The 110,910-nt window shown below is 68.3% G+C and carries 112 protein-coding genes, 2 tRNA genes and 3 pseudogenes (1 of these 117 only partly in view); 68 read left to right on the forward strand and 49 right to left on the reverse strand.

The annotated features are described in order from the left end of the window. Positions 1-497 precede the first annotated feature (497 nt). A complete protein-coding gene (locus tag EDM04_RS18605) occupies positions 498-671 on the reverse strand; it encodes a hypothetical protein (protein WP_008004640.1) in 174 nt (57 codons plus the stop codon). 310 nt (positions 672-981) lie between these two features. Between EDM04_RS18605 and EDM04_RS13825 the strand changes: the two genes are divergently transcribed. After that, positions 982-1,644 (forward strand): uracil-DNA glycosylase family protein, encoded by a 663-nt coding sequence (locus tag EDM04_RS13825; protein WP_123623104.1) that lies wholly within the window; start codon positions 982-984, stop codon positions 1,642-1,644. A gap of 299 nt (positions 1,645-1,943) precedes the next feature. Here EDM04_RS13825 and EDM04_RS13830 read toward each other — a convergent pair whose 3' ends face one another. The 4 genes from EDM04_RS13830 to EDM04_RS13845 form a co-directional block, all read right to left on the reverse strand. Beyond that, on the reverse strand, positions 1,944-3,143 hold the full coding sequence (locus EDM04_RS13830) for an asparagine synthase C-terminal domain-containing protein (RefSeq protein ID WP_123623106.1): 1,200 nt from the start codon (positions 3,141-3,143) through the stop codon (positions 1,944-1,946). Between the two features lie 5 nt (positions 3,144-3,148). Beyond that, the gene (locus tag EDM04_RS13835) at positions 3,149-3,832 is read right to left on the reverse strand and encodes a PHP domain-containing protein (RefSeq protein ID WP_123623108.1); all 684 of its coding nucleotides are present in this window, start codon (positions 3,830-3,832) and stop codon (positions 3,149-3,151) included. A 451-nt stretch (positions 3,833-4,283) separates the two neighbouring features. Continuing rightward, positions 4,284-4,550 carry a hypothetical protein gene (locus EDM04_RS13840; RefSeq protein ID WP_123623111.1) on the reverse strand — a complete coding sequence of 89 codons (267 nt, stop codon included), beginning with the start codon at positions 4,548-4,550 and terminating at the stop codon, positions 4,284-4,286. Continuing rightward, positions 4,547-6,121, reverse strand: coding sequence for a Na+/H+ antiporter NhaC family protein (locus tag EDM04_RS13845; RefSeq protein ID WP_123623113.1), 1,575 nt, complete (start codon positions 6,119-6,121; stop codon positions 4,547-4,549). Before EDM04_RS13845 ends, EDM04_RS13840 begins: the two co-directional genes overlap by 4 nt. 432 nt (positions 6,122-6,553) lie before the next feature. On the opposite strand from EDM04_RS13845, the gene EDM04_RS13850 reads away from it, so the two are divergent. The 4 genes from EDM04_RS13850 to EDM04_RS13865 all read left to right on the forward strand — a co-directional run bounded on the left by EDM04_RS13850 (position 6,554) and on the right by EDM04_RS13865 (position 9,408). Next, a complete protein-coding gene (locus EDM04_RS13850; RefSeq protein ID WP_123623115.1) occupies positions 6,554-7,024 on the forward strand; it encodes a 30S ribosomal protein S15 in 471 nt (156 codons plus the stop codon). A 133-nt stretch (positions 7,025-7,157) separates the two neighbouring features. Then, a complete protein-coding gene (locus EDM04_RS13855) occupies positions 7,158-8,435 on the forward strand; it encodes an exonuclease RecJ (protein WP_123623117.1) in 1,278 nt (425 codons plus the stop codon). After that, on the forward strand, positions 8,432-8,764 hold the full coding sequence (locus tag EDM04_RS13860; RefSeq protein ID WP_123623119.1) for a KEOPS complex subunit Pcc1: 333 nt from the start codon (positions 8,432-8,434) through the stop codon (positions 8,762-8,764). The genes EDM04_RS13855 and EDM04_RS13860 overlap by 4 nt, the downstream gene beginning before the upstream one ends. Further along, positions 8,761-9,408 (forward strand): 30S ribosomal protein S3ae, encoded by a 648-nt coding sequence (locus EDM04_RS13865; protein WP_123623121.1) that lies wholly within the window; start codon positions 8,761-8,763, stop codon positions 9,406-9,408. Before EDM04_RS13860 ends, EDM04_RS13865 begins: the two co-directional genes overlap by 4 nt. Before the next feature lie 579 nt (positions 9,409-9,987). On the opposite strand, the gene EDM04_RS13870 is transcribed toward EDM04_RS13865, so the two are convergent. Beyond that, complete coding sequence (locus tag EDM04_RS13870; RefSeq protein ID WP_123623123.1) at positions 9,988-10,791, reverse strand: LLM class flavin-dependent oxidoreductase; 804 nt, start codon at positions 10,789-10,791, stop codon at positions 9,988-9,990. Between the two features lie 290 nt (positions 10,792-11,081). Between EDM04_RS13870 and EDM04_RS13875 the strand changes: the two genes are divergently transcribed. Further along, positions 11,082-12,113: a glutathione S-transferase family protein gene (locus EDM04_RS13875; protein ID WP_123623125.1), complete on the forward strand. Its 1,032-nt coding sequence runs from the start codon at positions 11,082-11,084 to the stop codon at positions 12,111-12,113. Between the two features lie 89 nt (positions 12,114-12,202). Here the strand turns inward: EDM04_RS13875 and EDM04_RS13880 are convergent, their stop codons facing one another. Both EDM04_RS13880 and EDM04_RS13885 read right to left on the reverse strand, forming a co-directional pair. Beyond that, entirely contained in the window at positions 12,203-13,303 is a 1,101-nt protein-coding gene (locus tag EDM04_RS13880; RefSeq protein ID WP_123623127.1) for an ABC transporter ATP-binding protein, read from the reverse strand. A 101-nt stretch (positions 13,304-13,404) separates the two neighbouring features. After that, a complete protein-coding gene (locus EDM04_RS13885; RefSeq protein WP_123623129.1) occupies positions 13,405-15,168 on the reverse strand; it encodes a glycoside hydrolase family 13 protein in 1,764 nt (587 codons plus the stop codon). 342 nt (positions 15,169-15,510) lie between these two features. Between EDM04_RS13885 and EDM04_RS13890 the strand changes: the two genes are divergently transcribed. The 6 genes from EDM04_RS13890 (at position 15,511) to EDM04_RS13915 (ending at position 22,971) form a co-directional block, all read left to right on the forward strand. Continuing rightward, a complete protein-coding gene (locus tag EDM04_RS13890; RefSeq protein ID WP_123623131.1) occupies positions 15,511-16,785 on the forward strand; it encodes an extracellular solute-binding protein in 1,275 nt (424 codons plus the stop codon). Positions 16,786-16,789: 4 nt separating this feature from the next. Next, a complete protein-coding gene (locus EDM04_RS13895) occupies positions 16,790-17,755 on the forward strand; it encodes a carbohydrate ABC transporter permease (RefSeq protein WP_123623133.1) in 966 nt (321 codons plus the stop codon). After that, positions 17,752-18,867 carry a sugar ABC transporter permease gene (locus tag EDM04_RS13900; RefSeq protein WP_123623135.1) on the forward strand — a complete coding sequence of 372 codons (1,116 nt, stop codon included), beginning with the start codon at positions 17,752-17,754 and terminating at the stop codon, positions 18,865-18,867. Before EDM04_RS13895 ends, EDM04_RS13900 begins: the two co-directional genes overlap by 4 nt. 87 nt (positions 18,868-18,954) lie before the next feature. Continuing rightward, entirely contained in the window at positions 18,955-21,276 is a 2,322-nt protein-coding gene (gene mutL, locus EDM04_RS13905) for a DNA mismatch repair endonuclease MutL (RefSeq protein ID WP_123623137.1), read from the forward strand. A gap of 79 nt (positions 21,277-21,355) precedes the next feature. Next, positions 21,356-22,516: a thiolase family protein gene (locus EDM04_RS13910; protein ID WP_123623139.1), complete on the forward strand. Its 1,161-nt coding sequence runs from the start codon at positions 21,356-21,358 to the stop codon at positions 22,514-22,516. Then, the gene (locus EDM04_RS13915; protein WP_123623141.1) at positions 22,513-22,971 is read left to right on the forward strand and encodes a Zn-ribbon domain-containing OB-fold protein; all 459 of its coding nucleotides are present in this window, start codon (positions 22,513-22,515) and stop codon (positions 22,969-22,971) included. Before EDM04_RS13910 ends, EDM04_RS13915 begins: the two co-directional genes overlap by 4 nt. Positions 22,972-22,999: 28 nt before the next feature. Here the strand turns inward: EDM04_RS13915 and EDM04_RS13920 are convergent, their stop codons facing one another. The 3 genes from EDM04_RS13920 to EDM04_RS13930 are packed head-to-tail and all read right to left on the reverse strand — an operon-like array spanning position 23,000 to position 26,738. Then, positions 23,000-23,776 carry a metallophosphoesterase gene (locus EDM04_RS13920; RefSeq protein ID WP_123623143.1) on the reverse strand — a complete coding sequence of 259 codons (777 nt, stop codon included), beginning with the start codon at positions 23,774-23,776 and terminating at the stop codon, positions 23,000-23,002. Then, positions 23,776-25,467, reverse strand: a complete 1,692-nt coding sequence (locus EDM04_RS13925; RefSeq protein WP_123623145.1) for a hypothetical protein — start codon at positions 25,465-25,467, stop codon at positions 23,776-23,778. Before EDM04_RS13925 ends, EDM04_RS13920 begins: the two co-directional genes overlap by 1 nt. Next, positions 25,464-26,738 (reverse strand): Single-stranded DNA binding protein, encoded by a 1,275-nt coding sequence (locus tag EDM04_RS13930; RefSeq protein ID WP_123623147.1) that lies wholly within the window; start codon positions 26,736-26,738, stop codon positions 25,464-25,466. The genes EDM04_RS13925 and EDM04_RS13930 overlap by 4 nt, the downstream gene beginning before the upstream one ends. Here EDM04_RS13930 and EDM04_RS18610 point away from each other — a divergent pair. Both EDM04_RS18610 and EDM04_RS13935 read left to right on the forward strand, forming a co-directional pair. Continuing rightward, the gene (locus EDM04_RS18610; protein ID WP_164471141.1) at positions 26,721-26,873 is read left to right on the forward strand and encodes a hypothetical protein; all 153 of its coding nucleotides are present in this window, start codon (positions 26,721-26,723) and stop codon (positions 26,871-26,873) included. The two genes, EDM04_RS13930 and EDM04_RS18610, sit on opposite strands and share 18 nt — an antisense overlap. Before the next feature lie 31 nt (positions 26,874-26,904). Continuing rightward, positions 26,905-27,222 (forward strand): annotated as a pseudogene (locus EDM04_RS13935) (hypothetical protein); the annotation flags it as partial. Positions 27,223-27,376: 154 nt separating this feature from the next. On the opposite strand, the gene EDM04_RS13940 reads toward EDM04_RS13935, so the two are convergent. Both EDM04_RS13940 and EDM04_RS13945 read right to left on the reverse strand, forming a co-directional pair. Next, a complete protein-coding gene (locus tag EDM04_RS13940) occupies positions 27,377-28,405 on the reverse strand; it encodes a glycosyltransferase family 4 protein (RefSeq protein ID WP_123623352.1) in 1,029 nt (342 codons plus the stop codon). A 142-nt stretch (positions 28,406-28,547) separates the two neighbouring features. Beyond that, complete coding sequence (locus EDM04_RS13945; RefSeq protein ID WP_123623150.1) at positions 28,548-28,826, reverse strand: DNA-directed RNA polymerase subunit L; 279 nt, start codon at positions 28,824-28,826, stop codon at positions 28,548-28,550. A gap of 113 nt (positions 28,827-28,939) precedes the next feature. Here EDM04_RS13945 and EDM04_RS13950 point away from each other — a divergent pair, with 113 nt between their 5' ends. Together EDM04_RS13950 and EDM04_RS13955 are read left to right on the forward strand one after the other, a co-directional pair. Then, positions 28,940-29,527, forward strand: a complete 588-nt coding sequence (locus EDM04_RS13950; RefSeq protein WP_123623152.1) for an N-acetyltransferase — start codon at positions 28,940-28,942, stop codon at positions 29,525-29,527. Between the two features lie 220 nt (positions 29,528-29,747). Beyond that, entirely contained in the window at positions 29,748-31,013 is a 1,266-nt protein-coding gene (locus EDM04_RS13955) for an FAD-binding oxidoreductase (protein WP_123623154.1), read from the forward strand. 9 nt (positions 31,014-31,022) lie between these two features. Here EDM04_RS13955 and EDM04_RS13960 read toward each other — a convergent pair whose 3' ends face one another. The 3 genes from EDM04_RS13960 to EDM04_RS13965 all read right to left on the reverse strand — a co-directional run bounded on the left by EDM04_RS13960 (position 31,023) and on the right by EDM04_RS13965 (position 32,122). Next, positions 31,023-31,469 carry an Hsp20/alpha crystallin family protein gene (locus EDM04_RS13960; RefSeq protein WP_123623156.1) on the reverse strand — a complete coding sequence of 149 codons (447 nt, stop codon included), beginning with the start codon at positions 31,467-31,469 and terminating at the stop codon, positions 31,023-31,025. Between the two features lie 3 nt (positions 31,470-31,472). After that, complete coding sequence (locus EDM04_RS18615; protein ID WP_008004573.1) at positions 31,473-31,628, reverse strand: hypothetical protein; 156 nt, start codon at positions 31,626-31,628, stop codon at positions 31,473-31,475. Positions 31,629-31,726: 98 nt separating this feature from the next. After that, on the reverse strand, positions 31,727-32,122 hold the full coding sequence (locus tag EDM04_RS13965; RefSeq protein WP_123623158.1) for a hypothetical protein: 396 nt from the start codon (positions 32,120-32,122) through the stop codon (positions 31,727-31,729). A gap of 114 nt (positions 32,123-32,236) precedes the next feature. Here EDM04_RS13965 and EDM04_RS13970 point away from each other — a divergent pair, with 114 nt between their 5' ends. Next, positions 32,237-34,114, forward strand: coding sequence for a radical SAM protein (locus tag EDM04_RS13970; RefSeq protein ID WP_123623160.1), 1,878 nt, complete (start codon positions 32,237-32,239; stop codon positions 34,112-34,114). 4 nt (positions 34,115-34,118) lie between these two features. After that, positions 34,119-35,015, forward strand: a complete 897-nt coding sequence (locus EDM04_RS13975; RefSeq protein ID WP_123623162.1) for an MBL fold metallo-hydrolase — start codon at positions 34,119-34,121, stop codon at positions 35,013-35,015. 25 nt (positions 35,016-35,040) lie between these two features. Here EDM04_RS13975 and EDM04_RS13980 read toward each other — a convergent pair whose 3' ends face one another. Together EDM04_RS13980 and EDM04_RS13985 are read right to left on the reverse strand one after the other, a co-directional pair. Then, complete coding sequence (locus EDM04_RS13980) at positions 35,041-35,661, reverse strand: HAD family hydrolase (RefSeq protein WP_123623164.1); 621 nt, start codon at positions 35,659-35,661, stop codon at positions 35,041-35,043. Between the two features lie 104 nt (positions 35,662-35,765). Further along, positions 35,766-36,248, reverse strand: a complete 483-nt coding sequence (locus EDM04_RS13985) for a hypothetical protein (RefSeq protein ID WP_123623165.1) — start codon at positions 36,246-36,248, stop codon at positions 35,766-35,768. Between the two features lie 166 nt (positions 36,249-36,414). Between EDM04_RS13985 and EDM04_RS13990 the strand changes: the two genes are divergently transcribed. The 7 genes from EDM04_RS13990 to EDM04_RS14020 all read left to right on the forward strand — a co-directional run bounded on the left by EDM04_RS13990 (position 36,415) and on the right by EDM04_RS14020 (position 40,745). Continuing rightward, positions 36,415-37,248: a hypothetical protein gene (locus EDM04_RS13990; RefSeq protein ID WP_123623167.1), complete on the forward strand. Its 834-nt coding sequence runs from the start codon at positions 36,415-36,417 to the stop codon at positions 37,246-37,248. Between the two features lie 95 nt (positions 37,249-37,343). Beyond that, the gene (locus tag EDM04_RS13995) at positions 37,344-37,982 is read left to right on the forward strand and encodes a halocyanin domain-containing protein (RefSeq protein WP_123623170.1); all 639 of its coding nucleotides are present in this window, start codon (positions 37,344-37,346) and stop codon (positions 37,980-37,982) included. Beyond that, a complete protein-coding gene (locus tag EDM04_RS14000; RefSeq protein ID WP_123623171.1) occupies positions 37,979-38,368 on the forward strand; it encodes a hypothetical protein in 390 nt (129 codons plus the stop codon). The genes EDM04_RS13995 and EDM04_RS14000 overlap by 4 nt, the downstream gene beginning before the upstream one ends. A 6-nt stretch (positions 38,369-38,374) precedes the next feature. Then, complete coding sequence (locus tag EDM04_RS14005; protein ID WP_123623173.1) at positions 38,375-39,184, forward strand: cytochrome bc complex cytochrome b subunit; 810 nt, start codon at positions 38,375-38,377, stop codon at positions 39,182-39,184. Between the two features lie 4 nt (positions 39,185-39,188). Further along, the gene (locus tag EDM04_RS14010; protein ID WP_123623175.1) at positions 39,189-39,977 is read left to right on the forward strand and encodes a cytochrome bc complex cytochrome b subunit; all 789 of its coding nucleotides are present in this window, start codon (positions 39,189-39,191) and stop codon (positions 39,975-39,977) included. 38 nt (positions 39,978-40,015) lie between these two features. Further along, positions 40,016-40,456 (forward strand): hypothetical protein, encoded by a 441-nt coding sequence (locus EDM04_RS14015; protein ID WP_123623177.1) that lies wholly within the window; start codon positions 40,016-40,018, stop codon positions 40,454-40,456. Positions 40,457-40,460: 4 nt separating this feature from the next. Next, the gene (locus EDM04_RS14020; protein ID WP_123623179.1) at positions 40,461-40,745 is read left to right on the forward strand and encodes a hypothetical protein; all 285 of its coding nucleotides are present in this window, start codon (positions 40,461-40,463) and stop codon (positions 40,743-40,745) included. Between the two features lie 850 nt (positions 40,746-41,595). On the opposite strand, the gene EDM04_RS14030 is transcribed toward EDM04_RS14020, so the two are convergent. The 3 genes from EDM04_RS14030 to EDM04_RS14040 all read right to left on the reverse strand — a co-directional run bounded on the left by EDM04_RS14030 (position 41,596) and on the right by EDM04_RS14040 (position 43,798). Continuing rightward, positions 41,596-42,651, reverse strand: coding sequence for a hypothetical protein (locus EDM04_RS14030; protein ID WP_123623181.1), 1,056 nt, complete (start codon positions 42,649-42,651; stop codon positions 41,596-41,598). Continuing rightward, positions 42,648-43,145: a FlaD/FlaE family flagellar protein gene (locus EDM04_RS14035; RefSeq protein ID WP_123623183.1), complete on the reverse strand. Its 498-nt coding sequence runs from the start codon at positions 43,143-43,145 to the stop codon at positions 42,648-42,650. Before EDM04_RS14035 ends, EDM04_RS14030 begins: the two co-directional genes overlap by 4 nt. Positions 43,146-43,276: 131 nt before the next feature. Continuing rightward, entirely contained in the window at positions 43,277-43,798 is a 522-nt protein-coding gene (locus EDM04_RS14040) for a zinc ribbon domain-containing protein (protein WP_123623185.1), read from the reverse strand. 94 nt (positions 43,799-43,892) lie between these two features. Between EDM04_RS14040 and EDM04_RS14045 the strand changes: the two genes are divergently transcribed. The 4 genes from EDM04_RS14045 (at position 43,893) to EDM04_RS14060 (ending at position 47,086) form a co-directional block, all read left to right on the forward strand. After that, entirely contained in the window at positions 43,893-44,741 is an 849-nt protein-coding gene (locus EDM04_RS14045) for a pantoate kinase (protein ID WP_123623187.1), read from the forward strand. Positions 44,742-44,828: 87 nt separating this feature from the next. Further along, positions 44,829-45,131, forward strand: coding sequence for an AbrB/MazE/SpoVT family DNA-binding domain-containing protein (locus EDM04_RS14050; protein WP_123623189.1), 303 nt, complete (start codon positions 44,829-44,831; stop codon positions 45,129-45,131). Next, positions 45,128-45,604: a PIN domain-containing protein gene (locus EDM04_RS14055; RefSeq protein WP_123623191.1), complete on the forward strand. Its 477-nt coding sequence runs from the start codon at positions 45,128-45,130 to the stop codon at positions 45,602-45,604. Before EDM04_RS14050 ends, EDM04_RS14055 begins: the two co-directional genes overlap by 4 nt. Before the next feature lie 90 nt (positions 45,605-45,694). Next, entirely contained in the window at positions 45,695-47,086 is a 1,392-nt protein-coding gene (locus EDM04_RS14060) for a signal recognition particle protein Srp54 (protein ID WP_123623193.1), read from the forward strand. 412 nt (positions 47,087-47,498) lie between these two features. Here EDM04_RS14060 and EDM04_RS14065 read toward each other — a convergent pair whose 3' ends face one another. Next, positions 47,499-48,128 carry a hypothetical protein gene (locus EDM04_RS14065; RefSeq protein WP_123623194.1) on the reverse strand — a complete coding sequence of 210 codons (630 nt, stop codon included), beginning with the start codon at positions 48,126-48,128 and terminating at the stop codon, positions 47,499-47,501. A 139-nt stretch (positions 48,129-48,267) separates the two neighbouring features. On the opposite strand from EDM04_RS14065, the gene EDM04_RS14070 reads away from it, so the two are divergent. The 4 genes from EDM04_RS14070 to EDM04_RS14085 all read left to right on the forward strand — a co-directional run bounded on the left by EDM04_RS14070 (position 48,268) and on the right by EDM04_RS14085 (position 52,687). Beyond that, positions 48,268-48,849 carry a biotin transporter BioY gene (locus EDM04_RS14070; RefSeq protein ID WP_123623196.1) on the forward strand — a complete coding sequence of 194 codons (582 nt, stop codon included), beginning with the start codon at positions 48,268-48,270 and terminating at the stop codon, positions 48,847-48,849. Positions 48,850-48,853: 4 nt separating this feature from the next. Further along, a complete protein-coding gene (locus tag EDM04_RS14075; protein ID WP_123623198.1) occupies positions 48,854-49,642 on the forward strand; it encodes an energy-coupling factor ABC transporter ATP-binding protein in 789 nt (262 codons plus the stop codon). Then, complete coding sequence (locus tag EDM04_RS14080) at positions 49,639-50,361, forward strand: energy-coupling factor transporter transmembrane protein EcfT (protein ID WP_123623200.1); 723 nt, start codon at positions 49,639-49,641, stop codon at positions 50,359-50,361. The genes EDM04_RS14075 and EDM04_RS14080 overlap by 4 nt, the downstream gene beginning before the upstream one ends. A gap of 100 nt (positions 50,362-50,461) precedes the next feature. Further along, complete coding sequence (locus EDM04_RS14085) at positions 50,462-52,687, forward strand: (Fe-S)-binding protein (RefSeq protein WP_123623202.1); 2,226 nt, start codon at positions 50,462-50,464, stop codon at positions 52,685-52,687. A 27-nt stretch (positions 52,688-52,714) separates the two neighbouring features. Here EDM04_RS14085 and EDM04_RS14090 read toward each other — a convergent pair whose 3' ends face one another. After that, positions 52,715-53,041: a hypothetical protein gene (locus EDM04_RS14090; protein ID WP_123623205.1), complete on the reverse strand. Its 327-nt coding sequence runs from the start codon at positions 53,039-53,041 to the stop codon at positions 52,715-52,717. Positions 53,042-53,230: 189 nt separating this feature from the next. On the opposite strand from EDM04_RS14090, the gene EDM04_RS14095 reads away from it, so the two are divergent. From EDM04_RS14095 to EDM04_RS14125, 7 genes are all read left to right on the forward strand, one after another. Continuing rightward, complete coding sequence (locus tag EDM04_RS14095; RefSeq protein WP_123623207.1) at positions 53,231-54,301, forward strand: PstS family phosphate ABC transporter substrate-binding protein; 1,071 nt, start codon at positions 53,231-53,233, stop codon at positions 54,299-54,301. 57 nt (positions 54,302-54,358) lie between these two features. Continuing rightward, the gene (pstC, locus tag EDM04_RS14100; protein WP_123623209.1) at positions 54,359-55,333 is read left to right on the forward strand and encodes a phosphate ABC transporter permease subunit PstC; all 975 of its coding nucleotides are present in this window, start codon (positions 54,359-54,361) and stop codon (positions 55,331-55,333) included. Beyond that, positions 55,333-57,111: a phosphate ABC transporter permease PstA gene (gene pstA / locus EDM04_RS14105; RefSeq protein WP_123623211.1), complete on the forward strand. Its 1,779-nt coding sequence runs from the start codon at positions 55,333-55,335 to the stop codon at positions 57,109-57,111. The genes pstC and pstA overlap by 1 nt, the downstream gene beginning before the upstream one ends. 1 nt (position 57,112) lies before the next feature. Further along, a complete protein-coding gene (gene pstB, locus EDM04_RS14110) occupies positions 57,113-57,967 on the forward strand; it encodes a phosphate ABC transporter ATP-binding protein PstB (protein ID WP_123623213.1) in 855 nt (284 codons plus the stop codon). Further along, a complete protein-coding gene (gene phoU / locus EDM04_RS14115) occupies positions 57,968-58,675 on the forward strand; it encodes a phosphate signaling complex protein PhoU (RefSeq protein ID WP_123623215.1) in 708 nt (235 codons plus the stop codon). Next, positions 58,675-59,094, forward strand: a complete 420-nt coding sequence (locus EDM04_RS14120; protein ID WP_123623217.1) for a low molecular weight phosphatase family protein — start codon at positions 58,675-58,677, stop codon at positions 59,092-59,094. The genes phoU and EDM04_RS14120 overlap by 1 nt, the downstream gene beginning before the upstream one ends. A gap of 79 nt (positions 59,095-59,173) precedes the next feature. Beyond that, a complete protein-coding gene (locus EDM04_RS14125; RefSeq protein WP_123623219.1) occupies positions 59,174-60,226 on the forward strand; it encodes a sodium:calcium antiporter in 1,053 nt (350 codons plus the stop codon). Positions 60,227-60,244: 18 nt separating this feature from the next. On the opposite strand, the gene EDM04_RS14130 is transcribed toward EDM04_RS14125, so the two are convergent. After that, positions 60,245-61,144 carry a VOC family protein gene (locus EDM04_RS14130; RefSeq protein WP_123623221.1) on the reverse strand — a complete coding sequence of 300 codons (900 nt, stop codon included), beginning with the start codon at positions 61,142-61,144 and terminating at the stop codon, positions 60,245-60,247. Between the two features lie 128 nt (positions 61,145-61,272). Between EDM04_RS14130 and EDM04_RS14135 the strand changes: the two genes are divergently transcribed. From EDM04_RS14135 to EDM04_RS14145, 3 genes are all read left to right on the forward strand, one after another. Further along, on the forward strand, positions 61,273-61,692 hold the full coding sequence (locus EDM04_RS14135; protein WP_123623223.1) for a cobalamin B12-binding domain-containing protein: 420 nt from the start codon (positions 61,273-61,275) through the stop codon (positions 61,690-61,692). Continuing rightward, positions 61,693-62,835, forward strand: a complete 1,143-nt coding sequence (meaB, locus tag EDM04_RS14140; protein ID WP_123623225.1) for a methylmalonyl Co-A mutase-associated GTPase MeaB — start codon at positions 61,693-61,695, stop codon at positions 62,833-62,835. 69 nt (positions 62,836-62,904) lie between these two features. Continuing rightward, positions 62,905-63,861: an alpha/beta fold hydrolase gene (locus tag EDM04_RS14145; RefSeq protein ID WP_123623228.1), complete on the forward strand. Its 957-nt coding sequence runs from the start codon at positions 62,905-62,907 to the stop codon at positions 63,859-63,861. A 55-nt stretch (positions 63,862-63,916) separates the two neighbouring features. Here EDM04_RS14145 and EDM04_RS14150 read toward each other — a convergent pair whose 3' ends face one another. Then, positions 63,917-64,435, reverse strand: coding sequence for a DUF4442 domain-containing protein (locus EDM04_RS14150; protein WP_123623230.1), 519 nt, complete (start codon positions 64,433-64,435; stop codon positions 63,917-63,919). Between the two features lie 624 nt (positions 64,436-65,059). Between EDM04_RS14150 and EDM04_RS14155 the strand changes: the two genes are divergently transcribed. Further along, positions 65,060-66,040 (forward strand): TIGR00269 family protein, encoded by a 981-nt coding sequence (locus EDM04_RS14155; RefSeq protein WP_123623231.1) that lies wholly within the window; start codon positions 65,060-65,062, stop codon positions 66,038-66,040. Between the two features lie 122 nt (positions 66,041-66,162). Here EDM04_RS14155 and ftsZ read toward each other — a convergent pair whose 3' ends face one another. The 3 genes from ftsZ to EDM04_RS14170 all read right to left on the reverse strand — a co-directional run bounded on the left by ftsZ (position 66,163) and on the right by EDM04_RS14170 (position 68,393). After that, positions 66,163-67,380: a cell division protein FtsZ gene (ftsZ, locus tag EDM04_RS14160; protein WP_123623233.1), complete on the reverse strand. Its 1,218-nt coding sequence runs from the start codon at positions 67,378-67,380 to the stop codon at positions 66,163-66,165. A 4-nt stretch (positions 67,381-67,384) separates the two neighbouring features. Beyond that, positions 67,385-67,564: a ribbon-helix-helix domain-containing protein gene (locus tag EDM04_RS14165; protein ID WP_004595187.1), complete on the reverse strand. Its 180-nt coding sequence runs from the start codon at positions 67,562-67,564 to the stop codon at positions 67,385-67,387. Positions 67,565-67,781: 217 nt separating this feature from the next. Beyond that, positions 67,782-68,393 (reverse strand): zinc ribbon domain-containing protein, encoded by a 612-nt coding sequence (locus tag EDM04_RS14170; protein ID WP_123623235.1) that lies wholly within the window; start codon positions 68,391-68,393, stop codon positions 67,782-67,784. A gap of 171 nt (positions 68,394-68,564) precedes the next feature. On the opposite strand from EDM04_RS14170, the gene EDM04_RS14175 reads away from it, so the two are divergent. The 3 genes from EDM04_RS14175 to EDM04_RS14185 are packed head-to-tail and all read left to right on the forward strand — an operon-like array spanning position 68,565 to position 73,648. Continuing rightward, positions 68,565-69,011 (forward strand): bZIP transcription factor, encoded by a 447-nt coding sequence (locus tag EDM04_RS14175; protein ID WP_123623237.1) that lies wholly within the window; start codon positions 68,565-68,567, stop codon positions 69,009-69,011. Positions 69,012-69,036: 25 nt separating this feature from the next. Beyond that, positions 69,037-72,630, forward strand: a complete 3,594-nt coding sequence (gene smc, locus EDM04_RS14180; RefSeq protein ID WP_123623239.1) for a chromosome segregation protein SMC — start codon at positions 69,037-69,039, stop codon at positions 72,628-72,630. Continuing rightward, complete coding sequence (locus tag EDM04_RS14185; protein ID WP_123623241.1) at positions 72,623-73,648, forward strand: ScpA family protein; 1,026 nt, start codon at positions 72,623-72,625, stop codon at positions 73,646-73,648. The genes smc and EDM04_RS14185 overlap by 8 nt, the downstream gene beginning before the upstream one ends. Before the next feature lie 333 nt (positions 73,649-73,981). Here the strand turns inward: EDM04_RS14185 and mtnP are convergent, their stop codons facing one another. The 4 genes from mtnP to EDM04_RS18620 form a co-directional block, all read right to left on the reverse strand. Beyond that, complete coding sequence (gene mtnP, locus EDM04_RS14190) at positions 73,982-74,860, reverse strand: S-methyl-5'-thioadenosine phosphorylase (protein ID WP_123623243.1); 879 nt, start codon at positions 74,858-74,860, stop codon at positions 73,982-73,984. 69 nt (positions 74,861-74,929) lie between these two features. Next, entirely contained in the window at positions 74,930-75,391 is a 462-nt protein-coding gene (locus EDM04_RS14195; protein WP_123623245.1) for an SRPBCC family protein, read from the reverse strand. A 160-nt stretch (positions 75,392-75,551) separates the two neighbouring features. Continuing rightward, positions 75,552-76,547 carry a YeiH family protein gene (locus tag EDM04_RS14200; RefSeq protein ID WP_123623247.1) on the reverse strand — a complete coding sequence of 332 codons (996 nt, stop codon included), beginning with the start codon at positions 76,545-76,547 and terminating at the stop codon, positions 75,552-75,554. Beyond that, on the reverse strand, positions 76,547-76,687 hold the full coding sequence (locus tag EDM04_RS18620) for a hypothetical protein (protein WP_164471142.1): 141 nt from the start codon (positions 76,685-76,687) through the stop codon (positions 76,547-76,549). The genes EDM04_RS14200 and EDM04_RS18620 overlap by 1 nt, the downstream gene beginning before the upstream one ends. Positions 76,688-76,817: 130 nt before the next feature. Between EDM04_RS18620 and EDM04_RS14205 the strand changes: the two genes are divergently transcribed. Further along, a complete protein-coding gene (locus EDM04_RS14205) occupies positions 76,818-78,278 on the forward strand; it encodes an HD domain-containing protein (RefSeq protein ID WP_123623249.1) in 1,461 nt (486 codons plus the stop codon). 80 nt (positions 78,279-78,358) lie between these two features. Here the strand turns inward: EDM04_RS14205 and EDM04_RS14210 are convergent, their stop codons facing one another. The 4 genes from EDM04_RS14210 to EDM04_RS14225 form a co-directional block, all read right to left on the reverse strand. After that, positions 78,359-78,643, reverse strand: a complete 285-nt coding sequence (locus tag EDM04_RS14210) for a hypothetical protein (protein ID WP_123623251.1) — start codon at positions 78,641-78,643, stop codon at positions 78,359-78,361. 188 nt (positions 78,644-78,831) lie between these two features. Continuing rightward, positions 78,832-80,274: an FAD-dependent oxidoreductase gene (locus tag EDM04_RS14215; protein WP_123623253.1), complete on the reverse strand. Its 1,443-nt coding sequence runs from the start codon at positions 80,272-80,274 to the stop codon at positions 78,832-78,834. A gap of 144 nt (positions 80,275-80,418) precedes the next feature. Then, positions 80,419-81,081, reverse strand: a complete 663-nt coding sequence (locus tag EDM04_RS14220; RefSeq protein WP_123623255.1) for an HD family hydrolase — start codon at positions 81,079-81,081, stop codon at positions 80,419-80,421. Between the two features lie 9 nt (positions 81,082-81,090). After that, entirely contained in the window at positions 81,091-81,786 is a 696-nt protein-coding gene (locus tag EDM04_RS14225) for a phosphoribosyltransferase (RefSeq protein WP_123623257.1), read from the reverse strand. Positions 81,787-82,380: 594 nt separating this feature from the next. Between EDM04_RS14225 and gatB the strand changes: the two genes are divergently transcribed. Genes gatB through EDM04_RS14255 form a run of 5 tightly spaced genes read left to right on the forward strand, consistent with a single transcriptional unit; the run spans position 82,381 to position 85,748 of the window. After that, positions 82,381-83,868, forward strand: coding sequence for an Asp-tRNA(Asn)/Glu-tRNA(Gln) amidotransferase subunit GatB (gene gatB / locus EDM04_RS14235; RefSeq protein ID WP_123623261.1), 1,488 nt, complete (start codon positions 82,381-82,383; stop codon positions 83,866-83,868). 19 nt (positions 83,869-83,887) lie between these two features. Then, positions 83,888-84,106 carry a ubiquitin-like small modifier protein 2 gene (locus EDM04_RS14240; protein ID WP_123623263.1) on the forward strand — a complete coding sequence of 73 codons (219 nt, stop codon included), beginning with the start codon at positions 83,888-83,890 and terminating at the stop codon, positions 84,104-84,106. Further along, the gene (locus tag EDM04_RS14245; protein WP_241154929.1) at positions 84,103-84,621 is read left to right on the forward strand and encodes a GNAT family N-acetyltransferase; all 519 of its coding nucleotides are present in this window, start codon (positions 84,103-84,105) and stop codon (positions 84,619-84,621) included. The genes EDM04_RS14240 and EDM04_RS14245 overlap by 4 nt, the downstream gene beginning before the upstream one ends. Positions 84,622-84,647: 26 nt before the next feature. Then, the gene (locus tag EDM04_RS14250; protein ID WP_123623265.1) at positions 84,648-85,457 is read left to right on the forward strand and encodes an SAM-dependent methyltransferase; all 810 of its coding nucleotides are present in this window, start codon (positions 84,648-84,650) and stop codon (positions 85,455-85,457) included. A 6-nt stretch (positions 85,458-85,463) separates the two neighbouring features. After that, positions 85,464-85,748 carry a hypothetical protein gene (locus EDM04_RS14255; RefSeq protein WP_123623267.1) on the forward strand — a complete coding sequence of 95 codons (285 nt, stop codon included), beginning with the start codon at positions 85,464-85,466 and terminating at the stop codon, positions 85,746-85,748. A gap of 6 nt (positions 85,749-85,754) precedes the next feature. On the opposite strand, the gene EDM04_RS14260 is transcribed toward EDM04_RS14255, so the two are convergent. Beyond that, positions 85,755-86,276 carry a dihydrofolate reductase gene (locus tag EDM04_RS14260; protein WP_123623269.1) on the reverse strand — a complete coding sequence of 174 codons (522 nt, stop codon included), beginning with the start codon at positions 86,274-86,276 and terminating at the stop codon, positions 85,755-85,757. Between the two features lie 43 nt (positions 86,277-86,319). Further along, entirely contained in the window at positions 86,320-87,363 is a 1,044-nt protein-coding gene (locus EDM04_RS14265; protein WP_123623271.1) for an ornithine cyclodeaminase family protein, read from the reverse strand. A 466-nt stretch (positions 87,364-87,829) separates the two neighbouring features. Between EDM04_RS14265 and EDM04_RS14270 the strand changes: the two genes are divergently transcribed. Beyond that, positions 87,830-89,041: a hypothetical protein gene (locus EDM04_RS14270; RefSeq protein ID WP_123623273.1), complete on the forward strand. Its 1,212-nt coding sequence runs from the start codon at positions 87,830-87,832 to the stop codon at positions 89,039-89,041. Positions 89,042-89,118: 77 nt separating this feature from the next. Beyond that, a complete protein-coding gene (locus tag EDM04_RS14275) occupies positions 89,119-89,931 on the forward strand; it encodes a molybdopterin-synthase adenylyltransferase MoeB (protein ID WP_123623275.1) in 813 nt (270 codons plus the stop codon). Positions 89,932-90,006: 75 nt separating this feature from the next. Here the strand turns inward: EDM04_RS14275 and EDM04_RS14280 are convergent, their stop codons facing one another. After that, positions 90,007-90,390 carry a zinc ribbon domain-containing protein gene (locus tag EDM04_RS14280; protein ID WP_123623358.1) on the reverse strand — a complete coding sequence of 128 codons (384 nt, stop codon included), beginning with the start codon at positions 90,388-90,390 and terminating at the stop codon, positions 90,007-90,009. Between the two features lie 132 nt (positions 90,391-90,522). Between EDM04_RS14280 and EDM04_RS14285 the strand changes: the two genes are divergently transcribed. The 6 genes from EDM04_RS14285 to EDM04_RS14305 all read left to right on the forward strand — a co-directional run bounded on the left by EDM04_RS14285 (position 90,523) and on the right by EDM04_RS14305 (position 95,601). Next, positions 90,523-90,903, forward strand: coding sequence for a Rid family detoxifying hydrolase (locus EDM04_RS14285; RefSeq protein ID WP_123623277.1), 381 nt, complete (start codon positions 90,523-90,525; stop codon positions 90,901-90,903). After that, positions 90,904-91,209 (forward strand): hypothetical protein, encoded by a 306-nt coding sequence (locus EDM04_RS14290; protein ID WP_123623279.1) that lies wholly within the window; start codon positions 90,904-90,906, stop codon positions 91,207-91,209. It begins immediately after the preceding gene. Between the two features lie 27 nt (positions 91,210-91,236). Beyond that, positions 91,237-91,318 (forward strand) — tRNA-Ser (locus tag EDM04_RS14295). A 246-nt stretch (positions 91,319-91,564) separates the two neighbouring features. Continuing rightward, positions 91,565-91,732 (forward strand): hypothetical protein, encoded by a 168-nt coding sequence (locus EDM04_RS18625; protein WP_164471143.1) that lies wholly within the window; start codon positions 91,565-91,567, stop codon positions 91,730-91,732. A 304-nt stretch (positions 91,733-92,036) separates the two neighbouring features. Next, entirely contained in the window at positions 92,037-93,683 is a 1,647-nt protein-coding gene (gene thsB / locus EDM04_RS14300) for a thermosome subunit beta (protein ID WP_123623360.1), read from the forward strand. A gap of 1,189 nt (positions 93,684-94,872) precedes the next feature. After that, positions 94,873-95,601 carry a bacterio-opsin activator domain-containing protein gene (locus EDM04_RS14305; RefSeq protein WP_123623281.1) on the forward strand — a complete coding sequence of 243 codons (729 nt, stop codon included), beginning with the start codon at positions 94,873-94,875 and terminating at the stop codon, positions 95,599-95,601. 31 nt (positions 95,602-95,632) lie between these two features. Here EDM04_RS14305 and EDM04_RS14310 read toward each other — a convergent pair whose 3' ends face one another. Both EDM04_RS14310 and EDM04_RS14315 read right to left on the reverse strand, forming a co-directional pair. After that, complete coding sequence (locus EDM04_RS14310; RefSeq protein WP_164471144.1) at positions 95,633-95,953, reverse strand: HalOD1 output domain-containing protein; 321 nt, start codon at positions 95,951-95,953, stop codon at positions 95,633-95,635. A 163-nt stretch (positions 95,954-96,116) separates the two neighbouring features. Then, positions 96,117-96,572 carry a DUF5793 family protein gene (locus EDM04_RS14315; protein ID WP_123623283.1) on the reverse strand — a complete coding sequence of 152 codons (456 nt, stop codon included), beginning with the start codon at positions 96,570-96,572 and terminating at the stop codon, positions 96,117-96,119. Positions 96,573-96,727: 155 nt separating this feature from the next. Here EDM04_RS14315 and EDM04_RS14320 point away from each other — a divergent pair, with 155 nt between their 5' ends. From EDM04_RS14320 to EDM04_RS14335, 4 genes are read left to right on the forward strand one after another with little or no spacing between them, the layout of a single operon-like run. Beyond that, entirely contained in the window at positions 96,728-98,392 is a 1,665-nt protein-coding gene (locus EDM04_RS14320; protein ID WP_123623285.1) for a type II/IV secretion system ATPase subunit, read from the forward strand. Then, on the forward strand, positions 98,389-100,545 hold the full coding sequence (locus tag EDM04_RS14325) for a type II secretion system F family protein (RefSeq protein WP_123623287.1): 2,157 nt from the start codon (positions 98,389-98,391) through the stop codon (positions 100,543-100,545). The genes EDM04_RS14320 and EDM04_RS14325 overlap by 4 nt, the downstream gene beginning before the upstream one ends. A gap of 39 nt (positions 100,546-100,584) precedes the next feature. Next, positions 100,585-101,235, forward strand: a complete 651-nt coding sequence (locus EDM04_RS14330; RefSeq protein WP_123623289.1) for a class I SAM-dependent methyltransferase — start codon at positions 100,585-100,587, stop codon at positions 101,233-101,235. 60 nt (positions 101,236-101,295) lie between these two features. Beyond that, positions 101,296-103,848, forward strand: a complete 2,553-nt coding sequence (locus EDM04_RS14335) for a methyl-accepting chemotaxis protein (protein WP_123623291.1) — start codon at positions 101,296-101,298, stop codon at positions 103,846-103,848. A 38-nt stretch (positions 103,849-103,886) separates the two neighbouring features. Here the strand turns inward: EDM04_RS14335 and EDM04_RS14340 are convergent, their stop codons facing one another. Beyond that, positions 103,887-104,171, reverse strand: a complete 285-nt coding sequence (locus tag EDM04_RS14340; RefSeq protein ID WP_123623293.1) for a hypothetical protein — start codon at positions 104,169-104,171, stop codon at positions 103,887-103,889. Between the two features lie 13 nt (positions 104,172-104,184). Further along, on the reverse strand, positions 104,185-104,709 hold the full coding sequence (locus EDM04_RS14345) for a DoxX family protein (protein WP_123623362.1): 525 nt from the start codon (positions 104,707-104,709) through the stop codon (positions 104,185-104,187). A gap of 234 nt (positions 104,710-104,943) precedes the next feature. Here EDM04_RS14345 and EDM04_RS14350 point away from each other — a divergent pair. Beyond that, positions 104,944-105,014, forward strand: a tRNA-Gly gene (locus tag EDM04_RS14350). A gap of 291 nt (positions 105,015-105,305) precedes the next feature. On the opposite strand, the gene EDM04_RS14355 is transcribed toward EDM04_RS14350, so the two are convergent. Then, positions 105,306-106,550, reverse strand: a complete 1,245-nt coding sequence (locus tag EDM04_RS14355) for an RNA-guided endonuclease TnpB family protein (RefSeq protein WP_123623295.1) — start codon at positions 106,548-106,550, stop codon at positions 105,306-105,308. Continuing rightward, positions 106,550-106,957, reverse strand: coding sequence for an IS200/IS605 family transposase (gene tnpA, locus EDM04_RS14360; protein WP_123623297.1), 408 nt, complete (start codon positions 106,955-106,957; stop codon positions 106,550-106,552). Before tnpA ends, EDM04_RS14355 begins: the two co-directional genes overlap by 1 nt. 510 nt (positions 106,958-107,467) lie before the next feature. Here tnpA and EDM04_RS14365 point away from each other — a divergent pair. Beyond that, positions 107,468-108,742 (forward strand): IS4 family transposase, encoded by a 1,275-nt coding sequence (locus tag EDM04_RS14365; RefSeq protein WP_050033723.1) that lies wholly within the window; start codon positions 107,468-107,470, stop codon positions 108,740-108,742. Positions 108,743-108,836: 94 nt separating this feature from the next. Here EDM04_RS14365 and EDM04_RS14370 read toward each other — a convergent pair. After that, positions 108,837-109,049 (reverse strand): annotated as a pseudogene (locus tag EDM04_RS14370) (Lrp/AsnC ligand binding domain-containing protein); the annotation flags it as partial. A 74-nt stretch (positions 109,050-109,123) separates the two neighbouring features. Between EDM04_RS14370 and EDM04_RS14375 the strand changes: the two are divergent. After that, a pseudogene (locus EDM04_RS14375) lies at positions 109,124-109,339 on the forward strand (transposase); the annotation flags it as partial. 251 nt (positions 109,340-109,590) lie between these two features. Here the strand turns inward: EDM04_RS14375 and EDM04_RS14380 are convergent. The 3 genes in view from EDM04_RS14380 to EDM04_RS14390 are tightly spaced (at most 50 nt apart) and all read right to left on the reverse strand, a layout consistent with a single transcriptional unit that may run on beyond the window. Next, the gene (locus EDM04_RS14380) at positions 109,591-110,025 is read right to left on the reverse strand and encodes a hypothetical protein (RefSeq protein ID WP_123623299.1); all 435 of its coding nucleotides are present in this window, start codon (positions 110,023-110,025) and stop codon (positions 109,591-109,593) included. A gap of 50 nt (positions 110,026-110,075) precedes the next feature. Then, complete coding sequence (locus tag EDM04_RS14385; protein ID WP_007992631.1) at positions 110,076-110,459, reverse strand: Rieske (2Fe-2S) protein; 384 nt, start codon at positions 110,457-110,459, stop codon at positions 110,076-110,078. A 2-nt stretch (positions 110,460-110,461) separates the two neighbouring features. Further along, a protein-coding gene (locus EDM04_RS14390; protein WP_007992633.1) for an amidohydrolase family protein crosses the window boundary here: on the reverse strand, positions 110,462-110,910 show its 3' end. It continues 664 nt past the right edge of the window; 449 of the gene's 1,113 nt are visible here — the last part of the coding sequence; its start codon lies beyond the right edge, outside the window; its stop codon occupies positions 110,462-110,464.

A 110,910-nucleotide genomic window follows, 5' to 3' on the forward strand; every position in this document is an offset into this window, starting at 1 on the left:
GTCTACCGCCCCACTAATCGGACAATATCGGGATTCCCTTGATTCCAAACGGAAGACACCCTCTTCCGTGTCGGAACAGGGGTGTAGCAGTAAAAAGTACCTCCGAATCCCATGGCGGGATAGGAGTAACGGCTGATTGGCACAGCCAGTAGCCGTCATCGAGGCGACTACAAACCTTGAACATCCCAAACCGGCGGCACGGTGCCGTGGGAATCTTCGCCCTTCAAGGCGGAGAGGATGTCAAATCCCTGTGCGGTGGCGTCGCCGGCGTAGCCACCGGCTGCAAGCGAGAGCTCCGCTTCTCGCCCCGTGTGCGACTCGCGCCCGGCGGGCGCTCGTCGGCACGCGCGAGGGAGTCGCGACTGGGGCTTTGGAGGTGCCCGCCGGCGAGTCACCGATCACGCAGTACCGAACTCGTCGAGCCCGTCGCTCGGCAGTGCTACTGCTCCGAAACGAACTATCTTGAAAACGGAACGATCACTGCGACGCCGGCGCGTTCACTCTTCGGTGGCCTCGTACACCTCGCCGGTGGTCTCGACGAGCCGGCCGATGGGGACGTTGATACCGAGTTGCTTGCGGGCGAAGACGGCCACCGGGAACAGCGAGATCCCGACGGCGACGGTCGCCTGGTGCAGCCCGAAGAGGGCCGCCGTACGGATGCGGTCGAACATGGGTCTTCGAGCGAGTCAAGCGGAGGCGTATATATATACTTTCCGGGCCGTGTGATTCGTACAACCCGACGCAGTCATGTGGTTTCGGATCGTAAATTAACGATTATGAAATATATTCGGCGAGGCGTTGCGATCCGGATATCCACGGCGGTGCGAACCCGGCTCGTTTCCATAAGTTATGCGTATCCATCGCGCCTCGTGCGCCTCGCATCCGTGGTCTCTGTGGAGTCACGGCGAGGTCCGGGCCGGCTCGATCGGCTCCGGTCACGGACCGAACGCGATTTAACCGGTCCGCCGCTTATCTCGCGGCGTGCAGAACGTCACGGACCGAACGCGGAACCCGTTCGGGATGCGCCCGGACTGCGAGTCGTTCGTCCCCGGCTACGGCGACGCCAACGCGGAGTTCCACGTGATCGGCGACCGCCCCGGCGTTCACGGCGGCGTCGACGCCGGCGTCCCGTTCACCGGTGAGCCGTGGTCGGCCGCGTTCCTCTCCGCGTTGGCCGAGGGAGGCCTGATCGCGGAGTTCGACGAGGAACCACCGACCGACGGCGGCGAGGGCTCCTATCCGATCCGGGCCGACGGGACGTTCTTCTCGTACCTCCACATGTGCGTCACCGAGGGAGTACCGGACGAGGCGTCGTACGACGACATGGAGCGGTTCTTCGACGCGGAGCTCCGGGCGATCGCCGCCCACGTCCTTCTCCCGGTCGGCCCGCGCGCGACCGACCACGTCCTCCGGCAGTACACCTCGCGGGCGCACAAGACGGCGATCGACATGGACGCGCTTCACGCCGAGGAGCTGCTCGGCTCCGGCTGGCTCGTCCTCCCGATCAAGGATCCCGCCGAGTGGACCGACGGCGACGGCGACCGGCTCGCCGCGGCGCTCCGCGAGCTCCGTTCGACGGACTTCCGCCGCGAGAGCGACCTCGGGCGCTTCATCGCCGGCAGCGACCCGTACCTCGTCAGGTGACGCGTCGCTTGCTTTCCCCGTCCGCTCCTCCGGCGGATGGATGTGCGGTTCCGGTGCGTCTACGTGAATCCGATCGGATCCTTCGGGAGGAATATCCGAAATTAGTGTTCGAACGTCATTCATTCGTAGGATGACGGTGTCATATTTGTCACTACTCCCTGAATTTTATACCAGTCACCGTTATCCGTCAGTAGGCGCCCGACCGATCGGGCGTCGGCCGTAGGACTGGTACTCCATACGGCGGCTTGGTCAGCACCGGCCCTCACGGGCCGTTTTTCGCGCGTATCGGTCCCCGTCTCTCACTCGGACAGCAGCGCGTCGAGGTACCGCCCGACGTGGTCGTCCATGCGCCGCTTGAACCCCGCCCGCCGCGCGAGTCGGTCGAGCTCCCTGGAGACGTACGTCCCGTACTGGACCGCCTTCTTGTCGGCCGTGCGGACCGACTCGGGCACGCGTCCGGCCGCCGCCCGCCGGAGCGCGATCTTGCGCTCGCCGTCGCTCGCGAGCAGTTCGCCGGGCAGCGCGAGCGCGGCCGCGACGATCCGGTCGTCGAGCAGGGGCGCGACCGGTTCGACCCCGGCGGCGCGGAGCGCGAGCACGTCGCGTTCGAGCTGGTCGGGGAGCGAGCGGACCGTTTCGGTCCGCGCGCCCCGCACCGTCTCCGCCGCGACGCGGTCGTCACCGACGGGATCGGCGACCTTGCTGTAGCCGCCGAACAGCTCGTCGGCGCCCTGCCCGACCGCGAGCCGACGGACTCCGTCGGCCGCGGCCGCCTCCGCGGCGAGATACAGCGGGACCGCGATCGCGACGTCCATCGGATTTCGCCGCCCCGTCGCCGCGGCGACCTCGCGCACCGCGCGCAGGAGGTCGTCGTGGGTGACCTCGACGACGCGGAGGTCCAGGTCCATCGCCGCGGCGGCCTCGCGGGCGGCCGCGACGTCGTGACACCCCTCGAACCCGGCGACGTAACACGGCGCGTCCGGGACCGCGGCGGCGACGACGCCGGAGTCGACGCCGCCGGAGAAGGCGACCGCGAGATCCTCACTCGCTCCCGTTTCGAGATCGCCCGCGCCGAGATCGCCGAGCGCGGCGTCGATCGCCCCGTCGACCGCGGCCTGTCCGGGCTCCGGATCGACCGGCCCGTCGTCCGGAAGAGACCAGACGCGCTCGGTCCCCGCGCTCGACGCGAGGGAACCGGCCGGAACCGGCTCCGGATCGTCGAGGTCGGTCCGGTCGAAGCTCCACGCGTCGGGCGCCGTGGGGTCGGGCGCCGCGGGGTCGGGTGCGGTCGCCGGGTCCGCGGCGCCGCGCTCGACGAACAGCGGCTGGCGACCGAGCGCGTCTCTGACGAGCACCGGACCCTCGCGGTCCGGCGGATCGCGGAAGAGGCCGGCGAAGCCGCGCCCGCCGGGGAGCGGGTCGCCGTCGCGGAGGGCGTCGCGGACGCGCTCCGGCGACGCACCGCGCAGATCGAGATCGGGGGAGGAAGGAGTCGTCATCGCGGTCAGCGGAGCGCGTTCAGCGCGCGGAGCGCGCGGCGCTTGGCCCCGCCGCCGAACTGGCGGAGCGAGATGCGCCACGGGGTCCGCTTCCCGACGACGCTGGTCCGGCCCTCGGCGATGCCGTCGAGGATCGCCGCGGCCGAGCGCTCGTCGGCGCCGACCTCGGTCACGGCCTGTCCGACCATCTCCGAGATGTGGGCGTCGCTGCCGGCGGTCATCGGCATGCGGTTCCGGATCGCGAACGTCTCGGCCTGCCGGTTCGAGCGCCCGGTGAACAGCCGGGAGTTGTACACCTCGAGGGCGTCGGCGCTCGCCAGCTGCTCGTCGCTGATGTGGGCGGCGACCCCGTGGCGGGACTTCTGGAAGGGGTGGGGAACCACCGCGATCCCGCCCTGATCGCGGATCCGGTCGAGCGTCTCGTCGAAGGGGAGCCCGCTCTCGACGCGCTCGGTGATGCCGAACGCGAGGACGTGGCCGGCCGCGCTCGTCACCTCCATGCCGACGATGCCGACGAGCCCGTAGTCGGGGGCCTTCTCGGCCGCCTCGATGCTGGCGTCGATCTCGTCGTGGTCCGTGACGGCGAGCGCGTCCAGTCCGACCGCCGCCGCCTGCTCCAAGAGGAGGTCGATCGGATCGCGCCCGTCGTAGGACAGCTCGGAGTGCGCGTGCAGCTCGACCGATAGCACGCCTCCACCTTCGACGGTCGTCTTAAAAAGCGCCCCGGTCCGCGGCGGTTCCACCCCCACGTGCGTGTCTCCCACCCAGCCACCAGCGACGGACCATTGAAAAGGATCGAGCGACGGCGCGCCGCCGAGCGGCCGCTCTCGGCGGCCGCGAGGTGCCCGCGAGGGAGGGCGGCGGCGGCCGCGCCGCGGTGCGGTTCCGCGGCCGCCGCCGACCGAGGCTGGGGAGGCGTGAGGCTGCGGCGCTGGGCTGTGTGGGGCGGGACTCGAAGGGGCAGCCGCGAGGCGGGCGCAGGCGACGCGAGCACCACAGGGAGTGAGCGGAGCGAACGACCGAGGAGCGCGGCGAGCGTGCACCCGCCTCGCGGCTGGGGCTTCGAAGGCGTTCGTGTCGATCGCCGGTTTATAACCGATCAGCGCGACGACACCGGAAAAACGACTCCGCGAGAACCGATCAGAACGCGCTCTCGCCGACCGTCTCCCGGTACGTCCCGGTGCCGCGGTGGGCCGCCTCGTCCCACGAGTCGACCGCGACCAGCACGCGGGTGTTCACGGCGCCGCTCGGCGCGTCCTCGATCCGGAGCGTCGAGTCGCCGATGCGGGCGACGGCCTCGCCGCCCTCCGCGCCGGTGACCATCACCTCGATCACGTCGCCGGGCTCGTAGTCGGGCGTCGACCCCCGGAACGAGAACCCGGCGAAGAACTTGTCGAGGCGGCTCATGCGCGCGACACCTCCTCGGAGGTGCGGTCGGGAATGTACTCACGGCCGAACCCGGTGATCGCGGCCAGCAGGAAGACGATCACGAGGAACCAGCCGTGGAACACGTACGGCACCACGTCGATGGGGTTGACCACCATCTCGGGGCCGTACTCGGCGCCGAGCCCCTCGGGGCCGACCATCACCTGGTACCCGACGAGGACGCCGCCGGCCCACGGGAAGATGTACCCGAGCGCCGACGTGTTGGCGTCCAAGATGTTCGCGCGGCGGTAGCCGTTGATGTTGAACTTCTCGCCGATCCGCGCGATGTACGGGGCGATCGCGATCTCCGCGGCGGTGTTGATCGTGATCATCCCGTTGATCGTCGCCGTGCCGAGCACCATCGTCAGCTCGGCCCGCCGGACGTTCGTCGCGACGACGTTCAGGAGGAACTCCTGAATCGCCGCGAAGCCGCCGCCGCGGATCATGATCTGCGCCATCGATACGATCAGCAGCGTCAACACGATGAGCGGGAAGAAGCCGATCGCACCGGCGTAGAGGCTCCCGCCCACGCCCGCGGCGTCTCCGACCACGACGAACGGGAGCGCCGTGAACGTCCCGTCCTCGGTCACCGTGAACGCGAGGATGTCGCTCACCGACGAGAGACCGAAGATGAGGTTGAACGCGACGGCGACGACGATCCCCCACGAGATCGCCTCGACGATGTGGCGGCCCGCGACCGCCGTCACGATGACGATACCCATCGAGAGCAGGTGGACGAGTCCGGCCGCGGTCGCCGTGTCTCGGAGCGCGGCGGATCCCTCCAGGCTCACGCCAGCCATGGCGGAGCCCGCGATCAGGTACGCGATGAACGCCGGGATCGCCGCCGCGATCGCGTACTTGAACCGCGAGGCGACGACGCCGCCGATGTCGGCGTCCTGCGTCACCGCGCTCACGATCGTGGTGTCGCTCACGGGGGCGAGGTTGTCGCCGAAGACGGCGCCCGATAAGATTGCGGCGAACAGCAGCACGGGGTTCGCGCCGATCAGCACGCCGGCCGGGAAAAAGAGGGTCACGAACGCGACGGTGGCGCCGTACCCCGTCCCGATCCCGGTCGCGAGCAGGCCGCAGAGGACGAACGCGGCCGCGGGGAACGTGGTCGCGCCGACGTTCAGCGCGTCGGCGGCGAAGATGAGCCCCTCCACGAAGCCGCCGACCTGGAGCGTCTCCGCGAACATGCCGGCCCACAGCCACGCGACGATCGCGGTCGCGGCGACGCGCTGGGTCATCCCCTCGAAGATGGTGTCGGCGTACGCCTTCCAGTCCCCGCGCACGAAGAACATCCCGAGGATCGTCCCGATCAGCGCGCCGATCACCAGCCCGTTCGTGTCGCCGATGCCGAGGACGCCGCTCTGGAAGATGGCCCAGCAGATGAAGAAGGCGAGCGGGATCGTGCTCGCCCACTTCCCGCCGTAGAAGTCGATTCGCGGGGCGTCGTCTTGGTCGTCCATCCCGTCACCAACGCCGAACTCGCTGCCGTCCGGTGGCTCCCCGCCGTCCGTCGCGGACGGGTCGCCGTCTTCTGTTTCGGTCATCAGTCTCTCACACGCCCTCGGTCGCCAACCACCCACGTAAATCCTCGTCTCTCTCCCCCGTCCGAGAGAAATCCGCCTGCGTGATCGGCCACACGCTCTCGCGGTCCGCGATCGTCCGCCGTCGCCCGCGATCGTCCCCCGCTCTCCGTGGAGGCCCGGAGTCCGACGACCGACGTCGGCCCACAAGAACACCCTTAAGAGGGGCGACGACGACCCCACACACGGGAACAGCACAGCTGCAGATCCGACGCGCCGGGGTCTCTTCGCCCACGGCTTGGGAATGTAGCAGTGCGCCGACGCCTCCGGCGTCGCGGTCGGACTCCCCGCACGTGCGGGCCGTCCGGTCGGACAGCTCGATCCGCGAGCGTCCGTCAGCCGCGTCGCGCGGAGTCGCGGTCACGTTGCGGTTGTGCCGTTCCAACCAGATACACAATGGCACGAATGCACACGCGCCGTCGCGGTTCGTCCGGTTCGGACAAGCCGGCGACGGACGAGAACCCGGAGTGGAGCGACGTCGACGCCGAGGACATCGAGTCCCGCGTCGTCGAACTGGCGGAGCAGGGCCACGACCCCAGCGTCATCGGACTCAAGCTCCGTGACGAGGGCGTCAAGGGCGTTCCGGTGCCCGACGTGAAGCTGGCCACCGGCAAGAAGGTCACCGAGATCCTCGAGGAGCACGACGCGGACTCGGAGCTCCCCGAGGACCTCCGCAACCTCATGCGTCAGGCCATCCGCCTGCGCGAGCACATGGCGGAGAACGGACAGGACCACCAGAACAAGCGCGCGCTCCAGAACACGGAGTCGAAGATCCGCCGCCTCGCGAACTACTACCGCGGCGACGAGATCGACGAGGAGTTCACGTACACCTACGAGAACGCCGCCGAGCTCCTCGGCGACGAGTAACGACGCAGACGAACGCCACTCCGACGGGACCGGCTCCGAGGAGTAACCGACGCGACGCAGCGACACACGACGCAGCGATCACGATCCGACGGACGCACCGACACACGACCGCACTCACAGACCGCACCCACCGATGACCGAAGCCACATCCGCCACGCCCGCCCCCGACGCCCTCGCCGGCGTCCTCGCGGACGCGCCGTTCGCACGGCTCGTCGCGACCGACGACGGCGACGCGCTAGCGGCGGCCGCGCTCCTCGCGCGGGCACTGCGAGCGGTCGGCACGCCGTTTCAGGTCCGCGTGTCCCGCGACCCGGTCCCCGACGCCGGCGACGACGCCGTCGCGGTGACCGTCGGCGCGGACCGCGGTCCGCACGCGATCCCCGGCGCGGGGCGCCCGGCGAGCACGGACGCGTTCGCGACGGCTCGCGCGCTCGGCGACGACCCCGATCCGGTCGTCGCCCTCGCCGGCGTCGTCGCGGCCGGTTCCGTGCCCGGCACGGACGGCTCCGGCGACGCGCTGGAGGCGGCCGAGCGCGCGGAGCTCGTCCGCCGACGCCCGGGCGTCGCGCTCCCGACCGCCGATCTGGCGGACGGGCTCGCGGCCTCGACGCTCGTCCGAACACGGTACTCCGGCGACCCGGAGGCCGCGCGCGCGGCGCTCGCAGAGCTCGGGCTCCCGGCGGACCTCGACGACGACGCCCACCGACGCCTCGCGTCGCTGATCGCCGTCGACGTCGCGGACGCGGAGGACGCGAGCGCGCGGGCCGCCTCGGCGGTCGAGCGCGCGCTCCGCCCGTACGCGACGGCCGAGGACGCGGCGCCGTTCGAGACGGTCGGCGGCTACGCCGACGCGCTCGACGCGCTCGCCCGCGAGGCCCCCGGAACGGGGGTCGCACTGGCGCTCGACACCGACCCGAGCGACGGGCTTCGGACCGCCGCGCTCGACGCGTGGCGGACCCACGGGCTCGCCGCGCACCGCGCGCTCGGCGCCGCGACGACCGGCCGGTATGACGGCTGTTTCGTCGCGCGCGTGGACCTCGCGGGGGGCGGCACCGGAGGCGGAGCGACCGACGAGGCCGACGAGACCGCGCCCGACGCGGCCGGCGTTCTCCCGACGATCGCCCGGCTCGCCCGGGATTTCCGGTCGCCGGAGCCGGTCGCGGTCGCGGTCGACGAGACCGCGGGTCAGCTGGCCGCCGCGGCCACCGATCCGATCGGTCTCGGCGACGCCTGCCGGTCCGCGGCGGGCGAGGTCGGCGGCGAGGGCTGGGGGACCGCCGACCGCGGCGGGATCGCGGTCGGCGCCGCCGACGGTGCGGACGAGGCGGACGGAGCGAACGGAAACGGCTCCGAGAGCGAGACCGACGGCGACATCACGAGCGCGCTCGCCGCGCTCAGGGAGGCGCTATGAGCGGGGAGTCCGCTCGGGGCGGAGAGTCCGCCCCCGGCGAGGCGTCGACCCGGACGGCCACCGTCCGGACGACCCACGCCGACGCCGCCCTCGTCGCCGCCGCGCTCGCACCCGACGAGACCGACTCGATGGCCACGCGCGTCGACGGCGACGCGATCGAGTGCGTCGTCGAGCGGCCCACCACCGGCGGACTGCGGTCGACCGTGGACGACCACGTCGTGAACCTGCGCGTCGCGGACCGAATCGTCGAGCGCGCGAGCGAGCACCTCGCGGCCGACGACGGAGCGCGCCGCTCCGACACCAACGGCGACACAGACACCAACACATGAGCGAACGATCCGTATCCAAGAGCAGAGAACAGAAGCGCTGGTACACCGTGCTGGCGCCCGAACAGTTCGACCGGCAGGAGCTCGGCGAGACGCTCGCCGAGGAGCCCGACCAGGTCGTCGGCCGCACGATCACGACGACGCTGGGCGAGCTGACCGGCGACTCCGGCGCGAACAACACGAAGCTCACGTTCAAGATCACCGACGTGGGCAGCGACACGGCCTACACCGAGTTCATCAAGTACGAGCTCACGCGGGACTACCTGCGCTCGCTCGTCCGCCGCGGCGCCTCGAAGGTCGAGGCGTCGATCACGGTGCTGACGACGGACGACTACCGCATCCGCGTCCAGCCCGTCGCGCTGACGACGAAGAAGGCCGACCGCTCGCAGGAGAAGGCGATCCGCCGCGTCATGATCGACAAGGTCCACGCGGCCGCCGAGGACCGCACGTTCGAGTCGTTCGTCGACGCCATCGTCGAGGGGAACCTCTCGTCGGCGATCTACGGCGACGCGAAGCTCATCTACCCGCTTCGCCGCGTCGAGGTCCAGAAGCTGACCCTCGAGGCGCGCCCGTCCGAGGTCGCCGCCGAAGAGGAGACCGCCGTCGACGTCGACGCCGACGAAGTCGCCGTCGACACCGACGAGTAACGCCGCTCCGAGCGAACCCGCAGTTTTCCCGTTTATCAGTCGCGTAGCGGCGGCGATGTCCAGAGAGAGTGCAGATCGGATGCGGTGGCGCGTGCCTGCGAGGCCGCGGTGCGGCCGAGCAGCACGCGCGAGGTCGTCGGGCTTCGGCCGACTGCCAGAGGGACCTTCGGTCCCTCGCTGGACGCGGTGAGCGCTCGAAGAGCGCGAACCGCGAGGCTGGGGAGGCATGAGGTTGCGGTGTTGGGCGGGACTCAAAGGGGCAGTCGGCTCCGCGAAGACGGGCGACGTAAGCAGCGTGGCGCTACGCGCCACGGGCAGCCGGCGGCTCCGCCGCCGGCGACACTGCAACGAGGGAGCGAAGCGACTGAGTGACGAGGAGCGCAGCGAGCGTGCACAGCCCTCAGCGGCTGGGGCTTTGGAGGTCGTCGCCGTATCGACGCCGCTCACTTATAAACAGCCGCCAGCAGCACCACTCGATCACGTATAAATCTCCGATCAACCAATTTGCGATACCTACTCCCGCTATCAATCAAAAGGCGGTCAGCAGCGAACGGCTGTTTCACGCCGTACCGTGTCTAACTACGACAGGAACTCGCCGATCCCGCGTGCGGGGTAGCCGACCACGTGGTCCACGCCGGCCTCGCGGAGGTCGGCGACGCGCTCCCGGACGGTCTCCGGCGACCCGACGAGCGCGAAGTCACGCGCGGCGGCCGAGAGCACCTCGCGGGCGCGGCCGCTGGCCTCCGAGTCGGTCGCCGGCCCGTCGCCCTCGCCTCCGCTCCCGTCCGGGAGCGCGCGGGCGACGGGCCGGCGTCGGGAGACGTACGCACCCACGGCGTCGAGGACGGCGTCCTCGTCGTCAGTCAGGACGGTGGGCGCGTAGACGGCGACCTCGCCGTCGAACCCGGCGGCGCGGAGCGCGCGCACGTCGCGGTCGGTCGACCGGGAGAGCAGTTCGAACTGGGTCCCGCCCGTCGCCAGCGCGACGCGCTCGACGCCCTCCGTCCCGACCCACGCGTCGGGGGCGGCGCGCCGCGCGGCCCCGAGCCGCGGGGCGACCGCGCGCGACGACTCCTCGTCGGTGAGGTACGCGCCGTGGCCCGCGACGAGCACCCGCCGGGCCGCGTCCGGGATCCGGGCGGTCAGCGAGTCGTCGCCGAGCGGGTCGAACCCGTCCGCCCGCACCGGGGTGGTGACGTACAGCTCCGCCTCCGCGGCCAGCCGGTCGAGCGTCTCCGCGTCCGGGAGGTGCTCGCGGCCCTCGTAGTCGATCGTCACGCGATCGACCGGGAGCTCGCCCGCCCGCGACACGTCGCACTCGGCGGGCTTCAGCGCCGCGGCGTCGATGCCGGTCCGGGCGACCGCCTCGCGGCCGGTCAACATCGGGCGGCCACCTCGGGCGGCGGCGCGGCTCGCGGAGCGACCGCTCTCGGATGCGGCACGTTCGTTCGGCGCGTAGTGTCGATACTCACGGAGAAGACCCCATCACGATCGCGGAACGCGATCCATCGCCTGTGCGGCCATGACTGGATACCGGTAGTCGCGTGGGTTTCTTAAACCCGTCGCGGCGCGGCAATACTGCCGGCGGCGCGCGGGTTCGGCCGAGGGGATCGGAGACGGGTGACACGCGCGTCCCCGCCCACGTTATGGGGCTCGCGACCGTACGATCCGGTATGAACCAGCTCGTCGACGGTGAATGGCGGACCGACGCGTACGAGACGACCGACGAGGAGGGCTCGTTCCAGCGCGGCGAGACGACGTTCCGGAACTGGATCGCCGGCAGCGACGTGCCCGAGGGCGTCGACGCCGAGCCGGACGAGCGGTTCCGGCCCGAGGCGGGCCGGTACCACCTGTACGTCTCGTACGCCTGCCCGTGGGCGCACCGGACCCTGCTCGCCCGGTCGCTGCTCGGGCTGGAGGACGCGATCGACGTCTCGGTCGTGGACCCGTACCGCGCCGAGGACGGCTGGCAGTTCACCCCCGAGAAGGAGGGGTGTACGCCCGACAAGCTTCACGGCAGCGACTACCTCCGCGAGCTCTACGTCGAGGCCGACCCCGACGCCACCTGTCGGGTGACCGTCCCCGTGCTGTGGGACACCGAGGAGGAGACGATCGTCAACAACGAGTCGCGCGAGGTACTCCGGATGCTCTCGACCGCGTTCGACGAGTTCGGCAACGGCGCGTCGCTGCTCCCCGGTCCCGACGACGAGGCCACCGTCGCGGACGTCGACCGGGTTATCACCGATATCTACGAGCCCGTCAACAACGGCGTCTACCGCGCCGGGTTCGCGACGTCGCAGGGGGCCTACGACGAGGCGATCGACGAGCTGTTCGACGCGCTCGACCGGTGGAACGACCGCCTCGCCGACCGGCGCTACCTCGTCGGCGACTCGCTGACCGAGGCGGACGTCTGCATGTTCACGACGCTGGTCCGGTTCGATCAGGTGTACCACACCCACTTCATGTGTAACAAGCAGTACATCCACCAGTACGAGCACCTCTGGCCGTACCTGCGCGACCTCTACCAGACCGAGGGCATCGCGGAGACGGTGAACATGAGCCACATCAAGGAGCACTACTACACGACGCATCCGGACGTGACCCCCTCCGGGATCATCGCTCGCGGCCCGGACCTCGACTTCGAGGCGGACCACGACCGCGATCGGCTCGGCGGTGAGGCGCCGACGCCGGACGCGGCGGACTGAGCCCCGAGGGGCACCGCCAGTCCAATCGAGAATCGGACAACTGGGCGGTTTTCTGGCCGTCTGTGGTTCGAGCTGCCGTCCGGGCGAAACTACGCGACGACGCGCTCCGGCGCCACGACCGCCTCGCCCTCGGCGTCGAACACGCGGAGCGCGGACTCGTCGAACCGAACCGGTACCGTATCGCCGACGGCGGGTTCGACATCGGCGGTGACTCGCGCGAGGAAGCTGTCCGCAACGTCGAGATGGACGTAGTTGTCCGACCCGACCGGTTCGACGACTTCGACCGTCGCTTCGAATTCTCCGCGGTCGATGAAGACGTCTTCCGGACGGATCCCGACTGTGTAGTCACCCTCCGGCGTCAGTGTCTCAGCGAGCGGACTCGTGAGCCGCGCTCTGAACGGACCGTTCGGATCGGTGAGCGTGATTCCGTCCTCGACATGATTCGTCGTTGCGTCGATGAAGTTCATACTCGGTGACCCGACGAACCCGCCGACGAACGCGTTGTCGGGGTGCCGATAGACTTCCTTCGGCGGCCCGACCTGTTGGAGGACGCCGTCTTTGAGTATCGCCATCCGGTCCCCCATAGTCATCGCTTCCTCTTGGTCGTGGGTGACGTACACGGCCGTGATGTCGAGCTCGTCTTGGAGCCGCTGGATCTCCGTGCGCATCTCCACGCGGAGCTTCGCGTCGAGGTTCGAGAGCGGCTCGTCGAAGAGGAACACGTCGGGCTCTCGGACGATCGCTCGACCGAGAGCGACGCGCTGCTTCTGTCCTCCGGAGAGCTCGTCCGGATTGTCGTCGAGGAGTTCGGGGATGTCCATCATCTCCGCCGCCCACTCGACCTTCTCCCGTCGCTCGGCCCCGTCCAAATCGGTCGACATCCGCAGGCCGAACTCCATGTTCTCGAAGACGGTTTTGTGCGGGTACAGCGCGTAGTTCTGGAACACCATCGCGACGTCCCGCTTGCGCGCACTCAAGTCAGTCACGTCCTCGTCCCCGATATACACCCGACCGTCGGTCGCTCGTTCAAGCCCGGCGATCATCCGGAGCGTAGTCGACTTCCCACACCCCGATGGGCCGACCACTGCGAGGAACTCCCCGTCCTCGACCGTGAGACTAATATCGTCGACTGCGACGATGTCCCCCGCGTCGAACTCCTTACGTAGGTTCTCGAGCCGTACGGTAGCCATATACTGTGTGTGGAGGAATCACGCGGTATAGTTCTTTCCATTTTTCAGAATTTATGAAGTGATTTTTCGTATATTCTTCTTTCAGAGATAGAGCACCCGGCTCAGCGAGTGACGACGCCTGACGAGGGAGACAGGAGATGGTCACCGCTGTCCGCCGATCGCACGGCGTCCGACCCGGTCGAGAGGACAATCATTTCGTCGTCAAGAGCGTCGGCCGGCAGTCGAACCGGATCGGAACCACGGTTGATCGCGACCGCGACTGAACCGTCGTCGGACCGCCGACGATACACGAGGCGATCCCCGTCCGTCAGATCGCGGTCGAACGAGAGGCTGCCCCGCCGAAGCGGGTGCGTGTCGGTCCGAAGAGAGATTAGTCGGCGTACGAATGCGAGCAGGTCCCGATTCTGCTCCGTCTCGTCCCACACCATCGTGCGACGACAGTCCGGATCGTCGCCGCCCGTCATGCCGACCTCGTCGCCGTAGTACACACACGGAGCTCCGGGATACGTGAACAGCAACAGCATTGCGAGTCGGAACGTCCGTTCGTCGCCGCCGCACCGATGGAGGAGTCGTTCGGTGTCGTGACTGCCGAGCAGGTTGAACAGCGATCGGTTCGTCCGGTCGGGATAGCGCATCAGGAACCGAGTACACTTGTCCGCGAACGTCGACGCATCGATCTCCGCCTCGGTAAGAAATTCGTACACCGCGTAACTGAATGGATAGTTCATTACGGCGTCGAACTGATCTCCGTGGAGCCACGGTCTGGCGTCGTGCCACACCTCGCCCAAGATGTACGTGTCGGGGTCGATGGCCTTCACCTCGCGACGGAGGTCCCGCCAGAAGGCGTGGTCGACCTCGTTAGCCACGTCGAGTCGCCACCCGTCGATGCCGAACTCCTCGACCCAGTACGTCGCGACGTCAAGGAGGTACGACCGGACCTCCGGATTTTCGGTATTGAGCTTCGGCATGTATGGCTCGAAACCAAACGCGTCGTAGCTGGGACGCGGCTCGAAAGAAATCGGGAACTCGTGGACGTGGAACCAGTCGGCGTACTCCGAGTCGGCCCCGTGTTCAACGACATCCTGAAACGGTTCGAACCGTCGACCGCAGTGATTGAACACCCCGTCGAGCATGACGCGGATATCTAAGTCATGTGCGGCCTCGACGAGCTCTCGAAGCGTCTCCTCGTCGCCGAACTGCGGGTCGATCCGAGTGTAGTCCGTGGTGTTGTACTTGTGGTTCGAACTCGACTCGAACACTGGGGTGAGATACAGCGCGGTGACTCCGAGATCATCCAAATGATCGAGCCGATCGATGATCCCCTGTAAATCGCCACCGAAAAAGGAGTCGCTGGTGGGCGAGTCACCCCAGTCCGCGACCGAGTCCGGATTTCGCGAGGGGTCTCCGTTCTCGAAACGCTCCGGGAATATCTGATAAAACACGGCGTCTTGGACCCAATCCGGTGGATCCGCGACGTTGGACGGATGGAGAAAGGGGAATTCAAAGTAGTGAAGCGACCGTCGCTCGCCTGCAGTCGGGAGGTCGTCGATCGTTCCCGCCTCGAACCCCCACTCGGTGAGCCAGAGCCGTTCTTCCCCGCTTTTCAGGTGGAACGCGTAACAGAGCCGGCGATTCGGGGGCGTCACGGCCAGTTGCCAGTAGTCGTACTGTTCGTCGTGACCGACCAGTCGCATCGGCGTCCTGGTTGCGCTCTCGGGCCAGTCGAACTTATCGGCATGGAGCAGACGAACCCGCTCGACGTTCCCTCGTTTCGTCTTGAGTCTGACGTGGACCGTCTCCTCGTCGTGAGCGTAGACATCGCTGTTGGTGGGCCGATGATCGACGGCCGCACGGTCGATGCTCATTGGACCGGCTCGGCGCAGCGTGAGCGGTCTCGAACGGATCCACGGGCCGACCGCACGGCGTCGGGAGAGTTCGAGCGGTAGCGTCCTTGATGAATTCCCACCCGCCGTCTCGGCGATCTTGAATGGTTCATTTATGTACGCTTTTAAAATCTATCCCGAGTCACTAAAACGTTCTTCTATTTATAGAATATATGAGGTAGATGTTCATCCATAATTTTAGAAGTAAGATATTGGGTATAGAGGGCCTCTAAACAGGGAAAATAACTTATTTGCATTTTTCTGCACCTGAATCTGTACCCAACGTATTAATAAGAGAAGATAATATTCATCATTGATTCACATATGGCTTGGAATCGGCGGAAACTACTGGGTGCATTGGCTGGGAGTAGCGTCGTCAGCATCGCTGGGTGTGCCAGCGTTGAGGACGACGGCAGCGCAGACGATGGAAGTGCCGCCGACGGCGGTTCGAACGGCGACAGTACGGAAGACGGAAGTTCGGACGACGGTGAGAGCGGCGGCGAATCGGAACTCTGGTACGACTTCCAAGAGGGTGAACTCATTATCATGGAGGACGCCCTCGAGAGCTATCACGAACAGAGCAGTAACCAGATCGAGGGCGTCGACGTGACCGAGATGCAGGACCGACTCACGAGTGCGATCCCGACCGGCGAGGGTCCGGACTCGTTCATGTGGGCCCACGACTGGGCGGGCGACTTTTCCGAGAGCGGATTCCTTGAGGCGCAGACTGGAAACTTCGATGTCGATCTGGATCAGTTCACTTCGCCGGCACAGCAGGCGGTCACGTTCGAGGACGAGGTCTGGGGGCTACCGGTGAGCGCTGAGACAGTTGGACTGTTGTACAACAAAGAAATGGTCGACGAGCCTCCCGAGACGATCTCGGAGATGAAGTCGATCATGGACGAGTACCATGATCCAGCAAACAACCAGTACGGCCTCTCGTTCAACATCGACGCCTACTTCGTCAGCGGATACGCGCACGCGTTCGGTGGCTTCTACTACCAGGCCGACGGCCACGAGCTCGGATTGACGAAACAGGAGACTATCGATGGCCTCCGAATCGTCACCGACGAGCTCGACGAGTACAGCCCGAACGACTACGACTACGGTCCACAGGCGGCCGTGTTCGCTGAGGGACGGGCGCCGTTCGCGATCAACGGGCCGTGGGAACTGGGTAACGCCGACTTTGACGCCGGCGTCGCGAAGCTCCCCGCGCCGGAAGGCGGCACGCCGGCACCGTACTCCGGTGTGCAGATGTTCTACTTCGCTGACGGCGTCAGCGACGACCCGGAGAGCGCCGACGCGGCTCGCGACTTCGCCGAGTGGTACGCGACGAACACGGACCTACTCTCCCGGCTCGCGGAGGACCAGGGCTTCATTCCGGTCCTCGACGAGCTGGCCGGAACCGACGACCTGCCGGAGACAGTCAAGGGCTTCTCGGCGTCGGCCGCCGACGGTACTCCGATGCCGGCCGACCCCCGAATGAACCAAGTCTGGAGCCCGACCGAAGACGCCATTCTCAACGCGATCACCGGTGGGGAAGAGCTTGAGGCGGCGCTGGAGGAAGCAGAGAGCCGTATCCGCGATAACTGGGAATAAACCGATGGCGACCTCAGATGTGGTAAAGCGGGTTCGCAAATATGAGGCCCCGAGGTGGTTGACGGAAAACCTCTCGTTAGCGCTGGTGCTGCCGGGACTGTTCTTTTTCCTCTCGTTCGTCGCCATCCCGCTCGCCTACCTCATCGGGCTCTCGTTAACGAACGCGACCCTCGGAACCATGTTCCAAGACGCACCGGGACTGTGGGGAACGGTCTTCGGCGAGGCCGAGTTCGTTGGTGTCGATAACTACGCGAGCCTGTTGACCGACGGTCAGTTCTACCGCTCGTTCGGTGTCACGTGGCTGTTCGTCGCGACGAGCGTCGTCGGAAAAGTGGTTCTCGGAGTGGGTATCGCCGTCGTATTGACACACCACTGGGTACGCGGGAAGCGGCTGATGCGTGCCCTGGTCATCCTTCCGATGGGGCTCCCCGCGATCTTCACGATCACCGTCTGGCGGGGCGTCTTCTCGTCAGCACGGTTCGGGCTCGCAAACCAGTTCCTCGGCGCGTTCGGATTCGAATCGATCGCGTGGTTCAGCCGACGGTGGCTCGCGTTCGTCTCGTACAACGTCACCGAGATGTGGCTGGCGTACCCGTTCATGGTGATTATTACCGTGAGCGCGCTCCAGAACGTCTCCGGCGAACTTCACGAGGCCGCGAAGGTGGACGGCGCCGGATTCATCAATCGCTTTCGACACGTCACGATGCCGTCGATCAAGCGTCCCGTGATGTTCGCGTCAATCCTCACCGCCGCGGCGTCGTTCCAGCAGTTCCTGATTCCGTTCGTGTTCAACCGGGGCGGCCCGGCACGCGCGAACGAACTCATTCTGCTGTACGGATACCGCGAGGCGTTCGAGTTCCGCGCGTTCGGTGAGGGCTCCGCGATCATGCTCACGGCGATAACGATCATCGGGCTCTTCATGATCGTCGCGGCGACGAAGGGAGAGCTCGCGGAGGGAGCACACGAATGACCCTGATCCAATCGATCACACGAAAAATCAAATCCGACATCCGAGCTATCCCGGCTGCGATCGTCGGCTGGTATCGGAACACTCAGTACAAGCTCGATCTCTACCGTCGCGGGAAGATCGGCACGCTGCAGCTTCTCGCGCCGGTGTTCTCGACAGCCGGCGCGCTCGCGCTCGTCTCGATACTCATGTTCCCGGTGTACTGGATCGCGCTCGCGGCGCTGTCGGGAGAGGGAGCGTCGCTGTACTCGGCCGGAGGACTACAGCTCCTTCCGGCCGGGTTCAATCCCTGGTTGCTGATCACCGAGGGCGATCTCTGGATGGGAATGGATCTGACACCCTTCGTCTGGGTGATCGGAGATCTCATTATCCCGAGCCTCCGGATATCGATCCCGTTTACCGGAAGCAGCATCGTCACTTCGGAAGTCGTTCTGCTCGAGGCCGCCAACTACGGCGTCGAGCGGCCGTCCGCATTCAAACAGTACGCGTGGAACTCTCTCACCGTCGCAATCCCAACGGTAATGATGACCATGGCGGTGATCATTCCCGCCTCCTACGCGCTCTCGCGGAAGGAGTTCCTCATGCGCAAGAAGGTGCTATACGGCTACATTCTCTTCACGCAGGTCGGCGGCGGTCTCGGCCTTGCGATGCTGATCGCCGTGTTCGCGATCTTCTCCGCATTCGGATGGACAAACGACAAGTTCATGCTCGCCGTTTATTACTCAGCGATGGCTGTGCCGTTCAACACGTGGCTATTGAAGACGTTCATGGACTCGATACCGCCCTCCTACGAGGAGGCCGCAGTCATCGACGGCGCGCCGCCGTGGCGGGTCGTCTGGGAGATCATCCTCCCGCTCTCGAAGGCGGGTCTCGCGGCCGTGCTCATCTTTGTGTTTCTCGCGGGCTGGATGGAGTTTATTGTCGCACAGACGGTGCTCCGCCCGGAGAACTACACCCTACCAGTGGGACTGTTCGCGCTCATTGACGAGTACACCGTTCCGTGGGCTCGGTTCTCCGCGTTCGCGTTGCTGTTCGCCGCACCGGTTGTGGTCATCTATCTCTTCGCGCAGCGGTATATCGAATCTGGCCTCTCGTTCGGCGGGATGGAAGGCTGACCGCCATTGAGGGGCCGGACCTGACTCGATCGGCCGATCCGGGCGCTGGGGACGGGTTGAAGTGATCGCTCGCCTGAACCGAAGGCAATGGAGCCGCCGAACATCGAGCGGTTGGACGAGCGGACCGTCCAGCGCATCGCGGCCGGCGAGGTCGTCGAGCGCCCGGCCAGCGTCGTCAAGGAGCTGATCGAGAACAGCCTCGACGCGGGCGCGACGCGCGTGGCCGTGTCCGTCGAGGCCGGCGGCACCGAGGGGATCCGCGTCCGCGACGACGGCGTGGGCATCCCCGAAGGCCAACTGGAGGCCGCGGTCGCCGAACACGCCACCTCGAAGATCGGCGACATCGCGGACCTCGACCGCGGCGTCGGCACCCTCGGCTTCCGCGGCGAGGCGCTGTACACCGTCGGCGCCGTCTCGCGGCTCACCGTCCGGTCGAAGCCGCCCGGCGCCGACGCAGGTGCCGAGATCACCGTCGAGGGCGGCGCGGTGGGCGAGGCGCGCCCCGCGGGCTGTCCCGAGGGGACGACCGTGGAGGTGGAGGACCTCTTCTATAACACCCCCGCCCGCAAGAAGTTCCTCAAGCGGACCGCGACCGAGTTCGACCGGATCAACACCGTCGTCACCGGCTACGCGCTCGCCAATCCCGATGTGGCCGTCTCGCTGGAGCACGACGGGCGAGAGACGTTCGCGACCGAGGGGAACGGCGACCTCCGGTCGACCGTCTTGGCCGTCTACGGCCGCGAGGTCGCGGAGGCGATGGTGGACGTGGAGTGGGAACCGAGTGATTCGAAGGCCGACCCCCCCGTTCGCGGCGTCAGCGGTCTCGTCTCCCACCCCGGGACGACCCGGTCGACCCGCGAGTACCTCGCGACCTACGTCAACGGTCGGTTCGTCACCGCGAGCGCCCTCCGCGAGGCCGTCCTCGACGCGTACGGCGGCCAGCTCGCGCCCGACCGGTACCCCTTCGCGGTGCTCTTCGTCGAGGTCCCGCCCGGCGACATCGACGTGAACGTCCACCCGCGCAAGCTGGAAGTCCGGTTCGACGAGGAGCCGGCGGTGCGCGAGGCCGTCGAAGACGCCGTGGAGGAGGCCCTGCTGGACCACGGGCTGATCCGCTCGACGGCCCCCAGAGGGCGGTCCGCACCGGACGAGACGGCGGTCGCTCCCGAAACACCCGAGACCGAGGCCGTCGGCGGCGCCGGAACCGACCACGAGCGCGCGGCCCTCGGCGACAGGAACGACGGCGACCGAGAGGGCGGCGACCGAGGGGGCGACGACAAAAGCGGCGGCGTCCGGGACGGAAATGGCAGTCCGACCGCCGGCTCCGCGGCCGGTGCCTCAGAGCTCGACCCCACGGACGAGGAGGCGTGGGCGGTCGGCGACGTGGGGTCGGGCGACGACGTGGGGTCGGGCGACGACCAGATGGACGACGGCGGCGGCGTGGGCCCGGATACCGTCGGTTCCGCCGGGTCCGCCGGGTCCGCGTCCGATCGTCCCTCGCCGCGGAGCTGGCAGTCGGACCCGGACGAGGGCGAGGGGGACGCAGGGGACGACGCTGACGCGGTCGCCAGCGCAGATACCGACACCGAAAGCGACGCGAGGGAGGCCGACGGGCTCGGTCGGTTCGGCGGTTCGGATGGCGACGGCTCCGACTCGACCGACACCGAGACTGCGACGGAGGCCACCGCCAGCGGGTCGGAGGCGGGGCGAGCACCGTCGCCCGCCTCGCGCTCGACCGCGACCGCCCAGCGGACCCTCGACGGCGAGCCGACGAGCGCGGAGCGCACCTACGACTCGCTCCCGCCGCTGCGGGTGCTCGGCCAGCTCCACGAGACGTACGTCGTCGCCGAGGCGCCCGACGGGCTCGTGTTGATCGACCAGCACGCCGCCGACGAGCGGGTGAACTACGAGCGCCTGCAGGCCGCGTTCGCCGACGGCGCCGACGCGCAGGCGCTCGCCGAGCCCGTCCGGATCGAGCTCACCGCGCGGGAGGCGGCGCTGTTCGAGGAGTTCGTCGAGGACCTCGCTGGGGTCGGCTTCCGCGCCGAGCGCGCGGGCGAGCGCGAGGTGGTCGTCGAGTCGGTCCCGGCGGTGTTCGACGCCGCGCTCGACCCCGGGCTCGTCCGAGACGTGCTCTCCGCGCTCGTCGGCGACGCGACCGCGGGCGACGAGCCGGTGACGGACGTGGTCGACGAGCTGCTCGCGGATCTGGCGTGTTACCCCTCCGTGACCGGGAACACCTCGCTGACGGAGGGGTCGGTCGTCGACCTGCTCGACCGCCTCGACGCGTGCGAGAACCCGTACGCCTGCCCGCACGGGCGCCCGGTCGTGATCCGACTCGACCGCGACGAGATCGGCTCGCGGTTCGAGCGCGACTACCCCGGTCACGCCGGGCGTCGCGCGGAGTGAGCCGGAGGGACAGGGGGCGGTCGGCCGCCCGGCGGCCACAGAGAGGTACCCTTTAGGCGGGCGCCGTGGTCCCACGCGTATGGAACGCGTAGCGATCATCGGCGCGTCGATGACCCGGTTCGGGCAGCGCGACGCCTGGGTGCGCGAGCTGCTGGCCGAGGCGGGCGCGGCCGCGCTCGACGACGCCGGGATCGGCGGCGACGACCTCGATCACCTGTACGTCTCGAACATGGCCAGCGGCGAGTTCGAGGGCCAGACCGGCGTCCCGAACGCGCTCGCCCACGATCTGGCCGCACAGCCCGCCTACACCGCCCGTATCGACCAGACATCCTCGTCGGGCGGGGCGGGCGTGTACGCCGCGTGGCAGTCGGTCGCCTCCGGCGCGAGCGACCTCACCATGCTGGTCGGCGGCGAGAAGATGACCCACCGAACGACCGCGGAGGCGACCGACGTGATCGCGTCGCTCACCCATCCGGTCGAGTACAAACAGGGCGTGACGCTCCCCTCCTTCGCGGGGCTCACGGCGCGGCTCTACCTCGACGAGTACGACGCCCCCCGCGAGAGTCTCGGGAAGGTCGCGGTGAAGAACCACAAAAACGGCGTGGACAACCCCCACGCGCAGTTTCAGAAGGAGGTCGACCTCGACACGGTGCTCGAGTCGCCGATCGTCGCCGATCCGCTCCGGCTGTACGACTTCTGTCCGATCACGGACGGCTCCGCCGCGCTCGTGTTCTGTCCGGAGTCGGTCGCCGCGGAGTACGTCCCCGAGGACGAGTACGCGGTCGTCTCGGGGATCGGCGGCGCGACCGACACCCACGTCGTCCACGAGCGCGCGGACCCGACGACGATGGGCGGGGTCGTCGACTCCTCCGACATCGCCTACGAGATGGCCGGAATCGGTCCGGACGACGTCGACGTGGCGGAGCTCCACGACATGTTCACCATCCTCGAGTTCCTCCAGAGCGAGGACCTCGGGTTCTTCGAGAAGGGCGAGGGGTGGAAGGCGGTCGAGGAGGGCGTCACCGACCGCGACGGCGAGCTCCCGATCAACACCTCCGGCGGGCTCAAGTCGAAGGGCCACCCCCTCGGCGCCAGCGGGGTCGCACAGGTGTACGAGATATTCGAACAGGTCACCGGCAACGCCGGCCCGCGGCAGGTCGAGGCCGACACGGGGCTCGCCTGCAACGTCGGCGGGTTCGGGAACTGCGTGACCACGACGATCCTGGAGGGCACCCAATGAGCGACAACGAAGCGGCCGATACGAGAGTCGACGATCAGACGGACAGCGCCGAGCCGGCCTTCGAGGCCGCCGAGTACGCGGACGGCACGGTCACGTACCCGCCACACACCGTGAGCCCGAACGGCGCCGAGCGCGTCGGTACGGTCGACCTCCGAGAGTACGAAGGTCGGGTCCTCACGTGGACGACCTCGACGGCGACGCCGCCGGGCGTCCGCGAGCCGAACACCCTCGCGATCGTCGAGTTCGAGATGGGCGACGGGTACGACGGCCCGGCGGTCCGTGCGCTCGGCCAGATCGCCGAGCGCGAGGACGGCTCCGGGGAGACCTTCGACGTCGACATCGGCGACCGCGTCGAGCCCGTCTACGCCGACGAGCTGCGCGAGCCGGGCGCCGGCATCCGCGAGCCCGAGAGCCAGGACTGGGACGGGTTCCGGTTCCGGCCCGTCGAGGAGTAGTCGCGGTCGTTTTCGGCTTTTCGTCGGTTCACACCCGCCGGTAGTCCCCGAGCCGCGTCCCGTCGAGCAGGTACGCGTCGCCGGCCGGGAGCGCGTCGGGGAGGAACGGCGCGAGGAACGACTGGCCGTCGACGTTGACCCACGTCCCGCCGGAGCGCTCGTTGAACGCGGGGAAGACGACGAGTTCGGGCGGGTCGGAGCGGTCGCGCTCGTTTCCGTCCTCCTCGACGAACGCTCCCGGATCGAGCGTCCCGCGCAGCCACGCGCGCTCGACCCGCGAGCCGCCGACCGCGTCCTCCAGTCGCACTTGGGGGTGCTCGTGACCCATACAGACCACGTCGGCGTCGAGGAGCGCGGGGTCGGGCCACGTGTGGCCGTGGACGACGCCGACGCTATCTCCGAGCACGTCCCCGCCCGCCCCGATCACGTCGAGGTCGGCGACGAACGCCTCGGCGACGCCGGCGTCGTGGTTCCCCTCGACGAGCGTTATCGGGACGCGGTCCGTGACCGTCCGGATCAGCTCGACGAGCTCCTCGCGCTCGTCGCCCTCCGGCGCCGCGATCCGGTGCGCGAGGTCACCGAGGACCACCACACGGTCGGCGTCGGTCTCCGCGATCAGGGCGCAGAGCCGCTCCCGTCGCTCGTCGGCGCGGCTGTCGAGCTCGACGCCGCGCTCGTACCGGAGCCCGACCTCGATACCGGCGTGCACGTCGGCGACCAGGAGCGCGCGCTCGCTCCCGAGGTCGGCCACGGCCGCGGGCTCGCCGACCACCGGTTCGACGGCGGGCGACGCGGCGGGCGCCATCAGATCGGCTTGAGCACGCCGTCGCCGGGCTCGTAGCACTTCCCGCTCATCAGCGCGTCCTGGATCGCGTCCTCGACCGCGTCGGCGCCGACGCCGTGGTCGTCGACGACCGCCTCCACGACGGCCTCGCGGTCGGCGCCGTCGCCGTCGTCGAGCTCGCCCATCGCGTCGATGACCGCGACTTCGAGGTCGAGATCGTCGGCCGCCTCGCCGTCGTCGCCGGCTGGATCCGCGCTCTCCGGGTCCGCGTCGGTCGCGTCCGGCTCCTGAGCGTCCGGTTCCGCCGCGGTCGCATCAGCGGCCGCGTCGGCCTCCGCGGACTCCGCGGTGCCCTCCTCGGCCGAGGGCTCGTCGATCTCCTCGGGCTCCGGCACGTCGATGTCGGCCTCACCGGGGTCGTCGACCTCGCTCCCGGTGGAGAAGTCGGTGCCGAACTCGGACTCGATCTCCTCGCGCTCCTCCTCGTCGAGCTCGTACATCTCGTCGGACGCGGGCTCGGTCGGCGGTTCGTCGAGGTCGGCATCGCCGTCGTCTCCGCCGGATTCGTCGGCCTCGGTGTCGTCCGTCCCGACGTCGTCCGTCCCGGCGTCGAAGTCGCCGAGACCGTCGCTCTCGTCGTCGAGCTCGGTGGCAGGATCGGGTTCCGACTCGGAGCCGGCGGATTCCGACTCGGTCTCGGAGGGATCGGTGTCGGCGGCCGCGGCGTCGACGGTGTCGGCGGTGTCGGCAGTGTCGGCGACGTCGGCAGGCTCGGAACCGATCGAGTCGGTATCGGTCGAGTCGGCGTCGGCCGATCCGGAATCGTCCGTCTCGGTGACTTCAGCCGTTTCGGCCGTTTCGTCGCCTGTCGCCGCGGGTTCCGGCTCGGACTCGGAGGCAGCCTCGTCCGATTCGGAGGCGACCGGCTCGGGTTCCGATTCTTCCGTCCCTTCGTCGCCGACCGGCTCCGCCGGCGTCTCGATCGTCACGTCCGTCTCCGGAAGCGCGCCGACGGCGACCTCGCCGCCCTCGTCGGGCGCGATTTCGAGCGCGCGCACCTCGTCTCGGTCGCCGGCGATCAGCTCTAAGGCGTCGATCGCGAGCCGCCGGAGCGCCTCGACGTAGGCGGGCGAGGTGTCGTAGTGAGCGATCGCCTTCGGGATTCCCGCCGCCAGCGACGCGGGCGCGCCGCCCGATTCGAGGGCCGCGCGGAGCTCCTCGCCGCGGAGGTCGGAGCCGAGCGCCTTCTCGAAGACCGCGAGCCGGTCGAGGGTGGCCTCCGCGGCGGAGACGACCCACCGGTCGCGGGTGTCGGCGTCGACCGCGTTGAGGCTCTCGGGCCGGACCGAGGTGAACACGCGGTCGGAGTCCTCCGGCTCGAAGGTGCGCGCCTTCCCCGTGAGCGCGACGAACGACGGCGGGTCGGCGCGCTCCAAGAACGTCTGCGCCTCCGGCTGGTACTGCCCGGCGTAGGTGACGAACGCGCCGGAGGGGTCGACGACGCGCCCGCGGCGCGTCTCGTCGTTCACGCGCTCGATCTCGGTGAGCACGCCGGCGACGAACAGCCGGTTCACGCGGGCCCCCGTGGGGGTAACCACGTAGTTCGGGGCGCGCTCCTCGTCGCTCTCGGAGTACGAGAGGGAGGCGTCGTCGAACTCGGCGGCGAACAGCCGGTGGGCGACCTCGCGGGCGCCCGGCCCGTCGTCGCTCATTCGCCCACCTCCGCGAGCGCGGCGCGGGCGTGGTCGGCCGGGTCGTCGTCCGCGAGTTCGAACTCGCTCGCGTCGAGGTTGGCGCCGTAGTCGTCGACCGAGAGGTTCCCGCGGACGCGGTACGCGCGCCCGACCAGCGAGTCGGCGATCGCCTCGGCGACGACCTCCTTGTCCATCGCGTCCTTCGCGGCGTCGAGGGCGTCCTCGAGCCCGCCGCCGTACACCTCGGCGGTGAGCTCGTCGTCCAAGACGACGGTGACGGTGTCGGTGCCGTCGTCGACGATCGCCTTCACGCGCAGGTCGTCCTCGCCGTCCACGTCGCCGTGGCTCCGGCACTGACCGTTCTGGACCACGCGGCCGCACTCCGGACAGCGCTCGATGAGCCCGGAGCCGTCCCGGATCTCTAAGACGTTCCCGACGACCTCCACGTCGAACATCCCGCCGGAGCCGACCGCCTCGGCGACCGACAGGCGGGGCGCGTCCTCCGCGACCTCCACGGGGTCGGGGAGGGGCGTCACCGTCGAGAACTCGGTGAGGTTGATCGACGGGACCCCGCGGAACTCCCGGACGTACACGTCCTCGATCCGGAGGTCGGCGCCCGGCTTCAGCTCCGACCGGGGCTGCCAGTCGGTGAAGGGAAGCTTCGCGGTGGCGTCGCCGACGACGCCCTCCAGGATCTCCGTCTCGCCGTCGCGTCCGGAGATCGTCTTCTCGTCGACCTCCAGCACGCGGACCTCCACGTTACGGCCGCGGTCGCCCGCGTCGATGTCGACGAGGCTCCGGTCGCCGCCGACCTCGTGGTCGACTTCGACCTCCTCGTCGGCGATGGCGACGGTGGTCGAGTCGTTGAGGTTGAGCTCCGGCGCGCCCTCCCACTCCCGGACGCCGGCGTTGCCGATCGTCAGGGAGTCGCCCGGCTCGAACCCGAAGTCCTGCCACGCGGTGTAGGAGATGACGCCGGTCTCGTCGGCGACCTCCCCCTCGCGGATCGTGAGGTCGTCGCCCTGGTACCGGATCGTCCGCGTCCCCTGCGTGAGCACGCGGACGGTGACCGTCACGCCGTCGTGGTCGGTGGTGATCTCGCCCACGTCGACCGAATCGGGCGTCGGCGTCGAGCCGCCGCCTCCGCCCCCGTGTTTCCGGCGGACGCTCTGTTTGGCCTCGTCGATCGGGACGCTGTACTCCAGTAAGTTCTGCAGGTCGGCTTTGACCTCCTCTTTGTCGACGCCGAGGTCGGAGGCGAGTTCCTCGGCATGGCTGTTGACGTCCATCGGGTCGAGGTTCGACGCGACCGCACAAAAGGGTTCACCACCCCTCGCGCGGCTGACCTCCGCGAGGTCGTCTCCCGCTCGGCCGATCCCCACGGAGCCGTCTCCTGCGAGGCCATCCCGCGCGACGGCCGGTAGGGCTAAACCGCCCCCGTCCGCAACGTGGGGCATGGACGAGATCGACATCGACGCGCGCGTCACGGGGGAGCGGACCGTCATCGACGTGACCGGGACCCGCGACGTCGCCGTCGTCGTTCGCTCCGCGAGCGGCGAGCGGATCTACCTCCCACCGGAGAGCTTCGACGAGCCGATGTCGAGCTCGCCGTACACCTCGCCGTATCAGGGCGGGAGCGGAATCGACGGCGAGGAGAGCCCGTACGGCGGGGGATCGGGGAGCACCCGCGGCGTGATCGAGACCGCGGACGGGTTCCGGGTCACCCACCCGGAGACGGCCACCGAGTTCAACGTGTACCGCGGCGACGACGACGGCGACGGTGACGACGACGGCGACGGTGACGACGACAACGACAACGGCGACGGCGAGGAGTAGCGGGAGGAGGAGGGCAAGAGCGAGTAGCAGCGACGACGAGTCGGCGGCGGCGAGAGAAGCGAGTCGAGGGGGACGGCGGCGTCCGCGCGTTTTACGCCACGTCTTCGTACACGGCCAGCGTGTCCTCGGTGACGTCCGACCACTCGCGGCGCTCGTACTCCGGGGGACCCTCGCGGTCGAGCGCGACCGTGATCCCCTCGACGATCGACTCCGAGTCGACCTCGACCTCGACCAGGCAGTCGTCGGGGAGCACCTCCGCGACGCCCGACCGGGTGGCGACGACCTGCGTCCCGGACTCCAGCGCCTCGGTGATCGTGATCCCGAACGGCTCCGCGTACGAGGGCGAGACGAACGCGTCGGCGGCGGCGTAGTAGTCGCCGAGCTCCGCCTCCGGGACGTAGCCGACGAACTCGACGCGGTCCTCGATCCCGAGCAGCTCGGTGAATCGCTTCAGCTGGTCGGTCTGGTGACCCGACCCGCCGACGACGAGGGTCACGCCCGGACGGTGGAGCTTCCGCATCGCGTACAGCAGGTGCGAGATCCCCTTCTGATCGGTGTGTCGACCGACGAAAAACAGCATCTCCCCGTCGATTCCGAGGTCCTCGCGGACGTCCTTCCCGGAGAACGTCGGCGTCGAGAAACCGTTGTACACGACCCGCGAGTCGGCGTCGTACAGCTCCCGGATGTCCTCGCGGACGAGCTCGCTGACCGCGATGTTGGTGTCCGCGGCGTTCGCGAGGCGGCGCTCGGTCTCGACCTCGCGGGTCGGCGGGTCGATGTTGCGGTCGCTCGCCAGCGAGTGGAACGACGACACCCACGTCGCGTCCGACGCGCGGGCGGCCTGTCGACCGGGCCCGTACCCGAACCAGTCGTGCGTGTGGATCACGTCGTGGTCTGGAGCGAGCTCGGCGAACCGGTCGCTGAGCCGGTCGACGCGGGCGGCGACGTCCCCCTCGCCGGTCTCGACGGGCTCGATCCCCGGCTCGTCGTCCGGCGCGAACTCCGCGGGCAACACGAGGGTGGCCTCCACCCCGAAGTCGTCGCGGAGCCCCGAGAACAGTTCGCCGACGTGGACGTCGAGCCCGCCGGTGATGTTCGGCGGGTACCCCCATCCCAGCATGAGTACGCTCGGCGGCATACCTCCCCGTTTTGGGAGTCGGCACTTAGGTATGCCCCTCGTATCCCGGCCGAGCGGCTCGCGGGAAGTCGAAAGCGTGTGAAAAACCGGTCGAGAACTCCCGTCGATCCGCGTTTGGACCGGCTCAGGCCGCCTTCACGGCGTCGCGCAGCGCGTCCGTGCGTTCGGTGATCGACTCGGCGGCGTCGGCGAGCACGTCGAGCGGGTCGCCGGACTCCGATTTCACCGTTAGCACCGGCTCCGTCTGACCGCCGGACTGTTCGGGGTTCATGTCGTAGGTCGCGGCCGCGACGTCGTCGGTCTCCAGCAGGACGCCCTTCAACACGTTCATGAACGTGTGGTCCTCGCCGGCGATCTCGATGCGGAGTTCCGTGTCGGTCTTCTCGATGACCCGCAGTTCCATGTTCGTGACGTCGAGCGAGCGGCGTTTCAAGCTTTCGTCTCCCGTATATCGGGAGCTGCGACCGACCCGCACGCGACCCGAAAGCGTATGCCGCCGGCTCCGGTGGCCGCCGTATGGAGATCCGACGCCTGTCGGCCGACGAGGAGGCCCTCCGTCGCTACGCGGCGGAGCTGTGGCTCCCCTACCACCGCGATCTCGAAGCGAACGTGGCGACGCACGCGCTGGCGGACCGACCCGACGAGGAGCTGATCGCGGCGGAGACCCGGTTCCGGCTCGACCTGCTCCGCGAGGACGCGGACCGTCGCCTCTGGGTCGTCGCGGTCGACGCCGGGGTCAACGGGGACGGTGTCGACCGCGAGGACTTCGACCCCGAGCGCCTCGACCCCGGGAATCCCGCGGCTCCCGGTGCACCCGGCTCCGACCGCGGTCTCGTAGCGTTCGTCTCGACGAGCGTCGACGAGTGTCCCACCGTGTTCGACCGGCCCGATCGGCTCGTGGTCGGCGACATCTACGTCAGCGAGCCGTACCGCGGGACCGGGATCGCGAGCCGGCTGATGGAGCGCGCCGTGATCGATGCCCGCGAGGCGGACTGCGGCGAGCTCCGGCTCGACGTCGACGTCGACAACGAGCGGGCGATGGCGTTCTACGAGAAACAGGGGTTCGAGCCGTATCGCAAGCAGCTGACGCGGGAGGTGGAGTAGGTGGACGGGTTATAAGCGATCATTGCCGTCGCTCACAGTTCTTTTAAATACCGATGCGCGAACACCGATCTGCGATACCCACTCCCCTAATCTCCCGCCGCGTGTCTGTACTGATCGCAGCCGGACCCGGCTGTGCTCGCTACCGAGGGTTTCAACGGGCCCGTCGGCCCTCGGAGGCGCCCGCCCTCGTTTTTAAGGCGTATCGGTGACAGGCGAGCGCATGGGCCGCTCCGACGCGTCGACGGACCGAGACGTACCCGCGGATCGAGGCTCCCCGCCTCCCGAAGTCGCGGTCGTCGGCGGCGGCGCCGTCGGCGTCACCGCGGCCGCCGACCTCGCGGCCCGCGGCGCCGACGTGACGCTGTACGACCGCGGCGACCTCGGTGCCGGTAGCTCCGGGCGCGCGGCGGGCGTGCTGTACGACGCCTACGCCGAGGACGTCGACGCCGCGCTCGCCGCCCGCGCGATGGAACGATTCCGGGCGTTCGACGACACGCTCCCCGGGTTCTCCGTTACGCCGTGCCCCTACGTCATCGCCGTCCGCGGGGGCGACCCGGACGCCGAGGCCGTGCCGGCGATGGTCGACCGGATGCGCGGACACGACCGCGACGTCTCGCTCGTCGATCCCGCGGCGCTCGGCGAGCGGTTCCCCCTCGCGACCGACGACCTCGCGGTCGCCGCGGTGGCCGACGGCGCCGGCTGGTGTGACCCCGCGAGCTACGTCGCCGCGACGGGCGAGCGCGCGCGCCGCGAGGGTGTCACCGTCGAGACCGACACCCCCGTCTCGCTCGCGGGCGAGGGCCCCGGCCTGCGGGTCGGAAACGCGGGTACGGGCCGATCCGGGACCCGCCGAGAGTTCGACGCGGTCGTCGTCGCCGTCGGCGCGCACACCTCGGCGTTCCTCGGCGACGCGGGGCGCGAGGTCCCGGTGGTCCCCTACCGCGTGCAGGCGCTGACGGCGGGGGTCGGCGGCGGGGCGAGGAGCTACGACGGACCGATGGTGTACGACGCGACCGCGGGCGCGTATTTCCGACCGCACCCGACCGGGTTACTCGCCGGCGACGGCACGGAGCCGGTCCCGGCCGACCCGGACGACTACGACCGCACGGGCGACGACTGGTTCGTGGAGTCGGTCTCGGCGACGCTCCGCGAGCGGCTCGGCGAGGCTGCGGTAGAGGGTCTCGACGTGGAGCGCGCGTGGGCCGGGCTCTGCACGGCCACCCCCGACGGCGACCCCCTCGTCGGGCCGGTCGGCGACCCCGCAGACCGCGTGTTCGTCGCCGCCGGCTGGCAGGGCCACGGGTTCATGCGCGCACCGGCGATCGGCGAGCACGTCGCCGAGGGGGTGCTCGCGTCGCTCGACGGGACCGGGGCGGGGGACTCGGAGTCGCCGTGGATCGACGCGTTCGATCCCGATCGGTTCGACGGGGGCGAGGAGTTCGAGATCGCGGAGGGGATGTCGGTGGAGAGTCGGGCGAGGGAGTGAGGAGTCGTCTCAGGCGTCGTCGGCCGCGTCGAAGTCCGCCTCGTCGTCCTCCTCTACCACTTCCACGTCGCGTCCGTCGTCCTTCTTCGGGATCTCGACCTGAAGGGTGCCGTTCCGCGTGAGCGTCGCGTTCGCGCCCCGCGGCGTCACGTTCGCGTCGGGGGGGAGCTCGGCGCTGCCCGAGAGCGAGACGCCGCGACCCGGGAACAGCATCTCGTAGCCGTCGTAGAAGTCGCGGAACCGGTCGAGCTGGACCTCGACGGTGTGATCGAGGAACGTCACGTTCAGGTCCTCGCCGCGGACGCCCGGGGCGTCGAAGACGACGAGGTACGCGTCGTCGCTCTCCAAGAGGTCGTACGAGAGCGGGCGGCGCTCCTGCATCTTGCTCCACCCGCGGCCGAGGCGTTCGAGCGCGCGGCGGACGATCGACCGCCCGGCCTCGACGAGTTCGCTCACGGGCTACACCTCGATCTCGGCGAGGTCGCTCCCGCCGCAGTACGGGCACGACAGGTCCTCGACCGCGTGGTCGTCGGGCACGTCGTAGGTGTAGTGGTTCTCGAACATGTCGAGCTCGCAGTCGTCGCTCTCGCATTTGACCTCCATCGTCGATGGCATATACCGACGTGTTGTGTCGGCGAGGGCTTAAACGGCGTGGCGGCGGCGGTCGAGGCGCGCGGAGCGTGCCCGTCGTGGCGGTGTGGCCGCCGTGGCGATCAGACCCCAGGTCCGCGAAGCCGCTTGGGGACGACGGTTCGCTCGGCGAGCAACGTGACGAGGATCCCGAGCGCGACCCCCGCCCAGACGCCCGGACCGTACGGGAAAAGCGCCGGGGCGAGCGCGAGCGACACGCCGAGCCAGACGGACGCGAGGAGGATCCCCGCGCCAGCGGCGACGTACGCCAGCGTCTCGCGGCGGTCGCTCGGAACCCGGTCCCGCGCTAGCCACGCGATCGGTCCGAAGACGAGGGCGGTCCCGGCCGCCCACGCGGTCGCGACTCCCCACGGGCGCGGTTCGGCGGCGTAGAACTGTCCCGCGGCGAAGAGGCAGACGCCGGCGATCACGACGTACTGCACGACGCGCAGTCGGGTCGAAACCGTCTCGGAGGGCATGAGTCTCGATCCCGGGCGGTCCGATATAAGCGATTCCCCGCCGCGTTCCGGGCTGTGCGTTCCGCCCTCGCGTTCCGCACGCTTTTCCCGTCTCGGCCGACTACGGTGGGTAACATGACCGATTCGCCCGCGTCGGGCCGGGGCTCGCTCCCGCCCGACCCGAACGACCTCTCCGTCACCGTCGTCGACGGCTACGTCGACGAGCCGGCCCACTTCGGCGTGCCGCCGTACATCTCGACGTATCCGCGGTACACGGCCGGCGCGCTCGTCGACGCGGGCGTCCCCGAGTCGCAGGTCACCTACCACACTATCGACGAGCTCCGCGACGACCGGAGCAAGCACGCCGACGTCGCGAACGCGGACCTCATGGTGTACGTCGGCGGGATGACGGTCCCCGGGAAGTACGTCGGCGGCACCCCCGCCGAGCCGGACGAGGTGCGCGAGCTGGGGTGGACCGCCGACGGCGTCACCCTGCTGGGCGGCCCCGTGCGGTTCGGGGTCGGCGACGAGAACGCGGGCGCGACCGAGACCGAGCGCGACGACCTCGACTACGACTTCGTCGCCATGGGCGACGTGGAGGCGGCCGCGTACGACCTCGTCAGCGAGGGGTTAGAGGGGTTCGGCAACCGGATGCGCGACAACGCCGAGATCGACCGGTGGGCCGAGAAGGGGGCGTTCGTCGTCGAGCAACATCCGAACCACCCCGACTACCTCATCTGCGAGATGGAGACCTCTCGCGGCTGCGCCTACCGGTGTTCCTTCTGCACGGAGCCGCTCTACGGCAGCCCGGCGTTCCGCGAGGCGCGGTCGGTCGTCGACGAGGTCGACGCGCTCTCCGACCGGGGAGTCAAACACTTCCGGCTCGGCCGGCAGGCCGACATCCTCGCGTTCGGCGGCGACGGCGAAGCACCGAATCCCGACGCGCTCCGGGAGCTGTACGGCGGGATCCGTGAGGTCGCCCCCGACCTCCGGACGCTCCACCTCGACAACATGAACCCGGTGACGATCACGGACTACCCGGAGGCCTCGCGCGAGGCGATCCGCGTGATCGCCGAGCACAACACGCCCGGCGACACCGCGGCGTTCGGACTCGAGTCGGCGGACCCGGTCGTCCAAGAAGAGAACAACCTGCTCGTCACCGCCGAGGAGTGTCTGGAAGCCGTCCGCGTCGTCAACGAGGAGGGCGGCTGGCGGCCGGGCGACGCGCCGGAGACGACGCCCGGCGACGACGACCGGGTGACCGGTCCCTCGACCGGCCCCGACGCCTCGCCGCGGCTCCCGAAGCTCCTCCCGGGGATCAACCTCGTCCACGGGCTCGCGGGCGAGCGTCCGGAGACCTACGAGCACAACAAGGAGTTCCTCCAGACCGTCTACGACGAGGGGCTGATGCTCCGCCGGATCAACATCCGGCAGGTGATGGCGTTCGCGGGCACGGAGATGGCCGAGACGGGCGCCGACATCGCACAGGAGCACAAAGACCAGTTCCAGGCGTACAAGAAGGAGGTGCGCGAGACGGTCGACAACCCCATGCTCGACCGCGTCGTCCCGCCGGGGACGGTCCTCCCCGACGTGCACTTGGAGTACCACCAGGACGGCAAGACGTTCGGGCGCCAGCTCGGCACGTACGCGCTCCTCGTCGCCGTCCCCGGCGAGCGCGAGCTCGGCACCGCGATCGACGTGGCGATCACGGACCACGGCTACCGCTCCGTCACGGGCGTCCCGTACCCCCTCGACGTCAACGCGGCGTCGATGGACGAGCTGACCGCGATTCCCGGCATCAACCGGAGCAAGGCGGGAGACGTCGTGGTGGGGCGGCCGTACGGCTCGATCGACGAGGTCGACTCCGGCGTCGCCGACCTCTCGCGGTTCGCCGTCGCCGACGACACGGACGTTCCGATCCCGGGCCGCGACCGCGCCGGGTCCGGTCCCGGGCCCGCCGCGCGCTCGCTGCTCGACCGGCGCGACGGCTCCTCCGTCGGCCGCGGGGACTGAGCCGATGGCGGCGCCGGATCCGGACTCGCCGATCGAGCGCGTCGAGATCCCGGTCGACACCCGCGCGCCCGGCGGGACGACGAACGCGTACCTCGCGGCCGGTCTCCTCGTCGACCCCGCGGCCCGGACGGGCGCGCTCGACGCGGCGGTCGGCGTGGGCGGGGCGGGCGATGACGAAACGGGCGACGACGAAACGGGCGATGACGAAACGGGAGGGACCGCGATAGACGCGATCGCCGTCACTCACACGCATCCGGACCACGTCGGGGCGGTCGCCGAGTACGCCGACCTGACCGGTGCGCCCGTGTTCGCGCACGCGGCCCACGTCGATCGGTTCGTCGCGGCGACCGGCCTCGAACCGGACGGGACGTACCGCGACGGCGACCGCGTCGGCGACACCACCGTCCGCGCGGTCGAGACGTCGGGGCACGCCTCGGACCACGTCGCGTTCGCGGTGGCGGGAGGGGGCGCGCGAGACGACGAGCGGGAAGGCGGTGGACGCGCACTCCTCTGCGGCGACCTCGCCGTCGCCGAGGGGAGCGTCGTCGTCGGCGCCCCCGACGGCGATCTCCGCGAGTACCTGGACAGCCTCGAACGGGTCCGCGAGGCGCGGTACGACCGACTGCATCCCGGACACGGTCCGGCGATCGACGACCCGGAGGCCGTCTGTCGGCGCCTGATCGACCACCGGCTGGACCGCGAGCGGGCGGTCCTCGACGCGGTCGAGGCCGGCGCGAGCGACGTGGAGGGCGCGGTCGACGCCGCCTACGAGAAGGACCTGACCGGCGTCGCGGACCTCGCGCGGGCGACGGTCGTCGCGCACCTCGAAAAGCTGCTCGCGGAGGGTCGGATCGGTCGGGAGTGGGCGGCTCGCATCGACGGGGAGACGACCGGCGAGTAGGCGTTCCGGCGGGACGCCGCGCGGTTCACGGCTCCGCTTCGAGGTGGGCCGCCAGCTCGTCGAGCGGGGTCTCCGTCACGTCGACGAACCGGCCGCCGACGTCTTCGACGCCGCCGTCGGTCTGGGAGTCGTCGCCGACGTGGACCAGCGACGCCGGGGCGACGCCGAGCGCCTCGGCCGCCGCCTCGAACGCCTTCGGGTGGGGCTTCCGCCAGCCGCAGCCGACGCTCGTCGTGACCGCGTCGAACTCCCCGCGGAGGCCGGCTCGGATCAGCGTCTTGGGCACCAGCTCCGGCACCGCGCAGTCCGAGAGGAGGCCGACCGGTCCGCGCTCGCCGACGTCGCGGACGGCCTCCAGCGCGCCGTCGCGTCGCGTCACGTCCGGGTCGAACGCCGCGACGACGGCGTGCCGGACGACGTTGTCCGCGGCCTCCACGCCGCGGGATTCGAGCGCGTGCGCCACGTGGGCGGGGAGGGGAACCTCGGCGCCCGTCGGGGCGTCGACGTGTCGCTCGCCGTACGCGACGTGCCAGTCGTCCGGCACCTCAACGCCGCGCGACTCCAGCTCGCGGGCGACGATCTCCGCGGGGTCGGACGGGTACTCGACGTCGACGAGGGTCCCGAACAGGTCGAAGGTGACTGCCACAGTATCGGAACTACGGCGAAAACGGGATTGAACCTGTCGGTCGGTGCGGTCGATGCCGGGTTCCGAGCCTGCCCGGGAGCCGGACGTCCATCGGGGAACGCCCGTCAGAACATCGGCGCGATGTGAAGCGCGTAGAGCCGGTAGAGTCCGGTCACCCACGCGCACAGCCAGAGGAGCATGAACCCGGCCACGCCCGCCCGGAGCCGCGCCCGCCAGTGGCCCATGTCCTCGTGGATCTCGTCGATGTCGACGTCGGGGTCCTCGTAGGCGTCGGCGTTGCGCTTCGCCTGGAGGATGCGGACGATCCCGGTGAGCGCGAACGCCAGCAGCGCGTACGCCTGCACCCCCAGGAACGCGTGGATCACGGCGATCCCGGAGAGATGGAGGAAGAGCCGCGGGATCATCCACCCGACGATCGGGACGGTCGTGAGCACCAGCCCGACGGCGATGTACCGCAGGTGGCGCATGAGCACGGTCCACGTCACGGTCTCGGTGTCGATCATGATCCACGCCCCGTACAGCAGGAACGGGAGGCTCGCCGTCACCGACAGCCCGGCCGCCGCAGCGATAACCGACTCGTCGACCATTACCAGCGGTTGGATCTCCGGCGCGTAAAGCCCCGCGATCCGCGGCTCCGCGGTCGGGACGTTCCCGCGCCGATCGCTCGGACCGTCGCGGTCCGGTTCCCCCGAGCCCCGATCCGCCAGCCCGTAGACGAAAACCGTTAGCGTCCGGAGCACGTATCGCCGGGCAATGGAGGACACCTCGACGGAACCGGATCCGGTGTCGCGGCCGGACCGGACGCCGGACGAGTCCGAGGGCGACGCTCCCGCCGACGCGTCCGATGGTCTCGACGCCGACGACGACGCGGACGACCTCGCCGCGCTCCGCGAACGGGTCGAAGCGGAGTACGACTTCGACGAGTTCGGCCCCTCGGACATGGCCCGGATGAGCGCCGAGGAGTGGGACGCCGCGTTCGATCCCGAGTCGTGGATCACCGGCGACCGGCTGCTCGATCGCGCCGAGGCGGAGCTGAAGTCCCGGATCGCGCGGCGGGAGGTGTTCGGCGTGTTAGAGCGCGTCCGCGAGGACGGCGAGGAGCGGATCCTCGTGTACTCGGACGAGGGGTACGCGATCGTCCGACCGTCGGGCGAGGTGAGCGGTCAGGGGACCGTGCTCCGCGACATCGAGCCGATCGTCGCGCTGGCGGCGATGGAGTCGTACGACGTGCCCGAACCACCGGACGACTGGTCGCTCCCGCATCCCGACACCGTCCCCGAGGGCTCGGGCGAGTTCGGCAACCTGATGGTACAGGTGATCGCGGTCGTGCAGGTGCTCGCCGGCGCGGCGCTGCTCGTCGCCTCGCTGGTCGCCGACCTGAACACCATCGTCGCGCCGGCGGTGGGGATCGTGTTCCTCGTCATCGGCCTACTGTTATTCGTCATGGTCGCGAACGCGCGCCTCTCCGATCGGTTCCGTTCGGAGGAGTACCGCGACCGCCTGCGGGCCCTCCGCCAGGCCAAGGAGCGCCCCGACTTCGTCCCCGTCGAAGGCGGGGTCGTGAACGAGGACGAGCGCGAGGAGTGAATCGCCGATATCGACGGCTACAGGCCTTGTAAAGCCCTCCCCGTCGACGGGTTCAGTCGGTGGGTTTAAGCGCACCCCGTCCCGAGTGAGACTGTATGAAAAGGCGGGAATTTGTGCGGACGGCCGGCGGCGCCAGCGCCGCGGTCGCGGCCTCGGCCGGGGCGACCGGAACGGCCGCCGCACAGGAGGCGGAACCGGACTGGCCGAGCGGGGTCTCCGACGGGAACCTCGGAGAGTACCAGGACGCCCGCGGCGAGAGCGAGGTCACCGTCGAGGTCGGGGCCGGCAGCGACGGGCTCGCGTTCGCACCGACCCAGCTGTGGGTCGACACCGGCACGACGATCACGTTCGAGTGGACCGGGGCCGGGGGCGACCACAACGTCGTCACGGTGGAGGGCGAGGCCGCCCTCGACAGCGGCGACCCGGTCGGCGAGGAGGGGTACACCTACGAGTACGAGGTGACCGAGGAGGACGCCGGTATCACCCACTACCACTGCGTTCCCCACGACGCGGTCGGGATGCACGCCGGCATCGCCGTCGGCGAGGACGTTCCCACCGTCGAGACCGGCGGGAACACCGGATGGCCGGAGAACATCGCCCACGTCGGCGTCCCGCTGCACGCCCACTGGGTCGGCATCGCGGCGATACTCGGGATCGCGCTGACCTTCGTGTTCACGTTCTACCTGCTGAAGTACGGTGAGTCGGCACACACCGGCCACGGAGGGAACCAATGAGCTCCGGCGGCTCCTCGTACGGCGACATCCACCGGTACGAGCCCGCACGCGAGAGCACCGCCGCCGCGATCGCGATCGTGCTCCTCACCGTCATCGAGGTCGTGTTCGTCTCCCTGTTCGTCTACGGGCTCATGTCCGCCTGGGCCTCGACGGAGTTCGGGAACATGTTCACCGGCGCGCTGCTGGCGATGATCTTCATCGATCTGGCCTTCATCCTCCTGTTGTACCGCAAGGAGTTCCTGCCCGACGTGATGATCGTGAAGAAGCGCCGCCGCAAGTGGGAGGACCTCTACGTCCGCGAAGAGGAGAAAGACGGCGTCGGCGTCGACACCGGGAACCTGACCGAGACGCTCAAGCGGGCCGTCTACCCGTACTACAAGAAGTAACACACAATGAGCCTCAAAAAACAAGACGAGATGGACCACAACGCGTGGCTCAAAAAGCAGGACCTGACGGTCATCGAGACCGCCTTCCTGACTACGCTCATCTGGCTCGACAAGCGGCTCCGCATCGTCGACTACCTCGAACTGCTGGAGACGATGTACTACCGCGCGAACCTCCAGATGCCGAAGAGCCACACCGAACAGTACGACCTCGACAACAAGTTCTGGTACTGGTACCCCCTGTACTCGCTCGGCTCCCTGTCGATCGTCGCGTACCTCGTCGCCGCGGTCTCCGGCGCGCTGCTGGGCTTCTACTACGCCCCGTCGACCGCCGGCGCCGCCGCGCAGGGCGACCCGACGGCCGCGTACGACTCCCTCGTGATGATCATGACGGACGTGCAGTTCGGGTACATGCTCCGCTCCATCCACCGCTGGGCCGCCCAGTTCATGGTGGCGGCGGTGTTCCTGCACATGCTTCGCGTCTACTTCACCGGCTCTTACAAGGAGCCCCGCGAGGTCAACTGGATCCTCGGGATCGTCCTCATCGGCCTGACGCTTTTGTTCGGGTTCTCCGGATACGTGCTCCCGTGGAAGCAGCTGTCCTTCTGGGCCGCACAGATCGGCGTCGAGATGGCGCTCGCGACGCCCCTCGTGGGCGAGTGGGCGGCACAGCTCCTGTTCGGCGGCTTCACGCTCGGACAGGCGACGCTCGTGAGAATGTACATCCTGCACGTGTTCGTGCTGCCGTTCGTGGTAACGGGGCTCATCGCCCTCCACGTCGGCATCGTCTGGGTGCAGGGCATCGCGGAGCCGCACTAATCCAATGACCGACGACGACACCCCCATGACGGACGGAGGAACCGACGCGGAAGCGCGCACGGACGGCGGTCCGCCGGCCACCGTGCCGCCGGACGACGAGACGCCCACCTGGTCTGACCGCAAGGAGCGCTCGCAGGGGCTCGCACAGCTCACCTACCAGTACTTCGAGCGCTCGCGCCGCGAGGACGAGGACCTCCGGGCGGAGTCGACGTACGTCGAGCGCGACGTGCTCGGCTTCCCGACGTGGCCCCACGAGACGCTCCGGAACCTCGCGATCACGAGTTTCTTCGTCGGGATCATGATCCTCGTCGCGGCGCTGATGCCGGCGCACTTCGGCGAGCCCGCAAACCCCGGCTCGACGCCGGCGATCATCCTCCCCGACTGGTACCTCTACTGGTCGTTCGGCCTACTGAAGCTCAATCCGCTCAACCCTGAGCTGGCCGTGCTCGGCGGCAACATCGTGATGTCGAACGAGCTGCTCGGCATCGTCGCCCACGGGATCGTCTTCGGCGTCATCGGGCTCGTGCCGTTCCTCAACAAGGGGAGCGCGCGCCGCCCCGTCGAACAGCCGTTCTGGGCCGCCGTCGGCGTCACGGGCGTCATCCTGGCGTTCACGCTCGCGGCGCTCGCGATCCAGAACTTCTTCCCGATCTCGCTCGACCTGCTCATCACCCTCACGTTCGTCCTGCCGGTGCTGGGGGGTATCATCACCTACGCGGTGTTGAAGACGATGCGTGAAGGGTACATGTACGACCTGAACCGGCGGTACTACATGCTGCGGCCCCCGAAGTAACGGGTCGAACCGTCCCGATTTTGCGGTCTCCGTCACCGATGTCACCACCACCCGACAACGACGACACGCAGGCGTACGACGAGACGGGCGATCCCGTCGCGAAGGACGCCGAGGACGCCGAACGGGACCCGCGAGACGAACCGACCGGGCCGCGCGTCGGCTCAGACGGTCGGGAGATCGTCGTCCCGTTTCGGCTGTACAAGGCCGTCACCGTCTTCTCGACGCTCGCCGCCGTGATCGCGTACCTGATCGGATTCACGCTGATCGACGCGGCGACGCTGCAGATCAGCTTCGTCCGGACGGCGATCGTCTACCTGCTCAACAGCGCCGGCCTCTACCCGTCCGACGACCTGCTGGTCGCGGCGCTCGCGATCACCGGTATCGGGTTCCTCGTCGCGGGAACGGCGGTGTACGTTCTCGGGACGCGGTTCCGTGGACAGGGGATGGGAAAGCCTCAAGGCGATTCCAGCGAAACCTGAGATAATGGCAGACGAGTTCATCAAGGGGTTCACCCTCTTCACGCTCGGCGGTCTCGGATGGCTCACCTTCGGCGGCTGGTACCGGACGCCCTCGTACTACGAAATCGTCCAGCTCGTCAACCCGGCCGAGGGGGTCAACACGGCCTACGGCGAGATCGGGCTGGTCCTCGGCGACGCGTCCTTCTGGGTGATGATCCTCGGTGCGCTCACGTTCTGGGTGTTCATCCCGGCGAGCCGTCAGCTCCGCGACGCGCTCGGCTCTGACGCCGACGCCGACGCCGCGAACTGACCGCGACCGCTCCGGTTCCGCTTCCGACTCCGTTTTCACCCTCTGCCCGTTTTTCGTCGTAGTGCCTGCTCCGCGTTTCGACCCCGCCGGCTCGCTGTTGCCGTCGCCGTGTTTCCGATCTGACTCGAAAGCGTTCGAAACTGCGTCGTTAGCCCGCGTTGCTTCGTTGTATCTCCACCAGACATCCTCTCGTCCGGAATAGCCGATTAATTGACGACGGGAGTACGTCTCGCACGTTTGTGAGGTAGTTGTTTATAAGTCGAACTGTTAGGGTGCTGTCGGCTGTTTATAAGCGATCGGTAGTGTTGCGGTGAAGGCCTGCAAAGCCCCAGCCGCGCTCGACTCCCACAGCTCGCTGCGCTCCTCGTCACTCGCGGTGCTCGTTCCTGCGGTGCTTACGTCGCTGGGGTTCGCCGAGCGCGGCTGCCCCTTTGAGTCCCGCCCAATCCCGCACCGCAACCGCGCCTCACACCTCCCCAGCCTCGCGGCTCACGACTTGCGGCTTCGCCGCTCGCGTTCGCCGCGTCCAGCGAGGGACCGAAGGTCCCTCTGGCAGTCGGGCTTCGCCCGACGACCTCGCGCGTGCTCCTCGCGCCCAGTGGGCGCTCGGAGGCACGCAGGGAGACGCAACGCGCCTCTTGCAGCCGGCGGCTCTGCCGCCGGCGACGCCACCGCATGTTCTTTATAAGCGATCGTCACTGCTGGTCATTCTCATTTAAATACTCTCTCGCCGCCACCGATCTGCAACACTCACTCCCGTAGCCGATCAAGAAACAGTCATCGTTGACGGGGTACGTCACCGCTACGAGGAAGATAATTTCGATAAATATACAGAAAACAGGCCGGCCGCTCAGATCAGGCGCTCGGCGATCCGACCGGCGCCCTCCGCGGCGGCGGTCGCGGGGTCGTCGGGGGAGACGACCTCGACGTCGCGGTCGAGCTCGGCGGAGAGCCGCTTCTCGAACTCCTCGGTGAGGCCGGGGATGCAGGCCATGCCGCCGGTCGCCGCGACGGGGCGGCCCAAGGCGAGCTGGTACGGCTTCATGTGGTCGTTCGCGAGCTCCGGGAGGAACTCGTTGGCGACGACGTCGACCGCCTCGTCGATGTACCGGTCGACGGGCTCGCGCACGCCGCGGTCGACGGTGAACTCGTGGCTCCCGCCGCCGGGCTGTTGGATCACGTCCGTGAACGGCTCGAAGTCGTACACGTCGGCGTGTTCCTCCTTGTACTCCCGGGCGGTCGTCCGGTCGATGTGGACGCGACCCTGGCTCTCCTCCTCGACGGCGGCGACGATCCGGCGGTCGACCTCGTTGCCCGTCACCGAGCCGGTCGAGAACGGCGAGAGCTGCTCGCCGCGTCGGTAGGCGCACGCCTCCAGCGTCGTGGACCCCATGTTGACGGAGACGAACACCTCGTCGATGGCGGACAGGTCGTCGCCGTAGGCGGGGATCGCCCCGCACAGCGACTCGGGGTAGCTCCGCGTCTCGACCCCTCCGATCGAGGAGCCCTCGATCACCGACTTGAGGTTGTTCACGCCCGCCTCGTTGTCGATGGTGGGGACCGCGTAGACGACCGCGCTGTCCTCGGGCACGTCGTGGGCGTCCACGAGCGCCTCGAAGAAGCGCTCCGCGTCGGCGACGCTCTCGTCGTCCTCCGGGAGCCCCGAGCGGAGCATAAAGCGCACCGTGTCGGGGTACTCGATCGCGGCCTCGTGGCCGAACAGGACCTTCTCCTCGCCCGTGATGGCGTCCTCGTAGGTCGCCAGACACGTCAGCGTCGAGTGTCGCTCGCGACCGCCCCGCCCGTCGGGGAGGTCGAGCACCGTCCGGGTGCTGCCGAGTTTCACGCCGACCGCTTCCGGGCCGTCTGTACCGTTGATGTCCGTGGATTCGTCGTCGTCGCTCATGATTCACTCGCACACGAAGCGATCCGGACGATGGAGACGAGGCTGATCCGGTGGTCGGCGGGGGTGAATGGCCGGTCGTACCGCGGGGCGTCGAACCCCTCCAACCGGCGCCGGAGGGCCGCGACCGCGTCGTCGTCGACCCAGCCGAGCTCGGCGTAGTACGCTAACGCGTCCCGGCTCCGCACGTGGCCGCCCACGTCGACGAGGTAGCCGAGCCACTCGCCGATCTCGTGTTCCGCCTCCGGGGACGCCGGGATCGCCGTCAGGTACGGCCGATCGCCGGCGTCGGATCGGTCCCCGTCGCCGGAGAGCCGCAGCCCCCGCTGACGCTGGAGCAGCTCGGTGAACGCGGCCGAGCGGGCGGCCTGCTCCGCTCGGTTCCGGTTCGGCTGACGAAGCGACCGCTCCCGAGGCGCTCCGTCGGCGCCGTCCCGCGGTGCGTCCGCGATCCGGCGCAGCTCCCGCACGTCGTATTGCCGTGGATTCAGACTCATGTTCCGTCCGTCGTTCGCGTCCGTACCGGGACGCTCACGGGCCGGCTATATGATAGTTGCCACGCAGTTATCAGGTGTGAGAAACTACCGCGGCCGAACTCGCGGGCTGCGACGCGCTCGCCTCCTCGAAGTCACTCGGCGTCGGCCCACGGGAGGGGCTCGGTACACCAGTGACAGAAGTCGAGGTCGGCGTCGGTCTCCTTGCCGCAGTACGGGCACTCGACCTCCGACGGTCCGGGGGCGCTCTCGGCGACGGCCCCGGTCGAGGCGCTCGCGCCGCCGAGATCTCCGGTCGTCTCGCCGTCGTCGCTCGCGGCGCGGCGCCGGATCGCCTCGGCGGTCGCGTCGGCCCGTTGCCGCTCGGCGACGTCGGCGCGCCCGACGAGGTAGGCGTCGACCGCGGAGAGACCGTACAGGACGGCGATCGGGAGGGTCACGTCCGTCGGGAGCGCGGCGGCCGTCTCGGCCGCCTCCGTCACCGAAACCGACGACTCGACGGGCACGTCGTAGAGGGCGAACAGCGCCACGCCGCCGCCGACGATGGTCAGGTGCCACAGCAGCGCCCGCCCCCACCGGCGCAGGGTGAGATGGCCGAGGCCCGGCAGCGCCATCGCCAGCAGCGCGGCGAGCAGGGGACGGAACTGGTCTCGCATACTCCGCCGGTTTGGCCGGGCGGTATTTAGGCCTGCGGTGTCGGCGTCGCCGCGGATAACAACCGTTAATCGACGGCCACCCGTCCGACGCGCCATGAGCAGGCAGCGGGCGACCGCGTTCGTTCCCGGTCACGTCACCGCCTTCTTCAGCGCGCACCCGGCCGAGCGTCCCGCGGCCGCCGGCTCGCGCGGCGCCGGGGTGACGCTCACCGACGGGGTGACGGTCCGGGTGTCGGCGAGGGGCGACCGCTCGTCGCCCCGTCGGACGATCGACGGCGAGCCGGGGACGATCGGCGCGGTCGACGACGCGCTCGCGGAACTGGGGGCGTCCGGCGTCGACGTCGCCGTCGAGACGGACCTCCCGATCGGCGCCGGCTTCGGCGTCTCGGGCGCCGCGGCGCTCGGGGCCGCGCTCGCCGCGAACGACGCCCTCGACCGCGGCCGGTCCGAGAACGAGCTGGTCCGGATCGCCCACGAGGCGGAGGTGGGTCGCGGCACCGGCCTCGGCGACGTGGTCGCGCAGGCGCGCGGCGGGGTCCCGATCCGGGTAGAGCCCGGCGCGCCGGGGATCGGTGAGCTCGACGGGATCCCGGCGACCGCGCGCGTCGAGTACGTCACGTTCGGCGAGCTGTCGACCGAGGAGGTGTTGGGCGGGGACACGGCGGCCCTCTCCGCCGCCGGCGAGGACGGGCTCGACCGTCTCCGCGCGGATCCGCGGCTCACGACGATGATGGGCGAGGCCCGCGCGTTCGCCCGGGAGGCGGACCTCCTCGTTCCCGAGGTCGCGGAAGCGGTCGACGCCGTCGACGCGGTCGGCGGCGAGGCGGCGATGGCGATGCTCGGCCGCACCGTCTTCGCGCTCGGCACCGGCCTCTCCGACGCGGGCTACGACCCCGAGGTCTGTCGGATCGACGCCGCGGGCGCGCGGATCGTCGAGCGATGAGATCCGTGGGGCAACAGTTTGCTCGCACCGCTTGGTCCCCCGCTGAGTAATACTTATTTATTATTACTTCAAAAGTACCGGTAGAGCATGCCCCGAGTTACCACGAAGGGACAGGTCACCATCCCGAAAGAGATTCGGGATGCGCTCGGGATCGAACCCGGAGACGAAGTCGACTTCGAGCGGGTCGGTTCCGAGTATCGACTCCGGAAACGGGCCCCGACCACCGAAGACGGCGAAGACCCGTTCGAGAAGCACCGTGGCAGCGCAGACGGCGACGAGACGATGCCGGATCGGATGCGTCGGCTCCGCGGCGAGTATCCGCGCGAGACGAACGGATCGCTTCCGGTCGACGAGTCGTCCGACGACGAGCAGACGGGTGCCGACTCGTGACGACGGCCGTCGACACGAACGCGTTCCTCGCGCTGCTGTACGACGACGAGTACGCAGACGCTAGCGAAGCGGCCCTCAGGCACGCGTACCGAGAGGGAGCGGTGGTCGTCACGCCCGTCGTGTACGCCGAACTTTCGGCCGACGGCCACTTCGACTCGGCCGCCGACCTCGATCGATTCCTCGAGGATTTCAGCGTCCGAGTCGTGGAGCCCTCGCGTGAGGCGCGCTTCGAGGCGGGCGATCGGTTCCGAGAATACGCGGACTGCCGATCGGACGGGATCCAGTGTCCAGCGTGTGGTGAGAAGCGATCCGTCGACTGCGAGGAGTGTGGCGAGGCGCTCTCGCCGCGGCAGCACATCGCCGCCGACTTTCTCATCGGTGCGCACGCCGCCATCGACTGCGACGGCTTGATCAGCTTCGATGAGGGGTTTTACTCGACGTACTTCCCGTCGCTTCCCGTGTTTCCGGACTGAACCGATCGCCGTCTCGGCTGCCTCCTTCGACCGATCTTCGGCGACGCCGACGAACAAAGCTTTACCGCGTCGACCACCTATCTCCGGCAAATGGTACTCGACGACCTCGGTACGTCCCTCCGGAGCAGCCTCGACAAGCTCCAGGGGAAGTCCCGACTCTCCGAGAGCGACGTCGAGGAGATCGTCAAGGAGATCCAGCGCTCGCTCCTCTCCGCCGACGTCGACGTCTCCCTCGTGATGGAGCTGTCGGACTCGATCAAGACCCGCGCGCTCGAAGAGGAGCCGCCGGGCGGCACGACCGCGAAGGACCACGTCCTCAAGATCGTCTACGAGGAGATGGTCGAGCTGGTCGGCGACTCCACGGAGCTCCCCCTCGAAAACCAGACGATCCTGCTGGCCGGCCTGCAGGGATCGGGGAAGACCACCTCCGCGGCCAAGATGGCGTGGTGGTTCTCGAAGAAGGGGCTCCGCCCCGCCGTCATCCAGACCGACACCTTCCGGCCGGGCGCGTACGACCAGGCCAAGCAGATGTGCGAGCGCGCGGAGGTCGACTTCTACGGCGACCCCGACAACGACGATCCGGTCGACATCGCCCGGACGGGGCTGGAAGAGACCGAGGACGCCGACATCCACATCGTGGACACGGCCGGGCGCCACGCGCTCGAAGACGACCTCATCGCGGAGATCGAGGAGATCGAGCGGGCCGTCGACCCGGACCGCTCGCTCCTCGTCTTAGACGCCGCGATCGGGCAGGGCGCGAAGGAGCAGGCCCGCCAGTTCGAGGAGTCGATCGGCATCGAGGGCGTGATGATCACCAAGCTCGACGGGACCGCGAAGGGTGGCGGAGCCCTGACCGCGGTCAACGAGACCGACTCCTCGATCGCCTTCCTCGGGACCGGCGAGACCGTCCAGGACATCGAGCGGTTCGAGCCCTCCGGGTTCATCTCCCGGCTGCTCGGGATGGGCGACTTAAAGCAGCTCTCCGAGCGCGTCGAGCGCGCGATGGCGGAGGCCCAGGAGGAGGACGAGGACTGGGACCCCGAGGACATGCTGCAGGGCGAGTTCACCCTGAAGGACATGAAAAAGCAGATGGACGCGATGAACCGGATGGGACCGCTCGACCAGGTGATGGACATGATCCCCGGCATGGGCGGCGGGATGATGGACCAGCTCCCGGACGACGCGATGGACGTGACCCAAGACCGGATGCGCCGCTTCGAGCGCATCATGGACTCGATGACCGAGGAGGAGCTGGAGAACCCCCGCGTCGTCGGCCAGTCGCGCACGGAGCGGATCGCGCGCGGCTCCGGCACCGACGAGGAGACGGTCCGGCAGCTCTTGGAGCAGCACTCGATGATGGAAGAGACGATCGGCCAGTTCCAGGGGATGGGCGAGGGCGACATGCAGCGCATGATGAAGAAGATGGGCGGCGACGGCGGCGGCCTCGGCGACATGATGGGCGGCGGCAAGGGACCGTTCTGAGGAGTCGATCGCGGGCGGTTACTTATGAGTGGACGTTGTCGACGGCGGATCGACGAGAAACGCTTGCACAGCTCTGGCTGTTCGCTTATAAGCGGTTGTCTGCGGATCGACGGTGAACACCTCCAAAGCCCCAGTCGCTCGGTAGTACGTGATCGACGACTCTGGATCAGACACTTCCAAAGCCCCAGCCGCGAGGCGGACAGACGCTTGTTGCGCTCCTCGTCACTCGCTGCGCTCGTTCCTGCGGTGCTTACTGCGCCTCTGTCCGCCTCGCGGCTGCCCCTTTGAGTCCCGCCCCGCACAGCCCCGCGCCTCACGCCTCCCCAGCCTCGTCGCTCACTGCGTTCGCGACTCCCTCGCGCGTGCACCTCGCGCCCTCCGGGCGCTCGGCGGCACGCGCCACCGCAACGGTTTATAAAGAAACGTCGGTCTCCATGTCCTCGGTCGCCTCTTCGAGTCCGTCCTCGCGGGCGGCCTCGGCGTGCGAGCCCTCGATCTCGGCGTCGGTGAGGAGGTCGCGGAACTCGTCGCGGAACCGGTCGTTCGCCCGGGTGGAGGTCAGGTCCACGCGGGCGACGCGGGCGTGTTTCGCGACGAGGTCGGGGTCGGCGTCGAGGGCGTCGGCGCAGTCGGCGACGGAACGTCCCTCCGCGGTCAGCTGCTTCAGGTCGTCGTACTCGAAGGCGGCGTCGTCGACCTCGCGGTCGGCCTCCCGGACGAGGTGGAGGTCGAACCGGGCGTCTCTGACCGTCGCGGGGTCGACTCTCTCCCCGCCGCGCTCCTCGGCGATCGCGGTCGCGATCGCCTCGTCGTCCTCCTCGAAGCGTCCGCGAGCTATCCGGGCGTATGTCGCGTCGTCGAGATCGGTCGAGAAGTCGTACCGCTCGCGCATCGCGGCGACGAGCTCGCGGACGCGCTCTTCGACCGCCGCCTCGTCGCGGTCGGTGAGCGTCCCGCGCGACTCCGCCTGCCGCTCGGTCACCGTCTCGGATCCGGTGGTCTCGACGAAGATGTCGCGGAGCTCGGAGGTCTTCTCGTCCATGGGCGGGGGTGTACGTGCCGACGACAAATAAGCCTCGCGTCCGGTCCTGAGCGGGTTCCGAGACATCGACCGGGAGTCGCGGCCACCGACGTCGTCGTCAACCAGTATCTTCAAGTCGGTTTACGAGGGTGTCGGAGACATGGCAACCAACACGGAGTCCGTGGATCTCGTCGGCGACGAGGCCGCGACGAACCTCGCCCGCGCGGCGCTTTTCGCCGCGCTCGTCGGCGCGTTCGCGTACGTGACGTTCCCCAATCCCGTCTCGCCCGTCTCGGTGACGCTCCAGGTGCTCGGCGTGTTCCTCGCCGGGATCTACCTCGGCCCGGTGTGGGGGGCCGCGTCGCTCGTGCTCTACCTCGCGGCCGGCGCGGTCGGCGCCCCGGTGTTCGAGGGCGGCTCCGCCGGCGTCGGCGCGCTCGTCGGCCAGTCGGCGGGCTACCTCTGGTCGTACCCGCTGGCCGCCGCCGCCGTCGGCGCGGTCGTCCACCGCGGCGTGACCCTCCGCGACCTCGACGCCGTCGGGCTCCCGACGCTCGTTGGCGCGATGGTCCTCGGCACCGCCGTCATCTACGCGCTCGGCGTCGCCGGACTCGCGTACGTGCTCTCGCTCGGTCCCGTCGAGGCCGTGACCGTCGGCGCGGTCGCGTTCCTCCCCGCGGAGGCGCTGAAGATCGCCGCCGCGGTCGGCATCGTGCGCTCCGACGCGGTCGCGGCCGCCTGAACCCGTGATCGACGCCACCGGCGTCACCTGTCGGTTCGGTGGTGGCGGCGGGAGCGGCGCGGCCGACGGTGACGGCGTCGTCGCGGTCGACGACGTGACCCTCTCGATCGGCGACGGCGAGTTCCTGATCGTCGCGGGCGCGAACGGCTCCGGCAAGACGACGCTCGTCAGGACCTTCAACGGGCTCGTCGAGCCCGACGCCGGAACGGTCGCCGTCAACGGAACCCCCGTGAGCGGCGACCTCGTCGCCGCGCGCTCGGCGGTCGGCATGGTGTTCCAGGACCCCCGCGACCAGCTGGTCGCCGCGACCGTCGGCGCCGACGTGGCGTTCGGCCCGGAGAACCTCGGCTGCTCGCACGCCGAGATCGACCGGCGGGTCGCCGACGCGCTGGCGGCGGTGAACATGGAGGGGCGCTCCGAGGACCGGATCGCGAGCCTCTCCGGCGGCGAGCGCGAGCGCGTCGCGATCGCGGGCGCGCTCGCGATGGAACCCGATCACCTCGTCCTCGACGAGCCGTTCACCGGGCTCGACGAGCCGGCCCGCCGGTCGGTGCTCGACCGCCTGCGAGAGCTCCACCGAGAGGGGACGAGCGTGATCGTCGTCACCCACGACCTCCGCGACGTGCTCGGGCTCGCGGACCGGGTGGTGGGGCTGTCCGCGGGGCGGGTCGCCGTCGACGACGCGCCGCGGGAGGCGGTCGAGAAGCTGCCGGGGCTGGACGTGCGGGTGCCGGCAGAGTTCGAGGACCGGCCCGCGGACGCCGCCGTCACCGGCGACACCGCCGACCCGTGACCCTCTCGTACGTCCCCGGCGACTCGCTCGCCCACCGGCTCGATCCCCGGTCAAAGCTCCTCGTGCAGGCCGGGTTCGCGGCCGCCGCGTACGCGTACACGACGCCTCGCGGACTCGCCGCGCTCACCTTCCTCGCCGTCGCCTGCCTCGCGCTCGCGGGGGGCGGGCCGCGCGACCTGTGGACCTACCGGGCCGCGTTCCCGGTGCTCCTCGTCGCCCCCCTCGTCGCCGGCGCGACGCTCGGGGCGCCGTGGTTCCGGGTCGAGCGCGCCGCGACCACGGGGCTCGCGAGCTACCGCGTCCTGCTGATCCTCGTCGTCGCCGCCGGCTACGTCAGGTCGACACCGGTCCGGGACTCGCGGGCGGCGATCCAGCGCGCGGTTCCGGGAAAGCCCGGGCAGTTTCTCGGGGTCGGCGTCGCGCTCGTGTTCCGGTTCCTCCCCCTCCTGAAGCGCGACCTGCTGACGGCGCGGGAGGCGGTCCGGGCGCGCGGGGGCGAGGCGCTCCCGGTCCGCGAGCGCGTCCGGCTCGTCGGCGTCGCGGGGATCAACAGGGCGTTCGGGCGGGCCGACCGGCTCGGGACCGCCCTGAACGCCCGGTGTTTCGCGTGGAATCCGACGCTCCCGCGGCTCGCGCTCGGCCCCGCGGACTACCCGGCGCTCGCGGTCGGCGGGGGGTTGCTGGCGGCGGCCGTGGCGGCCGCGGTGGGGGCGGTGTAGCCGGCCGGGCGACGGTCGGCCTCCGGTCGTCCCGGAAACGCCCGACGACGCACTCCGTGTTGTGGCAAGTTTTAACCCCGCCGTATCCGCCTGATCGATCATGACTCCGCTGCAGGCGGCCACCCGGGAGACGTTCTGGACGATCGGCCCGGTCGGGAAGGCCGCGTTCTACTGGCTCGCCGCGGTCGCGATCCTCGTGTTCCTGTACGGGGTGTACGCCCGGTTCGCGACGTACGCGCGCGGGAGCGAGGACCCGCGCGACCGCCTGTCGAACCTCCCCGCCCGGACGGTCGCGGCGACGAAGACGGTGCTCTCGAACGAGAACCAGTTCGATCGGGACCTGTACGCGGGCGTGATGCACACGTTCGTCATGTGGGGTTTTCTTACTTTGCTCGTCGCGACGACCATCCTCGGGTTCGACATCGACGTGTACCGCCCGATCGCGGGCGAGTCGTTCTGGGTCGGTGACTTCTATTTAGCCTACCAGTTCACGGTCGACGCGTTCGGCCTGCTGTTCGTCGTCGGCGTCGGCATGGCCGCCTACCGCCGCTACCGTGACCGCGACGGGCGGCTGTGGGGAAAACACACCTCGCTGGAGGACGACGCGTTCGTCTGGACCCTCTTCCTCCTCGGCTTCGGCGGCTTCGTCGTGCAGGCGCTCGGGATCGTCGGCCAGCCCGCGCGGGCGACCGAGACGGTGAGCTTCGTCGGGATGGCGATGGCGGCCGGGTTCCGATGGGCCGGGCTGACGACCGCGGGCGCGGAGGCGGTCTACGGCGTCGTCTGGTGGAGCCACTCGCTCCTGGCGTTCGCGTTCATCGCGTGGATCCCGTACGCGAAGCCGTTCCACATGATCTCCTCGTTCGCGAATGTCGTCGCCCGCGACGAGGACGCGGGCGCGCGGCTCCCCAACGTCCCGGCCGACCTCGATCACACCAACGCCGAGTCGCTCGAGGACTTCACCTGGAAGGAGCTCATGGACGGCGACGCCTGCACGAAGTGCGGTCGGTGTACCGACGCCTGCCCGGCCGAAACGGTCGGTCGGCCCCTCGACCCGCGGGACGTAATCCTCGACCTGAAGGCGTACCGCGAGTCCGTGAGCGACGATCCGGTGGCGGGTGCGGGCGGCGGGAGGTCGGTCGCGACCGATGGTGGCCGCGCAACCGACGACGCGGCCACCGACGGCGGCGTGGCCGGCTCCGCCGCCGTCAACGACGGCGGGACAGTCCCCATCGTCGCCGACGAGGGCGGCGTGATCGACCGCGAGTCGATGGAGTCCTGTATGTCGTGTATGGCCTGCATGGACGCCTGTCCCGTCGACATCGAGCACCTCACGTCGTTTACCAAGATGCGGCGGCAGCTCGTCGACGAGGGGGCGGTCGACTCGAACCTCCAAGACGTGTTCCAGGACGTGATGCAGAAGGGGAACACCTTCGGCGAGTCGCAGTCGACTCGGGGCGACTGGGCGGACGAACTGGACGGCGTCGAGGTCCCGGACGCCCGCGAGCGCGAGGTGGAGTACCTCTGGTACGTCGGCGACTACCCGAGCTTCGACGATCGGAACAAGAAGGTCGCCCGCGCGCTCGCTCGCCTGTTCGACGAGGCCGACGTGTCGTTCGGTATCCTCTTCGACGACGAGAAGACCGACGGCAACGACGTCCGCCGGATCGGCGAGGAGTTCCTCTACCTCGAACTGGCCGGCCACCACGTCGAGACGTTCGCGGACTGCGAGTTCGACTCGATCGTCTGTACCGATCCCCACTCGTACAACACCATCAAAAACGAGTACCCCGAGGTCGACTTCGCGGAGTTCGCCGACGACCCGATGATGCCGTTCGACCGCGAGGAGCCGTGGAACCCGGAGGGAGAGGTCGACGTGTTCCACTGGACGCAGGTGGTGGAGGAACTCGTCGACGAGGGCCGGCTGGACCTGTCGGGCGACGAACTCGACTACACCGTCACCTACCACGACCCCTGTCACCTCGGGCGGTACAACGACGAGTACGAGGCCCCCCGCGAGCTAATCGAAGCGACCGGCGCCGACCTCTACGAGATGCCGCGCTCGCGCGACGAGTCGTTCTGCTGTGGCGGCGGCGGCGGCGGGCTCTGGACCGAACACGACGAGGCGGTCAAGCCGAGCGAGGAGCGGCTCCGCGAGGCGGTCGAGGACACCGACGCGGGCGCCGATATCGAGAAGTTCGTCGTCGCCTGTCCGATGTGCACGACGATGTTCGAGGACGGTCGGAAGACGGGGAACTTCGAAGACGAGGTCGAGATCGTCGACGTCGCGGAACTTCTGATCGAGGCGGTGGAGGCGGGGTCGTAGTCGGGTCGAACCGAAGCAGCGTCCGGCTCAGACGTTCGAGTCGGCGGGCGACGCCGAGCGGTCGTCGGGTTCGACCGCGTCGTCGATCCGACGCAGCAGCGCCCGCCCCGGCGCGCGGTCGCGGACGGGCGCGTCGCCGAGGTAATCGATCAGGGCGTCGCGGAGGAGGACGGCGTCCCGGGGCGCGAGCGGGCGGCCGCGCTCGATGCGGCGGATCGGTCGGTGCTGGGGCGGCGCGTCGTCGCCGGCGTCGAAGGCGGCCTCGCCCGCGTCGAGGAGGGCGGCGTGGGCGACCCACGCCTCCTCTCGCGACGGCGAGAGCGGGATCGGGTCCCCGGTCGTCGGTGGGGTCATCGTCCGGGTCTTCGCACGGAGGGTCTTAAAAATACGGTCGGATCGCCGATCCGTGACGGAACCGTGCGACGCGAACTGCGGTGCCCGTCGATCGGGTCTATATAGTATATATAGCGACGGGGAGCGATACTGCGTCGGTCGTACCGCTCATAGCATACTACTTATGTCGAAGACGCTCTCGATCAGGTGATGGCATCAAGCCACGACGCGGATACCGAGGGGATCACGCGGCGGAAATCGCTCGCGGCGCTCGCCGGGGCTGGCGCGCTGGCGCTCGCGGGTTGTACCGAGACCGAGGGCGAAGACGGTTCCGACGGCTCGGACGGTTCCGACGGCTCGGACGGTTCCGACGGCTCGGACGGTTCCGACGGCTCGGACGGATCTGACGGCTCGGACTCGCTTTCCGGATCCATCAACATCGCCGGGTCGTCGACCGTCTTCCCGCTGATGAGCGCGGTGGCCGAGGACTTCGCGGCGGACAACCCGGAGGTATCGATCGATATCAGTTCGACCGGCTCCGGCGGCGGCTTCTCGAACTTCTTCTGCGTCGGCGAGACCGACTTCAACAACGCGAGCCGACCGATCCAGCCCGAAGAGGAGGAGCTCTGCGCCGACAACGGCGTCGAGTACGTCGAGCTGGTCGCCGCGACGGACGCGCTGACGGTCGTGATCAACAACGACAACGACTTCGCGACGGAGATGACCGTCGACGAGCTCTCGCAGATCTGGCAGTCCGACGCCGCGGAGCTGTGGAGCGACGTGCGCGACGAGTGGCCCGACGAGGAGATAGAGCGGTTCGGCGCCGCCGACACCTCGGGGACGTACGACTACTTCGTCGAGAACGTCATGGGAGAGGACGGCCACACCGACGACTACCAGGCGACCGAGCAGGACAACACCATCGCCTCCGGCGTCGAGGGCAGCGAGTACGCGATCGGCTACTTCGGGTTCGCGTACTGGTTCCAGAACCAGGACCAGATCACGCCGGTCGCGATCGACAACGGCAACGGCCCGGTTGAGCCGAGCCTCGAAACCGCGTCTTCCGGCGAGTACGCTCCCCTCTCGCGGCCGCTGTTCACGTACCCCTCGATCGAGTCGCTCGGCGAGGAACACGTCGCGGAGTTCGCCCGCTACTTCGTCAGCCAGACCACCAACGAGGACCTCGTCGCCGGCGACGTCGGATACGTCCCCGCGACCGAAGAGACGCAGGAAGAGCAGATGGGTATCCTCGAAGACGCGATCGAGCAGGCGCAGGGCTGAGACCCGCGCGATGAACCGGTGTATTGATTTACGACAGCGTTCGATCTCCGACCGTCCGTGACAGATAGCACCGAGAGTCCGGATCTACAGCGCCGGAGCGGGCTCACACGACTGAAGGAGGGAACCTACGGGGGGTTCTTCGCCGCCTGCGCGGCGATCACCCTGCTCACGACGGTCGCCATCATCGTGACCCTGCTGTCGGACGCAGTGGCGTTTTTCTCTCAAGTACCGATCACCGAATTCCTGACGAGCACCAGCTGGAGTCCGAACCCGCGCGGAGGCGGCCAGACGTTCGGGATCGTCGCGCTGGTCATCGGAACGCTCACCGTGACGATCACGGCGGCGTTCGTCGCGATTCCGGTCGGAACGCTGACCGCGATCTACCTCAGCGAGTACGCGACGCCGAACGCGCGCTCGATACTGAAACCGCTCTTGGAGATCCTCGCCGGGATCCCGACGGTCGTGTACGGGTACTTCGCGCTCGTGTACATCACGCCGGCGCTGAAGGCGACGCTGTTCCCGGAGATGAGCACGTTCAACGCGCTGTCGGCGTCGCTCATGGTCGGGATCATGACGATCCCGATGGTCTCGTCGATCTCGGAAGACGCCATGAGCGCGGTGCCGGACGACCTGCGGCAGGCCGGATACGGGCTCGGCGCGACGAAATTCGAGGTGTCGACGGGGATCGTCGTCCCCGCCTCGATCTCCGGGATCGCCTCCTCGTACATCCTCGCCGTTTCGCGCGCGATCGGTGAGACGATGATCGTCGTCGTCGCGATGGGCGCACAGGCGCGGATGCCGACCGTCGGTGAGACGGTTCTCGGGATTCCGTTCATCAACCCCGCCGACGTCCTGCTCGACTCCGGAATGACGATCACGGTCGCGATGGTCCAGATCGCCGGCGGCGACCTGACGGGAGGGACGCTCCCGTACGACGCGATGTTCGCGCTCGGACTCACGCTGTTCGTGGTGACTCTCGTAATGAACGTACTCAGTGACATCATCGCGGAACGCTACCGGGAGGAGTACTGATGGCGACCGACACCGACACCGCTCGGATCGAGGGATTCGGGGAAGTGAGCCGCGTCCGCGGGATCATCTTCGAGTACCTCTCGCTCGGGGCCTCAGTGCTCGGCATCTTCGCGCTCGCGGTGCTGCTCGTCTACGTCACGATCGACGCCTTCGACCTGGCGGGAACGAGCCCCCTGTGGTTACTGACGTACTTCGTCACGCTCGTGGTTCCGTTCCTCGCCTTCTGTCTGTACAGCGCCCGCGACCGCGAAGTGACCCGTCGCGCGGTCACAGTGGCCGGCGGCGGCCTCGTCGCGGTCGCCGCGGTCTTCACCGCGATCGAGACGTTCGTCGGTCAGATCCCGCGACTCAACTGGCAGCTCGCGTATCTCTTCGTCGTCGTCGCTCCGCTCACCGGATATCTCGTATATATGGGAGCGCGCGGTCGGCCCGGAGCGGTCGGGTTCGGACTCGTCGGACGGCTGATCGGCGGCGCTGCGATCGGACTCGCGTTCTCCGTCCTCTTTTTAGTGTTCGACGAACGGCTGTGGTTCCTCGCGTACACGCTCGGAATCGTCCCGGGGCTCTTCGCGTACGCGTACGGTCAGCTTCGGAACTCGTCGACCGCCGTGACTGCCGCCCTTCCGGTGAGTCTCGTCGGAGTGGTACTCGCCGTGTTCGTCCGGGACGTACTCCGGACGTACCCGACGACGACGTTCATCTACCTCTGGACGTTAGCGATCCCGATCGCGGCGGCCGGTGCCCTAGTGGTGAACGCTCGGGGGAGCCGGACGGCGGCGCTGGCCGCGGGAGGCGTCCCGCTCGCGCTCGCGGCTGTCGTCGGACTGTTCGGACGGGCCATAGGGCTCGGGGTCGGCGGGCCGAACGCGCTGCTGGTCATCGCCCTAGCGGGCGTGCCGGTCGCCGTCTACCTCCATCGCGTGTTCGACGTCGGCGAGGGGGTGACGGGACTGGGACTTCCCGTCCTGCTCGTCGGCGGGGCACTTGCCGGAGCACTGGTCGTCGAGACGTTCGGGATTCCGACGCCGAACTCGTGGGTGAGCGGAACGTTCCTCACGGAGGCGCCCTCCCGGAACGCCCGGGACGCCGGATTGTACCCGGCAATCGTCGGCTCGGTGATCATCATCGCGATGGTCGCCGTGCTGTCGTTCGTCCTCGGGGTCGCGACGTCGGTGTTCTTAGAGGAGTACACCGCAGACAGCGGCGTCGTCGGCGCGCTGACGCGGCTGCTCCAGATCAACATCGCGAACCTCGCGGCGGTTCCGTCCGTCGTTTACGGCCTGCTCGGACTGGGGCTGTTCGCGAACCTCCTCGGGTTCGGCTTCGGGACCGCTGTGACGGTGTCGCTGACGCTGTCGCTGCTTATTCTCCCGATCACGATCATCTCCGCACAGGAGGCCATCCGATCGGTTCCGGACGACCTGCGCCGGGGGTCGGACGCGATGGGTGCGACGCGCTGGCAGACGACGAAGAACGTCGTCCTCCCGGAGGCGTTCCCCGGCATCCTGACCGGAACGATCCTCGCGCTCGGGCGGGCGATCGGCGAGACCGCGCCGCTCATCATGGTCGGCGCGGCGACGACGGTGTTCAGCGCGCCGAGCAGCCTGTTCAGCAAGTTCAGCGCGATGCCGATGCAGATCTACGCGTGGGCGAACTTCCCGCAGGCGGAGTTCCGGTACGGGGTCGTCGCCGCGGGCGTGATCACGCTACTGACCATTCTCGTGGGCATGAACGGGACGGCGATACTGCTGCGGAACCGCGCGGAACGGGGGAGCTAACATGAGTAACACAGAATCCGAGACACAGACCGAAACCGAAGCGAGCGACTCGCTCATCACGACGGACGTAGAGACCGGATCGAACGGCCGATCGGCGCCTTCGAATCGGACGGCGGTCGCCGCGCGCGACCTGAACGTATTCTACGGCGACGAACAGGCGATCGACGACGTAACGATGGAGATCCCCGAAAACCGGGTGACCGCGCTGATCGGTCCCTCGGGCTGCGGGAAGTCGACGTTCCTCCGGACGATTAACCGGATGAACGACATGATCGAGGTGTGTCGCGTCGAGGGCGACGTGGAGTTCGGCGGGAAGAACGTCTACGACGACGACGTGGACCCGGTCGCCCTGCGCCGGAAGATCGGGATGGTGTTCCAGAAGCCGAACCCGTTCCCGAAGTCGATCCGCGACAACGTCGCCTACGGCCTGAAGATCCAGGGGTTCGACGGCGACGTCGACGAGCGCGTCGAGGAGTCGCTGAAGGGCGCCGCGCTGTGGGACGAGGTGAAAGACCAGCTCGACTCGTCGGGGCTCGATCTGTCGGGCGGCCAGCAGCAGCGTCTCTGTATCGCTCGCGCCATCGCGCCCGACCCGGAGGTCATCCTGATGGACGAGCCGACCTCCGCGCTCGACCCCGTCGCGGCCTCGAAGATCGAGGACCTCATCGACGACCTCGCCGAGGAGTACACGGTGATCATCGTCACCCACAACATGCAGCAGGCGGCCCGGATCTCCGACCGGACCGCGGTGTTCCTCACCGGCGGCCGGCTCGTCGAGTACGACGACACGACGAAGATCTTCGAGGACCCGGAGGAACAGCGCGTCGAGGACTACATCACGGGGAAGTTCGGATAGATGCCCCGCGAGAACTACCAGGAGAAGCTCGACGGGCTCCGGGACGACGTGGTCGCGATGGGCGAGCTGGTCGGCGCGCGGTACGCGTCAGCGATCGAGGCGGCCGCGACCGGCGACGACGAGCTCGCCGAGGAGGTCGTCGAGGGCGACCACGAGGTGAACGAGACGTACCTCGGGTTGGAGGACGAGTGCACCGAGCTGCTCGCGCTCCAGCAGCCCGTCGCGGGCGACCTCCGGTTAGTGACCGCCTCGTTCAAGGTGATCACCGACCTCGAACGCGTCGCCGACCTGGCGACCAACCTCGCCGAGTACGGCGGTCCGGACGGGGGCGTCCACCCGGCCGTGGAGTTCCGCGAACTCGGCGAGGACGCCGGCGAGATGGTCGCCGACGCGGTCGCGGCCTACGAGGCGGGCGACGCCGAGGCCTGCCGCGAGATCGCGGCCCGCGACGACGACTTCGACGAGCGGTGCCGGCGCGCGAGCGAGGCGGTCGTCCGCGAGCTGCTGGAGGCCGACCGCGCCCGCAACGAGGCGGCGCTCGGCGAGACCGGCGCCGACGCCGACGCCGAGGCGCTTGAGGCCTCGCTCGACGAGGTCTCCCGCGCGCTGCTCGCGGTGCGCGACCTCGAACGCGTCGCCGACCACGCGGTCAACGTGGCGGCGCGCACCCTGTACATGGTCGAGAACGACGACGAGCTGATCTACTGATGGCGACAACTCTCACCTTCATGTGCGTCCGCAACGCCGGGCGGAGCCAGATGGCGACCGCCTTCGCGGAGCGCGAGCGCGACCGGCGCGGCCTCGGCGATCGCGTCGATATCGTGACGGGCGGCACGATGCCCGCCGACAGCGTCCACGACGTGGTCGTGGAGGCGCTCGCGGAGGTCGGGCTCGACGTGAACGGACGGACGCCGCAGTCCATCTCCGACGAGACGCTCGAAGGCTCCGACTTCGTCGCCACGATGGGCTGTTCGACGCTGGAGCTGGACGGCGTCGACACCGACGACTGGGACTTAGACGACCCCGGCGAGCGCCCGATCGAGGAGGTCCGCGAGATCCGCGACGAGATCGAGCGCCGCGTGATCGCCGTCTTCGACGAGCGGTTCGGCGAATACGACGGCGAGTAGGGCCCTCGGGTCGACGACGGACTCCCTTTTTTCTCGCGCCTCCGGAAGCCCTAATCGACTTCGGACCCAGTGACGAGACGTGACTGTACTGCAGGAGCTCGTCGGAGACCAGTCGCTCGCCGTCTGGATCGCGCTGGGCGCGATCGGGTTCCTGTTGACCTGGAAGGGCGCGAACGTCATCGAGTCGACGACCTCGAAGATCAGCGACCACTTCGGCGTCTCGCAGGCGATCCAGGGCGGGCTCATCGTCGCGGCGGCGACGTCGTTCCCCGAGCTCGCGATCATCGTCATCTCGGTGGTCGTGCTCGGCGACTTCGGCGTCGGCGCCGGGGCGCTCATCGGGACGGCGGTGTTCAACATTCTCGTCATCCCGGCCGCCGTCTCTATCACGAGCGGCGACACGACGACGACGCAGGGGATCGTCTACCGCGACGCCATCTTCTACATGGTCGCCGTCCTCGCCCTCTTCGGCGTGATCGCGCTCGGGGTCCTCGGGACCGACGGGCGCGAGCTCGCGCGGATCACCCCGCAGATGGGCGTCGGCCTGCTGGTGCTGTACGGCGTGTACGTGATCCTCCTCGTCGGGGGCAAGAGCGGCGCGTCGGACCTGGAGCGGACCGAATCGACGAACCTCCCGAAGCAGTCCGGGCTGTTCGCGGCCGGACTGATCGTCGTGCTCGTCGGGGTCGAGTCGATGGTCGGCATGACCATGGAGATCTCGGACGCGCTCGACGCGCCGCCGTTCCTCATCTCCGTGACGGTGCTGTCTGTGATGAGCTCGTTCCCCGACCTGCTCGTCGGCGTGAAGATGGGCGAGGCCGGCGACAAGCGGGCGGCGATCGCGAACGTCTTCGGAACGAACACGTTCAACCTCGTCGCGGCGCTGCCGATCGGCGTCATCCTCGCCGGCGGCGTCTCGATCGGCTTCCTCACGTCCGTGCCGCTAATGTTATTCCTCTTCTACACCACCCTCGTCGTCGTGGTGCTGTCAGCGACGGACTTCGAGATCACCACCGAGGAGGGATACGTCCTCCTCGCGATGTACCTCGCCTTCCTCGGCTGGATGACGACCGAGGCGCTCGGAATCACCGCGCTGCTGACCGAGTCGACGCTCCGGACGATCGTCACCTGACCGGCCCGCGGAGATCGGCTACGGCGTCCGAACGCGCACTTCGATCCCGTCGGCGTCCGTCACGGCGATCCCCTCGTCTCGCTCGTCGACAGTGAACTCAACGTCGCCGCCGACCGCGGCTTCGTCGAGTCGCTCTCGGAGCGCTTCCAGCGCGGCCGCGTCGGGAACCACGACCTCGAACCACGCGAGTCCTCGTCCCGCGGCGGGCGTCGTCCGCCCCCGCCACGTGTTCGCGCCGAGGTGGTGGTGGTAGCCGCCGGCCGCGACGAACCGGACGTTCGGCCCGGTCATGCCGACCTCGAAGCCGAACCCGTCGACGTACACCGCCTCGAACGCCGACAGCGAGGTGACTTCGAGGTGCATGTGACCCACGTCGGTGCCGGGCGGGACGCGGTCGGCGGGGCCGTCGTCCGAACCGCCCGCCGCCCCGGTGACCCCTTCGACATCGAGCGGCTCGGTCGCCATCCGGACCGTTCCGTCGTCGTCGACGGGCCACTCCTCGCGGGGGCGGTCGCGGTAGATCTCCACGCCGTTGCCCTCGGGGTCGTCGAGGTACAGCGCCTCGCTGACGAGGTGGTCCGAGGCGCCGTCGAGGCGCCACCGGTCCCGCACGCGGGCCAGCGCCTCGCCGAGCGCGGCGCGGGAGGGAACCCGGAACGCGGTGTGAAAGAGGCCGGCGTCGGTTCGAGCGCGCTCCGGGCGGTCGGGCTCTTCTTCCAGCACGAGCAGAGTCGTTCCGTCGACGCCGAGGACCGCCGTCGGTCGGTCTCCGCCGTCGCGATCGAGCACCGCGAGACCGACCACGTCGCGGTAGAACGCGGTCGTCTCGTTGAGGTCGGCGACGCGGAGCGCGGCCCGACCGATCCGCGTCTCGGCGGGGAGCCGGCCGTCGGACGGAGCTGGAGCGTCGAAGTCCATGCGGTTCGGTACCACCGCTAGCGCGTTGAACGCGTCGGTCCCGGAAGGGCGCGATTGCTGGTCGCTGTCCAACCGAACCATCCCGAACGTCCGTTAGAATCAAACGGTCACGCGACGGACAGTCGGGTATGAGCGCCGAACAGGAGACGCGAGCCGTCCGCTGTCTGGTCGCCAAGGTCGGGCTCGACGGCCACGACCGGGGCGCACACGTGATCGCGCGGGCGTTCCGGGACGCCGGGTTCGAGGTCGTCTACTCCGGGCTCCACCGCGCGCCCGAGGAGATCGTGCAGGCGGCGGTCCAGGAGGACGTGGACGTACTGGGTATTTCGATCCTCTCGGGGGCGCACAACACGCTCGTCCCGAAGGTGATCGAGGGGCTCAAAGAGTACGACGCGTTCGAGGACACCCTCGTGTTGGTCGGCGGGATCATCCCCGACGACGACGAGGACGACCTCAAGGAGCTCGGCGTCGCAGAGGTGTTCGGCCCCGGCACGCCGATGGAGGAGACGATCGAGTTCATCCGGAACAACCTCCCGGAGCGCGCGTAGATGGGCGGGACGGAACGCGACGCCTCGGCGACGCCGCGATCGCCGGAGCTGAGCGACGGCGACGCCGCGCTCGTCGAGGACCTCCTCGCCGGAAGCCACCGAGCGCTCGCCCGCGTCATCACTCGGATCGAGGACCGCGCGGCCGGCTACCGCGGGATCGTCGCCGCGCTCCACGAGCACACCGGCGACGCCGACGTGATCGGGGTCACGGGAGCGCCCGGCGCCGGGAAGTCGACGCTCGTCGACAAGCTCGCGGCCGCCTACCGCGAGCGCGGCGACACCGTCGGCGTGGTCGCCGTCGACCCCTCCTCGCCGTACACGGGCGGCGCGGTGCTCGGCGACCGGATCCGGATGGCGTCGAACGTCGGCGACATGGACGTGTTCTTCCGGTCGATGAGCGCGCGCGGCCAGCTCGGCGGGCTGTCGATGGCGACCGCGGACGCCGTGAAGGCGCTCGACGCCTTCGGGAAGGACGTCGTCATCATCGAAACGGTCGGCGCCGGCCAGAACGAGGTCGACGTGGTCCGGACCGCCGACACCGTCGCGGTGCTGGTCCAGCCCGGCTCCGGCGACGACGTGCAGACCCTGAAGGCCGGCATCCTGGAGATCGGCGACGTGTTCGTCGTCAACAAGGCAGACATGGACGGCGCGGAGCGAACCCTCGCCGAGTTAGAGGAGATGGTCCACCGGCGCGAGGGGCCGACGAAGGGGCTCGACGGGGGACACCACGGGTTCGAGGTTCCGGAGCACCCGGACGACGGGGGCGAGGAGCGGGACAGCGGCGACGGGGACGGAGGCGGCGGGGACGACGGAGACGAGCCGCCGGAGTGGACCCCCGAAGTGCTCCGAACCGTCGCGAACACCGGCGAAGGCGTCGGAGAGCTGATCGAGACGTTCGACGCGCACGCGACCCACCTCCGCGAGTCGGGCGCGATCGAGGCGACGAAGCGCCGGCGTTACGCCGAGGAGATCCGCACGCTGATCCGCTCGGACGTGGGCGCGCTCGCGACCGCCGAGATCGAGCGCCGAGGCGGGATCGAGGCGCTCGCCGACTCGGTCCGGCGTCGGGAGACGGACCCGTACAGCCTCGCCGCGGAGATCGTCGAGCCGATCGCGGAGTGCGTCGACTCGGACGCGACGTGAGGCTACCGCGGCCCGAGAGAGCCGCTCGAGCCCACGAGGTATAAGTCGCCAGCGGACCAACAGGTTTCCATGAAGCTCACCAAGGTCGCCGGGACCGCCCTCCTCGGCGTCGGCGCGGTCGCCGCCCTCAACACCGGGCTCCGATACGAAGGGGAGTTGGAGTCGCCGCTCGACGGCGACGACGGCACGTTCCGCTGGCTCGGGATGGACGTGGCCTACACCGAGGCGGGCGACCCCGACGACCCCGACCTCGTACTCCTCCACGGCGTCAACGCCGCCGGGTCCGCGGGCGAGTGGCGCGAGGTGTTCGACGACCTGGCCGAAGAGCACCACGTCGTCGCCCCCGACCTGCCGGGGTTCGGGCGGTCCGACCGCCCGCCGCTGCGTTACTCCGCGGCGCTGTACGAAGACTTCGTCCGCGACTTCCTCGCCGACTTCGATCGGCCCGCGGTCGTCGCCTCGTCGCTGTCGGCGGCGTACGCGGCCGCGGCGATCGACGACGCCGGATCGGGGGCGGACGACGTGTCGATCCGGGGGTTCGTCGGCGTCTGCCCGACGACCGTCGCCGGACCGAGCCCGCCGAAATCGTGGCTCCGGGAGCTGATCCGGGCGCCGCTCGTCGGTACCGCGCTGTTCAACGCGATCGCCTCGAAGCCGTCGATCCGGTATTTCAACGCCGACCACGGCTACGACGACCCGACGAACCCCAGCGACGAGTGGACCGACTACGAGTGGCGGACGAGCCACGTCGAGAACGCGCGGTTCGCGCCCGCGTCGTTCGTCTCGGGATACCTCAACAGCGACCTCGACCTCGCGGCCGCGCTCGCCGGGATGGACGCCGCGCCGACGATCGTCTGGGGCCGCGAGGCCGACGTGAGCCCACTGTCCGACGGGCGCGAGCTCGCCGACGCGTCCGACGCCCGGCTCGTCGTCTTCGACCGCGCCAAGCTGTTGCCGCACGTCGAGCACCCAGACCGGTTCGTGGAGACCGTCGAAGAGAGCCTCGTCGCGGGCGCGACGGCGTGACCGGTCGGTATCTGTCTGAGCATCGGAGGGAACGGTTTCGCCGGGAGGCCTGCACTCACTCGTCGCGCCGGACGTACAGCGTCTTCTCGCAGGCCGCGTGGACCGTCCCGCTCTCGTCGACGAGCGAGACGAGGTACCGCCGATCGGTCGATTCGCCGGGATCCAGCTCCTCTCGGAGCGTCGCGATCTCGTCGTCCGCGAGCGCGAACTCCGCGTAGAGCGTGTGGCGGCCGGGTTGGAGGAACTCGATCGCGGCCGACTTGTCCCAGACGGTGAATCCGTCGCCGAGCGTCCGACGGAGCATCGTCATGTAGACCGGGTCGATCGCGCCGTAGAGGCTGCCGCCGAAGATGGTGCCGACCGCGTTGCGCGTCCGCCAGTTGAACGGGACCCGGATCCGGACGTACCGCCAGTCGGCGCCGATGTGGTCGACGCGGGCGCCGGTGCCCCGGTAGGCGGGCAGGAGGTTGAACCCGTGACGCCACAGTCGGGTGCGGAGGCTCTCCGCCGGCGGGTCCTCGCGGAGGGGGCGCGGGTCGGGGTCGCGGTCGACGCCGGTCGGGGAGTCGGTCACGTCCGAGGGAGGCGGCGCCCCGGTCAAACCCGTGTCGGAACCGGCGACAACGCGCGGGCGGTTGTCCGGATCAGATGCCAACTTACACCGGTTGCGGCGGCGCGTGCCTCCGAGCGCCCTGATAAGGGCGCGAGGAGCACCGCGCGAGGGAGTCGGCCGGCGCTTATAAGCGCCGGCCGACGAGGCTGGGGAGGCGTGAGGTGCGGTCCCGCGAGCAACGCGAGCGGGAGCACGGAAGTCGCAGCCCGCGCAGCGAAGCGAGCAGGACCGTCTTCCGGCGGTGCTGTGCAGTCGGGTGGGACTCAAAGGGGCAGCCGGGAGGACTCCATAGGCGACGCAAGCACCGCAGGGAGCGAACGGAGTGAGCGACCGAGGCGCACAGCGAGCGTATGGAGTCCTCCCGGCTGGGGCTTTGGAGGTGTTCACCGCAGAGACGTCGATCACGCGTGGCCGAGCGTCCGGGGCTTCGACGGTGTTCGTGTGACTCAGCGATTTATAAGCAACTATGTATACCCTCGCCGCTGGGGCTCCGGCGGCGTCCACTGGGAACACGCTCTGCCTCGGTGCCTCTCTCACGTATGCGGCCCGAAACGGGTATCCCCGCGCGTCCGCAACCCGACACCGATGGAGTGTGACAGGTGCGGCGACGACGCGATCCACCACGCCGCCTACTCCGGGGCGCACCTCTGTGGCGAACACCTCCGCCAGTCGGTCGAGAAGCGCGTGAAACGCCGCGTCCGCGAGGACACTCTCCTCGATCCGGACGCGACGCCGGACGACCCCGACCGCTGGGTGATCGGCCTCTCGGGCGGAAAAGACAGCGTCGCGCTGACCCAGATTTTGGACGACGTGTTCGGGAAGGACCCCCGCGTCGAGATGCTCGCCCTCACCATCCACGAGGGGATCGAGGGGTACCGCGACGAGAGCCTCGACGCCTGCGTGGAGCTCGCCGAGGATCTGTCGATCCGCCACGAGGTCGTCTCCTACGAGGAGGAGTTCGACGTGCAGATGGACGACGTCGTCGAGAGCGACCCGGAGAACATGGCCGCCTGCGCGTACTGCGGCGTGTTCCGGCGGGACCTCCTCGAAAAGTACGCCGCCGAGTTCGACGCCGACAAGCTGCTCACCGGCCACAACCTCGACGACGAGGCCCAGACGGCGATGATGAACTTCCTCGAGGGCGACGTGCGACAGGTGGCGAAGCACTTCGACGCCTCGCTCGGCCCCTTCGACGAGCGCGAGGGGACCGACGCGTTCGTCCCGCGCGCCAAGCCGCTGCGCGACGTGCCCGAAAAGGAGATCGCCTTGTACTGTCACGTCCGCGACCTCCCGACTCACATGGCGGAGTGTCCCCACTCCTCGGAGGCGTACCGCGGGGAGATCCAGTCGACGATCCACGAGTTAGAGGAGAACCATCCCGGCGCCCGCCACTCGATCATGGCCGGCTACGAGGAGCTCTCCGCGCTCGCGGCCGAGGCGTACCGCGAGGGCGGGGACGCCGCCGCCGACTCGCCCGACCTCGGCGAGTGCGAGCGCTGCGGCTCGAAGACGAGCCGCGACGTCTGCCGGAAGTGCCGGCTGCTCGACTCGATCGAGGCAGCGTAGCTCGGCGGGCGGGGCCTTCGGACAAGTAGGTGGGAACGAGTGGATCGAACGGAAAAGCCGCGGTCGGCAGAGCGGTGCGACGACGCCGAATCCGTCGATGCCGAAACCGGTCGAGTCCGGCGTCAGCGGATGACGTCGAGCCCGTTGTTCTTCTCGGTCGGGTCGCTCCCGCCGTCGGACTCCCACGCGCCCTGATCGGTGCCGCCCGAGACCGCCGCGTTGCCGGCGGTGCCGTTCGCCTCGGCCGCTCGCGAGCGCGAGTCGCCGAGGTCGTCGCCGTCGATGCTGGCGCGGGACTTGTCGGCCTGCTTCTGCGTCGAGGGGCCGAGCACCTGCGCGCTCTGGACGCCCGTCATGATCGCCATGACGCGGACCTTCCCCTTGTACTCGTCCTGGATGCGGGCGCCCCAGATCACGTTGGCGCTCGCCTCCAGCCGCTCGGTGATGTTGTTCGCGATGCCCTCCGCCTCCTTGAGCGTGAGGTCCGGGCCGCCCGTGATGTGGACGAGCCCGCCGGAGGCCCCGCGGTAGTCGACGTCCAGAAGCGGGTGGTTCATCGCGTCGTTGACCACCTCTTGGGTCTTGTTCTTGTCCTGGGTCTCGCCGACGAGCATGACGGCCACGCCGCCCTGATTCATGATGGTGGACATGTCGGCGTAGTCCAGGTTGATGAGGCTCGGCTGGGTGATCGTCTCGGAGATCCCCTTGACCGTCTCCGCGATGATCTGGTCCATCACGGAGAACGCCTTCCCGATCGGCAGGTTCGGCACGTAGTCGAGCAGCCGGTTGTTGTCGAGGACGATGATCGAGTCGGCCTCGTTGCGGAGGGTCTCGAGCCCCTCCTCGGCTTTCACCGTGCGGGCGCGCTCGACGTTAAACGGCGTCGAGACCATCCCGACCACGATGGCGCCCTGCTCTTTGGCGATCTTCGAGACGACCGGCGCCGCGCCGGTGCCCGTGCCGCCGCCCATCCCGGCGGTGACGAAGACGAGGTCCGCGTCGCCGAGCACCTCTTTGATCGTGCCCTGAGCCATCTCGGTGGCGCGCTCGCCCATCTTGGGGTCGCCGCCGGCGCCGAGCCCCTGCGTGAGCGACTTGCCCACGAGGATCTTGGTGTCGGCCTCGATCATCTTGAGGTGCTGTTTGTCCGTGTTGATCGCGACGGTGTCGGCGCCGTCGACGCCGATGTTGTACAGCCGGTTGACCGTGTTGTTCCCGGCGCCGCCGGCACCGACGATGACGATTCGGGGGTCCCCGAACTCGTCGTCGTCCATGTCGACGTCCATGTCGCGCTTCTCCGCTTCCGCGTTGTCGAGGGCGTCCTGAACGAGATCCTGCATCAGTTTACACCTTCGCCCAGTTGCGGTTGCGGCCGCGCTCGTCGCGCTCGCCGTCCTGTTCGTTCAACATGTCGCGGACGGCCGACCGGATCGCCTCGCTCCGGTTCGGGAACTCGCCCGTCTCGACCATCTGTTCGACCTCGTCGATCTGCTGTTTCGGGATTCGTAGTGTCACACGCTCCATTGGTATTCCCCCGGTAAGACGGCGAGCACGCAACGCGTGTGTCTTACAGCGACGAATCGCCCGACGACGGGGGGTCACCCCGACTCGGACGGCCGCTGTAAGACGACCGTCTTACGCAATTGAAGTCACCGAGGCTACCATTATAAAACTACCGGAGGGTGTAAGACAGATCGTGAAAACGCCCGAATTTTGACGTATACAGGCCCTCAAAAGCTATTCAGCGATCCTTCAATACGTCGGCGGCGGGGGTCCGGCGCCCGCAGCCGGGGCAGAACGCCCAGTCGGTCCGGAGCTCGTCGCCGCACTCACAGAACGCCCGGTGGGACTGCTTCTCTCCGCAATTCGGGCAGTAAACGTGGTCAGACGGGACGTTTTCTCCGCATCCGCCGCAGACGTTTTCCCGCGTTTGCACGTCCGGATCGGCGGGCGTCTTACGCGTCTGCGCGTCGGCGTCCGCCGTCGTCTCACGCGTCACACTCGCGTCGTCCTCCTCGGCCCCGGGGGCGTCGAGTGTGACGTTTACGTTGATATCGCCGCCGTTTCCGGGCGTATACGGCGCGTGAGGCGTCGTCGAAGGCGCCGGTCGCTCACCGAGCCGCTCGTCCAACGCGGCGTCCAGCCGATCGGCGATGAGGTCGTCGATCCGGTCGGCCAGCGCGTCGTCGACCGTCGCGTCCGGTGCGTCCGCGTCGTTGCCGGCCGTGTCCGCGCCGACCGCGCCGTCGAGGTGAGTCCGGAGGGCCTCCCGCATCACCTCGCTTTTGGAGGCGTCACACGCTTCCAGCCGCTCGACGAGATCGTCGTCGGCCCGGAAGGTGATCTTGCTCATACAGACCCGATATCAACCCCCACTACAAGTATCTTCTCCTCGTGTCCGACGATCGACAGACACGTTTCACGGCGCTGAAACGTGTGTTTTCCGCTCCCTCGGAGATCGTGTGGTACGCACACACATGTCTGACGCAGATTTATACGGCCCGCGTGGGCATACGTGAGTATAATGAGTAACCGCGTTGAGGACCTCGAACGACAGGTCGCGGAGCTACAGGCTGCGGTCAACGGACTCACCGAGGAGCTCGTCGAGATGAAAGAGCGTGTCCGACAGGTGGAAGACGCTCAGGAGGTGTCCGTCTCGACCGACGCCGCCGGGTCGACGGAGCCGGCCCAGGGGTCGGCGGACGAGGCGGGCGGGGCGACCGCCGCGGAGTCCGAGGCGACCGGCGGCGAGCGCCGGACCCACTCCGACGACCACGTCGAGGTCGTCGAGCGGACCGGCGACGGGCCCGCCGCCGGAGACGGCGAGGCAGACGCGGCCGCGGACGGCGACGACGTTCTCGTCCCCGAACAGGAGGCGACGACGCCCGACGCCGAGGCCGCCGCGGGCGAGGGGTCGGACGCGGACGGAGAGGGCGACGAGGAGTCCGACAGCGACATCATCGTCGCGTAACCGCCCGCCGTACCCTCCCGCGACAATGCACATCACAGAAGTGGTCTTAGACGGGTTCAAGAGCTTCGGGCGCACGACGAGGATCCCCTTTTACGACGACTTCACGGTCGTCACCGGGCCGAACGGCTCCGGGAAGTCGAACATCATCGACGGGGTCCTCTTCGCGCTCGGGCTGGCTCGCACCCGCGGGATCCGAGCGAAGAAGCTCACCGACCTGATCTACAACCCCGGCCACGACGGCGGCGAGGGGTCCGGCGGTCCGAGCGAGGCGTCGGTGACGGTGGTGCTGTCCAACGAGGACGGGACCCTCGACCGCTCGCAGGTCGTCTCCGCCGCCGGCACGGAGAACGTCGGCGACGTCTCCGATATCACGATCAAGCGGCGCGTCAAGGAGACCGAGGACAACTACTACTCGTACTACTACCTCAACGGGCGGTCGGTGAACCTCTCGGACGTGCAGGACCTGCTCGCCGCCGCCGGGGTCACGCCGGAGGGGTACAACGTCGTGATGCAGGGAGACGTGACCGAGATCATCAACATGACCCCCTACCAGCGCCGGGGGATCATCGACGAGATCGCGGGCGTCGCCGAGTTCGACGAGAAGAAGGAGGCCGCCTACGAGGAGTTAGAGACCGTCGAGGACCGGATCGAGGAGGCCGACCTCCGGATCGGCGAGAAGCAGGACCGGCTCGACCAGCTCGCCGACGAGCGTGAGACCGCCCTCCAGTATCAGGAGTTCCGCGACGAACTGGAGGAGTACCGCGGCTTCCTCAAGGCGTCCGAGCTGGAGGAGAAACGGGAGACGCTCGCTGGCGTCGAGGGCGACATCGACGACGCGGAGGGAGAGCTGGAAGAGCTCCGCGCCGAGCTCGACGCCAGACAGGGGAAGCTCACTCGCCTCGAAGAGGACCTGGCCGACCTCAACCACGAGATCGAGACCAAAGGCGAGGACGAGCAGATCGAGATCCGCTCGGAGATCGAGGAGGTGAAGGGCGAGATCTCGCGGCTAGAGGATAAGATCGAGGCCGCCGAGGAACGCGCCGCGGAGGCCGAGACCGAGCGGCGCGACGCCTTCGTCCAGATCGACCGCAAGGAGGAGACGATCGAGGAGCTCGCGGAGGAGATCCGCGAGGCGAAAGTCGAGAAGGCCTCCGTGAAATCGGAGATCGCCACGAAACGTTCGGAGCTCGCCGACGTGGAGGCAGAGATCGAGGGCGCCGACACCGAGTTCGACGAGCTGAAAGCCGAGCTCGCGGAGAAGAAGGAGTCGATCGAGTCGCTGCGCGAGGAGAAGAACGAACTGCAACGGGAGAAGGACCGCCTGCTCGACGACGCCCGCCGGCGCTCGAACGCGGTGAGCGAGGCGCGGGAGGACTTAGAGGAGGCCCGCGAGTCGATCCCCGAGCACAAGGCGCGCGTCTCCGAGCTGAAAAGCGAGCTCGACAAGGCCGAGAAGAACGAGGCGACGATCGAGGACGCGGTCGCCGACCTGTTCGCCGACAAGGCCGAGAAGAGCGAGGAGCTGGAGGCGATCGAGGAGGACCTCCGCGAGAAGCAGAACGAGTACGCGAAGCTGGAGGCCGCCGCCGACGAGCGCGGCGACGCCTCCTGGCCGCGCGCGGTGACCGAGGTGAAGAACGGCGGGATCGACGGGGTTCACGGCGCGGTCGGCGAGCTGGGCTCGGTCGAGGCCGAGTACGCCGAGGCGTGTGAGACCGCGGCCGGCGGCCGGCTCGCGAACGTCGTCGTCGACGACGACGGCGTGGGGTCGACGTGTATCGACTACCTCAAGCGGCGCAACGCCGGCCGGGCGACGTTCCTCCCCATCACGGAGATGGACAATCGGGGCCTCCCGCGGAAGCCCTCGGTGCCGGGCGTCGTCGACTTCGCGCGGGACCTCGTCGACTACGACGCGGAGTACGAGGGGATCTTCTCGTACGTGCTCGGCTCCACGCTGGTCGTCGAGGACATGGACACCGCCCGCGACCTGATGGGCGACTACCGGATGGTGACGCTCGACGGCGACCTCGTCGAGAAGTCCGGCGCGATGACCGGCGGATCGGGCGGCGGCTCCCGGTACGCGTTCACGAAGTCCGGCGGCGGGAAGCTCGAACGGCTCGCGACCGAGATTTCGGACCTAGAGGACGAGCGGCAGGCGCTACAGTCCGAGATCGACGAGCTGGAAAGCGACATCGACGACGCCCGCGACCGGAAGGCCGACGCGGCCGAGCGCGTCAGGTCGCTGGAGGCCGACGTCGAGCGCGCCGAAGACGAACTGTCCGACGCGGAGGACCGCATCGAGGAGCTGGAGGCCGAACTGGAGGACCTGGAGGCGGAACGCGAGTCGGTCGACGCGGAGATGAGCGATCTCGACGACGAGATCGACGAGCTGAACGCGGCGATCGACGAGCTGGACGCCGAGATCGACGAGATCGAGGCGGAGCTGGCCGACTCGAAGATCCCGGAGCTCTCCGAGCGCGCCGACGAGATCCGCGGGGAGATCTCGGACCTGGAAGACCGGATGGGCTCGCTCGACGGGCGGCAAAACGAGCTCGAGTTGGAGAAGGGGTACGCCGAGGACGCGGTCGACGACCTCCACGACACCGTCGAGACGGCGCAGAACCGGAAGGCCGAGGCCGAGGAGGCGATCGCCGAGCACGAGGCGGCGATCGAGGAGAAAGAGGAGACGCTGGCGGCGAAACGCGAGGCGATCGCGGAGCTCGAGGAGGAGCTGACGGAGCTGAAGGCCGACCGCGAGGACCTCCGCGAGGAGATCACCGAGGCGACCCGCGAGCGCGACGAGCAGCGCTCGCTCGTCTCGGAGGCGGAGTCGGACCTGGAGGACCTGGCCGACCGGCGCGACCGGCTGGCGTGGGAGATCGACGAGCTGGAGTCGCAGGTCGGCGAGTACGACGCCTCGGAGATCCCGGACCTCGACGAGGTCGAGTCGCGGATCGAGGAGCTGGAAGCCGAGATGGAGGCGCTCGAACCCGTCAACATGCTCGCGATCGACGAGTACGACGAGGTCGAGGAGAAGCTGGACACGCTCCGGGAGCGCCGGGACGTCTTGGTCGAGGAGCGCGACGCGATCGAAGAGCGCATCGAGGGGTACGAGGCCGAGAAGAAGCGGACGTTCATGGAGACGTTCGAGTCGATCAACGACCACTTCGAGGACATCTTCGCGCGCCTCTCTGCCGGCAGCGGCGAGCTCCTCTTGGAGAACCCCGAGGACCCCTTCGAGGAGGGGCTGACGATGAAGGCCCAGCCCGCGGACAAGCCGGTCCAGCGGCTCGACGCGATGAGCGGCGGCGAGAAGTCGCTGACCGCGCTCTCCTTCATCTTCGCGATCCAGCGGCACAACCCCGCGCCGTTCTACGCGCTCGACGAGATCGACGCGTTCCTCGACGCGGTCAACGCCGAGCGCGTCGGCGAGATGATCGAGGAGCTGGCCGAGGAGGCCCAGTTCGTCGTCGTCGGCCACCGCTCGGCGCTGTTAGAGCGCTCCGACCGCGCCATCGGCGTCACGATGCAGGGCGACAACCTCTCCGCCGTGACCGGGATGCAGTTCGGCGACGACGGCGAGGGCGACGAGCAAGGCGAGGTGACCGCGGATGACTGACGAGTCGGCCGGGGGCGTCCCGGACTTGGACCTGACGAGCGAGCGCGACGGGGCGGACCCGTTCGCCGACGACTCCCCGGACGACGGCCCCGACTCGGCCGAAGACCACGGCTCGATCGGCGAGTCCGGTCCGACCGACGGGTCCGGTCCGACCGACGGGTCCGGTCCGACCGACGGGTCCGAACCGACCGTGACCGGCGTCTCGCCCCCGGACGAGACCGACGAGGACGAGGTCGAGCCCGTCGAGCTCCTCGTCCAGCTCGCCGAGGAGGGCGAGATCGAGCCGTGGGACATCGACATCGTGCAGGTGACCGACGCGTTCTTGGAGAAGCTCGACGAGACGGACCTCCGGACGACCGGGCGCGCGCTGTTCTACGCCAGCGTCCTGCTCCGGATGAAAAGCGACGGGATGTTGGCCGACGACGACGAGGACGAGGAGCCCGAGCCGGAGCCGTGGGAGGTCGCGATGGAGGGCGGCGCGCCCGACCCCGCCGACGGCGACTTCGATCCGATAGACGAGCTGGAGGCCGAGATGGACCGCCGGCTCGACCGGAAGAGCACCCGCGGCTCGCCGGAGACGCTCGACGAGCTGGTCCGGGAGCTCCGCGAGGCCGAGCGCGGCTCGTGGTGGAAGGACTCCCGCGAGTACGACACCTCGGAGTCGCCGCACGGCCACGCCCGCGGCACCCAGACGCTCGACTACCACGCGGGCGACGAGTTCCGACAGGACGGCGAGCCGACCGCGGGCGAGGCGACCGACCGCACCCACGACGAGGACATCGAGGAGGTGATAGTGGAGATCGACAACGCCCTCCGGACCCACTTCGACCGCGGGCGCACGGAGGTGCTGTTCGGGGAGATCGAGACCGCCGGCGGCCGCCCGTTCATGACGTACCTCGCGCTGCTGTTCATGGCCCACCGCGGCTCGGTGCGGCTCCAGCAGGACGACCTGTTCGGCGACCTGTGGGTGAAAGACCCCGCGGCGATGACCGGGGAGTCCGAAGCGATCGCGGACTAGTACGGTTTCGAGATCGGAGTCGGTTCTGTAGTTTCACTCGGTCGCTTATGAATCGGTGCCAGTAACTCTGCGATGAACACCTCCAAAGCCCCAGCCGCGACGACTCGCGCGCTTTGCTGCGCTCCTCGCTCGGTCGCTGGCACTCCCTCGCTGCGGTGCTTGCTGCAGCGTGCTTCGTCCTCGCGACTGCCCCTTTGAGTCCCACCCAACGGCAACCGCACCTCACACCTCCCCAGCCTCGTCGCTCACTCCGTTCGCGACTCCCTCGCGCGTGCTGACTCGCGCCCTTATCAGGGCGCTCGCAGGCACGCGCCGACCGCACCGCAGATCGGTTTATAGGTAGTCGCCCAGCAGCGGCTCGACGCGCTCTTGGGTCTCTTCCGGAATCGCTTCGGTCGGCGTGTTGACGGTGCCTTCGAGGGAGGTGTGCGCCTCGCACTCGAGGTCGTCGGGGAGCGATCGCACGGCCTCCTCGACGGCGGCCTTGATGGCCTCCTGATTCTGCTCGGCGTTCTCGAGGACTTCTTCGAGCGTCACCTCGCTGTCCGCCTTCCAGACGTCGTAGTCGGTGACGCCGGCGATCGTCGCGTACGCGATCTCGGCCTCGCGGGCGAGCTTCGCCTCCGGGATCGCGGTCATGCCGACCAGGTCCCACCCCTGGCTCTTGTAGAACTCCGACTCCGCGCGCGTGGAGTACTGCGGGCCCTCGATACAGACGTAGGTGCCGCCCTTCACGACGGGAGTGTCGTCGTCGCCCTCGCCGCCGACGGCCGACTCGGCGGCCTCGGTGAGGTGATCGACCAGCTCCGGACTGTAGGGGTCCGCGAACGGCTGGTGGACGACGACGCCGTCGCCGTAGAAGGAGAGGTCGCGGTGCTTGGTCCGGTCGTAGATCTGGTCGGGGACGACGAGCGTTCCCGGCTCCAGTTCCTCCTTCAGGCTCCCGACCGCGTTCGACGCGAAAATGTGGGTGACGCCCGCCTTCTTGAGGGCGTACATGTTGGCGCGGTACGGGAGGTCGGTGGGCGAGACGCCGTGGTTCGAGCCGTGTCGCGGGAGAAATGCGACCTCCTTCCCGGTGTCGGCGAACTCGCCGATCGTGATCGCGTCGCTGGGCTCGCCGTAGGGCGTGCCGTACTCGACCTCGCGCACGTCGTTGAGAGGAAGCGCGTCGTAGATGCCGCTGCCGCCGATGAAGCCGATCGTGCTCATACGCGGAGTGCGTCCGCTCGATACTTATAAGGATTGAAGCCGTCGACGCGCGTCGAGAAAGCGGCCGAACTAGGCCGCCGTCGCCGCTTCCGCTTCGATCTCGGCCTCGATGATGTCCCTCGTGTTCTCCAAGTGGGTCCTGAGCTGCCGTTCGTTGTACCGCCTCGCGACCGGTCCCAAGAGGCGGTCGAGCAGCGAATCACCCATCTCGTAGTCCGTCCGGTGGACGATTCTCGTTCCGTCCCCGCTCGCGACGTAGCGGTTGCGCGTTTCGCCGTGCATGCCGTCGCCGTCGACGGTGACCGCGATCTCCTCGTTCGGCTCGACCACGGTCATCTCCATCTCCATGTCCATCGCGGTCCCGAGCAGCGCGTACGTCGCCCGCATATTCGCTCCGGTATCGGTCTCGCTCAGCACCTCGAAATCGCGCAGACCGGCCATCGTTCGCGGCCAGTTCTCGGGGGTGCTGTCGAACGCGAAGACGCGTTCGACGGGCGCCGCGATCTCGATCTCGTACTCGAATGTTGTCATATTTCTCAACTCGGTCGTCGAACGAACGACGCGGTCGCTGCCGGAACGGGTCTCGGAGCGGTCGCCTCGCTCGACTCACATATATAGGGTCTCTGAGGTATTAAACGAGCGTTCACCGCGGAGAGACCTTCTACACGCAGAGAACATCCGATTCCGAAGGTCACAGCAGCCACCGCACCGCCGCCAGCGCGAGCGCGCTCACGACGAGCAGGTGGACGAGGACGGCGCCGACGGCGGCCCCGCCGACCTCGCGCATCTCGCGGAGCCGGATCGAGAGCCCGAGGCCGACGAACGCCAGCGTGAAGAGGGCGTCAGAGACGCGCCCGATCGACTCCAGCGCGGCCGGCGAGAGGAGCCCGCTGTTCGCGACCGCGGCGACCGCGAGGAAGCCGAGGAGGAACTTCGGGAACTCCGCCCACAGCCGGCGGACGCCCGGATCGGTCGCCGACCGCGCGGTGTACGCGAGCGAGTAGGCGACCGCGACGCCGCCCAGGAGGGAGTTGCGCGCGAGCTTCGTCACGGTCGCCCACTGGCCCGCCTCCGGCGAATGTGCGAACCCCGCGGCCGCGACGGGACCGGTCGAGAACATGCTCACGCCGGCCCAGACGCCGAACTGCCGGCCGGTGAGCCCGAGCCACTCGCCGGCGATCGGGAAGGCGACGAGCGTGACCGCGTCGAAGAGGAGGACGGTCGCCGCCGCGAACGTGATCGCCGACCCGCGCGCGTCGAGCACGCGCCCGATGGCGACGACCGCGGAGACGCCGCAGATGCTCGCGCCCGCGGCGAGCAGCGAGGGGGTCGTTCCGTCCAGTCGAAACAGCCCCCGCGCGATCAGCTCCGCGAGCAGCAGTCCGCCGCCGACCGCGACGACGACCAGTCCGAGCACGGTCGGCCCCGCGGCGAGGAACTCCTCGACGACGACCGCCGCGCCCAGCAGGACGATCCCGGTCTCCAAGAAGAGCTTGTCGACGCCGACTCCCGGTTTCGCGACCTCGGGCGTCCCGACGGTGTTGCCGACCAGCGCGCCGACCGCGACCGCGACGACGAGGGGCTGGAGCCCGTCGACCGCGCCGGCCGCGAGGTGCGAGAGGAGCGCGCCGGCGGCCAGCAGCCCGAGCCCGGGGAGGTACGGCCGAGCCGCGGCGGCGACGCCCATCAGAAGAGGCCCGCGACCTGTCCCGCGGCGTGGGCGGCGACGATCCCCAGCCCGAGCGCGAGCGCCTGCCAGCCGCGGTCGAGCGCGGTCCACCGGTCGACGAGGGGGGAGCCGGTCTCGGCGGCGGCGTCCGATGCCATGCGTGGGGATCGCCGCGCTCGCTATTTATAAGGACGGAATCGAACGTTTCGGGGAGATCGGGGGGAGGGCGAGGCCGTCGGAGGGGGACCGAAAGAAGCAGGTCGCGAGGCGGCCTCGTGTCGGTAATCGATGCCCACCACCCAGATCAAAGACCCCGTCCACGGCTACGTCGAGCTGCCGGACGCGCTCGTCGAGGGCGTCGTCGACACCCGGCCGTTCCAGCGGCTGCGGTACGTCCGCCAGCTCTCGGCCACGCACCTCGTGTATCCGGGCGCGAACCACACTCGCTTCGAGCACTCGCTCGGCGTCTACCACCTCGGCCGCACCGTCTTCGAGAACCTCCGCCGGCAGTCGTACTTCACGCGGGACGCGACGACCGACGAGCTAGAGGAGATCCAGCGCACGCTGGAGTGCGCCTGCCTGCTCCACGACGTTGGCCACCCGCCCTTCTCGCACCTCTCCGAGGGGTTCCTCGACGAGGGCGTCCTCCGGGAACGCGTCGCGGAGACCGGGCTGGTCGACGCCTTCGACGACGCCGGCGTGGGTGGCGCCCCGCTCCGGTCGGCGAACCCGCACGAGCTACTCGGCTGCGTGATCGTCGTCGAGGAGTACGGCGACGCGCTCCGCGCGTTCGACGTCGACCCCTTCGAGGTGTGCGCGTACGTGCTCGGCTACAGCCTCGCGTACGAGCGCGGCGAGCCGTGGCAGTACGGGGTCGGCGCCCAGCTGCTCCACTCCCCCATCGACGTGGACCGCCTCGACTACATCACCCGGGACAACGAGATGACCGGCGCGGGCGTGTTGAGCTTCGACGTCGAGCGCATGGTCGACGCCTACACCGCCCACCCCGAGGAGGGGCTGGCGCTCTCGGAGAAGGCGCTGTCGACCATCGGCAACTACCTCGAGGGCCGGATCGCGTTATACATGTGGGTCACCCAGCACCACAAGTCGGTGTACGCCAACCGGCTCCTGCAGGCGATACTCGGCGAGTACGCCGCCGAAACTGGTGAGAGCCCGGTCACCGTCGAGGGGATACTCGACCGCGAGCTCGACGACAACGCGGTGCTCGAACGCCTCCGCGTCGCCGCCCGCGAAAACCCCGACTCGACGCTGGCGTTGATGTACGACCGCTTCCGCGGGCGGCGCTTCCCGGCCACCTGCTGGAAACACCGGATCGCGCTCGCCGACCGGATCGGAAGCGACCTCGCCGGTGACCGCGACGGCGGTGAAGAGAGCGCCGACGACGACGGCGAGCGAGGGTACACCCCCGCGCTCGACGAGTTCACGTCGTGGCTCACCGAGGGCGACGACCGGCTGGAGCGACTCTTAGCCGACGCCCTCGACGTGCCGGTCCACGAGGTGTGGATCGACCGGTCGTACGTGCCCGCCTACGACCCGGACGAGCTGGAGGACATCCCCATCGCGTACGGCGGGACGACGCGCTCCGTCGGCGACTGGGGACTGTACGGCGACCGCGCGTTCGACGTGCCGATCCCCTTCGTGTTCGTCCCCGACGGGACGAAGCGGCGGGCGATCCGCGTGCTCAGGGAGGCGTTCGATCGGGAGGTCGGCGGAGAAGCGCGGGCGTGAAAACGAGTCAGCGAACGCTGTCGCCGACGCGGCGAGCGCTATCGCCGACGCGGCGAACGGTGTCGGTCGGGAGACGCGCGTTATCGGCCGGGGGCATTCCCCGCGGCACCGTTCGCGGCGTCGCTGGCGCCCTCGGCCGCGTCGCTCCCGGCCTCGGCGACGCCGCTCCCGCCGGGCGTCAGATCGCTGATCGTCTCGCCGAGCCCGCCCGCGGCGTCGCCGGCCGAGGACCCGACCTCGACGAGAATCTCCTGGACGAACGCGGGCGCCTGCGAGGCGGCGTCGGCCGGCGGGCCGACCTGCAGGGCCGTCTTGGCTGCGTCGGTTGCGAGCGTTGCCGTCGTGAGCGGATCTGCTTCGAACATCGCAACTCGGCCTAGCGGGTGGTTGAATAAAAGGGAGGACGGCCCTGCAGCCGATTTTAGCGCGATTTGATCCGGTTTAATTCGGTTGCAGCCGACTCAACGGGGATAACGACGCCACGAGACGGCGGCGACCGGTGTCGGGGGAGAATCGGACCGATTCCGCGCCGCGCGCGTCGACCCCACCCGGATCAGTCGTCGGCTTCGGCGGGGACGCGGTCGTCCGAGTCGTCGTCGGCAGCGTCTCCCTCGGACTCAGCCTCGTCGGCGTCCGCCTCCGCGTCGCCCTCGCCGTCGTCGACCCGCGGGAAGTTCTCGATCGTCGCCTCCCGGAAGGACTCCTCGTCGAACTCGTGGTCCTCGTCGAAGAAGTCGAGGACCGTCTGCACGTCGGTCATCGCGTTCTTCAGCGCGGTCGACGCGCCCGGCGAGGGCGTGATGTTGAACAGGACGCCGTCGCCGGTGATCTTCGCTTCGCCCATGTCGAGCTCCTTGTTCTCCGTGTCGACGATCTGGGGGCGCACGCCGCCGTACCCCTTCGCGCGCTCGATGTCGTCGACGTCGACGGTCGGGACAACCTTCTGGACGTTCGGGAGGAACGCGCGCTTGCCGACCTCGGGGATGTCGTACACGAGGTTGCGCACGACGTAGGGGAAGAGGATCCGGTCCGAGAGGATGTTGGCGTAGCTCAGGACCGACGCCGGCGAGAAGCCGAACACGTCGGCGAAGTCGCCCACGGTGGAGAGCCGGCCGCGTTCGAGCGTCGGCACGAGCTTCGCGGTGGGACCGAAGCGGGTGACGCCCTGGTCGTGAACGTCGGCGTCGCCGTGGACCGCCGCGAACGGGAGCTTCTTCATCTGGAGCGTGTACACCTTCCCGTTCAGCAGGTCGTCGGCGAGGAAGAAGCTCCCCGCCACCGGGAGCAGCGACATGTGCTCGCCGTACCCCATCTCCTTGGCGAACTGAAGGCTGTGGGAGCCGGCGGCGACGACGACCGCGTCGGCCTCGAAGTCGCCGTCGTCGGTCTCGACCGTGAACCCGTCGCGCCCCTCGTCGACGTCCTCGACCGCGGTGCCCAGGTGAACGGCGACGCCCTCCTCCTCGCGGGCGGCGTCGACGAACGACTTCGCGACGGCGCCGTAGTCGACGACGTAGCCGTCGGGCGTCTGGAGCGCCTTGAGCTCCGTGTCGGGGTCGCGGCCCTCGACGACCTTCGGCTCCAGCTCCGCGATATCCTCGCGGCCGATCTCGCGCAGCTTCGGGAAGAGGTCGCCGAACCCGTTATCGCGGTAGCGCTCCTCCAGCTTGGCGGCCTCCTCGTCGCCGACACCGAGCACCATCTTGCTGCGCTTGCTGTGCATCTCCCGGTCCGGGTCGGTCCCTTCGAGGTAGCCCGCGAGCAGCTCGGCGCCCTCCTTGACCTCCTCGGCCTTCTCGAGGGTGTAGTTCGTCTCGATGTCGCCGAAGTGCAGCGTCTGGGAGTTGTTCGTCCGGTGGGAGTTGATCGCGGCGATCTCCCGCTCCTTCTCGATCAGCGTCACGTCGTCGATGTCGGTGAACTTCGCCACCGTGTACAGAAGCGACGCCCCGCTAATTCCCCCGCCGACGATAATCAGGTCAGTGTTCTCGGACATGCGTGGTGAAAGCTCTCAGTCCCCGAAACGAACTCGGCCGTTAACGTTCTTGCTATCTCTCGGCGCTGATCGGCCGGGAGAGGACCTACAGTCGTCGTTTTTGAGGTTCGACATCTGTCGTATAGTCGCGGGAACTCGGACTCGCTACCTCTCGTCCCGCGCCGTCCTGTATCGTTCGTAGAGTCGCTCGAACAGCGCCCGCCCGGTCTCGGTCCGGAGCCGGGGCTCGGTCGTCGCGAAGAACTCGTCGAGGTCGTCGTACTCGCGGAACGCCTCCGGGTCGCCGTCGGCGGGGTCGTACCGGTCGCCGCGCTCGTAGAGCACCGCCTGCAGACAGACGTCGAGGAGGTCGCACTCCTTGACGAGCACCGCCTCTGGCGACTCGCGGGCCTCGTACGCCTCCCACGCGTCGCGGACGCGGTCGGGGAGCGGCCCGGCGAGGTCCGCCATCGCCTCGCGTTCGGCGGCCTCCTTGGCGTTCGGATCCACCGTCTCAGCGGTCGAGTCGGCACGCGTCGCGGCGTCGCCGGTCTCGGCCTCCGCCACGTCGTGGACCACGGCGAGTCGGAGCGCGCGGTCGAGGTCGACGTCGGGTAGGTCCTCGCGAAATCGGTCACCGAGCGTCAAGACGAGGTACGCGACGCCCCACGCGTGCGCGGCGACCGACTCGGGGGCGTCGACGCCGCGGAGCTGCCAGCCCGTGCGCCGCTCGTCTTTCAGGGCGTAGGCGTCGAGGAGGGCGTCGAGGGCCGGGCCGGTGTCATCGTTGTCGTCGTTCGGATCCGGATCCGATTCGTCGTCGTTCATCGCGAGCCGTTACTCGGCGAGCGTCCAGGCGTTCTCGCCGGCGCGGTCGGCCACGTCGCGGCGGACCATCTCGTCGAGCACCTCGTCGAGGCGGCCGGCCTGGGCGACCTCCATCTCGATGCGGCCGATGCCGTGATACTCGTCGAGGTAGTGGCGAACGTCCTCTCGGTCGAAGACGGTCTCGTCGGCGCGCTCCATCGCGCCCTCGGTGAGGTCGATCATGTCCTCGAGGAAGTTCCACGGGTAGACGACCCACGTCCACTGTTCGAGTCGCTCGCCGACGTAGTCGGGCTGGAACTCGGAGGTGCCTAAAAGCTGGAGGGTGGCGGTGCGGACCTCGCCGGCGTCCCGATCGTCGACGTACTCCTCGGCGCGGCGGATCGAGCCGCCGGTGTCCGCGATGTCGTCGATGATCAGGACGTCTTTCCCCTCGACGCTCCCCTCCGGCATCGGGTAGCGGATCTGCGGCTCGTCGCTCTTCTCGGCGGCGCCGACGTAGTGCTCCATCTTGAGGCTCGTGAGGTCGTTGAGCCCGAGGAAGTCGCAGATGCACCGCCCCGCGAACCAGCCGCCGCGGGCCAGCGCGACGACCACGTCCGGCTCGAAGTCGGCGCGTTTCACCGCGTTCGAGACGTTGCGGCAGAGCCCGTAGATGTACTCCCAGTTGGTCAGGGTGCAGTCGAAGTCGTCCGGGAGGTCGCTCATACGAGCGTTTCTCCCACCCGAGCGCTGATAAGGGTTTAGCAACGGTCCCGGAGAGAAACCGACCGCGGCGAGCGTCATGACATGCTCACTCGAACGCATCTGCGGTGGCGCGTGCCGAGGAGCGCCCGGAGGGCGCGACTCGCACGCGCGAGGGAGTCGGCCGGCGCTTATAAGCGCCGGCCGACGAGGCTGGGGAGGCCTGAGGTGCGGTTGCAGTGCGGGGCGGGACTCAAAGGGGCAGTCGCGAGGACGAAGACGCGCGACGTAAGGACCACAGGGAGCGAGCGCAGCGAGCGACCGAGGACCGCAGCGAGCGCATCGAGTCCTCGCGGCTGGGGCTTTGGCGGTGTTCACCGCGAAGTCATCGATCACGTACTACCGAGCGGCTGGGGCTTTGGCGGTGTTCACCGCGAAGTCATCGATCACGTACTACCGAGCGGCTGGGGCTTTGGCGGTGTTCACCGTCGATCCGCGGTCAACGACGTATCGTCGAGAACCACGAAAACGAACCCCCGAAACCGCACCGAATCGACACGAGTACACCACATATCGGTCCCGACACGATTTAGGTGACCCGCCCGCAACGAACCGGTAATGAGCACTCAGGCCGCGACGGAGGAGCGGACGGTCGTGATCGGGCTGGAGGTCCACGTCCAGCTCGAGACCGACACGAAGATCTTCTGCGGCTGTTCGACGGAGCCCGCCGAGGAGGAGGAGCCGAACACGCGCACGTGCCCGACCTGCCTCGGGCTCCCGGGCGCGCTACCGGTCCTCAACGAGGGCGCCGTCGAGGCCGCCGTGAAGATCGGCAAGGCGATCGACGCCGACATCCCCGAGACGACCACGTTCCACCGGAAGAACTACTACTACCCCGACCTGCCGAAGAACTTCCAGCTCACGCAGTACGACGCCCCGATCTGCCAGTCCGGGGAGCTGGAGGTGCGCGTCGACGACGAGACCCGGACCATCGGGATCACCCGCGCGCACCTCGAGGAGGACCCCGGCAGCCTCCAGCACGCGGGCGGCTCCATCGAGTCGGCGACGCACACCCTCGTGAACTACAACCGCGCCGGGACGCCCCTGATGGAGATTGTCACCGAGCCGGACTTCCGGTCGCCGGCGGAGACGCGGGCCTTCCTCGCGAAGCTCGAGGAGGTCCTCGAGTACCTCGGCGTCTTCGATCCGACCCGCGACGGGAGCCTGCGCGTCGACGCCAACGTCTCCTTGGTCCCCGAAAGCGACGTCGACGGCGACGGGGCGATCACCGACGACGCCCTCGCGGACGTGAACCGCGCCGAGGTGAAGAACATCTCCAGTCACAAGGGCGCCGAGCAGGCGCTCGCGTACGAGGTCACCCGACAGGAGAACGTGCTCCGTCGCGGCCGGGAGATCGAACAGGAGACCCGCCACTGGGACGAGGCGCGCGGCGTCACCGTCTCGATGCGCTCGAAGGAGGCCGAGAAGGACTACCGCTACTTCCGGGAGGCCGACCTCCCCGCCCTCGAAGTCTCGGACTGGAAGGAGTCGATTCCGATCCCGGAGCTGCCCGACGCCCGCCGCGAGCGCTTCCGCGAGGAGTACGGTCTCGACCGCGAGTCCGCCTCGAAGCTCACCTCCACGAAGGCGGTCGCCGACTTCTTCGAGGACGTGGCCGAGTCGTTCGACCCCGACCTCGCCGCGACGTGGGTCGCCGACAACCTCCTCGGCGAGCTCAACTACCGCGAGATGCAGATTACGGACGTGGAGGACCGCCTCGACGAGTTCACGCGCCTCGTCGAACTCGTCGCCGACGAGGAGCTAACGGTGAAAAACGCCGAGGAGGTCGTGCTCCGCGAGATGCTCGACGAGGGCGAGGACCCCGACACCGTGATCGAGCGCGAGGGGCTCGGCGTCGCCGACTCCGGCGAGGTCGAGGCCGCGGTCGCGGCCGCCATCGACGACAACCCCGACGCCGTGAGCGACTACCACGACGGCGACGAGGGCGCGATCAACTTCCTCGTCGGACAGGTGATGCAGGCGACGGGCGGGAGCGCCGACCCCGGCGAGGTCAACGGGCTGCTCCGCGAGGAGCTGGACGGGTAGCCTTCGTGACCGCGAACCGATGAACGTCACCGTCGAGGTCGTCGGCGAGGGGACTCACGAACTCGACATCCCCGACGACGCCACCTACGCCGACCTCGTCCGCGAGGCCGGCTACCACCCGCAGGAGGCGTCGGCGCTGGTCGACGGCTCTCCGGTCCCGGGCGACCGCGTCGTCGACGCCGACGAGGTCCGGCTGCTCCGACTGATAAAGGGCGGGTCGACGGGCGACGGCGCGTGACCGGAGCGGGTCTCCCCGACGGGCCGCCCGAGGAGTTCTCGGTCGAGTCCGCGAACCCCGACGACCGCCTCGATATTCTCCGCGTGCTCGACGCCGCCATGCTGGAGACCGACGCCGAGAGCGTCGACGTCGCGATCGACGCCGACAGCGCGCCCGGCACGGGGGAGGCCCTCGTCGCCCGGTTTAAAAGGACGGACGCGGTCGTCGGCGCGCTTATCGCGACGCGTCCCGAGCCGGATCGGCTCCACGTCGACGCCGTCGCGGTCCGGCGGGCGCGTCGCGGGCGAGGGATCGGCTCCGCGCTCGTCGCCGAGATCGTGCGACGCGCCGAGCGCGATCCCGCACTCGATCTCGTCACCGCCGCGTTCGACCCGAAACTGACGGCCTTTTATACGGATCTCGGATTCGAGGTCGGCGAGGGAGACGATCCCCGCGAGACCGATCGGCTGTGCGGCCACCGTCCCGTCGGATCGACGAGGGACGACGCCGAGGGAACCGGCGAACGACGCCGATAAACGGCCGGACGGTCTACGACGGGGCAATGAGTGGAAAGGACGAGTACTACAACAAGTCGAAACAGCAGGGGTACCGCGCCCGGTCGGCCTACAAGCTGAAGCAGATCGACGAGGAGTCGGACCTGTTCGATCGCGGCGACACCGTCGTCGACCTCGGCGCCGCGCCCGGCGGCTGGCTGCAGGTCGCCGCCGAGGAGGTCGGGGAGTCGGGGACCGTCGTCGGCGTCGACCTCCAGCGCATCGACGATCTCGAGGAGCACGACGTGGAGACGATCCGCGGCGACATGACCGAGGAGCGCACCCGCCACTACCTGCGGGAGGCGGTCGGCGAGCGCGGCGCGGACGCGGTTATCTCGGACATGGCGCCGAACATGACCGGCGAGTACGCCCTCGATCACGCCCGGTCGGTCCACCTCGCGCGGCAGGCGTTCGACGTGGCCGAGGAGCTGCTCGCGCCCGGCGGCGACTTCGTCGTGAAGGTGTTCCAGGGCGAGGACTTAGACGCGTTCCGCGAGGACGTCCGCGAGGAGTTCCAGTACCTCCGGACCGTCTCGCCGCCGGCCTCGCGCGACTCCTCCTCGGAGGTGTACCTCGTCGCCAGGGGACTCAACACCGCCCCCGTCGAGGCCGGCGACCGGATCGAGGTGGCGGTCGAGGAGCGCGGCGACGAGGGCGACGGGATCGCGTACGTCGAGGGGTACTCGCTGTTCGTCTCCGACGCCGACGTGGGCGAGACCGTGACCGTCGAGGTCGACGACGCCAAGCCGCGGTTCGGGTTCGCGACGCGGGTCGGCGGCGGCGCGGGAAGCCCCGACGACGGCGGCAAAGAGGAGTGAGGCGCCGTGAGCGGCGACGGAATCCTCGAGTCGCTGTCGCTCGTCGGGCTGCTCAGCCTCTGTTGTATCGGGCTCGGCGGGATCGCCGGCGGCGCCGCGCTCGCGGGCGGCGGCGCCACGGCGACCACGGTGGCGACGGGGACGACGACCCCGCGCGGCGCGCTCGTCTCCGGGCTCGTCACCGCCGCGACGGTGCTGATCGTCGGACTGGTAGCGAGGCGACGGCTGCGCCGGAGCGGTGAGGCCGACGACGGCGGCGGGGCCGACGGCGACACCGACGGAGAAACCTGACCGCGGTCAGGCCCCGTCGCCGCGCCGGATCCACTCCCGGAGCGTGAACCGGTCGAACGCGGTCTCCTCGGCGACGGTCCACTCCGCTTCGTCCCACGCCGGGTAGAACGTGTCTCCGTCGTAGCTCCCCTTCACGTGGCTGAGCACCATCCGGTCGAGGCGCGGCTGGAACAGCTCGTAGATCGCCCCCCCGCCGAGGACGTAGACGGGGACGTCGCCGTCGATCGTGTCGGCGGTATCGTTCTCTCCGGCGATCTCCTCTGCGCGTTCGATCGCCGAGTCGACGCCGTCCGCGACGACCGCGGTCGGCACGTCCACCGCGTCGACGCTCCGGCTCACGACGATCTGGCGGGCGCCGGGGAGGTCGTCGCGCATCGAGTCGAAGGTACGGCGGCCTAAGATTACGGGGGAACCCGCGACGCGCTCGCGGTACTGTCTGACGTCGGCCTCGATGTGGGGCCACGGGACCTCGCCGTCCTTGCCGATCGCCCGGTTCTCCGCGATCGCCGCGACGCTGACGAGTTGCACGGGTCGAGTAGGGGAGCGGTCGTGAAAAGTCCGCGCGTCAGGTTCAGCGGTCGAGCCCGAGGAGGTCGAACGGGTAGCCGTTGTCGTTGTCGTCGGCCTGCTCGTAGACGACGCGGGCGGCGGCCACGTCCTGGATCGCGAGGCCGGTGGAGTCGAAGACGGTGACGCCGTCGACGCCCTCGCCCGTCGCGGTGCCGGCGGTCCCCGCGCGTCCCGGTCGGTTGCCGACGACGATCTCGCCGATCTCGCCGTAGATGTCCGCGTCGGTCAGGACGCCCGCGGCGTAGGGGACGTTGATCTCGCCGGAGTGGGTGCACTGCTCGCGGTCGTCGATGACGATCGTCGCGTCCAACAGGAGGTCGTCGGCGAGCTCGTGTTTGCCCGCCGCGTCGGCGCCCATGGCGTTGACGTGGGTGTGCTCGCCCACGTCGTCGGGGCCGACGATGGGGTCCTTGACGGGGGTGACCGTCGAGAGCACGTCGCAGTGGCCGGCCTCCGCGATCGAGCCCGCCCGCACGTCGAACCGGTCGTCGAAGGCGTCGATGAAGCCCGCGACGCGCTCCTCGTCGAGGTCGCTCACGACGACCTCCTCGATGTCGCGCACCGCGGCGATCGCCTCCAGCTGTGTGTACGACTGGACGCCGGCGCCGACGATCCCCAGCGAGGTCGCGTCCGGGACCGCCAGCTCGTCGGTCGCGACCGCGGCCGCCGCGCCCGTTCGCTTCATCGTGAGCGTGGTGCCGTCGAGGATCGCCAGCGGGAACGCGGTCTCGGGGTCGGAGTAGATCATCGTCCCCATCACGGTCGGGAGGCCGTGGTCGGCCGGGTTGTCGGTGTGGACGTTCACCCACTTGATCCCGGCGGCGTCCCACCCGGAGTCCTCGTCCGTGTCCTCCGTGCGCACGTCGAGGTAGGCGGGCATCGACCGGAAGTCGCCGTCGTACTCCGGGAGGTCGATGTACGACTTCGCCGGCATCTTCGCGTTTCCGCGCTCGTATGCCGTGAACGCGCCCCGGACCGCGTCGATGACGCGGTCCATGCGGGCGTTCTCGTCGACGTCGTCGGCGTTGAGAAGCAGCGTCTGCATGGCGCAAGCTTTGCCGGTCGGATACTTGAACCCTGTTGGATCGACGGCGGGCGCGGGGGGACGGACGGGGAGTCACGCCTCGAGACGCGCTCCGTGACCGGAGCCGTACCAGCGGTCGCGACGTTCGGTTCGCTCTCGAGTGCCGAACCGCTCGATCGGAATCCCGTTCCGATCGGGAACGGATAGCACTGAGTAGGAACACCCTACGAGGGGTAAGCACCTGATATCCGTTCGGAATTCGGACGGGATTCGGAGGCGAGCCGCCGAAATCGCCGTCCGTTTCCTCCGCACCGGCCCCGCCGAAGCGGATCCGAGCGGAGACGCCGCTGCGGGTGACGAGACGGATCAGTCTCCGAAAAATGAATATCCCGTTTCTTCAGGTTATTTTCGAAGATATATATATAATTTAGATAAGGCCATACACTTAGGGCAGATACCTATCTCCCTCCGGCTTGTCTCGTGTTATATGAACGAGTTAACCGACGATAGGTCGGGCGAAACCGGCACTGACTCGCTGGATGCCGCGTTCTCCGCGCTGGCGCACGGCGGGCGTCGCCGCGTCCTTCAGCGGCTCCTGAAGGCCGCGCCCGATCCGGTTCCCCGCGGGGGGCTGGCCCCCGCGTTCGCTGCCTGCACGCACGAGAAATCCTCCGAGGAGGTGACGGAGGAGGACTGTCAGAACGCGGCGATCGCCCTCCACCACAGACACCTCCCGACGATGACCGCGGCCGGCCTCGTCGAGTACGACACCGACGACAACACCGTCACGCTCGTCGAGACCCCCTCCCTGCGGGACCCGTATATCCTCGAAGCGGTCGAGGGCTCCGCTCCGGCGAGTCCGGAGTCGCTCGACGCGGTCTTCGACGCGCTCGCCGACGACCGGCGTCGGACGATTCTCGACGTGCTGAGCCACCAGATCGGCCGGATTCACGTCGAGACGCTGGCGCGGGAACTCGGGGCGCGGGAGCGCGGCGTGGCCGAGTCGGACATCTCCGAGGCGAGCGTCGAAGAGGTCCTGACTCGTCTCCGTCACGTCGACCTCCCCCACCTCGCCGAGGCCGGACTGGTCCGACACGATCCCGAGGCGAGAACCGTCGCGTACGCCGGCCATCCGGCACTGCGCGTCCCGTGGATGCACTCCGCGCTCCACCACGAGTTCCGGCAGCGCCTCACCGGCGAGGCCGAGCCGGACGGGATCGGCGAACTCGAGGGGCGCGAACGGGTCGTGTCCTTCGGCCAGTCGGTGATCGAGAGCGCGGAGGAGGAGCTGTTCTGCATGTTCACGGACACGGGACTGCTCAAGACCGGATGTCTCGCCCGCGTTCGGGACGCCGCGCGCGAGCGAGACGTCGACGTCTACCTCGGGACCCGTGACCCCGCGGTGAAAGAGTACGTGGAGGAGAACGCGCCCGAAGTCGTCGTGTGGAACCCCGACACCGGCTGGCTGAACCTCCCCGCCGAGGGCGACAGGATCGGCCGCCTGCTGATGGCGGACCGCGAGACTGTGATGCTCGGCACGCTCACGGAGGAACAGTCCGACGGCCTCTACGAGGAACAGGCCATGATCGGGGACGGCGAGCACAACACGCTGGTGACCATGGTTCGCCAACTCGTCGCTCCTCACCTCGAGGCGGTGTCCGGCGACGTCGAGGACGTCGAAGGCGGAATTCGGCTCTAGTCGCGGCCGGAACGCCGCCACCTTCGATTACCGCGACCGGGAACACGATTATACCGACTCACGCCGCACGTCCACCCATGAGTCTCTCGCTCGACGCCGACCAGCTCGACCGGTACTCCAGACACGTGATCATGGACGAGGTCGGCCCGGAGGGGCAGAAACGGCTCCTCGACGGGCGCGCCCTGGTGGTCGGCGCGGGCGGGCTCGGCGCGCCGGTCATCCAGTACCTCGCGGCCGCGGGCGTCGGCACCCTCGGCGTCGTCGACGACGACGTCGTCGAGCGCTCGAACCTCCAGCGGCAGGTGATCCACGGCGACGCCGACGTGGGCGAGCCGAAGGTCGAGTCGGCGGCCCGGTACGTCGAGCGGCTCAACCCCGACGTCGACGTCGAGACCCACGAGACCCGCCTCGACGAGGGGAACGTCCGCGACCTGCTCGCGGGCTACGACCTCGTCGTCGACTGCGCGGACAACTTCCGCACCCGGTACGTCGTTAACGACGCGGCCCGTATCGAGGGGCTCCCCGTCGTCCACGGCGCCATCTACAAGTTCGAGGGGCAGGCGACGACGCTCGTCCCCGAGGGCCCCTGCTACCGGTGTCTGTTTCCGGAGGCGCCGGAGCCGGGGACGGTCCCCGACTGCGCGGCGACGGGGGTGCTCGGCGTCTTACCCGGCACGGTCGGGTGCATTCAGGCGACCGAGGCGATCAAGCTCCTGCTCGGCGCGGGCGAGGCGCTGGAGGGACGCGTGCTCTTCTACGACGCGATGGACATGACCTTCGAGTCCGTGCCGTACCGGCGGAACCCTGACTGCCCGGTCTGCGGCGACGACGGCATCGAGACGATCGAGGGGATCGACTACTCCGGCGGGTGCCGCGTCGACGCGGACTGACCGCGTCGCGGTTCCGCCGCGACGGAACGGGAGCCTGTCGGGACGGAACACGGACCCACCGCGACCGCGGCGGACTCACAGCGAGCGGTTCGGCATCGCCGCCCCAGCGGTTCCGTCGGACCCGTCCTCGACGAATCCGGAGCGGACGCACCAGCGACAGTACCGGTACCCCGTCCGGTTCTCCGCGCCGCAGTGCCGGCAGACGACCGTCTCGCCGTCGGCGTCGAGCGGCGGCGGGTCGCCGGCGGGGCCCGACTCCCCCGCGGTCGCCGCGAAGCCCGGCGCGTCGTCGCCGGAGGCCTCCGCGTCGGCCCTCGCCTCCTCCGGCACGTCCCGCGCCGACCCGAGGAAGTCGGCCGGATCGCGGTCACCGCGCGTGAACAGCCACGCGAACGCGAGGTTTATCAGGGCCACCGCGCCGAGGATCGCGACGACCGGGACGATTTCTGCTACCACTATGTGGTGCGTGTTAGCACGGAGAGGATATAGGCGCAACGGTGGCGGCGGGGAATATCGGGTCGCAGGCGCGGGACCGCCGGAGGGGACGCGTTCCCCGGTCACTTTATGGGCGCCCGTCGAAGGCCGACGCGTATGAAGGAGACAGTTCACACCGACGCGGCCCCCGCGGCGGTCGGCGCGTACAGTCAGGCGACGACGAACGGCGACCTCGCGTTCACGGCCGGCCAGATCCCGCTGACGCCGGACGGCGAGCTCCTCGACGACGCGCCGATCGCCGTCCAGACCGAGCAGGCCCTCGACAACCTCGTGGCCGTGCTCGACGAGGCGGGCGCGGCGCCGTCGGACGTGCTCAAGACGACGGTGTTCCTCGCCGACATCGACGACTTCGACGAGATGAACGAGACGTACGCGGGCTACTTCGAGGAGTCGCCCCCCGCCCGCTCGGCGGTGCAGGCCGGCGCGCTCCCGAAGGGCGTCGGCGTGGAGATCGAGGCGGTCGCCGTCGTCGAGTAGATGGCCGACGACGCCGTCGAAGCGAGCGGAAACGACGGGGACGGAACCGACGAAGACGGAGCCGGGGGGACCGCGGACCCGCCCGGCGTCCCGGCGACTCCGCGGGCGAGGGCGCGGTCCGCCGCCCTGTGGGGACTCGTCGGCGGGTTCGCGTTCCTGGTGCTCGCGCAGGGGTACTTGCTCCTCGACGGCGACCTCCCCTTCGGGTACGCCGGGCTGTTCGCGCTCGCGGGGGCGATCGCCGTCGCGTCCGGCGGGATCGCGTACGCGACCGAGCACCGACTCCACGCGAAAAGAAGGACTTAACAGTCTCACCGGATTATCTCGGGACGAGCCAGGATGGCCGAGTGGTAAGGCGCACGCCTGGAAAGCGTGTTCCCATCCGGGATCGGGGGTTCAAATCCCTCTCCTGGCGTCTTCCGCTGTCGCACAACGAGCGAGTACTGCGACAGCGACGAGCGAGTACTGCGACAGCGAAGCGCCGACGGATTTGAACCAGGGAGTGAAGCGAGCGAAGCGAGCGGAACGACCGAGGTTCAAATCCCTCTCCTGGCGTTCCTTATTGACGATTTCGACCGTAGCAACGCTGTTCGACCTCCGTAGACGTTCCCGCACACCGACACAAGACTCATGTGTGTGGGTGTTGTTGACACAGGTGACGATGCCAGACACGAAATCAGGTCGCGAGCGGAAAGGGAGGAACAAGCGCCGGCAGCTGGAGAGTCACCTCAACCGACGCGAGCTCGACGCCGCCGACGAACCACCGGAACCGACGATCGACGAGGTCGACTCGGAGTACCTCACCGACACCGACGAGCTCGATCGGTGACCGCTCGCGGCCGACCCCGCTTCTCCGTTCTCGTTCGGTAGCTCGTCCCGTAGTGCCGAGAGCAGCGCTTTTCATAGCCGCCTCCGGAATCGACGGCCACCGAGTACGTATATAAACACAGCAGATGAGGAGCTCGGATCACTACGGAGATCCGTGCTAACCATACACATAAATATCGGTCGGCAGCCGCGGAGTCAGGCGGTTTTCTCGATCGGCTCGCGGGGTTCGGCGGCTGCGATCGAACGACAGCCAACGACATATTTATATAGAATCACAATCAATCAAGCAGTGTATGAGCCAGCGAATGCAGCAGGGTCAGCCGATGATCATCATGGGCGACGACGCCCAGCGCGTCCAGGATAAGGACGCACAGGAGTACAACATCTCCGCGGCGCGCGGCGTCGCCGAGTCCGTACGCTCGACGCTCGGGCCGAAAGGGATGGACAAGATGCTCGTCGACTCGATGGGCGATGTGACCATCACGAACGACGGCGTCACCATCCTGCAGACGATGGACATCGACAACCCGACCGCCGAGATGATCGTCGAGGTCGCCGAGACCCAGGAGGACGAGGCCGGCGACGGCACGACGAGCGCGGTCGCGATCGCGGGCGAGCTCCTCAAGAACGCCGAGGACCTCCTCGAGCAGGACATCCACCCGACGGCCGTCATCAAGGGCTTCAACCTCGCGAGCGAGTACGCCCGCGAGCAGGTCGACGAGGTCGCCACCGCGGTCGACCCCGACGACACCGAGACCCTGAAGAGCGTCGCCGAGACGTCGATGACCGGTAAGGGCGCGGAGCTCGACAAGGACACGCTCGCCGACCTCGTCGTCCGCGCGATCCAGGGCGTCACCGTCGAGGCCGACGACGGCTCCCACGTCGTCGACCTAGCGAACCTCAACATCGAGACGCGCACCGGTCGCGCGGCCGGCCAGTCCCGGCTGCTCTCCGGCGCCGTCATCGACAAGGACCCGGTCCACGAGGACATGCCGACCGACTTCGACGCGGCCGACGTCCTCCTGCTCAACGACCCGATCGAGGTCGAGGAGGCCGACGTGGACACCGCCGTCAACGTCGACTCGCCCGACCAGCTCCAGCGCTTCCTCGATCAGGAGGAAGAGCAGCTCCGCGCGAAGGTCGACACGATCGTCGAGTCGGGCGCCGACGTGGTCTTCTGTCAGAAGGGGATCGACGACCTCGCCCAGCACTACCTCGCGAAGGAGGGGATCCTCGCGGTCCGCCGGACGAAGAAGTCCGACCTGACCTTCCTCAAGAACGTGCTCGGCGCGCCGATCGTCAGCGACCTCGACTCGCTCACGGCCGACGACCTCGCGGTCGGTACGGTCAGCCGCGACGCCGAGGAGGAGCTGTTCTACGTCGAGGGCGAGGACGCCCACGGCGTCACCCTCCTGCTGTACGGCACCACCGAGCACGTCGTCGACGAGCTCGAACGCGGCATTCAGGACGCCATCGACGTGGTCTCGACGACCGTCTCCGACGGGCGCACGCTCCCCGGCGGCGGCGCCGTCGAGGTCGAGCTCGCCCGCCGGCTGCGCGACTACGCCGACTCCGTCTCCGGCCGCGAGCAGCTCGCCGTCGAGGCGTTCGCCGACTCGCTCGAACTGATCCCGCGCGTGCTCGCCGAGAACGCCGGGCTCGACGCCATCGACCTGCTCGTCGACCTCCGCGCGGCCCACGAAGCGGGCGACACCGAGGCCGGACTGAACGTCTTCTCCGGCGAGGTCGAGAACACGACCGAGGCCGGCGTCGTCGAGACGGCCCACGCGAAGGAGCAGGCGATCGCCTCCGCCGCCGAGGCCGCGAACCTCGTCTTGAAAATCGACGACATCATCTCCGCGGGCGACCTCTCGACCGGCGGCGACGGCGACGAGGGCGGCGCCCCCGCCGGCGGCATGGGAGGCATGGGTGGCATGGGCGGTGCGATGTAAGCGAGGTTCTGAAAGAACCTCGTTGCCGAGCGGGGAGCGAGCGAGGTCGACCGCAGGGAGACCTCGAAGCGAACGGGACGGTGTGTCCCGTGAGCGTACGCGACCCGCGAGGAGTGACCGCTCGGTAGGTTACTGAGAGTCAAGGAGAAAGCCTCGCGCTTCAGCGCGGGGATGAATCCGACAATTCTCTCCAGCAACCACGAACTTCTGGTCGGGTGTTTTAACTGAGTGATCGTTGTATTAATAGTCATCCGAGGCGGTCTATCCGCCCACTTAATCGGACAATATCGGGATTCCCGACCACACACAGAAAGCACCCTTTCTGTTGTAGTGTTCGGGTACAGTAAGAAGTACCTCTGAATCCCATGCCGGGATAGGAGTACCGGCTGATTGGCACAGCCAGTGGCGGTCACCGGGACAGCTACAAACCGTAAACACCCCAAACCAGCGGTTCGGGACCGTGGGAATCTTTGCCCTTCAGGGCGGAGAGGATGTCAATCACACTCCCACGACGCCGCTCCGGCCGTTTGAACACGCACGCTCGCGTTCCCCCAGTTTCGTTTTTTGGCTCTGTCGAACTCCGTAGCTGTTGGTGAACCATTCCGGCAGCGGCCAATCGAATACGGCGGCGAGCGATATCGGGAGTGAGTATAGCACATTGGTGGTGGCGAGCGAGTATTTAAACTACCGTGAGCGGCCTCGACGATCACTTATAAATACGGTGGCGCGTGCCGCCGAGCGGCCGACAGGCCGCGAGGAGCACGCGCGAGGGAGTCGCTGGCGGCTATCGCCGCCAGCGACGAGGCTGGGGAGGCGTGAGGCGCGGTTGCGGTGCTGTGCGGGTGGGAYTCAAAGGGGCAGTCGCTGTGGGCGGCGCAGGCGACGTAAGCACCGCAGCGAGCACCGCGAGCGAGGAGCGCAGCGAGCGTGCGCCGCCCACAGCGRCTGGGGCTTTGGAGGTGTTCACCGTCGATCCCCGAGAGGTCTTCGCCGCAACACCGTCGACCACTTATAAACAACCGACAGCAACGCCACTCGATCCCTTATAAACAACCACTCCACCATATCGATATATCCACTCCCGCTATCACTCGGCACTGTTTCTTCGGAAGGAGACGATCCGCCGAATATCATCATTTAGTCAACTATTTTCACAAAGTCTTATAGGTCCTATCACGCACCTTGGGGGATGAGCAACGTTGAAGACCAGCGAAACGACCGGACCGGTTCAGTGGTCGAGATCGAGCTCACCGTTCGGAACGAGGGGTACCCGTTCGTCGGCGTGTCGAAGGAGGAGCGCTGTCGGGTCGAGCTCGCGAACATCGTCCCGCGTCCGGAGGCGCAGTACGCGGAGTTCTTCAACGTGTTGGGCACGTGTCCCTCCCGGGTTACGAGCCACGCGGACGCGTACGAGGACGTCGAACCCTCGCTCCTCAGCGAGTACGAGGACGGCGGCCTAGTCGAGTTCGTCGTCTCGGGGAGCTGCCCGGCGTATCGGCTCGCCGAGCTCGGCGCCCTCCCGAAGACCGTCGAAGGCGTCGACGGCCGGGGCCGCGTCGTCGCCGAGATCCCGATGCGGTACGACCCGTCGGCGGTCACGGGACGGTTTCTCGATGAGTACCCGGACTTCGAGCTGCTGGCGAAACGGACCAAAGAGGCCCATACGGCCATGCTGACCCCCGCGACGCTCCAGCAGTCGGTCCTCGACGAGCTGACCGAGAGACAGCGGGAAGTCCTCCGGACCGCGTTCGAGATGGGGTACTACGAGTGGCCGCGCGACTGTACGGGACAAGACGTGGCCGACGAACTCGGGGTCGCGTCGGCCACGTTCTCGGAACACGTCTTCGCGGCCGAGCGCAAGATCCTCACGTTCCTGTTCGAGAACGCCGACGAGACCCGACCGACCGGCGGGACGTGACCGTCGATCGCGGCGCGTCCACCCGTCGCTCTCAGTCGTCCTCGCCGGGCGAAACGTCGATCCGCCCGTCCGCGTCGACGGTGACGGTACGCCCCTCGAACGCGAACGTCACGCGCCCGCTCGCGAAGCGGTGCGGCGATTCGAAGAGCCGGTCGAGCGCGTCGGGATCGATCGCTTCGTAGAGCGGCCCCAACTCCTCCGGAGCCGTTTCGAGGGCGTCCGCGACCGACTCGACGACACGGACGGAGGGAGGCGTATCGGATTCGCCGAAAAAACTCGACGCGGACGCTTTCGACGAGGTCTCGGCGCTCGGCTCCTCGTCTTCTCGTCGGGGGTAGTTAGGTGGAGCCATGAGATCGGAGCGATTTGACTGCCAACGAGCGGAAAAGGCTGGCAAGCGGTTTATGCTACGTCCCTGTCTCTGAAGGGTCGGGAACGCACCCGGGGATTTAACTGATCCAAAACGGCCGCAGAAGCTAGCCGATCCAAAACGCCACAGAAGCGGCGGACGCGCCTCAGAGCTCGACGCCCGACGGGATCAGGCTCTCGTTGCGCAGGAGGTTCCCCTCGTGGTCGTACACGAGGAAGGTGTCCTTGTCGTAGGCGACGAGCCGCTCGCCGTCGACGTCGATCTCGACCCGGTAGCGGGCGTCCTCGTCGCCCGCGGAGTCGCGCGCGGCGCGGATGAAGGGGAGCACGTCCGTCGCCGTCTCGTTGAGCTCGAGGACGAAGTCCCCGGTGTAGCGGTTCGTCACGCCGACCACGCCGTCCGGGTCGGCCGCGGCCGAGAGCGGCTCGCGGAGCCGGAACGCCACGTCGACGTCGTCGGCGTCGAGGAGGTCGCCACCGGTCCCCGAGAGCCGGTCGCGGAGGAGTCCGTCCGGTCCGTGGAAGTCGATACGGACCAGCGGCGTCGCCGGCCGGTCGTCGTCGACGCCCTCGACGGTCAGTTCGAAGTAGTCACGCCGCATTTCCTGTCCGGTACTTCGCGGTCGTCCCGTATGAACGTAACGGGCGGATCCCCCGTCGAGCCGCGAGAATCGCGGATCCGGCGGCCCCGGTGTCGCCCCTGATAATCGCCGGGGGGATTTTAAACCGCCACGGCGCATACGGCTCCGTAACGACGATGGCGAGTGACGCGCGCGAGGAGGACGCAGAGGACCGCATCGCGGCCCTCCGGCGGCGGCTCTCGCGAACCTGGGAGGTGGTTCGCGGGTCCGATCTCGACGTTCGCCCCTTCAGGCCGGAGGAGGACGGCCCGCTCGCCTCTTTCGCGATCCCCGACGGCGAGCGCGAAGTCGACCGGTACTGGGTGAACGCCCCGTACGCGTACGTCGCGATCACCTACGACGAGGCGGAGAGCGAACACCGGTACTACGCGGTCGAGCCCGACTTAGATCGGTTCGAGCGCGACCTCCTCGACCGCGTGGTCGACGACATCCGGGACCCGCTCCTGTACCGCGAGGGGACCGGGCGGACCGACGAGGAGACCCTCCGGACGGAGCTGGAGGGACTGTTGGAGGGGTACGGCGTCGACGTCGGCATGGACACGTTCCACGCGATCTTCTACTACCTCTACCGCGACTTCCGCGGCTACGGGAAGGTCGACCCCCTCCTCAACGACCGGCACATCGAGGACGTCTCGTGTGACGGATACGACCTCCCGATCTTCGTGTACCACGACGAGTACACCGACGTCGAGACCAACGTCTCGTTCGGGAAGTCGGCGCTCGACAACTACGTGATCCGGCTCGCTCAGCAGTCCGGGCGCCACATCTCCGTCGGCGACCCCATGGTGGAGACGACGCTGCCGGACGGGTCGCGCGCCGAGCTCGCGCTCGGCGAGGAGGTGACCCCCCGCGGCTCCGCGTTCACGATCCGCCAGTACGCCGAGGACCCGTTCACACCGATCGACCTGATCGAGTACGGCACGTTCTCGGTCGAGCAGATGGCGTACTTCTGGCTCTGTATCGAGCACAACAAGAGCCTCATCTTCGCGGGCGGCACCGCCTCCGGGAAGACCACCTCGATGAACGCGGTGTCGATGTTCGTCCCGCCGCGCGCGAAGGTGCTCACCATCGAGGACACCCGCGAGCTCTCCTTATACCACGACAACTGGCTCTCCTCGGTCACTCGCGAGCGACGCTACGAGGGCGCCGACATCGACATGTACGACCTGCTGCGGTCCGCGCTGCGCCACCGCCCCGAGTACATCGTGGTCGGCGAGGTCCGCGGCGAGGAGGCGATCACCCTGTTCCAGGCGATGAACACGGGCCACACCACCTTCTCGACGATGCACGCCGACTCGATCGAGACGGTGATAAACCGGCTGGAGAACGAGCCGATCAACGTGCCGCGCGCGATGGTCCAGTCGCTGGACATGCTGTCGATCCAGACGCTCACCCGCTCCGGCGACCAGCGCGTTCGACGCGCGAAGACGATCGGCGAGATCGGCGGGATCGACCAGCGGACCGGAGAACTCGACTACTCCTCGGCGTTCGAGTGGGACGCCGAGACCGACGAGTTCACCCGGAACGACTCGTCGCTGATGGAGGAGATCGCCGACGAGCGCGGCTGGTCTCGGTCGGAGCTACTCCGCGAGGTCCGGCGCCGCGAGCGGTTCCTCGAGCTGCTCCGCGGGCTCGGCGTCACCGACTACCGCGCCTTCACCGCCCTCGTCAACGAGTACTACGCCGACTCCGAGCGCGTGATGGACCGGCTCGAAGAGCGGAGCGACGGGGAGGTCGGGGCACGGGACGACGGCGGAGTCGAGGCACAGGCCGACCGATGATCGCGTATCTCCCCTTAGTCGCCGCGGTCGGGTGCTGTCTGGCGCTGCTCCTGCCCGCGGTCGACGACGGGGCGGACCTGGTCGTCACCCGGATCGCGTTGGCGATCTTCGGCGAGTACGTCGGCGAGGACGGCCCCCGGCGGCGACGCCAGCGGGACCTGATGCGCGCCGCCCACGTCGGGGGGACCCACCGGACGTACGCCGCCAAGACGCTCCTGTACGCGAGCGTGCTCGGCGTCGCCGGCAGCGTCATCGGCGTGTACGCGGCGGCCGGGCTCCTCTCCGCGCTCGACGTGAGCGAGGCGGCCTTCCGCGAGTCGCTCCCCGCGTCGCTCGGGTTCGTCGCCGGGGTGACCCGGCTCACGGAGCTGGGGCTTCCCGAACTATTCCTCGTGTTGACGCTGGCCTCGGCGACGCTGGGCTCCGCGCTCGCGGTCGGGATGTACTACGGGCGGTGGGAGCTGCTCGACCAGCGCGCCCACGCCCGGGGGGCGGAGATCGACGCCACCCTCCCGCGAACCGTCGCGTTCATGTACGCGCTCTCCCGGTCGGGAATGCCGTTCCCGCGCGTGATGGACACCCTCGCGGAGAACGAGGCGGTGTACGGCGAGGCGGCGACGGAGCTGTCGGTGGCCGTCCGCGACATGAACGCCTTCGGTACCGACGCGCTCACCGCGCTCCAGCGCGCCTCCCGACGCACCCCGAGCGACGACCTCGCGGACTTCGCGGAGAACCTCGCGTCCGTGCTCGGCACCGGCCAGCCCGTTTCGACGTTCCTCAGCGACCAGTACGAGCTGTATCAGGAGGAGGCCGAGTCGAAACAGCGGCAGTACCTCGAGCTCCTCTCCACGTTCGCGGAGGCGTACGTCACCGCCTTAGTGGCCGGCCCGCTCTTCTTCATCACCATCCTCGTCGTGATCGGGCTCGTCTTAGAGGACACCCTCCCCCTGTTACGCGTCGTGGTCTACCTCGGGGTGCCGCTGGCGACGTTCGGGTTCGTGGTCTACGTCGACAGCGTCACGCAGGGGGTCGGCGGCACCGAGACCGTCGACCTCTCGGAGCCGATCGAAGAGGGGACGAAGGCGGGGCGTGCGGGCGACGCGGATCCCGCGGGCGACGCGGTACAGGCCGACGGGGGCGTGCCGGCCGACGAGCGCGTCCGCGAGCGTGACCGCTGGGCGACGAGCCGCGAGCGCCTCCGGGCGTACGACGGGATCCGGTCCCTCCGTCGGTGGGTCGCCTCGCCCGTCGAGAGCGTGCTCGACGCGCCGCACGCGGTGTTCCTCCTCTCCGTGCCGCTCGCGGTCGTCGGCCTGCTCGCGACCGCGTTCCCGATCACCCTCGGACCGCCGACGGAGATGGTCGCGCAGGTCGAGCGGCCGGTCGTCGCCGCGACCGCGCTCGTGCTCGCGAGCTACGCCGTCGTGTACGAGGCGCGCAAGCGCCGGGTCCGCCGGATCGAGGCGGCGGTCCCCGACTTCCTCGACCGGCTCGCCAGCGTCAACGAGGCCGGGACCTCCGTGGTCGGGAGCGTCCGGCGCGTCGCGGACTCGAACCTGGAGGCGCTCACCGACGACCTGAAGCGCACCCGACGCGACATCGACTGGGGCGCCGACGTGGGCACCGCGCTCCGGCGACTGGAGCGACGCGTCCGGTCGCCGATGACCTCGCGGGCGGTCGCGCTGATCACGAACGCGATGCGCGCCAGCGGCGACATCGGTCCCGTGCTCCGGATCGCGGCCGACGAAGCGCGCGCGACGTGGTCGCTCCGCCGGGAGCGCCGGCAGGTCATGTTGACGTACCTCATCGTGATCTACATCTCCTTCCTCGTCTTCCTGGGGATCATCGCCTCGCTGTCGGTGTCGTTCATCCCGGCGATCGAAGAGGCGGCGATCCCCGGCTCGGGCGTCGGGACCGGCGCCGGCGACCTCCCCGGCGCGCCGGGCGGCCCCTCGGGGATCACGGACGGCCTCGGCGACATCGAGGCGAGCGCGTACGAGCAGCTGTTCTTCCACGCCGCCGCGATACAGGCGGTCTGCTCCGGACTCGTCGCCGGGCAGCTCGGCGAGGGATCGGTCAGAGACGGCGTGAAACACGTCGTCGTCCTGCTACTGCTGACGATCGCCGCGTTCCTCGTCATCGCCGTAGTGTGAGTCCATCGGAGCTAAATCGGTCCGGCGCCACCTTCCGATATGAAACCCCAGTCCGTCGGCGACCCCCGGTCCACCTACGACCGCATCGCCGCGCACTTCTCGAAGACGCGGGAGTACGCGTGGCCGGAGGTCGAGTCGTTCCTCGACGGGCGCGCCGCGGCCCGCGCGCTCGATCTGGGCTGCGGCAACGGGCGCCACGCGGAGCTCCTCACGGAGCGCGCGGACGCGGTCGTCGGCGTCGATCTCAGTCGCGAGCTCCTCCGGGAGGCGGTCGATCGGGCCCGCGAGCGCGGGTACAACGGGACCGCGTCGTTCGTCCACGGCGACGCCGCGACCCTGCCGATCGCGACCGACGCGGTCGGGCTCGCGGTGTACGTCGCCACCCTGCACCACCTCCCGTCGCGCGAGGCCCGGGTCCGGAGCCTCGACGAGCTCGCGCGGGTCCTCGCGCCGGGCGGGACCGCGCTGGTGAGCGCGTGGAGCACGGCCCACGACCGGTTCGACCGGGAGGAGGGGTTCGACACGACGGTCGACTGGACCCTCCCGGGCGGCGAGACGGTGCCGCGGTACTATCACATTTACTCGCCCGAGGAGTTCGAAGCCGACCTCGCGGAGAGCGCCCTGCAAACGGTCGACTCAGACGTTTCGAGCGGGAACTGCTACGCGACGGTCACCGCTTCGGACGACTGATTATCGCGATCGATACCGGCGGGCGTGGATTAAAGAGACAGTGACGACCGCGTCGATGTAATGAGTTCTACACGTCTGGATCGCCTTCTGCGTCGGATCAGCCCCGACGCGATCACTCGGAGCTACCTCGCGAAGTTCGCGGTCGTCGTGTTGGTGGTCGTCGCCGCCATCGGCGCCGTGGGCGCGGTCACCTACGCGGAGACGACCGAGCAGCTCGAGGCCAGCGCACAGGAGGACTACACCGCCGTCGCGGAGCTGAGCGCCATCGAGCTCGACGGCTGGGCGAGCGAACGGCGCTCGATGGCCCGCGAGATCGCCGACAACGAGGCGTTCACCCGCGACGCCGACTCGCGGGCCGGGTACCTCAGCTCGCACCACTCGCGGACGGCCGAGGAGGTGGTCGCGCTCCACCACGTCGACCGCAACGAGGGGACGGTGCTCGCGTCGAGTCGAGAGGGGAGCGACGCCGGGAGCGCCGTCACGGGCCAGGAGTGGTTCGACGACGGCCTCCTGTTCGGCGACCAAGTGTACACGACGCCCGCCTACGAAGCCGACGGACAGCGCCGGGTCGCGTACGTCGCGGCGACTCCGATGCGCGATTACCTCGTGATGGAGGTCGATCTCGGTCCGGTCGTCGCCGACCTCCGCACGCCGACGGAGGGGGCGTTCACGACGGTCGTGCAGGGCGACGGAACGATCGGCGCGAGCGACCGCGAGGGCGTCGCCGGGGAGCGGTACAACGGGGGCATTCGGTCGGCCCTCTTCGACGAGGAGAACCCGGTCGGTCACGTCGCGTCCGCGACGTTCGGCTTCGCCGAGGGGACCGAGTACTTCGTCGCGTACGCGCCGGTCCCCTCCGAGGACTGGTCGGTCGCGGTCCACGTCCCCCTCTCGGAGGCGTACGCCCTCTCGGGGATGATCGGGCGGAACCTGCTCCTGATCATCGGGGTCGCTATCGTCGGGCTCGGGCTGCTCGGCGCGACGCTCGGTCGCGGGACCGTCGTCGAGCTCAAGCGCCTCGGGAACCGGGCGCGCGAGCTGGAGGCCGGGAACCTCGACGTGGACCTAGAGACGGGCCGGCGAGACGAGTTCGGCGACCTCTACGGGTCGTTCTCGACGATGCGCGACTCGCTGCGCGAGGAGATCGAGTCCGCGGAGACCCAGCGCGAGCGCGCGGAGGCCGCGAAGGCGGAGAGCGAGGCGTTCGCGCGGACGCTGGAGGAGCGCGCCGCGGCCTTCGGGGCGACGATGGAGGCGTGCGCCGACGGCGACCTCACCGCGCGGCTGGAGGCCGAGTCCGACGATCCGGAGGCGCTCCGCGAGATCGCCGACGGGTTCAACGACGCCATGGACGAGCTGGAGGCGACGATCGCCGAGGTCGACGCGTTCGCGGGCGAGGTGGCCGCGAAGAGCGAGGCCGTGACGGACGGCACGGACGAGGTCGCCGAGGCGGGCCGCGAGACGAGCGACGCGGTCGACGAGATCTCGGCGGGCGCGGAGCGGCAGAGCCGGCAGCTCGCCGACGTCGCCGGCGAGATGGAGGACATGTCCGCGACCGTCGAGGAGGTGGCGGCCTCCGCCGAGCAGGTGGCGACCACCTCGCAGCGGGCGAGCGATCTCACCGAGCGGGGCCGCGAGGCGACCGGCGACGCGGTCGACGAGCTCCACGGGATCGAGAAGCGCTCGGAGTCCGCCGCCGAGACCGTCGAACGGCTGGAGGCCGAGATGGCGGAGGTCGACGAGATCGTCGAGACCATCTCGGAGATCGCCGACCAGACGAACCTGCTCGCGCTGAACGCCTCCATCGAGGCGGCCCGCGCGGGCGAGGCCGGCTCCGGCTTCGCGGTCGTCGCCGAGGAGGTGAAGGCGCTCGCGGAGGAGACGCAGGAGTCTGCCGCCGAGGTCGAGACGCTAATCGACGGCCTCCGCGAGCGCACCGACGAGAGCGTCGCCGAGATGGCCGCGATCCGCGAGGGGGTCGACGACGGAGTCGACACCGTCGAGGAGGCCGAGGACGCGCTGGAGGCGGTCGCCGAGCGCGTGACCGAGGCCGACGACGGCGTCCAGGAGATCTCCGGCGCGATGGACGCGCAGGCGTCGTCCGTCAGCGAGGTCACCGGCGCCGTCGACGACCTGGCCGGCGTGAGCCAGCAGACGACCGCGGAGGCGACGACCGTCGCGTCGACCGCCGAGGAGCAGGCCGTGACGCTGCGGGAGGTCTCCGAGCAGGCGCACGACCTGACGGAGCGCGCCCGTGACCTGCGTCGCATGACCGACGCGTTCGACGTGGGCGAGCGAGGGGCGGAACTCGGTGGTGGCGCCGCGGCGGATTCCGGAGCCGACGCGGGGGTCGAGCTCGGAACCGATACTGAAGCCAGGGGAGGAGCCCACGTCGACGACGAGGAGGAGACCAGGCCGAAATCGGAGCCGGAAACCGGCGACTCCGCGTTCACGTTCGGCGCGGAGGAGACGGAGGGGACCGACTCGTCGGTGAGCGCCGACGGCGGCGTCGAGCGCGCGGTCGAGGAGACGGCGCCGACGGGCGAAGCGCGCGAGACCGACGAACCGAACGCGCGGCTCGACGGGTCGTCCGACGGGACCGCAGAAGAGTAGCCGCGCCGCCTACCGCGGCGGTCGAGTCGCGGATCGTCTCAGTCGGCGACCGCCTCGTGGCCGGTCCGCGCGTCCTCGGCCAGCGGCGTCGCGATCTTGTAGGCCGCGTACAGCCCGAGCACCGCGACGCCGGCCAGCACGACCCCCGTCCGGAGCTGCGGCGAGAACAGCGGAGTCGCGATCACGTCGCCCGCCTCGTTCGTGAGCGGGACCGGACTGTACGGTTGGCCGACGAGGAGCTCTAAGACTCCCATGCCGACGATCCCGAACAGCAGTAGTCCCGCGCTCAGCGCCATCGCCGCCTTGTCGATGATGTCTGTCATTGGATGTCACCTCTTAACCGAGCAGGTAGCGGAGTTTCGGGTGCCGTTCGACCACGTCGAGCGTCTCGATGACCGCGTCGAGGCCGTAGTACCGGCCGGCCGCGAGCACGATCATCGTCATGAACAACAGCAGGCCCATGAAGTCGCCGTTGACCAGCCCGTTGCCGAACCCGGCGTTGCCGACCCAGAACAGGACCATGAAGACGACCCCGCCGAACGCGGCGAGCCGGGTGAACGCGCCCGCGATCAGCGCGAGCCCGATCAGGGTCTCGAACAGGGGGACGCCCGGCTCGATGAGCCACGCGAGGTTGTTCCCCATCCAGACCGGAATCCCGCCCAGCGCCGTACCCGACATCTCCTGCATGTACGCCGGCCCGTAGCTGTACGAGAGCCCGTCCTCGATGAGCTTCGTGACTCCGGCGTGGAAGAACCACCAGCCGGTGACGACGCGCAGGAAGGCGATCCAGTACGCCGCCCACGGGCCGTCCAGTGCGAACTCGACCTCGTCGACCAGGGGATTGCTCGATTGGTATGACATCGTCGTCACCTTACGGGTGTACGTTTGGTGGGTGCCCATATATGCACCCAGAACGCTTCTAATCCTCTGAAAACGGTTCTAAGTGCGCTGAAGCGGTTCTGTATATTGTAGTTCTTTAAGTAAGGATGTTGACGATCGACGGTGTCGAAGAGACGCCGCCGTCGTCGAGAACACGGAACGTTTATGAGAACCGTTCGGCCTACGTGTAGACGCGTCAGCGACGGACGCACTCGCGCGCCGGTGGTCTAGTGGTAGGACCTGAGCCTTCCAAGCTCATGGCCCGGGTTCAAATCCCGGCCGGCGCACTCGCTTCGTTCGTGCGCCGCCCGTACTCCCACTCGCTCGCTACGCTCGCTCGCGGGAGTCCCGGCCGGCGATTTTCCTCGCTTCGCTCGGAAAATCCTGAGAGGGGTTTGAACCCTGGAAGTCGCAGCCCGGAACGGCGCGAAGCGCCGCACGCCCGGATCGTCTTCCTCCGGTTCAAATCCCGGCCGGCGCACTCTCCGACAGAGAACTTCTCTGTAGTCAATCCTCTATCCAGTGCTATCGGAAAGAATATTAGTCGAAAAGTGGTCCTACCAGTGAACTACCCTACCCTACTCGCTCACGGCTGACGCCGTTCGCTCCTTGAGGGTAGGGCTTCCTGTTTCCACGACGCGCTTTACAGACACCGAATCGGTGTCCGTAGGGAACGCAGTCTCCACAGGCGTTGATTCGGAGTGTCCCACTCCTACGTCTTCGAGGCCACGAGAAAGAATGTTCCACGCCGCGTTCGCGTCCCTGTCCGCCTCAAACCCGCAGGCGGGACAGGAGTGTTCACGGACCCACAACGGCTTCTCCGTCGAGACGCCGCAGGACGCACACTCCTTGGTCGTCCCTCTCGGGGTGACTGCCACGAAGTGCGTCCCCTCGCGCTCACACTTGTATTCGAGCAACGAAAAGAACGTCCGCCATGCTGCCGACGCGGTGTTGCGGCTGTTCGACGGCGACTCCATCAGCCCCTTCACGTTCAGGTCTTCGACCGCCACGAGGTCGTACTCCCGAGCGTAGTAGTTCGTGAGTTTATGGAGAAAATCACGGCGCTTCCGTCGGAGATCGGCGTGACACTCCGCGACGCGACGCCGTTGCTTCTCGTAGTTGTTCGACCCGTGTTGCTTCCGCGAGAGTTTCCGTTGCTCACGCTCCAAGCGTTCACGCTCGTCGGAGAGATCGAGCGACTCGACCGCCGTGCCGTCGGTGTCGTGGGCGTACTTGAGAATCCCCACGTCAATTCCGACGCACTTCTCGGGATTTTCGGGGGGTTCGGGCGGTTCACCGTCGATTTGGACGCCGAACGTGGCGAACCACTCGCCTGTCGGTTCCTTCTTGACCGTGACCTGCTTCACGGTGGCGTCGTCGGGGATGGCGCGGTGGAGCCGTATCGGTATATCCGCGAGTTTCGAGAGTGACAGCACAGTCTGACCGCCCTTCTTGTCGAGCTTGAAGCCAGACTGGTTGTACGTGAAACTGCGAAACTCCCGTGGCGGCTTCCACTTGAGTTGACCGACTCCGTAGCCGTTCTCCTTGAGTTTGGAGAGGCTTTTGAGATTGTCGAACAGCCGTTCCACGACGGTTTGGAGAACCTTCGAGTACACGTCGGAGAGGTCGTCCCACCATTTCTTGAGGGTGGGGAGTTCCGACCGAAGCGTGGTCATGGACGGCAGTTCGCCGTGTTCATCTTGGTACTCGTTAAGCCGATAGAGCGTGTGGTTGTAGAGTTGCCTACAAATGTCCCGATGGCGGTCCAACTCCTCTCGGTGGGCGTCGGACGGCTTGAGGCGATACTTGTAGGCGTAGTACATCAGCTCTCCCGCTGGTCTTTGACATACTGTTTCAGCACATCCAACGACACCTGCCCAGTCGAGATAAGACAGTACGAGTCGTTCCAGAACGAGTCGCCCCACAGCTCGGTCTTCAGTTCATCCTCGTATTCGTTACGGATACGGCGGGCGGTCGCGCCCTTGACTGTATTAATGAACTTCACGAGGTCCGTGGTTGGTTTCGCTCGGAATAGGATGTGAACGTGGTCGTCCTCTCCGTCGAGGTTCGTCAGTTCGACACCGTACTTGTCCGTGAACCCGCTGATAACCCCACGAATGAATTGGATTCGCTCCTCAGTTAGCACTCCGCGCCGATACTTCGTAGTGAGTATCAGGTGGTAGTGCAGGGAGTACGTCGAATGCGCTCCCGAATCGAGGTCGTACTCCATTGGGTTCATACTGTAATACAACACCCAAATGTAAAATTATTACGACGGCGTTGGCCTGTGGGCCTGTAACCGTATCTTCAGATGAACAGGTGATGACGGCGCTGTATCCCCACCCTACTCCGCTCCCTTCGGTCGCTCTGTTGAGGGTGGGGGCTTAGCGCCTATATCAAGCTAAATCTGAGCTGGTCCAGATCTTATCATTATTCGGAAGTATTGAATAGCACAGTTCAGCTATCTCGTGGTCTGAGATGAGAACGGTGCGAACGAGAATACTTTCCGACTCAAAGCATCGGTGACGCCGACTCGATGCGTCGTTACGAGAAGGTGTCGTCTGTCGTGACTACCGGTTCCACCTCATCAAGTGGCGATCTCCACTCTCTCCCCGACTCGATGAGGCATCTGTCTTTAGTTAAGCGAGAAACCGCGAGATAGCGGCGGCTTATCGAGGCATCTTTCGGAAGGAATGAGGAAGTCCAGTCTGTGCACGACAAGGACTCCTCATCTCGAATTATGCGTCGACTCACTACACTGTTTCCCTCTGAGTTCCTCGAAGAGCACGCCGAGGAACTCGGCGTGGTCGAACGTGACCGCAAGCTCCAGATCCCTGCCTTCGTTTGGGCGTTCGTGTTCGGCTTCGCCGCAGGCGAAAGCCGAACACTCGCCGGGTTTAGACGCTGTTACAACTCTACTGCCGATGAGACGATCTCTCCGGGTGGATTCTATCAGCGGTTGACACCGACGCTTGCAGAGTATCTCCGCGACCTCGTCGAGCGCGGTCTCGACGAGGTCGCTGTTCCTAACGCTGTTGACGCTGATATCGACCGATTTAGAGACGTGATGATCGCTGATGGAACGGTGTTGCGGTTACACGAATTTCTCTCAGACCAATTCGAAGCCCGCCACGAGGAGCAGGCTGGAGCGAAGCTCCACCTGCTCCACAATGCCACAGAGCAGACGATTGAACGGCTCGATACTGCTAACGAGAAAACGCACGACAGCACCTTGTTCAAAACAGGGCCGTGGCTTGAGAATCGCCTCGTGTTGTTCGATCTTGCCTACTTCAAGTACCGCCGGTTTGCGCTGATCGACGAGAACGACGGCTACTTCGTGAGTCGGCTGAAGCAGAACGCAAACCCGGTGATTACGGCAGAATTACGGGAATGGCGCGGCCGCGCCATTCCCTTAGAGGGCAAGCAGCTCCGAGCTGTTCTCGATGACCTTGACCGGAAATACATCGATGTGGAGGTCGAAGTCGAATTCAAACGGGGGCCGTACAATGGGACACAGTCGCTGGATACGAAGCGATTTCGCGTCGTCGGCGTCCGCAACGAGGACGCCGACGACTACCACCTGTACATGACGAATTTAGCTAGGGAGGAGTTCTTTCCGGCGGATTTAGCGGAGATCTACCGCTGTCGGTGGGAAGTTGAGTTGCTGTTCCGGGAGCTGAAGACGCAGTACGAATTGGACGAGTTCGACACGAGTGACGAACACGTGGTGAGGATCTTATTGTACGCAGCGCTGCTGTCGCTGCTTGTAAGCCGCGATCTGTTGGATCTAGTCACTGAGCAGGCGGATGATGAGCTTGTGTTTCCGACAGAGCGCTGGGCGGCGACCTTCCGGTCGCACGCCCAGCTCATTCTCCACGAACTCGGTGAGTTCCTCGGCTACTCACCGCCGCCGCTGCTCGACCGGCTGATCGAAGACGCTCAAAAGATCCACCAGCAACGACCAATCTTACAAGAGACGCTCGCTACCGCTACACAACCGAGGTGTGAGGCTTAACTAAAGACGGATGCTCGAGCGGTGGGTGTTTCAGGTTTTGACATAGTCCCCGCGCTGAAGCGCGAGGCTTGCTCCTCGATTCTCCATAAGTAGCCTAGTCGTTGCCAACGCTGAATTGCTCGTATTCTTTCACTGTATTCAACACAACACTTGTATTCGACTATTGGACATCTGTACCAATCAATATTCGCTTGATTTGATCGTTCATGTCATCTGTATCTAGGAATTTCCCGATCGCGACGATATCGTAGTCCCCCGTCGTCTCGTAGACGCTCACGATCTGCGGTTCGTTGTGAAGCGCTTCCGTAAACCACAATATCCAAACTCAGCGGCGCGGCACCGTGGGAATCCTCGCGCTTCAGCGCAGGGAGGATGTCAAGCGATCTCGGCATCAGACCACTGATCAAGCACTGCATCTTCACTCCATGCGACCACGCACACAACGCCAGAATCGACGATAACCGCTACAATCAGCGCTCGATGACTGAAACTGTGAACTCGGCTGTGAAGCGCTTGCTTGGCTTCGCCGTGCGAGCGCGGTCATGGCTTCGTGAGTTCCGTGAAATCGCGCTGATGTGTGTCGTCTATAACATCTAACGCTTCGTCAAACAGTGACTCTCTCCGTCTTACAGCGATTCAACACAGCTGCCGAACCCAAACGCGACCCGTCGATCACCAGTCCGCGTCTCGAGCGGAACGGCACGGGGGTGGAACCCGGCCGAAGAACTTCACCGATTGACGTGCCCCCGCCGGTCGGCCACCCGCGAGCGGGCCCTCGTTCCCGGGCGATTCCTTCGCGGGTGTGCGACGGTGTCGGTTCCAGGCGGGTCCCGTACTCACAGTGACGGTCATCCCCGTTCTTCCGGGTGTGAGCCGTACAGGGACGTTCCCACCCGTTCTTCCACGACCTCGATGAACCTCTCGCTCGTCATTTCGTACCGTGTATACCCGTCCGACGTTCTCTCCCGATCGACGGTGGCGACGACATCGCCGTCGATTCGGATCCCCCACGCCTCGCCGGGGGCGACGTCGAGACCCATCAGTTGGATCTCGACGCCGTAGGCCGTCTCCAGCCAGTCAAGAAGCGGCGGGACGAGCGTGTCGTCCGCGAACCGCGGCGGTTGATACGGGGAGAGGTCGTGTTCTCTGAACTCCACGACGGCGTCACGCCACCAGTCCGGTAGGCGATCGATGTCGACGTTCGCGTACGGATCGTCTCCGTCGAGCCACTCCGGCGGTTCGATGCCGTCCCGTAGCGGTCGTCCCTCGTTATGTCGAGTCATTGTCCGAAGGGTACGAGTGGTTGGGAACGTCTCGTTTCGAAACGGTGGGACTACAGTTCGACGTAGACTTCGCCGTCGCGAACGTGGACGTCGTACGTCGGCAATCGGTAATCGTCGCTCGCCGTGTGAGTGCCGTCGGTGATGTCGAACTCCCACCCGTGCCACGGGCACGCGACAATCTCGTCTTCACACGCCCAGACGAGTTCGTCGTCCTCGTCGACGTCGAGAGTTCCGCCCAGCAGGCCTTCACAGGCCGGTCCCCCTTGATGTGTACAGTAGTTCGACAGTGCGTGGAGTTCCCCGTTCGAGTTGAAGACGGCTATCTCCCGCCCCGAGACCTCGACGATAACGCGCTCACCGTCGCCGATGTCCTCGGCTGCGATGACGTGGTGTAGGTCGTCTCGGTCTGGGCCAGGTTGTGTGGATTCACTCATGCTCAGTCGAAGGCGTACACTCGCTCCGCGGTCTTACCGTAGATATTCTGTATCTCCTCGCTGGAGAACTCCGAGCGGAGCATCTTCAGTAGCTCTCCGGTGTTGTCGAAGTCGAAGTGCGGATAGTCAGAGGAGAACATCAGACTGTTCTCACCCTCGAAGTGCCGGATCGTCTCCGTGAGATACGCGGGGTCGTCTAGGCCCTCGACGGGCTGGCTCGTCACGTAGAACTGGTCTTTGAGGTACTCGCTGGGGCGTTTCTCAAGCATCGGCGCGTCCCACTTCGCCCCCATGTAGTCGTGATCGAACCGCCGCATGAAGTACGGGTACCAGCCGAGCCCGGACTCCTGGATGACGAACGTCAGATCGGGGAACCGTTCGGGAACGCCCCGAGTCAACATGTCCGCCAGGTTCGTCTGGTGCATCATGTTGTGCGAGGTTGCGTGAACGG

The organism is Halorubrum sp. CSM-61, assembly GCF_003781945.1.
Taxonomy (GTDB): domain Archaea; phylum Halobacteriota; class Halobacteria; order Halobacteriales; family Haloferacaceae; genus Halorubrum.

Bases quoted from the DNA above. Each gene is read 5' to 3' on its own strand.
- EDM04_RS18605 (WP_008004640.1), bottom strand. From the start codon at position 671: ATGTTCGACCGCATCCGTACGGCGGCCCTCTTCGGGCTGCACCAGGCG.
- EDM04_RS13830 (WP_123623106.1), bottom strand. From the start codon at position 3,143: ATGACGACTCCTTCCTCCCCCGATCTCGATCTGCGCGGTGCGTCGCCG.
- EDM04_RS13840 (WP_123623111.1), bottom strand. From the start codon at position 4,550: ATGAGCCGCCTCGACAAGTTCTTCGCCGGGTTCTCGTTCCGGGGGTCG.
- EDM04_RS13845 (WP_123623113.1), bottom strand. From the start codon at position 6,121: ATGACCGAAACAGAAGACGGCGACCCGTCCGCGACGGACGGCGGGGAG.
- EDM04_RS13850 (WP_123623115.1), top strand. From the start codon at position 6,554: ATGGCACGAATGCACACGCGCCGTCGCGGTTCGTCCGGTTCGGACAAG.
- EDM04_RS13855 (WP_123623117.1), top strand. From the start codon at position 7,158: ATGACCGAAGCCACATCCGCCACGCCCGCCCCCGACGCCCTCGCCGGC.
- EDM04_RS13860 (WP_123623119.1), top strand. From the start codon at position 8,432: ATGAGCGGGGAGTCCGCTCGGGGCGGAGAGTCCGCCCCCGGCGAGGCG.
- EDM04_RS13865 (WP_123623121.1), top strand. From the start codon at position 8,761: ATGAGCGAACGATCCGTATCCAAGAGCAGAGAACAGAAGCGCTGGTAC.
- EDM04_RS13870 (WP_123623123.1), bottom strand. From the start codon at position 10,791: ATGTTGACCGGCCGCGAGGCGGTCGCCCGGACCGGCATCGACGCCGCG.
- EDM04_RS13875 (WP_123623125.1), top strand. From the start codon at position 11,082: ATGAACCAGCTCGTCGACGGTGAATGGCGGACCGACGCGTACGAGACG.
- EDM04_RS13880 (WP_123623127.1), bottom strand. From the start codon at position 13,303: ATGGCTACCGTACGGCTCGAGAACCTACGTAAGGAGTTCGACGCGGGG.
- EDM04_RS13885 (WP_123623129.1), bottom strand. From the start codon at position 15,168: ATGAGCATCGACCGTGCGGCCGTCGATCATCGGCCCACCAACAGCGAT.
- EDM04_RS13890 (WP_123623131.1), top strand. From the start codon at position 15,511: ATGGCTTGGAATCGGCGGAAACTACTGGGTGCATTGGCTGGGAGTAGC.
- EDM04_RS13895 (WP_123623133.1), top strand. From the start codon at position 16,790: ATGGCGACCTCAGATGTGGTAAAGCGGGTTCGCAAATATGAGGCCCCG.
- EDM04_RS13900 (WP_123623135.1), top strand. From the start codon at position 17,752: ATGACCCTGATCCAATCGATCACACGAAAAATCAAATCCGACATCCGA.
- mutL (WP_123623137.1), top strand. From the start codon at position 18,955: ATGGAGCCGCCGAACATCGAGCGGTTGGACGAGCGGACCGTCCAGCGC.
- EDM04_RS13910 (WP_123623139.1), top strand. From the start codon at position 21,356: ATGGAACGCGTAGCGATCATCGGCGCGTCGATGACCCGGTTCGGGCAG.
- EDM04_RS13915 (WP_123623141.1), top strand. From the start codon at position 22,513: ATGAGCGACAACGAAGCGGCCGATACGAGAGTCGACGATCAGACGGAC.
- EDM04_RS13920 (WP_123623143.1), bottom strand. From the start codon at position 23,776: ATGGCGCCCGCCGCGTCGCCCGCCGTCGAACCGGTGGTCGGCGAGCCC.
- EDM04_RS13925 (WP_123623145.1), bottom strand. From the start codon at position 25,467: ATGAGCGACGACGGGCCGGGCGCCCGCGAGGTCGCCCACCGGCTGTTC.
- EDM04_RS18610 (WP_164471141.1), top strand. From the start codon at position 26,721: ATGGCTGTTGACGTCCATCGGGTCGAGGTTCGACGCGACCGCACAAAA.
- EDM04_RS13930 (WP_123623147.1), bottom strand. From the start codon at position 26,738: ATGGACGTCAACAGCCATGCCGAGGAACTCGCCTCCGACCTCGGCGTC.
- EDM04_RS13940 (WP_123623352.1), bottom strand. From the start codon at position 28,405: ATGCTGGGATGGGGGTACCCGCCGAACATCACCGGCGGGCTCGACGTC.
- EDM04_RS13945 (WP_123623150.1), bottom strand. From the start codon at position 28,826: ATGGAACTGCGGGTCATCGAGAAGACCGACACGGAACTCCGCATCGAG.
- EDM04_RS13950 (WP_123623152.1), top strand. From the start codon at position 28,940: ATGGAGATCCGACGCCTGTCGGCCGACGAGGAGGCCCTCCGTCGCTAC.
- EDM04_RS13955 (WP_123623154.1), top strand. From the start codon at position 29,748: ATGGGCCGCTCCGACGCGTCGACGGACCGAGACGTACCCGCGGATCGA.
- EDM04_RS18615 (WP_008004573.1), bottom strand. From the start codon at position 31,628: ATGCCATCGACGATGGAGGTCAAATGCGAGAGCGACGACTGCGAGCTC.
- EDM04_RS13965 (WP_123623158.1), bottom strand. From the start codon at position 32,122: ATGCCCTCCGAGACGGTTTCGACCCGACTGCGCGTCGTGCAGTACGTC.
- EDM04_RS13970 (WP_123623160.1), top strand. From the start codon at position 32,237: ATGACCGATTCGCCCGCGTCGGGCCGGGGCTCGCTCCCGCCCGACCCG.
- EDM04_RS13975 (WP_123623162.1), top strand. From the start codon at position 34,119: ATGGCGGCGCCGGATCCGGACTCGCCGATCGAGCGCGTCGAGATCCCG.
- EDM04_RS13985 (WP_123623165.1), bottom strand. From the start codon at position 36,248: ATGGTCGACGAGTCGGTTATCGCTGCGGCGGCCGGGCTGTCGGTGACG.
- EDM04_RS13990 (WP_123623167.1), top strand. From the start codon at position 36,415: ATGGAGGACACCTCGACGGAACCGGATCCGGTGTCGCGGCCGGACCGG.
- EDM04_RS13995 (WP_123623170.1), top strand. From the start codon at position 37,344: ATGAAAAGGCGGGAATTTGTGCGGACGGCCGGCGGCGCCAGCGCCGCG.
- EDM04_RS14000 (WP_123623171.1), top strand. From the start codon at position 37,979: ATGAGCTCCGGCGGCTCCTCGTACGGCGACATCCACCGGTACGAGCCC.
- EDM04_RS14005 (WP_123623173.1), top strand. From the start codon at position 38,375: ATGAGCCTCAAAAAACAAGACGAGATGGACCACAACGCGTGGCTCAAA.
- EDM04_RS14010 (WP_123623175.1), top strand. From the start codon at position 39,189: ATGACCGACGACGACACCCCCATGACGGACGGAGGAACCGACGCGGAA.
- EDM04_RS14015 (WP_123623177.1), top strand. From the start codon at position 40,016: ATGTCACCACCACCCGACAACGACGACACGCAGGCGTACGACGAGACG.
- EDM04_RS14020 (WP_123623179.1), top strand. From the start codon at position 40,461: ATGGCAGACGAGTTCATCAAGGGGTTCACCCTCTTCACGCTCGGCGGT.
- EDM04_RS14030 (WP_123623181.1), bottom strand. From the start codon at position 42,651: ATGAGCGACGACGACGAATCCACGGACATCAACGGTACAGACGGCCCG.
- EDM04_RS14035 (WP_123623183.1), bottom strand. From the start codon at position 43,145: ATGAGTCTGAATCCACGGCAATACGACGTGCGGGAGCTGCGCCGGATC.
- EDM04_RS14040 (WP_123623185.1), bottom strand. From the start codon at position 43,798: ATGCGAGACCAGTTCCGTCCCCTGCTCGCCGCGCTGCTGGCGATGGCG.
- EDM04_RS14045 (WP_123623187.1), top strand. From the start codon at position 43,893: ATGAGCAGGCAGCGGGCGACCGCGTTCGTTCCCGGTCACGTCACCGCC.
- EDM04_RS14050 (WP_123623189.1), top strand. From the start codon at position 44,829: ATGCCCCGAGTTACCACGAAGGGACAGGTCACCATCCCGAAAGAGATT.
- EDM04_RS14060 (WP_123623193.1), top strand. From the start codon at position 45,695: ATGGTACTCGACGACCTCGGTACGTCCCTCCGGAGCAGCCTCGACAAG.
- EDM04_RS14065 (WP_123623194.1), bottom strand. From the start codon at position 48,128: ATGGACGAGAAGACCTCCGAGCTCCGCGACATCTTCGTCGAGACCACC.
- EDM04_RS14070 (WP_123623196.1), top strand. From the start codon at position 48,268: ATGGCAACCAACACGGAGTCCGTGGATCTCGTCGGCGACGAGGCCGCG.
- EDM04_RS14085 (WP_123623202.1), top strand. From the start codon at position 50,462: ATGACTCCGCTGCAGGCGGCCACCCGGGAGACGTTCTGGACGATCGGC.
- EDM04_RS14090 (WP_123623205.1), bottom strand. From the start codon at position 53,041: ATGACCCCACCGACGACCGGGGACCCGATCCCGCTCTCGCCGTCGCGA.
- EDM04_RS14095 (WP_123623207.1), top strand. From the start codon at position 53,231: ATGGCATCAAGCCACGACGCGGATACCGAGGGGATCACGCGGCGGAAA.
- pstA (WP_123623211.1), top strand. From the start codon at position 55,333: ATGGCGACCGACACCGACACCGCTCGGATCGAGGGATTCGGGGAAGTG.
- pstB (WP_123623213.1), top strand. From the start codon at position 57,113: ATGAGTAACACAGAATCCGAGACACAGACCGAAACCGAAGCGAGCGAC.
- phoU (WP_123623215.1), top strand. From the start codon at position 57,968: ATGCCCCGCGAGAACTACCAGGAGAAGCTCGACGGGCTCCGGGACGAC.
- EDM04_RS14120 (WP_123623217.1), top strand. From the start codon at position 58,675: ATGGCGACAACTCTCACCTTCATGTGCGTCCGCAACGCCGGGCGGAGC.
- EDM04_RS14130 (WP_123623221.1), bottom strand. From the start codon at position 61,144: ATGGACTTCGACGCTCCAGCTCCGTCCGACGGCCGGCTCCCCGCCGAG.
- EDM04_RS14135 (WP_123623223.1), top strand. From the start codon at position 61,273: ATGAGCGCCGAACAGGAGACGCGAGCCGTCCGCTGTCTGGTCGCCAAG.
- meaB (WP_123623225.1), top strand. From the start codon at position 61,693: ATGGGCGGGACGGAACGCGACGCCTCGGCGACGCCGCGATCGCCGGAG.
- EDM04_RS14145 (WP_123623228.1), top strand. From the start codon at position 62,905: ATGAAGCTCACCAAGGTCGCCGGGACCGCCCTCCTCGGCGTCGGCGCG.
- EDM04_RS14155 (WP_123623231.1), top strand. From the start codon at position 65,060: ATGGAGTGTGACAGGTGCGGCGACGACGCGATCCACCACGCCGCCTAC.
- ftsZ (WP_123623233.1), bottom strand. From the start codon at position 67,380: ATGCAGGATCTCGTTCAGGACGCCCTCGACAACGCGGAAGCGGAGAAG.
- EDM04_RS14165 (WP_004595187.1), bottom strand. From the start codon at position 67,564: ATGGAGCGTGTGACACTACGAATCCCGAAACAGCAGATCGACGAGGTC.
- EDM04_RS14170 (WP_123623235.1), bottom strand. From the start codon at position 68,393: ATGAGCAAGATCACCTTCCGGGCCGACGACGATCTCGTCGAGCGGCTG.
- EDM04_RS14175 (WP_123623237.1), top strand. From the start codon at position 68,565: ATGAGTAACCGCGTTGAGGACCTCGAACGACAGGTCGCGGAGCTACAG.
- smc (WP_123623239.1), top strand. From the start codon at position 69,037: ATGCACATCACAGAAGTGGTCTTAGACGGGTTCAAGAGCTTCGGGCGC.
- EDM04_RS14185 (WP_123623241.1), top strand. From the start codon at position 72,623: ATGACTGACGAGTCGGCCGGGGGCGTCCCGGACTTGGACCTGACGAGC.
- mtnP (WP_123623243.1), bottom strand. From the start codon at position 74,860: ATGAGCACGATCGGCTTCATCGGCGGCAGCGGCATCTACGACGCGCTT.
- EDM04_RS14195 (WP_123623245.1), bottom strand. From the start codon at position 75,391: ATGACAACATTCGAGTACGAGATCGAGATCGCGGCGCCCGTCGAACGC.
- EDM04_RS14200 (WP_123623247.1), bottom strand. From the start codon at position 76,547: ATGGGCGTCGCCGCCGCGGCTCGGCCGTACCTCCCCGGGCTCGGGCTG.
- EDM04_RS18620 (WP_164471142.1), bottom strand. From the start codon at position 76,687: ATGGCATCGGACGCCGCCGCCGAGACCGGCTCCCCCCTCGTCGACCGG.
- EDM04_RS14205 (WP_123623249.1), top strand. From the start codon at position 76,818: ATGCCCACCACCCAGATCAAAGACCCCGTCCACGGCTACGTCGAGCTG.
- EDM04_RS14210 (WP_123623251.1), bottom strand. From the start codon at position 78,643: ATGTTCGAAGCAGATCCGCTCACGACGGCAACGCTCGCAACCGACGCA.
- EDM04_RS14215 (WP_123623253.1), bottom strand. From the start codon at position 80,274: ATGTCCGAGAACACTGACCTGATTATCGTCGGCGGGGGAATTAGCGGG.
- EDM04_RS14220 (WP_123623255.1), bottom strand. From the start codon at position 81,081: ATGAACGACGACGAATCGGATCCGGATCCGAACGACGACAACGATGAC.
- EDM04_RS14225 (WP_123623257.1), bottom strand. From the start codon at position 81,786: ATGAGCGACCTCCCGGACGACTTCGACTGCACCCTGACCAACTGGGAG.
- gatB (WP_123623261.1), top strand. From the start codon at position 82,381: ATGAGCACTCAGGCCGCGACGGAGGAGCGGACGGTCGTGATCGGGCTG.
- EDM04_RS14240 (WP_123623263.1), top strand. From the start codon at position 83,888: ATGAACGTCACCGTCGAGGTCGTCGGCGAGGGGACTCACGAACTCGAC.
- EDM04_RS14250 (WP_123623265.1), top strand. From the start codon at position 84,648: ATGAGTGGAAAGGACGAGTACTACAACAAGTCGAAACAGCAGGGGTAC.
- EDM04_RS14265 (WP_123623271.1), bottom strand. From the start codon at position 87,363: ATGCAGACGCTGCTTCTCAACGCCGACGACGTCGACGAGAACGCCCGC.
- EDM04_RS14270 (WP_123623273.1), top strand. From the start codon at position 87,830: ATGAACGAGTTAACCGACGATAGGTCGGGCGAAACCGGCACTGACTCG.
- EDM04_RS14275 (WP_123623275.1), top strand. From the start codon at position 89,119: ATGAGTCTCTCGCTCGACGCCGACCAGCTCGACCGGTACTCCAGACAC.
- EDM04_RS14285 (WP_123623277.1), top strand. From the start codon at position 90,523: ATGAAGGAGACAGTTCACACCGACGCGGCCCCCGCGGCGGTCGGCGCG.
- EDM04_RS14290 (WP_123623279.1), top strand. From the start codon at position 90,904: ATGGCCGACGACGCCGTCGAAGCGAGCGGAAACGACGGGGACGGAACC.
- EDM04_RS18625 (WP_164471143.1), top strand. From the start codon at position 91,565: ATGCCAGACACGAAATCAGGTCGCGAGCGGAAAGGGAGGAACAAGCGC.
- thsB (WP_123623360.1), top strand. From the start codon at position 92,037: ATGCAGCAGGGTCAGCCGATGATCATCATGGGCGACGACGCCCAGCGC.
- EDM04_RS14305 (WP_123623281.1), top strand. From the start codon at position 94,873: ATGAGCAACGTTGAAGACCAGCGAAACGACCGGACCGGTTCAGTGGTC.
- EDM04_RS14310 (WP_164471144.1), bottom strand. From the start codon at position 95,953: ATGGCTCCACCTAACTACCCCCGACGAGAAGACGAGGAGCCGAGCGCC.
- EDM04_RS14315 (WP_123623283.1), bottom strand. From the start codon at position 96,572: ATGCGGCGTGACTACTTCGAACTGACCGTCGAGGGCGTCGACGACGAC.
- EDM04_RS14320 (WP_123623285.1), top strand. From the start codon at position 96,728: ATGGCGAGTGACGCGCGCGAGGAGGACGCAGAGGACCGCATCGCGGCC.
- EDM04_RS14325 (WP_123623287.1), top strand. From the start codon at position 98,389: ATGATCGCGTATCTCCCCTTAGTCGCCGCGGTCGGGTGCTGTCTGGCG.
- EDM04_RS14330 (WP_123623289.1), top strand. From the start codon at position 100,585: ATGAAACCCCAGTCCGTCGGCGACCCCCGGTCCACCTACGACCGCATC.
- EDM04_RS14335 (WP_123623291.1), top strand. From the start codon at position 101,296: ATGAGTTCTACACGTCTGGATCGCCTTCTGCGTCGGATCAGCCCCGAC.
- EDM04_RS14340 (WP_123623293.1), bottom strand. From the start codon at position 104,171: ATGACAGACATCATCGACAAGGCGGCGATGGCGCTGAGCGCGGGACTA.
- EDM04_RS14345 (WP_123623362.1), bottom strand. From the start codon at position 104,709: ATGTCATACCAATCGAGCAATCCCCTGGTCGACGAGGTCGAGTTCGCA.
- EDM04_RS14355 (WP_123623295.1), bottom strand. From the start codon at position 106,550: ATGTACTACGCCTACAAGTATCGCCTCAAGCCGTCCGACGCCCACCGA.
- tnpA (WP_123623297.1), bottom strand. From the start codon at position 106,957: ATGGAGTACGACCTCGATTCGGGAGCGCATTCGACGTACTCCCTGCAC.
- EDM04_RS14365 (WP_050033723.1), top strand. From the start codon at position 107,468: ATGCGTCGACTCACTACACTGTTTCCCTCTGAGTTCCTCGAAGAGCAC.
- EDM04_RS14380 (WP_123623299.1), bottom strand. From the start codon at position 110,025: ATGACTCGACATAACGAGGGACGACCGCTACGGGACGGCATCGAACCG.
- EDM04_RS14385 (WP_007992631.1), bottom strand. From the start codon at position 110,459: ATGAGTGAATCCACACAACCTGGCCCAGACCGAGACGACCTACACCAC.